The sequence below is a fragment of the Niastella yeongjuensis genome, assembly GCF_900110245.1.
Classification (GTDB): domain Bacteria; phylum Bacteroidota; class Bacteroidia; order Chitinophagales; family Chitinophagaceae; genus Niastella; species Niastella yeongjuensis.
Genome location: NZ_FOCZ01000011.1, coordinates 1 through 115,343, shown reverse-complemented (window position 1 = coordinate 115,343; position 115,343 = coordinate 1). Strand labels below are relative to the sequence as shown.

Annotated in this window: 99 protein-coding genes (1 of these 99 running past the window's edge); 60 read left to right on the top strand and 39 right to left on the bottom strand. The window is 43.1% G+C overall.

What is annotated here, in order from left to right:
- Window positions 1-2,436 carry the 3' portion of an FtsW/RodA/SpoVE family cell cycle protein gene (locus tag BMX95_RS25495; protein ID WP_081197606.1) on the top strand. It extends 1,584 nt beyond the left edge of the window, so only the last 2,436 of its 4,020 coding nucleotides appear in the window; its start codon lies beyond the left edge, outside the window; the stop codon is at window positions 2,434-2,436.
- Between the two features lie 150 nt (window positions 2,437-2,586).
- Window positions 2,587-3,447, top strand: a complete 861-nt coding sequence (locus tag BMX95_RS25490) for an FHA domain-containing protein (RefSeq protein ID WP_081197607.1) — start codon at window positions 2,587-2,589, stop codon at window positions 3,445-3,447.
- Between the two features lie 105 nt (window positions 3,448-3,552).
- Here the strand turns inward: BMX95_RS25490 and BMX95_RS25485 are convergent, their stop codons facing one another.
- Window positions 3,553-3,957: a nuclear transport factor 2 family protein gene (locus BMX95_RS25485; RefSeq protein ID WP_081197608.1), complete on the bottom strand. Its 405-nt coding sequence runs from the start codon at window positions 3,955-3,957 to the stop codon at window positions 3,553-3,555.
- Window positions 3,958-4,433: 476 nt separating this feature from the next.
- On the opposite strand from BMX95_RS25485, the gene BMX95_RS25480 reads away from it, so the two are divergent.
- Window positions 4,434-4,868, top strand: coding sequence for a response regulator (locus BMX95_RS25480; protein WP_081197609.1), 435 nt, complete (start codon window positions 4,434-4,436; stop codon window positions 4,866-4,868).
- Here BMX95_RS25480 and BMX95_RS25475 read toward each other — a convergent pair.
- From BMX95_RS25475 to BMX95_RS25450, 6 genes are all read right to left on the bottom strand, one after another.
- Window positions 4,855-5,832, bottom strand: coding sequence for a Gfo/Idh/MocA family protein (locus tag BMX95_RS25475; RefSeq protein ID WP_081197610.1), 978 nt, complete (start codon window positions 5,830-5,832; stop codon window positions 4,855-4,857). The genes BMX95_RS25480 and BMX95_RS25475 overlap by 14 nt on opposite strands.
- A gap of 145 nt (window positions 5,833-5,977) precedes the next feature.
- Complete coding sequence (locus BMX95_RS25470; protein ID WP_081197611.1) at window positions 5,978-7,348, bottom strand: DNA/RNA non-specific endonuclease; 1,371 nt, start codon at window positions 7,346-7,348, stop codon at window positions 5,978-5,980.
- A 737-nt stretch (window positions 7,349-8,085) separates the two neighbouring features.
- Window positions 8,086-11,208 carry an efflux RND transporter permease subunit gene (locus BMX95_RS25465; RefSeq protein ID WP_081197612.1) on the bottom strand — a complete coding sequence of 1,041 codons (3,123 nt, stop codon included), beginning with the start codon at window positions 11,206-11,208 and terminating at the stop codon, window positions 8,086-8,088.
- Between the two features lie 123 nt (window positions 11,209-11,331).
- The gene (locus tag BMX95_RS25460) at window positions 11,332-12,414 is read right to left on the bottom strand and encodes an efflux RND transporter periplasmic adaptor subunit (protein WP_081197613.1); all 1,083 of its coding nucleotides are present in this window, start codon (window positions 12,412-12,414) and stop codon (window positions 11,332-11,334) included.
- 11 nt (window positions 12,415-12,425) lie between these two features.
- Window positions 12,426-13,706 carry a TolC family protein gene (locus tag BMX95_RS25455; RefSeq protein ID WP_081197614.1) on the bottom strand — a complete coding sequence of 427 codons (1,281 nt, stop codon included), beginning with the start codon at window positions 13,704-13,706 and terminating at the stop codon, window positions 12,426-12,428.
- A gap of 215 nt (window positions 13,707-13,921) precedes the next feature.
- Window positions 13,922-14,299 carry a hypothetical protein gene (locus tag BMX95_RS25450; RefSeq protein ID WP_090519619.1) on the bottom strand — a complete coding sequence of 126 codons (378 nt, stop codon included), beginning with the start codon at window positions 14,297-14,299 and terminating at the stop codon, window positions 13,922-13,924.
- Window positions 14,300-16,518: 2,219 nt separating this feature from the next.
- Between BMX95_RS25450 and BMX95_RS25440 the strand changes: the two genes are divergently transcribed.
- The 6 genes from BMX95_RS25440 to BMX95_RS25415 all read left to right on the top strand — a co-directional run bounded on the left by BMX95_RS25440 (window position 16,519) and on the right by BMX95_RS25415 (window position 26,067).
- Window positions 16,519-17,316 (top strand): alpha/beta fold hydrolase, encoded by a 798-nt coding sequence (locus tag BMX95_RS25440; RefSeq protein ID WP_081197617.1) that lies wholly within the window; start codon window positions 16,519-16,521, stop codon window positions 17,314-17,316.
- A gap of 357 nt (window positions 17,317-17,673) precedes the next feature.
- Window positions 17,674-18,258, top strand: coding sequence for an RNA polymerase sigma factor (locus tag BMX95_RS25435; RefSeq protein ID WP_081197618.1), 585 nt, complete (start codon window positions 17,674-17,676; stop codon window positions 18,256-18,258).
- Window positions 18,259-18,370: 112 nt separating this feature from the next.
- Window positions 18,371-19,573 carry a FecR family protein gene (locus tag BMX95_RS25430; RefSeq protein ID WP_081197619.1) on the top strand — a complete coding sequence of 401 codons (1,203 nt, stop codon included), beginning with the start codon at window positions 18,371-18,373 and terminating at the stop codon, window positions 19,571-19,573.
- 413 nt (window positions 19,574-19,986) lie between these two features.
- A complete protein-coding gene (locus BMX95_RS25425; RefSeq protein WP_165758809.1) occupies window positions 19,987-23,280 on the top strand; it encodes a SusC/RagA family TonB-linked outer membrane protein in 3,294 nt (1,097 codons plus the stop codon).
- A gap of 20 nt (window positions 23,281-23,300) precedes the next feature.
- Window positions 23,301-24,701: a RagB/SusD family nutrient uptake outer membrane protein gene (locus BMX95_RS25420; RefSeq protein ID WP_081197621.1), complete on the top strand. Its 1,401-nt coding sequence runs from the start codon at window positions 23,301-23,303 to the stop codon at window positions 24,699-24,701.
- A gap of 31 nt (window positions 24,702-24,732) precedes the next feature.
- Window positions 24,733-26,067, top strand: a complete 1,335-nt coding sequence (locus BMX95_RS25415; RefSeq protein ID WP_081197622.1) for a TlpA family protein disulfide reductase — start codon at window positions 24,733-24,735, stop codon at window positions 26,065-26,067.
- Between the two features lie 54 nt (window positions 26,068-26,121).
- Here BMX95_RS25415 and BMX95_RS25410 read toward each other — a convergent pair whose 3' ends face one another.
- The 4 genes from BMX95_RS25410 to BMX95_RS25395 form a co-directional block, all read right to left on the bottom strand.
- Window positions 26,122-26,367 (bottom strand): hypothetical protein, encoded by a 246-nt coding sequence (locus BMX95_RS25410; RefSeq protein ID WP_081197623.1) that lies wholly within the window; start codon window positions 26,365-26,367, stop codon window positions 26,122-26,124.
- A gap of 90 nt (window positions 26,368-26,457) precedes the next feature.
- Window positions 26,458-26,955: a redoxin domain-containing protein gene (locus tag BMX95_RS25405; RefSeq protein ID WP_081197624.1), complete on the bottom strand. Its 498-nt coding sequence runs from the start codon at window positions 26,953-26,955 to the stop codon at window positions 26,458-26,460.
- A gap of 9 nt (window positions 26,956-26,964) precedes the next feature.
- Window positions 26,965-27,417 (bottom strand): MauE/DoxX family redox-associated membrane protein, encoded by a 453-nt coding sequence (locus BMX95_RS25400; RefSeq protein ID WP_165758810.1) that lies wholly within the window; start codon window positions 27,415-27,417, stop codon window positions 26,965-26,967.
- Between the two features lie 108 nt (window positions 27,418-27,525).
- On the bottom strand, window positions 27,526-27,903 hold the full coding sequence (locus BMX95_RS25395; protein ID WP_081197626.1) for a helix-turn-helix domain-containing protein: 378 nt from the start codon (window positions 27,901-27,903) through the stop codon (window positions 27,526-27,528).
- A 410-nt stretch (window positions 27,904-28,313) separates the two neighbouring features.
- Between BMX95_RS25395 and BMX95_RS25390 the strand changes: the two genes are divergently transcribed.
- The 4 genes from BMX95_RS25390 (at window position 28,314) to BMX95_RS25375 (ending at window position 30,991) form a co-directional block, all read left to right on the top strand.
- The gene (locus tag BMX95_RS25390; protein ID WP_081197627.1) at window positions 28,314-29,267 is read left to right on the top strand and encodes a hypothetical protein; all 954 of its coding nucleotides are present in this window, start codon (window positions 28,314-28,316) and stop codon (window positions 29,265-29,267) included.
- A gap of 208 nt (window positions 29,268-29,475) precedes the next feature.
- On the top strand, window positions 29,476-29,685 hold the full coding sequence (locus BMX95_RS25385; protein WP_133053841.1) for a helix-turn-helix domain-containing protein: 210 nt from the start codon (window positions 29,476-29,478) through the stop codon (window positions 29,683-29,685).
- Window positions 29,685-30,011 carry a HipA N-terminal domain-containing protein gene (locus BMX95_RS25380; RefSeq protein WP_081197629.1) on the top strand — a complete coding sequence of 109 codons (327 nt, stop codon included), beginning with the start codon at window positions 29,685-29,687 and terminating at the stop codon, window positions 30,009-30,011. The genes BMX95_RS25385 and BMX95_RS25380 overlap by 1 nt, the downstream gene beginning before the upstream one ends.
- Window positions 30,008-30,991 carry a HipA domain-containing protein gene (locus tag BMX95_RS25375; protein WP_081197630.1) on the top strand — a complete coding sequence of 328 codons (984 nt, stop codon included), beginning with the start codon at window positions 30,008-30,010 and terminating at the stop codon, window positions 30,989-30,991. Before BMX95_RS25380 ends, BMX95_RS25375 begins: the two co-directional genes overlap by 4 nt.
- Before the next feature lie 144 nt (window positions 30,992-31,135).
- On the opposite strand, the gene BMX95_RS25370 is transcribed toward BMX95_RS25375, so the two are convergent.
- Together BMX95_RS25370 and BMX95_RS35710 are read right to left on the bottom strand one after the other, a co-directional pair.
- Entirely contained in the window at window positions 31,136-31,612 is a 477-nt protein-coding gene (locus tag BMX95_RS25370; RefSeq protein ID WP_081197631.1) for a DUF2214 family protein, read from the bottom strand.
- Between the two features lie 66 nt (window positions 31,613-31,678).
- Window positions 31,679-31,804 carry a hypothetical protein gene (locus tag BMX95_RS35710; protein ID WP_262493537.1) on the bottom strand — a complete coding sequence of 42 codons (126 nt, stop codon included), beginning with the start codon at window positions 31,802-31,804 and terminating at the stop codon, window positions 31,679-31,681.
- Window positions 31,805-31,905: 101 nt separating this feature from the next.
- On the opposite strand from BMX95_RS35710, the gene BMX95_RS25360 reads away from it, so the two are divergent.
- On the top strand, window positions 31,906-32,271 hold the full coding sequence (locus BMX95_RS25360; protein WP_081197632.1) for a cupin domain-containing protein: 366 nt from the start codon (window positions 31,906-31,908) through the stop codon (window positions 32,269-32,271).
- A 480-nt stretch (window positions 32,272-32,751) separates the two neighbouring features.
- Here BMX95_RS25360 and BMX95_RS25355 read toward each other — a convergent pair whose 3' ends face one another.
- Complete coding sequence (locus BMX95_RS25355; RefSeq protein WP_081197633.1) at window positions 32,752-33,333, bottom strand: hypothetical protein; 582 nt, start codon at window positions 33,331-33,333, stop codon at window positions 32,752-32,754.
- A 118-nt stretch (window positions 33,334-33,451) separates the two neighbouring features.
- Here BMX95_RS25355 and BMX95_RS25350 point away from each other — a divergent pair, with 118 nt between their 5' ends.
- The 3 genes from BMX95_RS25350 (at window position 33,452) to BMX95_RS25340 (ending at window position 35,194) form a co-directional block, all read left to right on the top strand.
- Window positions 33,452-33,874, top strand: coding sequence for a secondary thiamine-phosphate synthase enzyme YjbQ (locus BMX95_RS25350; protein ID WP_081197634.1), 423 nt, complete (start codon window positions 33,452-33,454; stop codon window positions 33,872-33,874).
- Between the two features lie 57 nt (window positions 33,875-33,931).
- Window positions 33,932-34,615, top strand: coding sequence for a hypothetical protein (locus BMX95_RS25345; protein WP_081197635.1), 684 nt, complete (start codon window positions 33,932-33,934; stop codon window positions 34,613-34,615).
- Window positions 34,616-34,690: 75 nt separating this feature from the next.
- Entirely contained in the window at window positions 34,691-35,194 is a 504-nt protein-coding gene (locus tag BMX95_RS25340; protein WP_081197636.1) for a hypothetical protein, read from the top strand.
- A 42-nt stretch (window positions 35,195-35,236) separates the two neighbouring features.
- Here the strand turns inward: BMX95_RS25340 and BMX95_RS25335 are convergent, their stop codons facing one another.
- Together BMX95_RS25335 and BMX95_RS25330 are read right to left on the bottom strand one after the other, a co-directional pair.
- Window positions 35,237-36,238, bottom strand: coding sequence for a PDDEXK family nuclease (locus BMX95_RS25335; RefSeq protein WP_081197637.1), 1,002 nt, complete (start codon window positions 36,236-36,238; stop codon window positions 35,237-35,239).
- Window positions 36,239-36,317: 79 nt separating this feature from the next.
- The gene (locus BMX95_RS25330; RefSeq protein WP_081197638.1) at window positions 36,318-37,805 is read right to left on the bottom strand and encodes a S41 family peptidase; all 1,488 of its coding nucleotides are present in this window, start codon (window positions 37,803-37,805) and stop codon (window positions 36,318-36,320) included.
- A gap of 65 nt (window positions 37,806-37,870) precedes the next feature.
- On the opposite strand from BMX95_RS25330, the gene BMX95_RS25325 reads away from it, so the two are divergent.
- The 12 genes from BMX95_RS25325 to BMX95_RS25270 all read left to right on the top strand — a co-directional run bounded on the left by BMX95_RS25325 (window position 37,871) and on the right by BMX95_RS25270 (window position 56,108).
- A complete protein-coding gene (locus BMX95_RS25325) occupies window positions 37,871-39,019 on the top strand; it encodes a vWA domain-containing protein (protein WP_081197639.1) in 1,149 nt (382 codons plus the stop codon).
- A gap of 205 nt (window positions 39,020-39,224) precedes the next feature.
- Window positions 39,225-39,782, top strand: a complete 558-nt coding sequence (locus BMX95_RS25320; RefSeq protein WP_081197640.1) for an RNA polymerase sigma factor — start codon at window positions 39,225-39,227, stop codon at window positions 39,780-39,782.
- Between the two features lie 442 nt (window positions 39,783-40,224).
- Entirely contained in the window at window positions 40,225-40,773 is a 549-nt protein-coding gene (locus tag BMX95_RS25315; RefSeq protein ID WP_081197641.1) for an RNA polymerase sigma factor, read from the top strand.
- Window positions 40,774-41,028: 255 nt separating this feature from the next.
- The gene (locus BMX95_RS25310; protein WP_081197642.1) at window positions 41,029-41,733 is read left to right on the top strand and encodes a hypothetical protein; all 705 of its coding nucleotides are present in this window, start codon (window positions 41,029-41,031) and stop codon (window positions 41,731-41,733) included.
- Between the two features lie 39 nt (window positions 41,734-41,772).
- The gene (locus BMX95_RS25305; protein ID WP_081197643.1) at window positions 41,773-42,480 is read left to right on the top strand and encodes a hypothetical protein; all 708 of its coding nucleotides are present in this window, start codon (window positions 41,773-41,775) and stop codon (window positions 42,478-42,480) included.
- A 384-nt stretch (window positions 42,481-42,864) separates the two neighbouring features.
- Window positions 42,865-43,464: an RNA polymerase sigma factor gene (locus tag BMX95_RS25300; RefSeq protein ID WP_081197644.1), complete on the top strand. Its 600-nt coding sequence runs from the start codon at window positions 42,865-42,867 to the stop codon at window positions 43,462-43,464.
- A gap of 120 nt (window positions 43,465-43,584) precedes the next feature.
- Entirely contained in the window at window positions 43,585-44,793 is a 1,209-nt protein-coding gene (locus BMX95_RS25295) for a FecR family protein (RefSeq protein WP_081197645.1), read from the top strand.
- Between the two features lie 287 nt (window positions 44,794-45,080).
- A complete protein-coding gene (locus BMX95_RS25290; RefSeq protein WP_165758811.1) occupies window positions 45,081-48,515 on the top strand; it encodes a SusC/RagA family TonB-linked outer membrane protein in 3,435 nt (1,144 codons plus the stop codon).
- Between the two features lie 70 nt (window positions 48,516-48,585).
- A complete protein-coding gene (locus tag BMX95_RS25285) occupies window positions 48,586-50,103 on the top strand; it encodes a RagB/SusD family nutrient uptake outer membrane protein (RefSeq protein ID WP_081197647.1) in 1,518 nt (505 codons plus the stop codon).
- Window positions 50,104-50,192: 89 nt separating this feature from the next.
- A complete protein-coding gene (locus BMX95_RS25280) occupies window positions 50,193-51,599 on the top strand; it encodes a thioredoxin family protein (protein WP_081197648.1) in 1,407 nt (468 codons plus the stop codon).
- Between the two features lie 110 nt (window positions 51,600-51,709).
- On the top strand, window positions 51,710-54,925 hold the full coding sequence (locus BMX95_RS25275; protein WP_081197649.1) for an alpha/beta hydrolase family protein: 3,216 nt from the start codon (window positions 51,710-51,712) through the stop codon (window positions 54,923-54,925).
- Window positions 54,926-55,136: 211 nt separating this feature from the next.
- Window positions 55,137-56,108 (top strand): IS481 family transposase, encoded by a 972-nt coding sequence (locus tag BMX95_RS25270; RefSeq protein WP_081197650.1) that lies wholly within the window; start codon window positions 55,137-55,139, stop codon window positions 56,106-56,108.
- Between the two features lie 608 nt (window positions 56,109-56,716).
- Here BMX95_RS25270 and BMX95_RS34630 read toward each other — a convergent pair.
- The 11 genes from BMX95_RS34630 to BMX95_RS25220 form a co-directional block, all read right to left on the bottom strand.
- Window positions 56,717-56,992 (bottom strand): hypothetical protein, encoded by a 276-nt coding sequence (locus tag BMX95_RS34630; protein ID WP_133053843.1) that lies wholly within the window; start codon window positions 56,990-56,992, stop codon window positions 56,717-56,719.
- Window positions 56,993-57,132: 140 nt separating this feature from the next.
- Window positions 57,133-57,408 carry a hypothetical protein gene (locus BMX95_RS25265; protein ID WP_081197651.1) on the bottom strand — a complete coding sequence of 92 codons (276 nt, stop codon included), beginning with the start codon at window positions 57,406-57,408 and terminating at the stop codon, window positions 57,133-57,135.
- 304 nt (window positions 57,409-57,712) lie between these two features.
- Entirely contained in the window at window positions 57,713-58,204 is a 492-nt protein-coding gene (locus BMX95_RS25260; protein WP_081197652.1) for a TlpA family protein disulfide reductase, read from the bottom strand.
- A gap of 52 nt (window positions 58,205-58,256) precedes the next feature.
- Window positions 58,257-59,486: a hypothetical protein gene (locus BMX95_RS25255; RefSeq protein ID WP_133053844.1), complete on the bottom strand. Its 1,230-nt coding sequence runs from the start codon at window positions 59,484-59,486 to the stop codon at window positions 58,257-58,259.
- A 306-nt stretch (window positions 59,487-59,792) separates the two neighbouring features.
- Complete coding sequence (locus BMX95_RS25250) at window positions 59,793-61,076, bottom strand: hypothetical protein (RefSeq protein ID WP_133053845.1); 1,284 nt, start codon at window positions 61,074-61,076, stop codon at window positions 59,793-59,795.
- A gap of 309 nt (window positions 61,077-61,385) precedes the next feature.
- Window positions 61,386-62,237 carry an AraC family transcriptional regulator gene (locus BMX95_RS25245; protein ID WP_081197655.1) on the bottom strand — a complete coding sequence of 284 codons (852 nt, stop codon included), beginning with the start codon at window positions 62,235-62,237 and terminating at the stop codon, window positions 61,386-61,388.
- Window positions 62,237-63,064, bottom strand: a complete 828-nt coding sequence (locus BMX95_RS25240; RefSeq protein ID WP_207631475.1) for a glycosyltransferase family 2 protein — start codon at window positions 63,062-63,064, stop codon at window positions 62,237-62,239. The genes BMX95_RS25245 and BMX95_RS25240 overlap by 1 nt, the downstream gene beginning before the upstream one ends.
- Window positions 63,065-63,081: 17 nt before the next feature.
- Complete coding sequence (locus BMX95_RS25235; RefSeq protein WP_207631476.1) at window positions 63,082-63,588, bottom strand: MauE/DoxX family redox-associated membrane protein; 507 nt, start codon at window positions 63,586-63,588, stop codon at window positions 63,082-63,084.
- 361 nt (window positions 63,589-63,949) lie between these two features.
- Window positions 63,950-64,303, bottom strand: a complete 354-nt coding sequence (locus tag BMX95_RS25230) for a helix-turn-helix domain-containing protein (RefSeq protein WP_081197656.1) — start codon at window positions 64,301-64,303, stop codon at window positions 63,950-63,952.
- A gap of 95 nt (window positions 64,304-64,398) precedes the next feature.
- The gene (locus BMX95_RS25225; protein ID WP_081197657.1) at window positions 64,399-64,722 is read right to left on the bottom strand and encodes a DNA-directed RNA polymerase subunit alpha C-terminal domain-containing protein; all 324 of its coding nucleotides are present in this window, start codon (window positions 64,720-64,722) and stop codon (window positions 64,399-64,401) included.
- Window positions 64,723-64,807: 85 nt separating this feature from the next.
- A complete protein-coding gene (locus tag BMX95_RS25220; protein WP_081197658.1) occupies window positions 64,808-65,158 on the bottom strand; it encodes a helix-turn-helix domain-containing protein in 351 nt (116 codons plus the stop codon).
- A 290-nt stretch (window positions 65,159-65,448) separates the two neighbouring features.
- Between BMX95_RS25220 and BMX95_RS25215 the strand changes: the two genes are divergently transcribed.
- The 3 genes from BMX95_RS25215 (at window position 65,449) to BMX95_RS25205 (ending at window position 70,392) form a co-directional block, all read left to right on the top strand.
- Complete coding sequence (locus BMX95_RS25215) at window positions 65,449-67,059, top strand: tail fiber domain-containing protein (protein WP_165758812.1); 1,611 nt, start codon at window positions 65,449-65,451, stop codon at window positions 67,057-67,059.
- A gap of 11 nt (window positions 67,060-67,070) precedes the next feature.
- Window positions 67,071-68,402: a T9SS type A sorting domain-containing protein gene (locus tag BMX95_RS25210; RefSeq protein WP_081197660.1), complete on the top strand. Its 1,332-nt coding sequence runs from the start codon at window positions 67,071-67,073 to the stop codon at window positions 68,400-68,402.
- 259 nt (window positions 68,403-68,661) lie between these two features.
- On the top strand, window positions 68,662-70,392 hold the full coding sequence (locus BMX95_RS25205; RefSeq protein WP_081197661.1) for a GMC oxidoreductase: 1,731 nt from the start codon (window positions 68,662-68,664) through the stop codon (window positions 70,390-70,392).
- 182 nt (window positions 70,393-70,574) lie between these two features.
- Here BMX95_RS25205 and BMX95_RS25200 read toward each other — a convergent pair whose 3' ends face one another.
- Together BMX95_RS25200 and BMX95_RS25195 are read right to left on the bottom strand one after the other, a co-directional pair.
- The gene (locus BMX95_RS25200) at window positions 70,575-70,919 is read right to left on the bottom strand and encodes a helix-turn-helix transcriptional regulator (RefSeq protein WP_081197662.1); all 345 of its coding nucleotides are present in this window, start codon (window positions 70,917-70,919) and stop codon (window positions 70,575-70,577) included.
- Window positions 70,920-71,125: 206 nt separating this feature from the next.
- On the bottom strand, window positions 71,126-71,755 hold the full coding sequence (locus BMX95_RS25195; RefSeq protein WP_165758813.1) for a GNAT family N-acetyltransferase: 630 nt from the start codon (window positions 71,753-71,755) through the stop codon (window positions 71,126-71,128).
- Window positions 71,756-72,031: 276 nt separating this feature from the next.
- Here BMX95_RS25195 and BMX95_RS25190 point away from each other — a divergent pair, with 276 nt between their 5' ends.
- The gene (locus tag BMX95_RS25190; protein WP_081197664.1) at window positions 72,032-72,907 is read left to right on the top strand and encodes a hypothetical protein; all 876 of its coding nucleotides are present in this window, start codon (window positions 72,032-72,034) and stop codon (window positions 72,905-72,907) included.
- A gap of 210 nt (window positions 72,908-73,117) precedes the next feature.
- Here the strand turns inward: BMX95_RS25190 and bamG are convergent, their stop codons facing one another.
- Both bamG and BMX95_RS25180 read right to left on the bottom strand, forming a co-directional pair.
- On the bottom strand, window positions 73,118-74,368 hold the full coding sequence (gene bamG, locus BMX95_RS25185) for a BamG family beta-barrel-assembly machinery protein (protein ID WP_081197665.1): 1,251 nt from the start codon (window positions 74,366-74,368) through the stop codon (window positions 73,118-73,120).
- A gap of 10 nt (window positions 74,369-74,378) precedes the next feature.
- On the bottom strand, window positions 74,379-75,728 hold the full coding sequence (locus tag BMX95_RS25180) for a DUF4270 family protein (RefSeq protein ID WP_081197666.1): 1,350 nt from the start codon (window positions 75,726-75,728) through the stop codon (window positions 74,379-74,381).
- An 815-nt stretch (window positions 75,729-76,543) separates the two neighbouring features.
- Between BMX95_RS25180 and BMX95_RS25175 the strand changes: the two genes are divergently transcribed.
- The 12 genes from BMX95_RS25175 to BMX95_RS25120 all read left to right on the top strand — a co-directional run bounded on the left by BMX95_RS25175 (window position 76,544) and on the right by BMX95_RS25120 (window position 90,560).
- Window positions 76,544-77,581, top strand: coding sequence for a Kelch repeat-containing protein (locus BMX95_RS25175; RefSeq protein ID WP_081197667.1), 1,038 nt, complete (start codon window positions 76,544-76,546; stop codon window positions 77,579-77,581).
- Window positions 77,562-77,918 carry a DUF4907 domain-containing protein gene (locus BMX95_RS25170; RefSeq protein WP_165758814.1) on the top strand — a complete coding sequence of 119 codons (357 nt, stop codon included), beginning with the start codon at window positions 77,562-77,564 and terminating at the stop codon, window positions 77,916-77,918. Before BMX95_RS25175 ends, BMX95_RS25170 begins: the two co-directional genes overlap by 20 nt.
- Window positions 77,918-79,129 carry a sensor histidine kinase gene (locus BMX95_RS25165; protein WP_081197669.1) on the top strand — a complete coding sequence of 404 codons (1,212 nt, stop codon included), beginning with the start codon at window positions 77,918-77,920 and terminating at the stop codon, window positions 79,127-79,129. The genes BMX95_RS25170 and BMX95_RS25165 overlap by 1 nt, the downstream gene beginning before the upstream one ends.
- Window positions 79,119-79,826: a LytR/AlgR family response regulator transcription factor gene (locus BMX95_RS25160; RefSeq protein ID WP_081197670.1), complete on the top strand. Its 708-nt coding sequence runs from the start codon at window positions 79,119-79,121 to the stop codon at window positions 79,824-79,826. The genes BMX95_RS25165 and BMX95_RS25160 overlap by 11 nt, the downstream gene beginning before the upstream one ends.
- A 288-nt stretch (window positions 79,827-80,114) precedes the next feature.
- Complete coding sequence (locus BMX95_RS25155) at window positions 80,115-80,588, top strand: Panacea domain-containing protein (protein WP_081197678.1); 474 nt, start codon at window positions 80,115-80,117, stop codon at window positions 80,586-80,588.
- Window positions 80,588-80,983, top strand: a complete 396-nt coding sequence (locus BMX95_RS25150) for a hypothetical protein (protein WP_081197679.1) — start codon at window positions 80,588-80,590, stop codon at window positions 80,981-80,983. Before BMX95_RS25155 ends, BMX95_RS25150 begins: the two co-directional genes overlap by 1 nt.
- Before the next feature lie 264 nt (window positions 80,984-81,247).
- Window positions 81,248-82,009 (top strand): murein L,D-transpeptidase catalytic domain family protein, encoded by a 762-nt coding sequence (locus tag BMX95_RS25145; RefSeq protein ID WP_081197680.1) that lies wholly within the window; start codon window positions 81,248-81,250, stop codon window positions 82,007-82,009.
- Between the two features lie 312 nt (window positions 82,010-82,321).
- Window positions 82,322-83,296: a Gfo/Idh/MocA family protein gene (locus BMX95_RS25140; protein WP_081197681.1), complete on the top strand. Its 975-nt coding sequence runs from the start codon at window positions 82,322-82,324 to the stop codon at window positions 83,294-83,296.
- 7 nt (window positions 83,297-83,303) lie between these two features.
- Window positions 83,304-84,716 (top strand): sugar transferase, encoded by a 1,413-nt coding sequence (locus BMX95_RS25135; RefSeq protein WP_081197682.1) that lies wholly within the window; start codon window positions 83,304-83,306, stop codon window positions 84,714-84,716.
- 184 nt (window positions 84,717-84,900) lie between these two features.
- Complete coding sequence (locus BMX95_RS25130) at window positions 84,901-86,529, top strand: M1 family metallopeptidase (protein WP_081197683.1); 1,629 nt, start codon at window positions 84,901-84,903, stop codon at window positions 86,527-86,529.
- A gap of 170 nt (window positions 86,530-86,699) precedes the next feature.
- Window positions 86,700-89,618 (top strand): M1 family metallopeptidase, encoded by a 2,919-nt coding sequence (locus tag BMX95_RS25125; protein ID WP_081197684.1) that lies wholly within the window; start codon window positions 86,700-86,702, stop codon window positions 89,616-89,618.
- Window positions 89,619-89,633: 15 nt separating this feature from the next.
- A complete protein-coding gene (locus BMX95_RS25120) occupies window positions 89,634-90,560 on the top strand; it encodes a GNAT family N-acetyltransferase (protein WP_081197685.1) in 927 nt (308 codons plus the stop codon).
- 98 nt (window positions 90,561-90,658) lie between these two features.
- Here the strand turns inward: BMX95_RS25120 and BMX95_RS25115 are convergent, their stop codons facing one another.
- Window positions 90,659-91,375, bottom strand: coding sequence for a 2-C-methyl-D-erythritol 4-phosphate cytidylyltransferase (locus tag BMX95_RS25115; protein WP_081197686.1), 717 nt, complete (start codon window positions 91,373-91,375; stop codon window positions 90,659-90,661).
- A gap of 281 nt (window positions 91,376-91,656) precedes the next feature.
- A complete protein-coding gene (locus BMX95_RS25110; protein ID WP_081197687.1) occupies window positions 91,657-92,031 on the bottom strand; it encodes an STAS domain-containing protein in 375 nt (124 codons plus the stop codon).
- Between the two features lie 108 nt (window positions 92,032-92,139).
- Between BMX95_RS25110 and BMX95_RS25105 the strand changes: the two genes are divergently transcribed.
- From BMX95_RS25105 to BMX95_RS25095, 3 genes are all read left to right on the top strand, one after another.
- Window positions 92,140-94,665 (top strand): ATP-dependent Clp protease ATP-binding subunit, encoded by a 2,526-nt coding sequence (locus BMX95_RS25105; RefSeq protein WP_081197688.1) that lies wholly within the window; start codon window positions 92,140-92,142, stop codon window positions 94,663-94,665.
- Window positions 94,666-95,090: 425 nt separating this feature from the next.
- Complete coding sequence (gene cmk, locus BMX95_RS25100) at window positions 95,091-95,783, top strand: (d)CMP kinase (protein WP_081197689.1); 693 nt, start codon at window positions 95,091-95,093, stop codon at window positions 95,781-95,783.
- A 414-nt stretch (window positions 95,784-96,197) separates the two neighbouring features.
- Window positions 96,198-97,676 (top strand): T9SS type A sorting domain-containing protein, encoded by a 1,479-nt coding sequence (locus BMX95_RS25095; protein WP_081197690.1) that lies wholly within the window; start codon window positions 96,198-96,200, stop codon window positions 97,674-97,676.
- A 58-nt stretch (window positions 97,677-97,734) separates the two neighbouring features.
- On the opposite strand, the gene BMX95_RS34620 is transcribed toward BMX95_RS25095, so the two are convergent.
- Window positions 97,735-97,923: a hypothetical protein gene (locus BMX95_RS34620; protein ID WP_133053847.1), complete on the bottom strand. Its 189-nt coding sequence runs from the start codon at window positions 97,921-97,923 to the stop codon at window positions 97,735-97,737.
- A 238-nt stretch (window positions 97,924-98,161) separates the two neighbouring features.
- On the opposite strand from BMX95_RS34620, the gene BMX95_RS25090 reads away from it, so the two are divergent.
- The 3 genes from BMX95_RS25090 to BMX95_RS25080 all read left to right on the top strand — a co-directional run bounded on the left by BMX95_RS25090 (window position 98,162) and on the right by BMX95_RS25080 (window position 101,829).
- On the top strand, window positions 98,162-99,340 hold the full coding sequence (locus BMX95_RS25090) for a THUMP domain-containing class I SAM-dependent RNA methyltransferase (protein WP_081197691.1): 1,179 nt from the start codon (window positions 98,162-98,164) through the stop codon (window positions 99,338-99,340).
- A gap of 172 nt (window positions 99,341-99,512) precedes the next feature.
- Window positions 99,513-99,920, top strand: coding sequence for a hypothetical protein (locus BMX95_RS25085; protein ID WP_081197692.1), 408 nt, complete (start codon window positions 99,513-99,515; stop codon window positions 99,918-99,920).
- Between the two features lie 598 nt (window positions 99,921-100,518).
- Complete coding sequence (locus BMX95_RS25080) at window positions 100,519-101,829, top strand: ATP-binding protein (RefSeq protein ID WP_081197693.1); 1,311 nt, start codon at window positions 100,519-100,521, stop codon at window positions 101,827-101,829.
- A 662-nt stretch (window positions 101,830-102,491) separates the two neighbouring features.
- Here BMX95_RS25080 and BMX95_RS25075 read toward each other — a convergent pair.
- From BMX95_RS25075 to BMX95_RS25060, 3 genes are all read right to left on the bottom strand, one after another.
- Window positions 102,492-103,361: a nucleotidyl transferase AbiEii/AbiGii toxin family protein gene (locus BMX95_RS25075; RefSeq protein WP_081203645.1), complete on the bottom strand. Its 870-nt coding sequence runs from the start codon at window positions 103,359-103,361 to the stop codon at window positions 102,492-102,494.
- Window positions 103,358-103,642, bottom strand: a complete 285-nt coding sequence (locus tag BMX95_RS25070) for a hypothetical protein (RefSeq protein WP_133054045.1) — start codon at window positions 103,640-103,642, stop codon at window positions 103,358-103,360. Before BMX95_RS25070 ends, BMX95_RS25075 begins: the two co-directional genes overlap by 4 nt.
- 362 nt (window positions 103,643-104,004) lie before the next feature.
- Window positions 104,005-104,574, bottom strand: a complete 570-nt coding sequence (locus BMX95_RS25060) for a dihydrofolate reductase family protein (protein ID WP_090519613.1) — start codon at window positions 104,572-104,574, stop codon at window positions 104,005-104,007.
- Between the two features lie 216 nt (window positions 104,575-104,790).
- Here BMX95_RS25060 and BMX95_RS35090 point away from each other — a divergent pair, with 216 nt between their 5' ends.
- The 3 genes from BMX95_RS35090 to BMX95_RS25050 all read left to right on the top strand — a co-directional run bounded on the left by BMX95_RS35090 (window position 104,791) and on the right by BMX95_RS25050 (window position 106,989).
- Window positions 104,791-104,952: a hypothetical protein gene (locus BMX95_RS35090; RefSeq protein WP_177193722.1), complete on the top strand. Its 162-nt coding sequence runs from the start codon at window positions 104,791-104,793 to the stop codon at window positions 104,950-104,952.
- A complete protein-coding gene (locus BMX95_RS35555; RefSeq protein ID WP_262493614.1) occupies window positions 104,948-105,898 on the top strand; it encodes a DnaB-like helicase C-terminal domain-containing protein in 951 nt (316 codons plus the stop codon). Before BMX95_RS35090 ends, BMX95_RS35555 begins: the two co-directional genes overlap by 5 nt.
- 446 nt (window positions 105,899-106,344) lie before the next feature.
- On the top strand, window positions 106,345-106,989 hold the full coding sequence (locus tag BMX95_RS25050) for a hypothetical protein (protein ID WP_133054003.1): 645 nt from the start codon (window positions 106,345-106,347) through the stop codon (window positions 106,987-106,989).
- Between the two features lie 384 nt (window positions 106,990-107,373).
- On the opposite strand, the gene BMX95_RS25045 is transcribed toward BMX95_RS25050, so the two are convergent.
- Together BMX95_RS25045 and BMX95_RS25035 are read right to left on the bottom strand one after the other, a co-directional pair.
- Complete coding sequence (locus BMX95_RS25045) at window positions 107,374-107,619, bottom strand: hypothetical protein (protein ID WP_081203076.1); 246 nt, start codon at window positions 107,617-107,619, stop codon at window positions 107,374-107,376.
- A gap of 601 nt (window positions 107,620-108,220) precedes the next feature.
- Entirely contained in the window at window positions 108,221-108,523 is a 303-nt protein-coding gene (locus BMX95_RS25035) for a helix-turn-helix domain-containing protein (RefSeq protein ID WP_081203074.1), read from the bottom strand.
- Window positions 108,524-108,994: 471 nt separating this feature from the next.
- Here BMX95_RS25035 and BMX95_RS35075 point away from each other — a divergent pair, with 471 nt between their 5' ends.
- The 6 genes from BMX95_RS35075 to tnpA all read left to right on the top strand — a co-directional run.
- Window positions 108,995-109,939 carry a hypothetical protein gene (locus BMX95_RS35075; protein ID WP_177193721.1) on the top strand — a complete coding sequence of 315 codons (945 nt, stop codon included), beginning with the start codon at window positions 108,995-108,997 and terminating at the stop codon, window positions 109,937-109,939.
- Between the two features lie 58 nt (window positions 109,940-109,997).
- Window positions 109,998-110,588 (top strand): hypothetical protein, encoded by a 591-nt coding sequence (locus tag BMX95_RS25025; protein WP_081203073.1) that lies wholly within the window; start codon window positions 109,998-110,000, stop codon window positions 110,586-110,588.
- A gap of 66 nt (window positions 110,589-110,654) precedes the next feature.
- Complete coding sequence (locus BMX95_RS25020) at window positions 110,655-110,870, top strand: hypothetical protein (RefSeq protein WP_081203072.1); 216 nt, start codon at window positions 110,655-110,657, stop codon at window positions 110,868-110,870.
- A 743-nt stretch (window positions 110,871-111,613) separates the two neighbouring features.
- Window positions 111,614-113,770, top strand: a complete 2,157-nt coding sequence (locus BMX95_RS25015; protein ID WP_081203071.1) for an RHS repeat domain-containing protein — start codon at window positions 111,614-111,616, stop codon at window positions 113,768-113,770.
- Between the two features lie 15 nt (window positions 113,771-113,785).
- Window positions 113,786-114,523: a DUF2310 family Zn-ribbon-containing protein gene (locus BMX95_RS25010; RefSeq protein ID WP_081203070.1), complete on the top strand. Its 738-nt coding sequence runs from the start codon at window positions 113,786-113,788 to the stop codon at window positions 114,521-114,523.
- Window positions 114,524-115,060: 537 nt separating this feature from the next.
- The coding region (gene tnpA / locus BMX95_RS25005) for an IS66 family insertion sequence element accessory protein TnpA (RefSeq protein WP_218149832.1) at window positions 115,061-115,343 on the top strand (283 nt) is incomplete at its 3' end.

The window sequence follows — 115,343 nt, the reverse complement described above, 5'->3', positions numbered from 1 at the left end:
GCGACTGCCATCAGTTTTGTGGCAGTCCTTGTAACCATGATCATCCAGCGCCAGGTAAAAACCGTGAAATGGTATGGCGCTTTTGCCGCATTGACCGATGCCCCTGTAATTATATTATTAGTAATAGCTGCCTTTGCTTTTGGTGATCAGCTACCGGGTATTGGCGACCGCCTCGCCGATCGCAAAGCCATGTGGTTAAGCCAGTGGGATAATGACGTTTTTGGCGGCGATCACCTCGCGCACAGTTATTGGACACTCGCATCGGGCGGACTAACCGGACAAGGCCCTGGACGCGGTTTCCCCAATACCATGCCCGCAGCGCATACGGATATGATCCTGCCAAGTATTGGCGAAGAACTGGGCTGGCTGGGGCTGGTAGCCGTATTCCTCGTGTTCGGCATCCTGATCCATCGTTCGTTTTTACATGCCCGCCGGGCCGGTCAGCCGTTTAGCTTTTATTTGTGTGCCGGTATTGCCATCGCAACCGGTATCCAGTTCCTGCTGATTGCCGGTGGCTCTATCGGGTTATTGCCACTCACGGGTGTCACCGTTCCTTTCCTGAGTTATGGAAAGATCTCGCTTATTGTAAACCTCGCGGCCATGGGCATTGTAGCGGGTATTTCATCGCGGCCGGGGTTGGCCATTCAAACCGAACACCTGCGCAAATACTACGACTTTGTGCTGGGCACTGGCATCCTGTTCTTTTTAGCGGGCATAGCTACCTTAATGGCGAAGTTGTACCAGGTGCAGGTAGTGCACAGCAAAGAGATCCTGGTGAAAGCAGCACGCGTGATCAATCGCAATGGCCTGCCAATTTATAGTTACAACCCGCGCATCGATAAACTCACGCGCATATTGGCCGCCGGTTCTATTTACGATCGCAATGGCCTGGTGATCGCTACCAGTGAACCGCGTGTTATCAAAAAGAACATGAGTGCGTACCTGGAAGCAGGCATCGATACAACAAAGTTGGAAAACCTGATGCAAAAAAGAGTGGTGCGCTTTTATCCCTTTGAAGAAGACCTGTTCTTTTGGACGGGCGACTACAATACCCGCCTCTTCTGGGGACAAAGCAATGGCTATTTTGCAGAAGCGCGTCATTTAACGAGCTTACGCGGATATGCAACCAGTCCGGAAAGACGCGATTATGTAAGTACAGAATATCGTCCGGATAAATTTACGCATCCGGTTCAAAAGACCATCAAACTGGTGAGTTATGATTATTCCCCGCTGGTTGAAAGCCTGCAATCAGGCATCGATACTACCAATGAAGCCGTACGGGCAATAAAACACAAAGACCGCGATATTCATTTAACCATCGATGCGGCTTTGCAAAAAGAGATCCAGGATTCCCTGCATAAAAGCAATTTCAAAAACGACCGCATCGCGGTGGTGGTGATGGATGCAGGCACCGGCGATCTGCTGGCTTCGGCTTTGAATCCATTACCTAATTTACAAATGCCCGATCTGATGTTACTGCCCGATCGCGAACGCAACAAACTGCCAAAACCGGTTACCGATCGCGACCTGGGTATGACCTATGCCACCGCGCCCGGTTCCACCGCAAAAATATTGACCGGTATGGCAGCCTTTAATAAAATGGGCCCCGCTGCCGCCAAAGTAAAATACACCGATATCTATCGCCCCGAGATCTTTCGTGATAATCCAACAGAACAGGAACCGTTCATCCCCAAAGTGAATTATGTGGATATGCACGAAGCCATCGTGAATTCAAGTAACATCTTCTTTATCCGCATGGCCAATGAGAACAGTTTGGAAGAACAGATGGCGGCCTTGTACCAGGCAACAGGTATGAACATCGATCAACGTGGTGGCTACGATTATGCACCTGCTACCAATAAAATAAAACAAGCCGAAGACCTGGCCGACTGGCGCAAAGAAGTGATGAACCACGACCGGCGCGCCTACAACAATCCGAAATTAATGGGTACCAAGAACCGGTATCGCAGTCCATTCTCGGGACTGGCCTGGGGACAAAGTTCACTCACTTCCACCCCGGCTTCTATGGCGCGTATGGCAGGCGCTATTGCGAATAACGGAGTGATGATGCCGACACGGTATTTGTTGAAAGAAGCAGGCGTTGGACAGCCAATAGCCACAGGCGTCGATATAGCCGGTGATACCACCTATGCAGGTACACTTACGCGATATATGATTGATCAAAGCAACCAGCCGGGAAAACAAAAGATAAAGAACCTGGTAGTAGCCGGGAAATCAGGAACACCCGAACGCGTGATCAATGGCGAGATAGAATCCGATGGTTGGTATGTATTTTTCGCCCCCACACCCGATCACCGCTCCCGAACCGTAACCTGTATAAGAATTGAACGGGGAAAAGGTAGTTCCAATGCGGTATTAGTTGCTAATTCGATAACAAGGGTGTTGGAGAAACGAGGGTACATTACGTCTTTTTAGTTTAAAGTTGAAAGTTTAAAGTTGAAAGTTGAAAGTTTAAAGTTGAAAGTTTAAAGTTGAAAGTTTAAAGTCCAAAGCCAGTATGTGATTCTTTAAACTTTGAACTTAAAACTACTTCCCAATTAAGTCACTATTTAATTAATAACCGTGATGAAAAACTTTTTTAAAAGGCTCCTTACGAACCCCACCCCCACATCGGAGCAAGGTGAACCAACAGCGGGGAGTAGTCCTGCGTTATCTATTCCAGCTACTAAGGCAAAGCGGGAAGAGATCACCAGGTTTATCATAAACGGTTTGAAGCCCTACATAGATGAAAAGGGACATACCATTGCCGGTTTGCGGTTATACATGCTGTGTAATAATAAAGAGTTGGAAGAAACGCTTAAGGTGGCGTTGTGCGATGATACACCGGGCATGTTCCAGAAAGATCACCTCGAACGCAAGCTGGTGAATAATTTTATTCAACTGGCGGGTGGCTGGTTTTTTGAACACCACCTGGTGACAGATAAACTGCCCGACTATTGCATCACGCATGGCACCATGGGGTTGGAAGTGATCCGCCGTGGGCAGGACCTGTTTCAACAATATTCCACTGCCCGTCTGCAGGCGCTGGTTGGTAAAACGGAGTTCCCGGAATATGAGTTGAACCCGCAGCAACAATTAAAGTTCAACATCGGCCGGTCGAAGAATCCGAAACTGTCAACGGGTAGGATCCATACCAACGATATTGTTTTCTGGGCGCAGGACGATCCGCAATTCGATGCGCAAAGCGGCGCTGCGAACCTGCATGTAAGCCGTAACCATGCCTATATATTATATAACCCACAGCTCGATAAATTCTTCCTCTTTCCCGACAAAGGCGGTCTGCCCGATAACGGCAACAAAACCCGCATCTATACAACCGATGACAAAGTGAAGTCGTTGAACGTTCCGGGAGTATCTCATGAATTACAGAACGGAGATCAGATTGAATTAGGAGGAGCTGCTATATTGGTGTTCCTTAAGAGTTAACTGGTTTAAAGTTGAAAGTTTAAAGTTCAAAGAATAACCTAATGGCTTTCAACCTTAAACTTTCAACTTTCAACTTTGAACTTAAAACTTATAACTGCAAAAGCATCACTTCATCGCTCTCGCACATGCCAGTGTATCAAAGCAATCTCTAAAATGAACGCATTCTTCATTTTCATTAAACTCATACGTCATACACCAGAAGCTTGAAAAACGTTTGTTGGTATTGCGGGCTACGGCATTAATGTGGCCGGAGCACATAACCATGTTGCCGTTTTCAAGAATGTGTTCAACGGTCATTTCAGATATATCGAGCGAATCAGCCAGTTTCGTAAAGAAGCTTTTTACATCTTCACGGCCATGATAAATGCCCGCGTATGGAATATCGGGCTGGCCCATTACTTCCCAAATGCAATCACGGCTCAAACTGTTAAGGATTGTATTGATGTCGCGGCGATTAAAGGCATCATACAACTGACTAACTTTTTGACCATAGTGAACGAGCGTTTCCATAATCAAATTTTTTTGAGGTGAATAAATAATTGCGGGATAAGAATTGACTGGGATAAGCGAATAAAAATAACAGCGGGTATTAAATATACTACAATTAACAGGCGATCGTAACAGCAGCTAAAGGGTTTATTTTTTTTAGCTGATCGTCGTCATAAAATACACTTAATTTAAAGGCATAACTTCAATGTATCGCTTTACCGTAAAATGACGGGAATTCATCGAATTTGTATGAAACATTTTTATTTTTCATACTTAGTTATTAACTTACTTCTTGATTGAGATTAAGTAATTAGCCCTTAGATCACTTTCATTTTCAGGATATAGGTTCTCTCTCTGATTAATAGTAAGTATTCTGTACCGATTCAAAACACTGTTATCTGAATTTTTGCAAGGATGAAAAACCCTTCTGGTAATCCTTTTGTGTAAATACCTCGTGTACTTAACTGATTTGTATTGTTTACTATTATTACAAAAAGATGAGTCAAAAACCTTTTATTTTAATCGCAGATGATGACCAGGAAGACCGTTATTTGTTGCATACAGCGTTTGAAGAAATTGGTCGATCTAATGATATATACCTGGTAGAAAATGGGTTGCAGGTATTTAAATACCTGGAAACCTCGTTTGAAGATTCAGGCATGCCTTCCCTCATTGTGCTTGACATCAACATGCCCATTCTCAATGGCATGGAAACATTGGCGCGATTGAAATCGCACAATATTTACAAAAACATTCCCGTAATTATGTTCACTACCTCGGTGCATGAGGTGGAGAGAGAGCGTTGCCTTGAAATAGGCGCGGCTGATTTTATAAAAAAGCCGGCCCGTTTTCAGCAAACCATTTCAACAGCCCGTTATTTACACGAGTCCGCCACTGGCACCACGCGCGAGGAAGCGCTTAAAGGCTGCTAAGCCCCGCGTTCAAAACAGTCTCTATAACTTTCATATTATTTACAGCATCCTGTAATGGGGTAGGAACCGGTGTGTTGTTCAAAACAGACAATGCAAACAGATCGCCCTGCAGGGTATATTGATCTACAGGATCGAATTGCATTTCTTCTACACCAGCTTTTGTATACAACCATAACCGGGTTACCTGGTTGGGGGGTGCATTGAAGGGAATTTCAATTTCAATACGGCCTTCGGTACCCATGATCTGTACCCGTTGATAAGGCATCAACTGGGTACTGCAGGTAAACGTGGCAGTGCCATTCGTAAACTCCAGTATGCCTGAGGTCATGGTATCGGTTTGCAAAACGGGGTCTGTGGTAACATGGCCCAGTACCCGAACCGGTTCGCTATCGAATAAGAAGCGCGCCAGCGAAACGCAGTAACAACCGATGTCCATCATACCGCCGCCGCCCAGGTCTTTCTGGTTCCTGATGTTATTGGGATCGGCATTATAGTAAGAGAAGAAAGAATGAATGGTTTTTAAGGGACCGATACGGCCGTCGTCAACCAGTTTTTTGGCCTGCACCCATTGGGGATGGAAGCGGTACATAAAGGCTTCCATTACTTTTAGCTGTGGGTTTTCCCCGGCAGCCTGTATCAGTTGAGTGGCCTGCTCAGCAGACAAAGCAATTGGTTTCTCGCACAGAACATGTTTGCCCGCTTGTATGGCTTTTAACGTCCACTCCACGTGCATATGGTTAGGGAGGGGGATGTATACCGCGTCAATATTTTTATCATTCAATAATTCCTCATACGAACCATACACCACCGGAATGCCCAGCTTGTTTGCCGTTTCCTGTGCCTGTTCTTTTTTACGGGAGGCAATGGCGACAATTTCGCAATAAACGCCGGTTTGCATGGCTGGAATTACTTTCTCCCGGGCAATCTTGGCAGTACTTAATATTCCCCATCTTACTTTTTTCATATGAGTGTTTTTTGGTGAAGTGGATCTTCGGGGCCAAAAGTAGCGAAAACGAGTTTAAAGTTTAAGGTTTAAAGTATAAAGAAGAAACCCCGCAATTGCGGGGCTCTAAACTTTAAACTTAAAACTTTCAACTTTGAACTTTCAACTATAAATTATCCACTTTAGCTTCAATTGCACTTTGAACCGAAGAAGAAACATTCGACAACAGATCATATCCGGTAGCTGATTCAATGGCATCAACTGTTGTGCGGTATGATTTCCAGTCGCTGTTAACGGTATTGATGTTAGGCGTATTTACAGCAATAACGCGGGTAGAAGAAGTTATACGGCTGAGGTCGTTATTGCCGCTGGGCATAACCACTACCACTTTCCAAACATGGTTGGGCACGGTAACATGACCACCGTCGATGGTGTTTACGGTACCATTGCTGCCGGTGCCGCCGGTTCCATATGAACCCATGATCACATACACTTCATTACCGGCTGTGATCAGGGTACGAATGTAGTTCTCCATATTGGCCCAGGTTTGCTGGTTGTTGTTAGGCGCCTGAGGGATCATGTTGGTCATTAAGAAAGTAGCTGAGTTGGCGGTTGTGGTAGAGGTTCTGTCAGCTGAAGGACAGTTATGTCCACGATCGAAACCACTGCCGCTGTAACTGGTGCTTTGTACCTGGTACCAGCCGGAAGGTAAGGTAGCATCAGCACGGAAATCATCCTGACGATCGGCACTGCCAAGGTCAGCTGATTTAATATGCCAGCTCACCCAGTTAGGCGTACCGCGGTCGCGGTGATAGCTGAGCGAGTAATAGGTTCTAACCATTAAAAAGTTGGTGTAGTTACTGGTGCTGGTAGTAGCATTGCTGGGGTTACCCAACAGCATGTTGTCGTCATCACCGGGTGTGCTGCCACCACCACCGCCGCCACCGCCAGTGGAAGAGTTGCTGATGGTAATGTCATCGATGTTGATGCGGTTGGTGCTGCCATCGGTTTTTACGATCGAAAAGCGAACATTACCGGTATAGCTAACGGTAAATGTAGCAGTCTGCAATGTGGTGCTGCTGGTGGTAATGGTACTGCCTACTTTGGTGAAGGTGCTGCCACCGTTAGTAGAAGCGCGCAGTTCCCAGGTGCTGTTGCCATCGGTACCAAACTTCGCGTGTTTAATGGTTACGCTGGTAGCGCCGCCGGTAGCGTCGAAATTCATGGTAAGGCTACCGCTGTTGCGAATACGGGCGCTTTGTGTACCACTTTTGACATCGGTCGACAAATTACCGATCAGGGCATCGTTGAAATTCCAGGAGCCGGATGATAAAGTAACATTGGCTGCAGCATACGCTGTTTTGGAACCTGATTCAAAACCTTCGGTAAGTGTAGTGGCTTCAGTAACGGGAGAAACGGTTGGTACAGGATCGTTGTTGGTTGTTGGTTGAAGCTCTTTTTTACAAGCTGTAAACAACAGGGAAAGCATAAGAACGCCGGTAAGCAACCGCAGTTGGATAGAATTTGGCTTTGTCATAAATAGTTAAAGGTTTAAAAAAAAGCGAAGTACGGCTAATGCGGTCAGCTGTGAGTTTAAGTAATTATTACAGCTGTTATATTCAAACACCCTTAACTTTTATATAATGACTTTACAGGAATGGATTAATTACTTGGAGCATATAAATCATTGATGGAGATCATAACGGCGTAGAAACATTGTGTACGATGGAAATTTGTGCGGGGGAAGAAAGCAGGTTCGTTTAGACAAGTGGGTTAAAAGAGGGGCTGGATGGAAATCCGCCCCCGTTTTAATCCAAAAATACTCTTTGAAAAACTAATGTAACATAATTCAAATTACACGCCAATCGTGTAATAAACTAGCTTTTGTATATTTAATTTACGACAATGTGAATTAATTTCCTCATTAGCGGAAAATATGTTCCTTTATTGAGATTCCTGATTTGAAGAATTCTCCCGCTTTCGGAAAGCACTGTAGTAAAGGACCATGTCGATGTTTAAAGCTTAAAACAGGCAATAAGGTTTAATGTAGATGCACCGTATTTTCCGCATCCTTTATAGATAGACGCTTCAAATAGTACAATAGATGCATGTGTTATAAAATAGAAACACCAAAACGGCCCGGTACCTTAAGATACCGGGCCGTTTAAATTGTTAATAGCCTTTATTTTAACTACTTTCTAATATTTAAAACAAAGGGCGAGCAAAGCCGCGAACAAATCTCTGCCCTTTGCCCTCTGCCTTCTGCCCTTCTCATCAATCCATCTTCTGCCCCAACTTCCTATAGCCCGCATAAAAGAACAATGGGAAGATGAGTAACGTTAATCCGGTAGCGGTTATCAATCCACCTATTACCACAATGGCCAGTGGCTTCGATGTTTCTGAGCCAATACCATGCGATAATGCGGCTGGTAATAAACCAATGGCAGCCATCAGGGCCGTCATAATAACGGGTCTTACACGGCTTTTCACCCCGTCTTTTATGGCCTGTTCCAGGGAATGACTGTCAAACTCATGTTTCTTTATCCTTTGCAGGTTGTTCTTGAACACCGAGATCAGGATAACCCCGTTTTGGATACATATTCCAAACAGGGCAATGAACCCGATGCCTGCCGATATACTGAAGTTGGTGCCGGATAGTAACAAAGCGGCAATACCGCCAATAATGGCAAACGGTACGTTTATTAATACTAAACCCGCGTCTTTTACATTGCCAAACATTACAAACAGGATCAGGAAAATGATCAGCAGGCTCACCGGAACTACCTCTGTTAAGCGTTTGGTGGCGCGTTGCTGGTTCTCAAAATCACCCGCCCATTGCATGTCATATCCTTTGTTCAGCTTCACCTGCTTTCCAACTTTGGCTTGTGCTTCGGCAATGGTGCTGCCCATATCGCGGCCGCGAACACTGAATTTGATGGCGCTGTACCGGCGGTTATCGTCCCGGAAAATAATACTGGGGCCCGTTAACCGTTCAATGGTGGCGATGTTCTTAACCGGTACCTGCGAACCACGCATGGTGGGGATCAACAGGTTGCTGATGGCTTCGGCATTGTTCCGGTAATCTTCCTGGTAACGCAGGCGAAGCTGGAATTTCCGCTCGCCCTCATAGATTTGCGATAAGGCTTTACCGCCAATGGCCATTTCAATGGTAGCATTGGCGTCTGCAGTGGTTACTCCATACAATGCCATCTTGCTTTGATCAAGATCTATACGCAATTCAGGCTGACCGATATTCCTGATAACGCCCAGGTCTTCCACGCCGGTCACGTGTTTCATTATATTATATACCTCGTACGCTTTCTTTTCCGTATAAGCCAAACTATCACCATAGATCTTTACACACAACGAACCCTTTACCCCCGATACCGCTTCTTCCACATTATCCATAATAGGCTGGGAAAAGTTGAGATCGATGCCGGGGAATACCGACAGCATGTGTTGCATTTTATCGATCAGTTGTTCTTTGGTAAGCCCGCTTTTCCATTCCCCTTTTGGATAAATGTCAACATGAAACTCTACATTGTAAAAACCGGTAGCATCGGTACCATCGTTTGGCCGGCCGGTTTGCGACATCACCTGTCTTACTTCGGGGAAGGTCAATATCATCTTACGCATCTTGTTGGCAATATCGCGCGATTCGTTCAGTGATACACTGAGCGGACAAGTAGCCCTGATATAGATCGCGCCTTCATCCAGTTCGGGTAAGAACTCGGTACCCAGGAATTTAAAGGAGAACAAACCCACTGCCACCAGCACAACCGCCACAATGATGCTGAGGCGTTTGCGCGCGTAGGTCCAGTTGAATTGCCACATTACGCCCCTGGTAAGCCATTCTACAAACACGTTGTGTTTTTCACGCACGTTTTTGCGAAGCAGAATACTACTCAAAAGTGGTATCAGGGTAAGCGTTAAGATCAGTGCGCCCAATAAGGCAAAACCGAGTGTCCAGGCCAGGGGCGAGAACATTTTGCCTTCCACCTTTTGAAAGGAGAAGATGGGTAATAAACCGGCAATGATGATGAGTTTTGAAAAGAAGATGGCTTTACCCAGTTCGCCGCCGGTGTTTTTGATAAGGCCCAGTTTGCTGAGTTTGTTGAACCGCAGCATGCCCATCTCATGCGCCTTACTATCCAGCAACACAAAGATCCCTTCCACCATTACCACGGCCCCGTCTATGATGATCCCAAAGTCGATGGCGCCCATGGAAAGCAGGTTGGCGCTCATGCCGCGTAAGGTTAAACAAATAAAGGCAAAGAGTAATGCCAGCGGAATTACAATGGCCACAATGACCGTGGTGCGCCAGTCGGCCATAAATAAAAACACGATCACCGTAACAAAAATGATCCCTTCCAGCATATTGTGCAACACAGTGTGTGTGGCAAAATTGATGAGGTCGTTGCGGTTGTAGAACGTATTGATCTTTACATCAGAAGGCAGCACTTTGTCGTTCAGGTAATCAATTTTAGCCTGCACCTTCTTGATCACCTCGCCTGGGTTCTCCCCCTTGCGCATCACGATAATGCCTTCCACTACATCATTCTGTTTATCGCGACCTACCTGGCCAAGGCGGGGCAGGGCGCTGATCTGTACATCGGCTACATCTTTTACCAGAATCGGCGTACCATTGATATTATCAACGATGATGTTGCCGATCTCATCTACGTTATTGATCAAACCAATACCACGCACCACATACGATTGCGAATTATCCACGATCACATCGCCGCCCACATTGATATTGCTTTTGGAAGCCGCGGTGTATACATCCAGCGGTGTAATATTATAAGAAGCGAGCTTTTGTGGATTTACTTTTATCTCATAGGTTTTTACTTCACCGCCAAAACTTACTACATCACCTACACCCGGTACTCCCAGCAGCTGACGTTCTATTACCCAGTCCTGCAGGGTTTTTAAATCTTTCACCGGTTTGGTAGTGCTTTGTAATGTATAACGAAAGATCTCCCCTGTAGGCCCGGTGGGCGGTTGAATATCGGGATCGGCGCCTTCGGGCAATTGCACATCCCGCAGCAGGTTATTTACCTGTTGCCGCGCGAACGGGTCATCCACATTATCATCAAAGATCACTTTTACCACCGATAGCCCAAATACCGTAGTACTGCGGACCGATGTTTTTCTTTGCACGGGGTTCATGGCCACTTCAATGGGAACGGTCACAAATTTCTCTACCTCTTCTGCACTGCGTCCTGCCCATTGGGTAATGATGGTGATCTGTGTATTGGTAACATCGGGGAATGCTTCTATCGGAATGTTCTTAAATGCCAATGCACCCCATATAATCAATATGAGGGTGGCAAGAAATATGAAGAGCCTGTTCTTTAGTGAAAAGGCGATGATCTTCTTTATGAATTTGTTCATTTTTTTGTGCTGCTTTTGGGTTCTTTAGGTGTACATAGTTTTTAGTTCTATGTTCTTGGTTCTTTGTTCCCGGCTTTTGGCTGTTCTCTCTGCCCTCTGCCTTCTGCCTTCTGCCCTCTGCCATCATTCACTCAAAGCCTGATAAATGAACACCTGGCTATTGGTAACAACCTGATCTCCTTCCTTCAATCCCTGAACATAGGCTTTCGCATCAACCCTTCTTATCAGTTGTATTTCTTTAATGTGCAGACCGCCGGTGTCTTTAACGATCACAAAGTTTTTGCTGTCGTCGAGTACGATGGCTTGTGAGGGAATGCTCAACAGACCGGATGACCCGCTCTGATCTACGTTTACTTTTACGGTCACAAACATTTCCGGCATCAATTCATTATTAGGATTGGGCATGCTGATGCGCACTTTCATGGTGCGGGTAGCAGGGTCCAGCACGTTGTATATTTTGTCGATCTTACCGGTATAAGGTTTATTGGGATTGGCCAGGGTGGTTACGGTTACTTCATCGCCCGTGTGAATTTTGTTGATGTCAGACTCGTATACATTGGCAATCACCCATACATTGGTAAGGTCGGCCACGGTGAACAGCGGGTTGTTGTTATCCTGCCGCACTTCAGAGTTGCCCGTGATATTTCTTTCAGTAACATAACCGGTAAGTGGTGCATGTAATTCGTATAGGGCGTTTTTGCCGCCGGTGATGGCCTGCACCTGTTTGGCTTTGTTTAGTTCAGACAGGGCCTTGTTGTATTCTACCTTTGCACTCAGGTAGTCCCGTTCGGTGGCCAGGTTGCCATCGTACAGGTCCTTGGTGCTTTCCATGTTTTTCTTGGTGATGGTCACATTGCTTTCGGCCAGTGTTACGTCGTTTGAACTGGAGGCTACTTCCATACTTTGCAGTACGGCCATGGTTTGTCCTTTTTGCACTTTGTCGCCCAGGGCTACGTTTACGCTTTTTATTTTACCGCTGGCCAGGGCATATACTTTAGCCTGGTGGTCTTCATTGGCCTGAATTTTACCATTCAGTTTTATCGATTCTTTTTCGGTTTCAACAGTTACCGGTGCGGTAGTTACATTGCGGATGATGCTGTCTAATGCGCCATTTTCTTTGGGCGTGGCAGCCTCGGGCCGGCCACAGGCAATGGCGGTTGTGATAACAACAAAAGCAGGAATGATGGTTGATTTATAGCTGATCATGATTTCTTTAATTATAGGTTTACGATAGGTTTTCCAATGGAGAAGTTCAAAGACTCTATGGCCTGAATACGTTCGTTCTGCAATTGATTCCATTGCAGCACATTTTGTTTGTAAGAGTCATAGAAGTCGGTGAACTCCAGTAAGCTGATATTTCTTTTTTCGAAATTCTCTGTGATGCTTTTTAATAATTTATCGAAGTCGTTTTGAAAATTCGGGTCAATAGCCTGCAGCATTTTTTCGGTGTTCAGGGCTTTGCCATAGGCTTGTTGCACTTCATTTTCAACAGATAATCTTTGTTGCGCCAATGCGGTATTGCTTTGGTCTACGGCAATTTTAGCGGCTTTTATGTTGCCCTGGTTGCGGTTAAAGAAGGGGAGGTCCATAGCCAGGGAAAAGAAGGTGGCATTGTTTACAAAACTGCCTCGTTTATCGAACTGGGCGCCGGCCATCAGATCGGGCACTGCAATGGCTTTTTGAAGGCTGTAATTTTGCTGGCTGTACACAAGTGAATTGTTGGCCAGTTGCAGATCGTACCGGTTGGTATAAGCGCTGTCGATAAGCACAGGTAACTGGTACTGACGGATGGAAGGGAGGGTGGCAGCCTGAACGTTGGTTTCAGGAACAAACCAGGTTTTATTGTTCTGCAGCAATAGTTGCAACTCCGCTTCCACATCGTTGAGCTGGTTTTGCAAGGCTGTTTGTTCTGTTTGCAGGTTGTATAAAAGTGATTTAACCCGTACCACTTCTTTAAGGGTGATCACGCCTTTAGCCTGCAATTCGGCGTAATTGGCGGTGAGTTTTAGCAGCGAAGCAATGGGCAATTGGTAAGCGGCAATGGCCTGTTGTAGAAAACCAGCCTGATAAAAATCGCTGTGCAAGGTATAACGCAGGGTGCGCAGCAGGTCGTAAAAACGGTTCTCGACCATTAATACACCCGTTTGCGCGAGTTTAATTTGTTTGTTGCGTTTACCGGCCAGAATAATGAGTTGTTGCACATTGGCGATGTACTCGCCGGTGGCGTTGCTTACATCGAACCACTTCTTTTGTTCGGGATTGTAGATGTTTGCAACCACCTGCAGGTTGGGGTTGTTGTAAACCCGGGCTTGTAATACCTGGGCGCGGGCGATGTCGATGTTGTATTTCTCTGCCATCAATTGCAGGTTTTTGGCAGTGAATTGTTTTTCTGCATCGGGTAACGAGATCCGCAACGTATCCTGCGCATTACTCTGCATTACAGAATAGAACGCGCAGGCAAAAACGATCACGAATCGTTTAAAGTCGGCGATTTTCATTGTAGCGATTTATTTGAATTAAATATTCTTATAGGGTTATAAGCAGGCTAAACCAAGGCGGGTATGTAATGGAATACAAATATAATTGCCTTTGAGAAGCTGTGGCGGGCTTCCCTGTTAAACGAAATACATGCGATGACAGGCCCAATAGGCACGGCATTCAGGCCCAATGAGTTGAACCTGAACTTGTGGTACATTACCTGTTAAACACCGGTTTAGCAGGCTTTAGGCGGAGGAATTACAATATGGGTGAAGCCGGCAGGAAGCTTATGTTCTATATAGCCGGTAAAAACTATTTCAGGATCTTCTTTAATGGCAACTTTTGTTTGTGCTTCTTCAAAGAAGGGATGATAACTGTAGTCAACGATCTTTATTACATGCAGGGGGCGGCCGGTATCATTATCCTCATCTTCGGGACTGCTGTCATAGTGGCCGAGAACATCCTGGTCAATGAACTCGATCAGGGTGTTGATATCATCTATCTGATTACCGGCATTGTCGTACATATCAAACTCCTCATCCATCTGTGGAATGAACATGGAGGTGTTGATGTGCGCGAACAATAAGATATATGCCAGTATCTTTCTTAGCATGAGGGTACAAAAATATAAAGTTAGTTGGGTTGAGGAAGTTTATATAGGGCTCTTAACAAGGAATTTACAACGAGAGAAGTGATGTGAGTGGTGAGTTGTGAGTGGTGAGTGGATGTCTGATGTGCGTGACTCAGGCACTTGTTCGGCAGATTTTGGGTTCGTGATTGTTAAAAAGTGTTAAAGAAAAGCAAACGATAAGGGTGTTGGTCACGTTTATTGATCGTTGGATACCATAGGTTGAAATAAGTAAAACCCAGTGGGAGTAAGGGTTTTGTGGTTGTGTGACAGGGTTTGGGATAATAAAACTGTGAAAAACGTGATTATGACAGTTAAAAGCAGCGCTGTACATTTGCATCACACTCAACGGTAGTACAGAGGCGAAGAGAAAGAAAAGAAGCGCTACCAGAGTTACTTCAACAAGATTTTTACCTTTTTTCATATGGCAAGCAATCGTTAGAGGCCGACTGTTTCTACAGACGGCTTTTTTCTTTTTACTCCTGTCCCGAAGGTAATAACGCCTATACAAAAAGATGAGGGATAATAATTTGACTTGGGGCATATGGATATATTCAGCAGGTATAATTAATTTCTTTCGATGCAACTGTTTGAAGTGATAAGTCGTCAAGTCAAATGAGATAGTTGTTAAACAGATATTTAAAAAGGTTTTCTGTACAATTATTTTAAATAAAAAAGGGTCAGCGATCATAGAGCGGAGAGGGGGTAATGCAGGCTGGCCGGGTGTTTTGCAAAGTTATAGCTGGGTTAGGGATAATAAAATGAAACAAAAGCTCGTTATAAAGTAAGTAAAGCGTGCATTACTTTTACATCATCAACCCGCCTACGCCAGGGCTTCGGCGGGCGAAGCGAAGAGCTTCACACTAAATAGATTTTTACCTTTTTTCATATGGCAAGCAATCGTTAGAGGTCAGCTGTTTCTACAGTGGACCTTTTTTCTTTTATAGGCAGTAGGTAATGGGCAATAGGCAATGGGATGCCGCCGTAAGCTTCAACGCTCAAACTAAATGCTGCGACCTAATAACCCAATAGTATTCCTTTAAGAAAGCAGTTAGAAACTTTTTTTCGATATGCAACCTTTCATGGCAGTATTTAGTCCCGTGCGTTATTATGGTTGTAAAGCATGCTTTTAAAAAGAATTTTCATGCTCTTTTTTACTGTCTGAGATCATAAACAATAATGCGGCTATTGCAGGCTGGTAGCTGGTTTTATTGAGTAATACCCAGTTTAGCGATAATAAAATCATTGAAAAGCTCATTGTGAAGTAAGTGAAGCACGCTGTACTTTTACATCATCAACCCGCCTACGCCAAGGCTTCGGCGGGCGAGGCGAGAGCCTCACACTAAATAGATTTTTACCTTTTTTCATATGGCAAGCAATCGTTAGAGGCCGGCTGTTTCTACAGCGGGTCTTTTTTCTTTTTACCCCTTTCTGGTTACCTTATAGAGACTGAATTTATTTTGTATTTATGCAACTCTTTCCATCATTACTCACCCCACGTCACTATAAAAGTTGTAAAACGTACTATTAAAAAGAATTTTCACCTTCCTATTTACTGTCTGAGATCATGAACAATAATGCGTCTATTGCAGGCTGGTAGCTGTTTTTGTGAAATAATACCCAGTTTAGCGATAATGAAATCATTGAAAAGCTCATTATGCAGTAAGTGAAGCGCGCTGTACTTTTACATCATCAACAACGGTAGCACGGTACGAAGAGTAAGAAAGAGAAAGACTACCAGAAACAAAGCTTCAAACCCTCCACCTATGCTAAAGCTTCGGTGGACAAAGTAAACCAGATTTTTACGTTTTTTTCATATGGCAAGCAATCGTTAGAGGCCGGCTGTTTCTACAGTGGGTCTTTTTTCTTTTTAGTCCCTGATCTGATAATACAACTTATTGTTTACTGTATGCAACCCTTTCTATAGTTACTCGGCTCTCGTCGTTATAATAGCCGTAAAACGCACTCTTAAAACAATTTTCATCTTCTGACAATAAGTCTATTGTCAATTAGGATGTGATTGAAAATCAATAGTTTGTAATGTTGTTCATTTTATTACCTGAAATCCAGTAACCTTCAAAGTGCATTTTAAGGAGATGTCCCCCCGATTAGTCATATTTCACCCCTAAGTAGTCATTTTTACACCGTTTTAATTCCTGCCCTTCATGCTAGTTTTGTTTTGTCAATCAAATACAAACAACGCTATGAAATATTTACTCAAAACACAGAACGTTCTTAGATCACTGGTGCTTATTGCGATTATGTTTGCTGCATCCCAATCAAACGGACAACAGACCAGGCCTTCCAACAGCGGTTATGCACCCGTTGATGGCCTCAATGTTTATTATGAGGTTTATGGCGAGGGTAGGCCTATCGTTTTACTACATGGCGCCTTTTTTACAATTGATATGAACTGGAGCCAATTGATCCCGGAGCTGTCAAAAAACAGAAAAGTAATTGCCATTGAATTGCAGGGGCATGGACATACGCAATTTTCAGAAAGAAAATTAACGTTTCCTGCTTTAGCAAGTGATGTGGAAGGCGTAATGGATTACCTGAAAATCGACAGTGCGGATGTTGCAGGATTTAGTATGGGCGGCTCCGTGGCCTATCAATTGGCTACACAAAGCCCTAAACGGATAAAAAAATTAGTGATCATTTCTGCTACCTATAAAAGTAGCGGCTGGCTGCCCGAAGTAACCAATGGGTTTAAAAACCTCAAGCCTGAATTGTTTTTGAACAGTCCCATGAAACCCGCATACGATGCGGTGGCTCCTGATAAAACAAAGTTCACAAAGTTCTTAGAACAGATGATCGCTTTCGCCCAGACGCCTTTTAACATCGGTGATGCCAATATAGCAAAAATTGCTGCACCGGTATTGATCATCTCCGGTGACAATGATGGCCTGGATAAAATAGAGTTGATAAAAACATATAAATTGTTTGGCGGTGATGTTTCTGCTGATCTGGGCCCTCATTTAAATTTGACACAAATGGGTTAATGGTGGAGTTTAAGGGCAGGCCGGTGGCCGCGTCGGAGAAAATGGCGGTAGAAATGGCGGTAGAAACTGATTCAGGAGCTTATCTTTTAAATTTTTTTCACCCCCCTTTTACCCCATATTTACACGGTATTTCCATTTCCCCCTTTGTTATCTACTGAAAAACAATTAATTTAATATTATCACTCACACTTTTGTGCCCATACTATTAAAAGCTGATCCTTCCCAACATGCCGGATACTGCACAGTGTAGCCGGACAGCCAATCCCTGCCATTGACACCTTACCGCTACCTGGCTAACACGTTATTCTACCTTCTTTTCCTATTTATTCCGGAACACTGTATTAATTAACCATTGCAATGGATGACAAGCTACTTATGAGTGGTCTGAAACAAAAAGAACCAAAAGCTTTTAACCTGCTTTTTGACCTGTTATACCCCCAACTCCAGTTCTTTACAGAACAAATTACAAAAGACCCCACAGAGGCGGAGGACATCGCCATTCAGGCCCTGGTGAAGTTCTGGGAAAAAGACCCCGCCGATTTTGACAGCTTTTTACAGGTTAGAAAATTCATTTTTACCATTGCCCGTAATGCCGCTTTTGATTTCCTGAAGAAAGCAAAGGTGCAGCAAACCTATATAAAGGATATTGCTTATAGCTCCACTACTATTGAAGAAAAACAGGAAGACCAGGCCTTTTATAAACTGGAAATGATGAGGAAGGTCCTGCAAGATCAGGTGGAGAAATTACCCGGTCAATGCCGGGAAGTTTTCCGGCTCGTTTTTATTGAAAAGATACCAAGACCGGAAGTTGCACAAAGATTAAACATTTCCCCCGGTACCGTAAACGTTCATTGCGCCCAGGCTTTGAAAAAACTACGTAAAATATTTGCCGAAAAAGAATTGGTTGTTTTATACCTCCTGGCTGCACTCTCCAATAATTGACTCCGGGGTACGATCTAAAATATTTTTTTACCGCCACTATATTTTTCCCCGCCCTGATCGTTCATTTTATAGAGTAACCAATTAAAACTTATTCACGCTAACAAACCAGTACATGGAGGCACCATTAAACTTTCGTGAGGAGCATGTTATTATCGGACAAATCTTAGCCAAATACCCGCAGACAACGGAAGAAGAGCAACAGATCCTGGAAACATGGAGGCAAAGAAATGGCAACCAACAGATCTTTGATGCTATCATGGAGTCAAGGCAGGCAGATGAGCAAAGGATGATGGCTATCATGGCCAACATGGAACCGGCGCGGAAAAAATACCTTGCCTTAATTCCGGAAGCCGGTACAACAAAAATACTTTGGTGGAACAAATGGAGAAAGTATGCTGCTGCCGCTGCCGTTGCAGCCTTGTTGCTCTGCACAATTTGGTTGGAAGTTAGAACGCATAAAAAAGAAGTAGCAGACAGCACAGAAAAAACATTACCTGTTCCGCACGATGCTGCACCTGGAACCTATAGAGCGAAGCTCGTACTGGCAGATGGTTCATTGGTGATGTTAGACAGTTCCAGTAACAAAGCACTCTCACCGCAAGGCGGCGCCCGGGTTACCAATGATCATGGTAAACTGATCTATCAATCTACGAATGCTAAAAGTGTAATGCTCTATAATACGCTCTCCACGGAAAAAGGAGAGATGTACTCCTTGTTCTTGACCGACGGAAGCAGGCTCTGGCTCAATTCCCAATCGTCTGTACATTATCCCGTTAACGTTCCGCCCAACCAGGAAGTGGAGGTGGTCACCACCGGGGAAGTGTTTTTTGATATCGTTCACAATCCAAAGCGACCTTTCAGGGTGAGGGTTAACGGATTGTTGATAAACGACATCGGCACGCAATTCAATGTTAATGCCTATACAGACGAGCCTTCTATCATCCTTACGCTTATTGAAGGCTCCGTGCGGGCAACTAAGGGCGATCAATCTGCCCTGGTTAAAAAAGGCCAGGAAGCCATTACCGCGAAATCACAAACCGATTACCATATTAAAGTTATGGAAGACGCCGACCTGGAAAAAGCAATTGCCTGGAAAAACGGGCAGTTCCGGTTCAATAAAGATGATCTGAAAACAGTATTGCGACAGTTGGCCAGGTGGTACAACCTCGATGTAGTTTACCAGGGTACTATTCCCCGGGGCCAGTTTATTGGTACCGTACCCCGAAATTTAAAACTGTCGCAGGTGCTGGAGATCCTTGCATCGAGCGATGTACATTTTAGTATTGAAGGAAAGAAACTGATCGTTACACCCTAATGATTTTCGGTGTTTAGGATGATGCATGATGAAGCGCTTACCATGGCCACTCTTTTCCAAATACCAGTTCCCTAACCCGGAATTGTAGGGAACAGGCTTGGAAAAGATCAAATTTTTTGGGGCTGTACGCCACCACCATTCCATTAAACCAAATTTATCATTTCCATTCCTTGATCCTGATCCATTTCCCTGCTTTTTTACCAGCCTTTTTCATCCTGCTCTGAGAACAAAAAAACCGGAATGTTTCAGCCACTCCGGTTACAAGGTTAACCAATTCACACAACGGCAAACGCCATTTATTAATTAACCTCCAATTTAAAGGTATGCAAGATTTTGCTACTGGCAAAGTAGTGTGTAGGGCTTTGCCCAAACTAACATGCTTGATAATAAAAAGCAGAAAAGCAGTACGTATTATGAAGTTAACCGGGTTACTATTATTGGTGGCAAGCCTGACCCTGGGCGCCAACGGACTTACTCAAACCATAACACTTACTGTTAAAGATGCCTCCTTGCAAAAGGTATTCACCGCTATTGAAAAACAAACCGACTATCGATTCTTCTACAACTTCGATTTATTACAAAAAACAAACAACGTAACACTCGACGCACGAAGCCTACCACTGAAGTCAGTGCTGGAACTCATTTTCAAAAACCAGCCGGTAACTTATTCCATTCATGGCACGGTGATCACCATCAGCTCAAAAAAAAATGAAGGCACAACCATCATTCCAATAGTCAACAAAACACTGGTGGATATCAAAGGCCGGGTTATAAATGAGCATGGCGAACCTGTACTGGCCACTGTATCTGTAAAAGGAACTACCCGGGGAACCAATACCAATGAGAACGGCGAGTTTCAGTTAACTAGTGTCGATGAAAATGCCATCTTACAAATAACAGGCATTGGCATTGAATTAAGAGAACTGAAAATAAACAGGAGCAGCAATTTAAACATCGTAGTGAAACTTTCAGTGGCGCCCCTGGAAGAAACGGTCATAAAAGGATACTACTCCACAACCAGAAAGCTGAATACCGGTGACGTTTCAAAAGTAAGTGGCGTCGACATCCAAAAACAACCTGTAAGCGATCCCATTATTTCTTTACAAGCACGGGTGCCGGGCTTATATATCCAGCAAACCTCCGGCATCCCGGGCGCCAACAGTACCGTTCGCATCATGGGACAAAACAGCATCAGCGGTGGCAACGACCCGTTTATTGTTGTTGATGGGGTGCCTATAAGCGCCACCTCGTTAACCAGTATCGATATGGGAGGCGGTGCATTGGGAAATCCGCTTAGTGGGCCCGGACAGGGCCTGAGCCCTTTCAACGGCCTCAATCCGGCCGATATCGAAAGCATCGAGATCTTAAAAGATGCCGATGCTACCGCCATTTATGGCTCCCGCGGTGCCAATGGCGTGATGCTCATTACCACCAAAAAGGGAAAAGCAGGTGAAACCAAAGTTGATGTCAATGTGTTTTCAGGCGCAGGAAAAATTTCCCGCACCATGGACCTGCTCAATACACCGCAATACCTGGAGATGCGGCATGAGGCGCTCAAAAATGATGGCATTACCACCATTCCCGATAATAGTTACGACCTGAACGGTGTTTGGGATACTACCCGGTATACCGACTGGCAAAAAACACTCATCGGTAATACCACTCATTTTACCAATGCCCAGGTAAATGTTTCCGGTGGCAATGCCAATACCCAATTCTATGTGGGTGGAGGCTATAGTTACCAGGGAACCGTGTATCCGGGTGATTTTTCCGATAAAAAAGCTTCTGCCCATGTGGGCATAACAAGCACTTCCACCAACAAACGGTTTCACGTGCAGTTTACGGGCAGTTATGTGCACAACGAGAATACCATTCCCGCTGCCGATCTCACGTCGCTGGTAACGCTGGCACCCAATGCACCGGCCCTGTACAATGACAACGGCAGTTTAAACTGGCAACTCTTTAACGGTACTGCCACCTGGAACAACCCCGTGGCCAATATCTATATTCCTACCGAAGCCATTACCAATAACCTCATCAGCAATGTAAGTCTGAGTTACGAAATACTGCCAGGACTTCAACTAAAATCCAGTTTCGGCTACACACACCAGCAGTTGGATCAAACCATGAAATTTCCAGCCACCCAGGTAAATCCACCGCCGTTTGATATCTCTGCGAATAGTTCGTTGAATACGGCCACCACCGATTTAACCACCTGGATCATTGAACCGCAGGTAAACTACCAGCGTAAGATAGGGCAGGGGCAGCTGGAGGTGCTGGTGGGCGCCAGCTTCCAGGAGAATGAGCTGAATGCACAAGCCGTTTACGCCACTAATTTCACCAGTGATGCCCTCCTCGATAATCCCCTGAATGCGGCTGATAATGGCATCAGTGGTAAACAAAACTCTTTGTATCACTATGAGGGCGTGTATGGCCGGGTAGGGTACAACTGGTTAGACAAATACCTGCTTAATCTAACGGCAAGGCGTGATGGCAGCAGCCGCTTTGGCCCGGGCAAACAGTTCGGGAATTTTGGCGCTATAGGAGCTGCGTGGATCTTCAGCAATGAAAAGCTCATACAAAATATTCTACCTTTTATCAGCTATGGAAAACTCAGGGCCAGCTATGGTACCACGGGTAATGACCAAATTGGCGATTACCAGTTCCTGAGTACCTATACCTCCAATTCAGTAACTTACCAGAACCTTTCGGGGTTAAGTCCAACCGGACTGGCCAATCCCGACTATGGGTGGGAACTGGTTAACAAATTTCAGGTAGGCCTGGATGTTGGTTTTATAAAAGACCGGATCTTTTTTTCAGGCACCTATTACAAAAACCGGGATAATAAACAACTGGTTGGCTACCCGCTGCCCAGTGTAACCGGTTTTACTTCCGTGCAATATAATTTACCGGCGATTGTTCAAAACTCAGGGTTCGAACTGGTGTTGAACACTATTAATATCAAATCGCCCGATTTTACCTGGAGCTCCAGCATCAACCTGACCATCCCAAAGAATGAGCTTGTTGAATATCCGAACCTGCAGGGTTCTTCCTTTGCCAACCGCTATGTGGTGGGCAAATCATTATACATCAAAAAGAGTTTTCAATGGCTGAGCGTAAATGATTCAACCGGTATTTATCAATATGAAAGCCAGGGTAAACCAACCTACACACCGCAAAAGCCCGATGATTTAACCGCTACCCCTGAAATTACGCAGCAGTATTATGGCGGGTTCGGGAATACGTTTTCCTATAAAGGACTTCAACTGGATGTGTTGTTCCAGTTTGTAAAACAGACTGCCCTTAATATCTCCAATGCATTCTTTTCTCCCGGGCGTTTTAATCAAAACCTTACAACCCGGTATTTAAACCGGTGGCAGCAAATGGGTGATGGAACAGAGGTGGGCCTGTTCTCTACCCAGAATGCTGCTGACCCCAATGACAATATCGGAGCTTCTACCTATGTTATTTCCGATGCCTCCTTTATTCGATTGAAAAATGTGTCGCTGTCGTACACCTTGCCGGCAGACTGGCAGAAAAAAGCGCATTTAAAAAATGCAAGGATTTATGTACAGGGGCAGAACCTGTTTACGATCACCGATTACCGGGGTATGGACCCCGAAACCGCCAGCGCAGTGGGCGCTTACGGAGTGCTTCGCTTACCAACACTTCGGATGCTGACAGCCGGTGTGCAACTAACTCTGTAAAGAATAAATAGCAAACGATCATGAAATCTATCTATATATCGATAATTGTGCTGGCGTTCATTACCGGGTGTAAAAAGTTTGTTGAGATCCCGCCGCCGGAAACCCAGTTGGTTACAACCGGCGTTTTTAGCAACAGCGCTACTGCTACCGCCGCTACTACTGCCATCTATTCACAGATGTATAACAATTGGGTGTCGTATACCATCTCGCAAAGCACCGGGTTGTTGGGTGATGAGCTCACCGGTTATTCCACCTTTACCCCACAAACCCAGTACTACGAAAATGCCATGGTTGCCACAAAGGCCAATGGGGAATGGTCGAACGCCTACAATTACATCTACCAGGCCAATGTTATCATTACGGCGCTTAGCAACAACACGGCAATAAGTACCGCGGTTGTAAAACAGTTGACCGGCGAGGCGCAGTTCATCCGGGCCTTCTGGCATTTTTACCTTACCAATTGTTATGGCGATGTTCCTTTGGTAACAACTACCGATTACCGGGTAAATGGCACCATGGCCAGAACACCTAAAAGTGAAGTGATGCAACAGGTGGTTGCCGACCTGAGGGATGCGCAGGAATTACTCAGTCCTGATTTTATCGATGCAAGCGATACAGTTATTACGGACGACAGGGTTCGGCCCACCAAATGGGCGGCCACCGCTTTATTGGCCCGGGTGTATTTGTATACCGGTGATTGGGCCAATGCCGAAGCGCAGGCAACAACGGTCATTAATAAAACGGATCAGTTTGGGCTGGAACCGGATCTGAATGCCGTGTTTTTGAAAAACTGCAGAGAGGCCATCTGGCAATTGGCTACGCCGTTGCCTGCATATGATTACAATACACAGGACGGGTTTTATTATATCCTCTTTGGCACGCCTTCCAACGCCAATTATGGCTCTACCACTCTTAGTTCGCAATTGTTGAATAGTTTCGACTCAGCCGATCAGCGCAAAGTAAACTGGGTAAGCAGCATTTCGGAAAACGGCACCGATTATTATTTCCCCTATAAGTACAAAGTGTCTATGTCGCCGGATATTACAGAATACACCATGGTACTTCGTCTGGCCGAACAGTATTTAATAAGGGCGGAAGCAAGGGCGCAACAAAACAACCTGGAAGGCGCACAGGCCGATCTGAATGAAATAAGAACAAGGGCTGGCCTGCCTAACACTACAGCCACCACGCAAACAGATTTATTAGCGGCTGTTTTGAATGAACGGCAATGGGAGCTTTTTACGGAGTGGGGGCATCGCTGGTTCGACCTCATCCGAACTAATAATCTCAATTCCGTGATGCGTGTAGTAACGCCAGCAAAAGGAGGCAGCTGGGACCCGGATGGTCACCAGGCATTGTATCCTATTCCGCAAAGCGACCGCAATTCAAATCCCCATTTGTCACAAAACACCGGGTATTGACATAACATCCGTTGTATAAAACATTCCTACAATGAAAGGTTTATTTTTATTACTCCTGCTCCGGCTGGTGGCAGTCGGCTGTTTGCAGGCGGCCGGCGACACATTGTATCCTGAGGTGGGTAAGCCTTGTCCGGCATTTGTACTGAAAAATGTGGCTTATTATAACAAAACAGTCGTTAGCCTGGCCGACTTTAAAGGGAAATGGCTGGTACTTGACTTCTGGAATAAATACTGTACCGTTTGTGTAGAAAGCTTTCCAAAGACCAATGCCATGCAACAGGAGTTCGGTGACCGCGTTCAATTTATGCTGGTAGGCATCCAGGACCGGGAGAACAAGATAGCAGGCATGTATGAACAGTTTCGGAAAAGGAACAAGCTCACGCTTCCCTGTGCCTTTGATTCCGCCCTGGCTAAATTATGGGGTGTCTCCGTAGCGCCGCACCTTGTTGTTATAGACGATAAAGGGATCGTGCAGGCGTTGACGTACACTCTGGACAGCAATGCCATGCGGCAGTTCCTGCAGGGCCAACATCCGGTGCTGCCGGTATCCTATGCAGGCGGGAATGAGGGGGGCAATGGCATCGGCCAACAGGTGCCTTTCGATGATAGCAAACCCTTTATGGTGTATGGGAATGGCGCCCCATCAGATAGTAGTTTTCTGTTCCGGTCTGTATTGACCAAATGGGACCAGGCCCGGCAAGCTATTTATTATCCCATCCACATCGATCTGCATGCCACTATCGATCCTGGTTATCCCAAAGGCATATTCCAGGCGCTGGCAGTAAGCCTGAAACAATTGTACCTGTATGCCTGGTTCGGCCGGTTTTTGTGGTACCCCAATGATACGGCGTTTTACGGCCATTATTCTAATGTTCCTGTTTTGGCCGTCCGCGATTCCTCGCTGTTTCAGACAACCCCTACGGAGAACTGGTTTTGTTACAGTTTGATCATGCCGACCAAACAGGCAACAACCGCCAATATGCAAAGGGCCATGCAGCGGGACCTGGAAACCTGTTTTGGTTTTACTGCCACCATAGAAACCAGGACGGTGCCTTGCTGGCGATTGGTGGCAACCAGCCAGGCTGCTGCCAAACTAAGTTCAAAGGGCGGTCCTCAACAGGAGAAAGAACTGATGCCACATGTAAGTTATCAGTTCACCAATGTGCCCATGAAACGGTTGGTGCAATACTTCCTGGTGTTTACCAAGGATATTATAGTCGACGAAACAGGTATTCTTCAACCGGTAGATTTTACTTCCGATTGTATAGACCTCGAAAGTCTGAAAGCCTTTTTACCAAAGTATGGATTACAATTGGTACAGGGAGAAAAGCAAATGAAAGTGTTGGTGATAAAGGATACCAACTAATGAAAAGGCCCCCGCCCGCCAAAGCGGGGACCGGGGGGCCTTCAAAGGGACCTGTTATGGTTTTGCTAAAGCAATACTGCAAGCCGAACTACCGTTGAAACGAAATAATTGTGTGCCGCCGGCATTTACACAACCTGTTCCCTGGTTACCACAAACAATCCCGCTGCTCACTGTGCATTTGTTACCCGGGCTGTTGGTATATCCAATTTCTGTTATTTTGCCATTGGCTTTGGTGGCAGTAACAGCTGCGATAGCTATACAAAAAGTGGTTACTGTAAAAAAGAACCTTGTCTTTTTCATAAAACAATGTTTAAAATGAGTGATGAATGATGCCTACTCTGTTACAGGTTTTCGGCTACGCCTGGTTATGCATAATGGTTTTTCGTTCAATTACAATTTGTTCAGGTAGGAAAGCAATTCCCGGGCGTTTGTTTCCTGGGGAAGAATTGTTACCAGTCTTTTATGGGCGTCGTAGATGGCATTGTAGGGAGGTTGCGCGCCTTTGTAATGATAGGGAAAGAAAAAGGTATAATCCTTGCCAACCGTAATATTCGGGTATCGTTCCAGTTTGTATACGCTGTTAAAAACCTGCATCCGGTCAAAAGGATCGATGGTGATGAAATAAAAATTCACCGCGCTCAACGAGTCCATATGGGCCAGCATGCTTTCCGTTTGTTTCTGGCAGTGGTCACAATCCGGGCTAAAAAACACCAATACGCTTGGCCTGCCTTTGGGAATGTCGTTGGTGTTGAGGTCAGTGACACTATCCAGCAGCAATAAGTGAAATGGTGGCAGGGGTGGTTTAATGACCCGTTGAAACATAAAGAATGAATAAGTGAGCAAGGCCACCGGCATCAGCCAGATGAGTATACGCCAGGGCTTTTTCATATGCTGAATTTAGGATAATGATAAATTGGCTGTTCCGGTATCTGGTGCCTGTGCCCGTTTTTTGTTAAATAGCACCGCACACAAGGCCAGCCCTGTAAAACAAGCGTTGAAGACAACATGCTGCTGCCAGTTCATCTGTTCTATAATACCGCCGCAGGTGCAGGGGCGTTCGGCGTGGGTAAGAAAGAAGGCGTTGTACGCTACATAGATGGTGAACACGCTCATGAGTATAAAGGAAGCATACAAACCAACTCTTCTCCATTTGGGCACCACCAGGCAGGCAACGATAGCCAGTTCTAATATTGGTATTACCCACGCCAGGATGGCTGCGAACCGGTACAGGAGGTGTGATTTGTCCATCACGAAATAAAAGTTTCGATGGTCTGTCAGTTTCATCACGCCTGTATAAAAAAACAATAGGATGAACAGGTAGGAAACTATTTCTATTACTGCGTTTTTCATACTGAGGAATGTTGCATTCATTCTGTATGCAAGTTACCTACGGGTATTTTATGTTATTGGGCGGTTGTTTTACGCTATTGTACCAACGTATTATATTTTTGGGCGCCTTTACGATTTGGATAATTTTTTCCTGGTTGCAGCGCATACATTTTTCAACCATTGGGTGGGGGTTATATTGAATGCTTTTTTGAAAGCGGTGCTATAGGCGCTTTGTGATTTGTATAAGCAGGCGCCTGCAACGAGTTTGATGCTTCTTCCTGCTTCCAGGAATTGTTTTGATTTTTCCAGCCGTTGCTTTACGTGATAGGTTTTTATGCCGCAGCCATAGATGTCTTTAAATGCTTTTTCTACCGATTTCCGGTTGGCCTCAGATACTTTATTCAGCAATTCACTACTGGTTCTGTATTCGAAAGGGTTATTATCCAGGTGTTGTTTAATGGCTTCAACGCCAGTAAGCACGTACAGGGAGTGGTTGTTCTTTTTCATCTTATGACAGCTTTATGTACAAATCAGGTTTTGAATGCAGCACATGCCATTGTTTGGATTAAAGCGTCAGGGTGAATGGGTAAAATGGAATAGCAGTATGCAGGATCTGGTTTAAATGGGAAGAATTTGATACTTGAACATGCTGGAGGGGGCGCTGATGGCCATAAGCAAGGTACGATGGCAAATTTTATCTTTTTGCACGATTGTTTTCGAAAATTGCAGGATTGTTGTAGAAAAATGCACGATATATTATAGTAAAAAAAGATTTTTCACTTCGTACTTCCCATATTGTTAGTGTTTGACCACTTAACTTTCTTTCTCAAACATTTTAAATTATCAGGATGTTTGCTAACTTTGCGCCCACCAGAAAAGAAAAGGAATAGGGGATCAGACGTTATTAAACATATTTTATGAAGAAATTATTGATTCCCATTGTGTCTTTATTGTTTATTATTTCCCTTGATTCGTGTAAAAAGGATTCCGACAGTAACTCGGATCAGCAACAGCCGGTAGGAGACACGACGCGTGTTGTAAAAACCATCGTTACCGACAATAGCAGCAACTCAACACCCGAAACAACTTATTACGAGTACGATAAGTCTGGAAGGATCGTTTCGCTCAAGGATTCTTCCGATCCGAGCTATTATTTTACCTTCACTTATTCAGGCGATGAGGTTACCGTTGAAGAATCGCCAGCTGTACAAGGAAATTTCAATTTTAAAGCACGTTATAAATTGAACAGCAAAGGCCTGCCGGTTCAGCGTATAGGTGTTGAGTACATGGACGAAATGAAAGAGGCTAATCCGATCTATGACGTACACGTGGATACGACCAACTTTGAATATGATGCTGCGGGCTTACTGGTTAAGGCCACTGGTTTCCAATATGACACCACCTGGAGAACAAGTTCTGCTGCTGCTACCAGAAAGCCGTATACAATTGCCTATACCAACCAGAACGGAAAGTTGATGGCTATGAAGCGTACTTCAGTAGAATACTATAGCTATAAGAACACAGTGAGTGGTCAACCTGGTGGTTTCACCACGAACGTTGAGGAAAATTACGCGTTTGAATACGCTAATAATTATCCCAATAAAGTTGATAGCATAAATGCGTGGTTGTACTATGAAGCGGGCTCGTTGTACAGTAACTATGCTCCAACTATCAAATATGCCTATTTGTTTGATAAAATGACCCATACTACAAAACGCACACAAGTTGAGGATGGTTATGTGAGCAATGACGAAGATGATCCACAAACCAGAGTAATAGAGTATTTCCAATCAGGTTTTGTTTCTTCTGTTACTGATAATTATGGTACCACCGAATGGGAAAAGACCAGGTTTACTTACAACAAACAGTAAAAAGTAAATAAATAATAAAAAAAGGCGTCTCCAAAGTGGAGGCGCCTTTTTTTATTGATCGGAAATATAATTCTATTTTCTCCATACTGGACATAATACCCAATACAGGATCAATGAATTATATAAAAAAATGGAACTATAATTCCGATTTTATGGTAAAAGCCGGGGAAATTTGATAATTTTAGATGAAATCAGAAATATACTTCCGATGACATTGAAGGAAATTGGGCAAGCTTTGAAATTCCGCCGTGAATTTTTACAACTTCGACAGGGAGATCTGTCCGAAATGAGTGGTATAACTATCCGGACTATTTATGATATTGAAAAAGGTAGTAGTAACCCTTCGTTTACAACTTTAGAGAAATTAACTGATACGTTGGGTATGGAAATAACCATTCAGGTTAAAACAATTAAGTAATGCAGAAAGGCGCGGTTTACAATAATGACAAACTTGCCGGCATTTTAGAAAAGCGTAGTAGTGATGACTATAGGTTTACCTATACTGCCGATTACTTCAATGATTCAACGCTGCCTGCAATTAGCCTTACACTGCCGAAGGACAAATTAGAGCACCAAAGTTCTTTTTTGTTTTCCTTTTTCGCAGGCTTACTGGCGGAAGGAGTTAATAAAGATATTCAATGCAAATTATTACACATTGACGAAAATGATGACTTTACCCGGCTGCTAAAAACTGCTGGAGAAGATACAATTGGAGCAATAACTATTAAAGAATTGAGTGAATGAATTGTCCTGGATGTTATAAAAAGAGTGCTGGTGGTTACTGCTTACCTTGCAGAAAAAGCCTGTTTGAAGGAGCAAAAGTTTCATCAAGACTCCCATTTGATCCACCAAAGGCAGATGTAGAAATTTATCAGGAAAAAATAAAACATCTCTCTATATCAGGGGTACAATTAAAATATTCTTTGAGGCTAAATGGTAAAGTGCTCGATTTTACTGAGAAGGATGGCGAATATATTTTAAAACCCATTCCTGCGGCTAACTTTTTGGCAAATATTGAGCAGGTTCCGGAAAATGAGCACCTGACCATGCAAATTGCCTCACAAATATTTGGTATCAAAACAGCAGCTAATGCGCTGATCTATTTTAACGATGGAACACCTGCTTATATTACCCGACGCTTTGATCGAAAGCCGGATGGCTCAAAATATTTGCAGGAAGATATGGCGCAATTAAGCGGCCGAACCAGACTAAACAATGGTGAACATTTTAAATACGAGGGCAGTTATGAGGATATCGGTCTGTTAATAAAAAAGTATGTAGCAGCAGCGCAACCGATACTGGAAACATATTTTCGCGTTGTCTTATTCAATTATATTTTCTCCAATGGAGATGCACACCTAAAAAATTTCTCGCTTTTACAAACCGAGATGAATGACTATGCGTTGTCACCTGCTTATGATTTGCTGAGTACTGTGATTCACACGCCTGGCGAATATGATACCGCGCTTGATTTATACGATAATGATATACATGGCGAATTTTATAGCACCTATGGCTATTATGGCCAACCGGAATTCCGGGAATTAGCCAGAAGAATTGGAATGCTTGAAATAAGAACCGAGCGTATCATTAGTCAAATTCTTAGCAAATCCGATGTGGTAATAAAAATGATTGATCACTCTTTTCTGGATGATAAAACAAAGAAACAATATAAACAGGCATATTTGGATAAACTGCAGAGGTTAGGAAAGGATCCAGCATAAAGCTTGGAATTGACACATTCTGATGCTGAGTTTAATGATATAATATCCGAATTTAAAAAACTGTTGAGATAGGTCAGAATCGTTGTTGTATTCACCATCAAGCTGGCATGTCCCTGTGAGGAAACAATGGCCAGTTGCGATTGACTAGTTAAATTTCAATACCGCAATTACAAGGATCGCCAAAAACAGCAATAGTTGAATGGTGTAAAACCTGGCGATTTTAGGTACTGTCTTTTTTATTACGGCAGTGCTGTCGGGATTACTTTCAAAAAAGGCGGCCTTTAACTTTTTTAGTTGTTTTTTTCCTATCAAAATTTCATTAAGCGGCAGCAGGAGAACAAGGGACAGTTTTAGCTGAAGCCATAACATGTGTAAGAACACCCAACCTGTTATAAATGTAAGTCCAAGACCGGAAAGGATCAGCAAAATACCACCTATCCCTTTTATTGGGTCCAAAGTCGTCAGGAGTTGTAAAAGGCCTGTTGCATTGTCACTTTTTACATTAACCCTGTTTGTGAAAGCACGAAAAGTGACGAAAGCCGCCACCGTGGTTCCAACCATCAGTATGAGGCCTGAAAGATGCATGATGAGGAGTAACTGTCGTACCGTTTGTGTATACATTATGCTGATTTTATATGTTTGTAACACAAAATTCAGCAATGAAAAACGGCTGCTCGTACACCCAGGTTAATTAATTCTTTTCAGCCATTGGCCTTTTTGCAGTTTTTGTACGTGAAACAAAGACCTGATGATAGCTTCATCATCAGCAGAAAGCGGAATGTAATGTTGAATGGCTTTCAGTAAAATATCCATATTCAAATATACACGTTTAACACAAGGCACCGAGCTGTAGCAAAAGAGGCCATGGCTTTGTCTTCGGGATCAATTAACTTTAAGATATAAAATAACTGTTTATGATAATTGATAAAATAAACATTGCGGAAAAGCTAAGCCTGATTACTGACCATTGGAATCCGAGAATTGCCGGAGAGTTGAATGGTCAATATATAAAACTGGTCAAGTTTAAAGGTGAGTTTGTATGGCACAAACACGACAATGAAGATGAGATGTTCCTGGTTATTGCCGGTTCATTTACTATGGAACTGCGGGATAAATCTATTTCTTTGAACCCTGGTGACTATATTATAATTCCAAGAGGAGTTGAACATAAACCCGTGGCAAATGAAGAGGCTCATGTGTTGCTGTTTGAACCCGCCACTACATTAAACACAGGTAACGTGGAAAATGAGTTGACTAAACATACGTTGGACATCATTTGATTGGTTGTTCTATTATATGCTGGAAAAAGCCTGGGCGCAATTTGACACGGAGCTTGGTCTTTTTTCTTATCATAGCATTATACCTTCCTCATTTATCTTCGGCAGCTTGTTGGGCGCTAAATTTTTGCCGTATTCTGGCTATTTGAATATTTTCACCCACTTGCTCCATTTAATTAATTCCCCCTGAATGTCACGATTGAACACACCTCTTATTCATGTAATAAAAATGGGGTAATTTTTGCATTTTTTTGTAATAAAAACAGGGTAGTTTTTGTGTTATGATGTAATAAAACATGGGTTGTTTTAGGCAAATATTGTAGCGGAATATTTTAGCCGGATCCCGAATAAATACATAGCTTCCTATATGGGCGTGTCGTTAAGAACGCTGAATCGGTTCAAAAACCCAACTAAAAAGTAAACCGCTCTCACAAAGACGCTAATTACTATGTCAACAATCGTCTCGATTTCCTGGGGTGGTATTTAATCGCCGCATAAATTATCAATTGGCATGGCATCTACTATAAGCAAGTGAGTATGTTGTATTGCATGATTGAAATACAATTGAAAGGCAGCCTCTACCAAACAGGTAACATGGTTATACGTCATCCATGCGAGCCAGGGTGTGAAGCCATCGGAGTAATTACCGTCATGACTAATACCTGCATCGAGGAAATCGCTCAATTCGCGCCGGGCGTACTCAATGGTATATACTGTAAAGAAACCAGTGATCACTTTCATGGGGTTGGCCTGTTGGTCGGCAGTTAAGTGAGTGGGGTGATCCTGACACTTATTTTCAGAGAGCAAGTATAAGGCCTCCACCAGTTGCAATAACCACTCATAAAATTCCATAAGTACTGCCTGGCTATTACTTTCAGAATAGCAACCCGCTCTATTGGAAACAGCTGCCTGTAGCCAGTTGGGTAATAAATCCTCGGTAAGATCACCGGGAAAGATTTCTGAAAATACTGCTCTGATTACTACTGAAGGATTGGTAGCAGCCTTTTCTATGAGGCGGCTGGGTTTGGAATAGGGGATAGCAGAAGTGTTTAATAGATCAAGCATGGATAAGCATTTAAGGTTAAAATCTATACTCAAATTTAAGAAACATATAAAAAATATTGCCTAGTGTTACTAAGCATTTATCTTGCCTTACTTTTGTGAACTGATTCAATGTGAATTTATGACCATCTATCAACAAATAATCTCCTTGCCTGAAAAGCCACGTGGGTTTCACTTAATTACAAGAGAAGTGCTGCGCGCCCTGCCGGAAATTGGCAGTATCAGAACCGGCATGTGTCAGGTGTTTATTCAACATACCTCCGCCTCCCTTACCATCAACGAAAATGCCGATCCCACAGTTCGGGTTGACTTTGAAATGTTCTTTAATAAAACGGTACAAGAAAACGATCCCGATTATAAACACGACTATGAGGGCTCTGATGATATGCCGGCACACCTGAAAGCCTCCCTGCTCGGCAGTTCGGTGTTAATCCCTATTCATAATGGCCAACTGGCGTTCGGTACCTGGCAGGGTATCTATCTATGTGAGCATCGTAACCATGGCGGATCGAGAAGTATCGTAATCACCGCCTGGGGACAGTGAAGAATGTGAATTGGTAGTATTTATATGATAGTTAATATTCGAGTAATTTAGGAATTTATGGGAATAAAAAATCTTTTTAAAAGGCTTGCCAAAATTTTCCCCGTTGATAATCAAAAAAATGAAAACCTGCTGCCTTCAAATTCAACAGATAAATTTTATCATGAAGCTGGACATGTGATTTTAATCAAATTATTTGAAGAAACGATAACATTGAGAGCTGTTGTCTTGAATTCAGATGTTGCGAAGATTGACGATTCCGAGTCTGAGGCAGGCGTTCGAATAAGGCTTGTGCAACCTCTTAATAATTTAACAATTATCGACCATGATAAAGCTATTCTTGCATGGCTTGCCGGATTTTGTGTGGACGAACTCGTGATTAATAACAGGGTAATAGGAGATTCGTTTTATTTGAAGAACGTATGGGGTGAAAAGCTGAAGAACCGGAAATATTCAGGAGATATCGAAATGTTTGAATTGCATTTTAAACATATTGATGATATCACTTCGTTACTTCGGGATGAGTACATTAGTTCATGCCTGCAAATGGTTGTAAGCATATTAAATGATGAAATAGTTTGGAATTCTATTTGCACATTACATGATTACTTTCAAGAAAGTTCAACTCATACTTTGAGTTCACAGGAGATTGAAAATGTTTTAGCTAGAACAGGTTTTTTAAGATGGAAAGCAGAATGCAAAAGATCCATTATAGAACAAAGAGAAAAATTTTTAGATAATTAAGTATCCTTTGAAGCTGGAGTCTGACGGAATTTCTCCAAAAGATGACTCCTGTATATATTATAAAACAACACATTCATGATCAATAAAAGGTTCCTGATAGTACTGTTCCCCGTTATTTTCGGATTGACTGTTTTTTCCTGTAAGTCGAAGGAAGAACCGGAAAACGAAACGATTAAGACAATTAACCCCAAAGAATTAACGCCAAGCCCCGTCATTCATGATTCGTTAAGTGCGGAGCAGCTTGAAAAAGTAAAGAAGATCCAACGGATATTTGAGGAAGTTAACCCAAGTACGTTGGAAGAGACCGCAGACGACTTTAAGCGGGACGAGAATCCTGATAACGAAATAGCTATCTGGTTGGCCATGGCCAATGCGTATGAGCAATTTACTTCGAAACATAAGTCACTCGACATAAACAAAAAAACAGAAGCTTACCGGCTTATTCTCATGCGTTCCATGGAAAATGAAGCCAATGCAAAAGCAGAGATCGGATTGAAATTCCTGACCGATAAAGAAGTGGCCGAGATCTTCAGTTATTATACTTTGGAAGCAAGGCCGATAACTGTTGAGAAAAGATAATTCTATGCCTGGACAATAATGGGGCATGTTGGCTGCTGGCTCTTATTCGCCTGGTTGTCTTAATTCAGCCAGTACCTCTGCAACAAGCTGCTTGTATTCGGGGCGTAGAGTAAAGTTGTCTTTTTCCCACGTATTAACTGGTGCCCCGTATGCAATAACCTGTCTCAGATAGTCGTTGCGTTTGTGTCCAAGTTGATTGGATATTGCCGATAAGAAAAAACCGGCTTCTTTTTCATCCCTTGCTGCCCCACGTGCTATAAACTCAGCTTTCATTTCATGTCTGGTCACTACATCGTTATCCAACAATGCAGGTAGAAAATAGTTACGGATGCGCTGTGCGGAGCTCTTGTCAGATCTTAAGTATTGCTTCAATTTATCCTTTAATAAAAGTTGATCATAGCTGCCAGGTTCGTCAGACCTTTCTATGACGAACTTCTTTTTGTTGGCTTTCTCTTGTTCAACTTCTTCCGGGATGATAACGGTTCGGGAAAGTAATTCGTCCCCTGAGCGGGTTTTCGCATAATGTAGAACAATAGCGTTAATTGGAACACTGTATTTTTCGGAAAGCCACTCAATCATTCTGTGAAGCGGCTCGTCAATTGCAAAGCCCACTAATAACAGTCGTTGCTCCTGGTTAATTCCAACCTCTTCCCAATTTGTGTCAGGAAAACTTTCTGCAAGGAAATCACCAATAGTCTTCTCTGTGTATTTTAAACAAATTTCATTTAGCTGGTCAGTCGAATAAGATGCGATGTCTGAGGCATAATCGATGGCTTGAGCAAGTACTTCACGGGGTAGCTTATCACGCTTCAATTCAATAATAACTATGTTGCCATAGGCATCGATGCCAATAAAGTCTAATGGTCCGGATTTTGTTTGTACCTGCTCTCCAAAAATGGAAATGTCGGTACCTAAAATCTGGGGATTGCTTTTTATCCATTCCTCCAAATGCTCACGTTCGCGGCGTCCGTTTTCAATCAGGGAATTAGAAACCGGGGTCAGTTTGCCGTCTACGATTTGCCATGTTTGTATTTCTGTAGCCATTAGTTATAGGGGATTGTAGGATTGCCGCTAACGTGTATGTTTCCGCTAATATACACTGCCTTTTAACGGGAAGCAATTTTCACGAGCTATTCTTTTTGCCACCCCGCACCAACTCCAACGCCCGCTCCAACTGTGTGTCCCGTTTGTTTATGAGATCCTGAATGGTTGGCTGAACCGGATAGTCAGGGATTATACCCCGCCCAATAGGGGTTACCGGCATCACCGCCAGGTTGTATTGAATGGTGCCGAAGGAAACAGTCAATTGGGTTGCCGGTAAGGTAAGGTCTATTTGTACTCCTGAGGTATTGCCTTCATAACCGCCGCCGGTTTCTTCCCCAATAAATCTACCGCGTTGGTAACTGCGGGCGACAGCGCAAAATTCTGCCGTGGTGGAGAAGGACAAGCCGTTTATTAAAAACCATACTTCGCCAGTGTAGTTATTGGCAGCAGGAGAGCGCTGCTGCAGGTTGTTGTGTGCTGCTGGTTGTAACTGGTAGGTGCCGGCCGTGGTTTTTGTCAGCAGGTTTGGGTTTAGGTCGTTAAAGGAGGTTTCACCGCGTTTGAACTGGTCATATGGCAGCTGATTGGTGGCAGCTGTCAGGCTTTTATAATAACTAAATTTTCCCTTACTGATATACGAATACAACAATGACCCATACAGGTCACGGCCGCCGCCATTTCCCCGCAGATCAATCACCAGTTTATTTATTTGGCTTCGCCCGCCGAAGCCTTGGCGAAGGAGGGTAAACGCTGAGTCAAGAAAATCCTCAAAATCCAGTCCAGCTTCTTCCAGGGTTGTTTTAACGAATGTCTGTATGGTAAGTACCCCAAAGTGGTCAGGCGTTATCGTCAGGTTCAGCAGTTTGTTATTAGGGTAGTCTTCTTCTATAGGTGGCAATGCCGACTCCCGTACCGGTTCCACCCGTAGGGTCCCGATAACCCCATTGGCTGCTTTGTACGTAATGTTGAAGTGGGGCTGTTTGCCAAACGCTAAAAAGTAATAGATATAAAAAAAGTTATCGAGAATGTGGTTCTTCTTTGTTTCGATATACCCATCTGACACTATATATTGATACAACTGGTGCTTTACCTGGTTTATCGGCACATTGTTTATGGCCAGGATCTCTGTGCCCGGCGGTAACCCGTTATTGCCTCCATTATAGCTATACACCTTATTGTTTATAAACCGCAGGCGGAAGGGAAAATACACCTGCTGTTCACGCAGGTACTGCCGTAAACCCCGGGAAGGGCTGCACGACAAATGCCCATCTTTAACCTGGCTCACCAGGAATTTAAGCATCCCAAAAAAGGCAAGGTCGCTAGTGGTTTCCTGGAGGGTGGCATAACAGCTGTCGAACAGGGCCGTTATGCGGGGTTTGGCCGTATAGCGGTATAGGGAAGGGTAATCCTGCTGCAGTTTGTTTTTAACCAGGTTGAGATCCTGTTGCAGGCTGTCTTTTCTGCTGTGAACGGGTAGGGGCATAACCGGTTGACTATATACATACCCACCTGAGCGTGATAACAATAACAGGAGTAACAGTCTAACGTAGTGCAGGTTGATTTTCATAGCCAGGTAAAAGCTAAGCCACAAATTATGACTTCTGCCCCAAATGGCGTATTATAGTAACAGCTATGAAACACATTATAATTTTCCTGCTTGCGACAGCTTTTTCGGTTGCAGTTTGCGGACAGACAAAGAACGTCACCGGCAAATTATCTACCACCGATACGGCCGATCTCACCATTTTAAACATCTTCCCCGATTCTTTCCCTAACGTATCGGTAGTGTTCAAGGCGGAAACAAGAAAAGGCGAACCCGTTTGGAATTTGACAAAAGAGAAAATGGCGGTAAAGGAGAATTCACAACCTTGTAATGTGGTGTCACTGGCACAGATTTCTAAATTCAAGCCGATCAATCTGGGTATGGTAATTGACCATTCCGGTTCCATGCTGGGCGAAGGGGTTTATGCCACGGATAACAACGGGAAGATACTTTACTGGCTGGATTCCAATATGAACCCCATATCGCCTGAAGATTACAAAAGCCCGCTGGGTAACGCAAAGGCAGCAGTCAAAACCTTTGTGGGTACCTTCAATACAAAGAAGGATTTTATCAGCGTCATTGGCTTCTCTGACCAGGTGTACGAGGTATTGCCGCCCACACAGGACCTCACCCAAATCAATGCCCTGGTCGATTCCATGCAGGCTGTTGGCTCCACTGCCTTTTATGATGCCCTGATCAACGGGATAGAAGAGGTGAAAAAAGCCGATGGCGTAAAGGTATTGGTGGCATTGACCGATGGGCAGGACAACTCCTCAAAAGCTAAATGGAACGAAGTTGTTGAGATAGCCAATAAAGCCGAAGTACCTGTGTATATTATTGGTCTGGGTAATGTAAATAGTGATACACTTTCCATGATTGCCAAATCAACTAACGGACAATATTATTATACCAACTCCTCCTCCAGCTTAAACGTAGTTTACCAGGACATCAGTAAACACGTGCAGGCCTTTTACGAACTGGTGTATCACTCGCCAAATTTTGCCTCCGCCGACAGCACCCGGCAGATAGCGTTGTCGTTTGAAGTGGACAGCCTGTACCTGGTTACCAATCCCGCTACCAAAAAGCTCCCTGCAGAAGTAGTTGCCCATCTGGCAAAGAAGGAAAGGGAAAAGCAATATCCCCTGTATGGGGGCATTGCGTTGATCGTATTGGTTGCAGGCGGTACGATCGTGTACACCTGGCAAAAGAGAAAGGCAAATCCTAACCAGCATATTTGATGTACGATGTTAGTGGTTTTAGTAAAATATTCGTAGCTTTATCACGCATCATAGAACAATTCAATAGTCTCCGTCTTATAATTATTGCATCACATAGCAATAGCTGTATCTTATAGCACGCTTCCCTGTCCCTACTGAAATGTCCTTATTCTATTCTATACATTATCCATTATTTGCGTTTGTGTAAAACATTCCTTGAATATTCATGGACAATAAATTAGATTCTGAAACAATAAAGAAGTTTCGGCAAGGTGACGAAAATGCTTTTGAACTGGTGTTTAAAGCTTTTCATACACGCGTTTTTAATTTCGTACGAAAGCTAATTGGCTGCAAAGACGAAGCAGAGGAAATAACTTCGGATGTTTTTGTTGCATTGTACAGCAGCTGCCGGCGATGTAAAAATGTAGAACACGTGAAGAATTATCTGTTTTTATGTGCGCGTCACCGGGTCATCAATTATTGGAAGTCGAAAAAGAACGATCATTATTCAAGGATTGCGCTGGAGATCTATTTGAATAATGAGGCCTTGTTGGAGAATGAGTATTTCATTAAAGCGGATATTGAAGAAACCCTCTATAAGGCGATTGAAGAGTTACCCGAAGAATGCAAAAAGATCTTTAAACTGCTTTTTTATGAAAGCCTGAAGCCGGCTGAAGTAGCGGACAAGCTGAACATCTCGGTCAGTACGGTGTATGTTCAAAAACAGATTGCCATACAAAAACTGCGCCTGGCATTAGGGGATGACGACTCCCTGATTGCCTAAGTAAAAGTCATTACCGGTTAAATATTTTTTTAGAAAAACGAGCCACTTTTAAAGATTCAGTACGTTCTATCTGTATAGGCATTAATGCATGCTGGTTGCCGGGTATTAAGTCTTCCCCTGAGGAAAGTCGCAGGTGATCCTATTCACGAGAAAGCATACACCAATAAGCCAGATTTGTAAAAAGAAAACAGAAATATTTTTCTGCTGATCATGGTCATAGTTATGATATTTTCCGGTGATCGTGATTTTAATTGTGATTGAATAGTTGTAGCTTTATTTACGCATCATAGTACGATTCATAGCCTCCGCCTTATAATTCTTATAATTATTGCATTACTGGCAATAGCTACATCTTGTAGCAAACTTACCCTATCTATACTGAAAGCCCTTATTCTATTACCTTAACCATTGTTTGCGTTTCTGTAAAATTCCCTGACTATTCATGGACAATAAATTAGATCGCGAAACTATAACCGGTTTTCAGCAAGGGGACCCAACGGCCTTTCAGGCGGTTTACCGTAAGTATTATGTAAAAATAAAAATGGCTGTAGTTGACAAAGTTGGCAGCATGGCCGAAGCGGAGGATATCACCGCAGAGGCTTTTAAGGCTTTGTATGAACGGCATCCACAATTTGATAGTGAGTCATATATCAGGAGATTTCTGTACACGTGCGTACGTAACCGGGTTATAAATTATTGGAAGCGTAAACAACTACAAATTATACGGCTGATAGAGCTTGGGCGCCGGATGAACGATGATGCCTTGCAGAACAATGAGTTCATTAAAATAGAGGTGTTGGAGGCTTTGCATAAGGCCATTGAAAGTTTGCCAGAAGAATGCAGGAAGGTCTTTAAGATGCTTTTCTATGATGGGCTTACTCCGGCGGAGGTAGCCGATATCTTGCAGATCCCCATCAAAAAGGTATATAGGCTGAAAGCAATGGCTCAAAAAATACTGCGGATAAAACTAGGCGACGATGATAGGTTATAATTTTTTTTCCACTGGTAGGGAATTTGAGCAATTTTCTTGTTGTATTATATACAGTCTGGTTAACCTGGTAACCGCTGATTGATCGTAGACCCCCTATAGGGGAGTATCGTTACTACTCTTAAAAATTTTCACTTTAATTGATCGTATTGAACGCTGATGGCGATTGCGCCAGCATTACCTTATTGCCTTGTTAGAGTATATCAGGAACCGGCAATGACAGTGCTTCTATTATCATAACCTAAAAGAAAGTGCAACATGAAAACCGATATTAAATACTACATAAAGGCCGGGCTGCTGCCTACGGTTATTACCGCCGTGCCGTTGTGGGTAATGGTGGACCAGGTATGGGCGGGCATTTTTACCCCGGTTACCCAGGTGATCTTCTTCTTTTCCCTGTTGTTGTTCCTATCTCAATTTCTCTGTATTGTCTCTATCGTATTGGGGGAACTGATCATTGGTGTAGATCTAAACGAGCGTATGGTTGACCTGTTGCTGGAGAAAGGTAAGGTGTTGTTGGCGACAATGAAAAGAAAGCTGCACACAAGACTGTTGGCGGAGTATGTTGTGGATGCCTCCTTAAAGGAACCAAGGAAAAAGCATAGAATGCAATCCCGGATTGTTTTCTTAAAAGTCATCCTGCAGGAGAGCGGTCATTTGCTCGATTCGCCGGAGTTAACCCGATGTGCACTGAACTACCTGGGAGCAAGAGTGGTAATCAGTTATTGTTTTACTAAAGCCGGCAAGCTATTGATTGAGTTGGCAGCCTACAAAATACATCACCAACCCGTATTGATTGAGAATTATGTAGTATGGTTTGGTGTATATGGGTTTGGCTTAATATTCAGTATAAGTCTGTTGAAATTCTTTGGATCTGTGTATAGAAGGAAATTCTGGGAGCTGTATCGCAATTCAAACAAGTCAACAAAGCCTCCCGGTGATGACAATAGCAGTCTCAATTGACTGTGCCCGGGTTAAAATAACAAAAACTGAAAATACACAATGAAAAACATGATTAAGTACTTCTTGAAGACCAGGCTGTTGCCTGCGTTGATCACGTCCGTGCCGCTGTGGCTGTTGGTGGACCTTATAACGGATGGTTATTTTCCGCCAATTTCCAAGGTGATGTTTTACATTTCTTTATTGTTGCTGTTCTCTCAGTTTATCCGGATCGTATCTATAATGGTAGCGGAAATAGTGCTGGGTACAAACGTAACCAGGAATGCTGTTGGGAAACTACGGCAGTGGGGTAAGCGCCTGGTGGCGCAAATGAAAAACGCCCTGCATGCAAAAGTGCTGGGGCAGTTTGTGGTCCGTGTCTTTTCAAAGGGGCCTAAGAAGCGTCCCCGGCGGGGACGGCGGATGTTGTTGCATCTATTATTAAAGGAGCGGGGCGATTTGCCCGATTCGCCTGAGTTATCCCGTCTGGCGCTGAAGTATATAGTGGCGAGGGCTGTCATTGGTGGTTGTGTGTCGGCCTGTGTGAAACTGTTGGTTTTGTTGCTTTATGAGATAGCGTATGATAAGCACCTGTTGGTTTGGAAGTATGTGGTGTTGTTTGTTGTATACGGGGTGCCCTTCCTGTTCAGTAAACGAATCCTAAAGCGATATGGCTTTCGCTATGCCCGGAAATTCTGGGAGCTGTATGTTAAAGGCGATCCGGACAAATCATCAACGTCGAAGCGAGGGGAGAGTAGTGATGTCAATTAGGTAACAAACGACACATTAATTATACTAAACCGAATGACCTAAAGTTTTAAAATATAATTCCTGATCAAGATCACTCAAGGACTGGCCGTTATATACAGCCAGTCCTTTAAATTTGTGTACAGCCTTTAAATCTTCTATACTTCCTCAAAGAATCCACCAGATTGAAAATGTAACCCCTTCCATTACCCCCTGAAGCCGGATACTTATCCAGCATCAACATCCTTTTAGTTGGACTCATTTAAATTATGAGCCCTTGGCTATTTTATATATTTTGGGCTATACACTATCAAAGTTCTGCCATCCCTTATTCTTCCAGACCTAAACAATTGTAGCGTCTTGCTGGATCCTATTTCAGCAGGATTTTTATTCTTATGAAAATTGCACATGAAGGAAACGCTTGACAGCCAAACGTTCAATGATTTTCGTGAGGGGAAGGAGAAAGCTTTTGAACTGGTATTTAGAATGTATCAGCCAAGGCTTATGGCATTTGCATACCGGTTTATTAAAGACCAGACCATTGGAGAAGATATAATTAACGATGCATTTATAGATTTGTTTAAAGATTGTTGGCGTTTTAATGACGAACACCATCTTAAAAATTCGCTCTATGTGCGTGTACGTCATCGCTGTTTGAATTATTTGACGCAGATGAGAAGGCGGGCATATAAAATGGTAGAACTGGTAGAAAACTTTCCGGATGATCTACTGAAGGTAAACCCGGATATAATAATGGTAGAACTGGTGGAGGCTATACATTTAGCTATTGAAAGTTTGCCTGACGACTGTAAGAAGATCTTCAAAATGCTTGTATTTGATGGGTTGGAACCGCAGGAAGTAGCAGATAAGCTTAACAAATCTGTCAGCAATATTTATATGCAGAAAAGTATTGCCCGGAATGTGCTTCGGCTGAAGTTCCCTGAAGGCTTGTTTATCATTACGTTGTTATTGCGTCTAATAACCACGCTCCTTTTAAAATATTTTTAAAAAAGTGCATGTTGTTTTTTAGATATGGGGTTCTTGTATTGCTTATATATTAAATAGCGGTTATGTAAATGTTAAGAATGATGACCGCTGTCACCAATACCAAAACCATTACACCGAGTGATGACAAATCAGAATATAAGTGAATTGTTGTTTAAGCAGCTCAGGAATGAATTAACGCCGGAAGAAGCAGTTGAACTGGAGAGCTGGTTAAAACAATCCCCTGCTAATCAACAACTCTATGATGAAATAAATAATATCCCCGCGCTGATGGAACAAGTGCGTGTGTATGGACTGGCAGAGCAGGAGGTGAATGACAGTTGGGCAAAATTGCATGCCAGGTATTTAATGGAATACCCGGCGTATAAGCGCCGGGAGTTTCGAATGCGGGTGATAATGTATACTGCTGCGGCAGCCGTGGTTCTATGCGCTTCATTGCTTATGTATTGGTGGTTAAAACCCGCGAAGCCTTCACCACATACACCGGTTGTCGCAAAAGCAGTACAACATGATGTAACGCCCACCACCACTCACGCGTACTTAACCCTTGATGATGGTACTTCGATACGGCTTGACAGCCTTAAAGCCGGTCTGTTGGCTACCCAGGGCAATGTTCAGGTTACGAAACAAGAGAGTGGCTTATTGAGTTATACAGCACGTACAGGCGCCCCTGGTGATCGATCTATGACATATAATAGGATTTCAGTGCCCAAGGGAAGTGATGTGGTGTACTTACAACTAAGCGATGGATCAAACGTATGGTTGAATGCCGAAAGTTCTATAAAGTATCCGGTTGCATTCAATAATGAAGAGCGTAAAGTGGAAATAACAGGTGAAGCATACTTCGAAGTAGCCAAATCCCACGGTAAACGTTTTGTGGTAAGTAAAGGTAACATGAGTGTAACCGTACTGGGTACCAAATTCAATGTGAACACGTACGAGAATGAAAATGATATAAAGGTTACTTTGATGGAAGGCTCTGTTAAAGTACAGCAGGAACAAGTAGCGCAAATAATTAAACCAGGCCAACAGGCTGTTGTAAAAGGTCCCTCCATAAATATAGAAAGTGATGTTGACATGCACCAGGTGCTTGCCTGGAAAGATGGGAAATTCCTCTTTAACAATACGAACATACAGCAGATCATGCGGCAGCTGGAGCGCTGGTATGATTTGTCGCCCACTCAATTTGAAAATGAAGCCGTAAAGAAATGGGAATTCAATGGTGAGATTTCCCGGTATAGCAATGCTTCGAAAGTGTTAGAGTTGTTAGAAAAAACCGGTTCGGTGAAGTTCATCGTCGAAGGAAAAAAAATTGTTGTAAAACCTATATAAAGTGCACCTTCTGCTCTGATCCCGGACCCTTATAATAGGACTTTCCATGTAGTGATTTGCGTTGTCATACCCGCCTTATCCTCCAATCGAATCCTTGCCGGAGGAGACTACGCTGTACGTCCATTATCATTAGGCCACTTATCTTAATTGCGATTGACTGCCTGCTTAGCAAACTGCTTATGAGACCGACCAGCTAAAAAGAGAAAGCCAGTAATGCTGCTACATTTCTGGCTTTCATGTCAACCTGCAATGTCTGCCATCACATTGTTAACATTCAACCCAAAGTTATGCAAATTATTGTTTGCAAACTAGTGCATTTATTGTTCGCCTTGGGCAATAGTGCAACTAAACCAAAACCAGGTGCTGTGGCCGGCACCAGTAAAATGCTGCGACATGCAGGTAGAATTATGAAATTGACTGCAATACTTCTATTAGGCGCCTGCCTCCAAGCGGCAGCGGCTGGTTATGGGCAGAAGATAACCCTATCGGAAAAGGATGTGCCGATAGAGAAGGTGCTGAAGAAGATACAACAACAAACTGATTATAAATTCTTGTATACTTCGCAGTTGTTGGAGGGAGCGGCGAAAGTTACTGTTATTGTTAAAGATGCTCCCGTGGAGAAGGTGCTTGATTTGATTTTGAAGGATAGGAAGTTGGATTGGGAGGTGAATGAGAAGACAGTTATAATTCGACCAAGGAAAGAGGTAACTGTTAAACAACATTCTCCTTCATTTATAAAAGATCCCATTGATGAAGTACGCGGGGTTATAACCGATGAGAGTGGAATGCCCGCGCAAAATGTGAACGTAGTAGTCAAAGGGACGAGTAAGGGGACAACTACTAATTTGAGGGGGGAGTTTTTATTGAGACAGGTGCCTGAAAACGCGATATTGCAGATAACGTCGATAGGATTTGACAGGCAGGAAATAGTAGTGAAGAATAATGAGTTCCTATCTGTTAAATTAAAAATAGCGGTTGGGAATTTGGATGAAGCGCAGGTGATCGCTTATGGTACCACTTCGCGTCGATTCAGCACAGGAAATGTGGGCACGGTAAAGGCGGCAGATATCGAAAAACAGCCGGTGAATAATCCCTTATTGGCTTTGCAAGGTCGAGTAACTGGCATTGAAGTTAATCAACTAAATGGGTTGCCCGGTGGTGCCGTGAAGGTAAGAATCCAAGGGCAAAATAGCATTCGGAATGGCCTTGATCCATTGATAGTGATAGACGGGGTGCCTTTTTTTTCTCAGCTTACAAATTCTGGATTGGAAGGAATTGTACAACAAGGAAGCCCGCTTAATTACCTTAATCCTTCCGATATTGAGTCCATTGATATTTTAAAAGATGCGGATGCGACAGCCATTTATGGCAGCCGTGCAGCGAATGGTGCTATCTTGATCACCACCAAAAAAGGGAAAGCTGGCCATTCAAAGTTTAACATGAATCTACAGCAAGGTTGGGCGAATGTAACACGCAAAGCCAATTTGCTGAATTTACGGCAGTATCTGGATATGCGGTATGAAGCACTAAATAATGATGGTATCGATCTGGATGGACAATCTACGACTGATAGAAATTACTATGATCTAAAAGTTTGGGACACTACTCGTTCTACGGATTGGCAAAAAGAACTTATCAGCAATACTGCTCATTACTCCAATATTACCGCAGGTGTTTCTGGTGGAACTAACACAGTTCAATACCTAATAAATGGGACCTATAAACGACAAACTACTGTGTTTCCTGGCAGTTTTGATGATAAAAGCGGTGGGTTACACTTTAACTTTAACGGCCTCTCCATCAATCAAAAATTTAGTATAGGTTTAACAGGTAGCTATTTTTATGATCAGAACCATTTGCCAAATACAGATTTTACAAGTCAAATCTTTTTAGCGCCTAATGCTCCCGCGTTGTATAACGCCGATGGTACATTAAATTGGGAACCTGATGCAGCAGGCAAATCAACATGGAGTAATCCCTTGGCCAACCTTCAATATGAATATAATAATACTACCCGGAATCTGGTAAGTAATCTACGGATTGCCTACAAGATATTGCCAAGTCTCCAGGTTAGTAGTGGTCTGGGATACACGAATCAGCAATCTGATTTAACAAATCTTACTCCATTGGGAACATATAAGCCAGAAGATAGAATTTATTATGAACGCCATACTGATTTCGCTAATAGAAACATGAATTCTTTTATTATAGAGCCACAAATTTCCTATAGCAGAAAGACTGGTAAAAATAATTTTAATGGTCTGTTAGGAGCCACTTGGAGTCGAAATACCAGCGATGTATTGTCTTTTGGTGCAGATGGGTTCAGTAACGATCAGTTAATGAAATCTCCTGCAGCAGCCAAAACCGTAAGTATTTATAACAGTTCTGCATTTGTTATGTCGAAATACACTGCAATGTTTGGGCGGCTTACATATAACTGGGACGAAAAATATTTGATCAATCTTACAGCTCGAAGAGATGGTAGCAGTAGATTCGGTGATAAAAATAAGTTCCACAATTTCTGGAGTGTGGGTTTAGGGTGGATCTTTAGTCAGGATGACTTTGTAGATAAATATGTTCCTTTTCTTAGCTACGGCAAACTACGTGCTAGCTACGGAACTACCGGTAATGACCAGATTGCCGACTATAGTTACTTGAGTTTGTATTATAACAGCAATACGCCCATTCCATATCAGGATGGAACTGGGTTAGCTGTGGGATTATTTCCGCCAAATCCTTATCTGCAGTGGGAATTGACACACAAATTGCAGGCTGGGCTTGATCTAGGATTTTTTAATGACCGGATAATCTTGAATGCTACTTATGCGAGAAATCGTTCTTCCAACCAGTTAATACAATATGCTGTTCCAAGTGTCACTGGGTTTACCAGCATGTTACAAAATTTTCCCGCTACTATTCAAAATACAAGTTGGGAATTTATGCTTTCTACCGTCAATTTGAAGAATAAAAATTTACAATGGACAAGCACTGTTAATTTGACCATTCCTAAGAACAAACTAATTAGTTTCCCAAATATTGAATCAACGAGTTATGCATCTGGTAATTTAGGGGTTATAGTGGGGCAGCCGTTGGGGGTTGTTAAGGTATTGAGATATGTAGGGGTTGATAACAGCAATGGTTTATACTTGGTGCAGGATAAAAATGGTAATACAACCTCCAATCCTAACTATGTTGAAGATAGAACGGCCTTAGCGACACCGATTACTAAATATTATGGTGGTTTATTAAACAGCGTCAGTTATAAAGGCTTTCAATTGGATTTCCTAATTCAATTGGTGCGTCAAATTAGCGGTAGGGATTTGTATTATTACGGTTATTGGACTCCAGGTGGATTTATACCGAATGGATCTAATCAACCCCATACAATTTTAGAACGTTGGCAAAAAGCTGGAGATAATAAACCCATCGCCCGTTATACCACCGGTTATGATGTCGCGCTTTGGCCTGCAATTAGTGATGTGTGGTATAATACTGATGCATCCTATATCCGCTTAAAAAACGTTTCACTTTCTTGGCAAATTCCAGCCAAATGGCTGAAGAAAACTACCAAACAAGGTTCAGGGCAAAGCGCACGGATTTATTTCAGTGGACAAAACCTAGCTACAATCACGAATTATACCGGCCTCGATCCAGAGACAAGAAGTGCCCTTAATTTACCGCCATTACAACTATGGACAATAGGCTTAAACCTGGAATTGTAAATCTTCACTCAATAGTTTACATATAGTGATAATAATACGAACCCAGTCATATTTTAGTAAAATAATCACAATGGACAAATTTAATTGCCATAGCAACGAAATAACCCTTTCAGAATGGCAGGGGCGGTTAACACTTATAATGTTGTCAATAGCATTATGTATTTTTTCCTGCAAGAAGTTAGTAGAAGTCCAGCCCCCATCGAATACTCTTGCTGAAAATAATGTGTATCAAAATGATGCCAGTGCTATTTCTGTCTTGACTGGTTTGTTTAATTCTATGAATGCTGTTGAGATTACTAATCCAGTTCAAGGAAGCGGTAGTATTACTTTGTTTACAGGTTTATCTTCAGATGAATTAGCACTATATGGCGGTGTTACTAATCGGGTATATCAGGAATATTTTCATAATGCCTTACAAGTAACGGTTGTGCCTGGGTCCGGTTTTAACCATTGGGCGCCATTATATAAATGCATATTTAAATGTAATGCAGCAATTGAAGGGATTGCTTCTTCTAATGGGTTGACGCCGGTCGTTAAACAACAACTTCTGGGCGAAGCTAAATTTATGCGGGCTTTTTTCTATTTCTACCTGGTTAATCTTTTTGGAGATGTACCGCTGGTTTTAACTAGTGACCCTAGGATAAATGCGTTATCAAGCCGAATGTCCAAAGGACAGGTATATGAACAAATAATCACAGATCTCCGTGATGCAGTAGAACTTTTAAGCGCCGATTATTTGACGGCCAGCTTATTAAGTGCTACAACAGAAAGGGTTAGACCTACCAGGTGGGCTGCTGAGGCCTTATTGGCAAGAGTGTATCTTTACATTGGTGAATATCCAAAGGCGGAAGAGCATGCTACTAAACTTATAGGTAATACTTCCCTCTTTGGCCTGTCTGCTTTAAATAAAGTTTTTCTCAAAAACAGTCGAGAAGCTATCTGGCAATTGCAACCTACTGCTCCAAATTTTAATACTGTGGAAGCTCGAACTTTAATAATACCGTATACTGGTCCTAATTCTGTGGACAATCCGGTTTATATAAGCGACAATCTGATAGGGGCTTTTGAATTGGGAGATCAACGAGGAGTGTATGGTAACTGGGTAGATACTATAAGTTACAAGATCTCTACCTCCGATTTTGACACCGTTGTGTTTCCATATAAATACAAGATAAACAGCTCACCAGGTGCGACTACATCTTCAGATATGACTGAATATTTCATGGTGTTGCGATTAGGCGAACAATATTTGATCAGGGCGGAAGCGAGGGCCGAACAAGGTAATATAGCCGGAGCACAAGAAGATCTGAATGACATTCGCAGTAGGGCGGGTCTTGCTAATACAACTGCTAGCGATAAAACAGCCTTATTGTCTGCTATTTTACATGAGAGACAGGTTGAACTTTTCTGTGAGTGGGGGCATCGCTGGTTTGATCTAAAGAGAACCGCGAACGTCGATGCAGTGATGAGTATAGTTACACCAGAAAAGGCAAAAGGAGCGCCTTGGCAATCTTATCAGAAATTATATCCATTACCATTATCTGACCTGCAACAAGCTCCCAACTTAATTCAAAATATCGGTTATTAAAAGTCGTGACAATCACATGATCGTTTATACAACCATATTACCCTCGGGTAATCGGATAACAACATTGAAATAATAATAAATAGAATAACATGTTAAATATCAAACATCTTCTATTGTTCGTGATTTTATGTTTTTCAATAAAGATACGAGCCCAAAATAGTGAAAAAGGTATAAAATGGATACTTGAACTATCTCTGGAACAGGTAAAAGCAAAGGCTTTAAAAGAGAATAAATACATTTTCCTAGACTGTTTTACAACCTGGTGTGGCCCCTGTAAGCAAATGGACAATTTAATCTATAACAACGATTCCGTGGGCAGCTTTTTCAACGATCACTTTTTGTCTGTGAAAGTACAAATGGATAAAACGGATAATGACAATGAACAGGTTAAAAGGTGGTACGAGGATGTAGACACACTTAAAAAAAAGTATTATGTAGATATGTATCCTACTTATATATTTTTATCTCCTCAGGGAATAGTTTTACATAAAGATGTGGGGTTTAAAAATACACAAAACTTTATTTCGCTTGGAAGCTTGGCTATGCAGCCTGGAAGAAAATATGATGATCCTAATAAAGACTATGAAATTTTGCTAGCAAGGTATAAGCAAGGCGATATTGCATACGATAGACTTCCGTATATGGTTCGTTGTACTGATGCCAATCGTGATATGGATTTGTGGCGTCAACTAATAAAAGTACATCTAGATTATGTATGTAAATTGCCACCCAACCTCCGGTATACGCAGGAAAATATAAAATTCTGGGCTTCGCTTCCTCTTAATACCGGTTCCCGGTTATTTAATTTTTTTTATGTGGATGGTAATCTTATCGATAACGTTATGGCCCGGAAAGGGTTTTCCCGAAATGTAATTGATATCGCTATTATGAATGAAATCATTAGACCTTTTTTGGTAGAACAGGCTGCGGGTTCGGGTGTTACCATGACAGGTGGTTATCTCACTACAGTGTCACCAACTGGGAAAACGGCAAAATTACAGGAGGCTGATTGGAGAAAGTTAGAAAACATGTTGACCAAGAAGTTTAATACTGATTGTGCCAGAAGAAATGTACTGGCTGCCAAAGTAGAATGGTACGAACGTCATGAAAATAAAGCAGCATCAGCCCGCTACTTCCTTTTTATGATAAATAAATATCCGCCAGACCTTACAGTCGATCTAAAATCCACTGTGTTGTCCGCAATAAATAATAGGGCTTACGATGCGTTTTTATTTTCAACAGATAAAAAAATATTAGAGGGGTATTTGCCTTGGATGAAAAAAGTGCTAGTAATATTTGCTGAATATATCGATGCAGGTTTAATTGATACTTATGCTTGTTTATTGTACAAGACAGGAAGGAGTGAGGATGCGATAAAATGGATGGAAAAGGCTGTTGCTTTAGTTCCAGTGCATACAGTAAAGAACAGTTTTGATGTAAAACTGGAAGAAATGAAACGAGGCAAAAGGCTGTCGGAAGCAGTAGTTTGGAAGTAAATTTAGATGATTGATTTTCAGGCATATTTAAAATAAGCTAGTTTTTTCATAGGATAGTAAACTTTAGGTGATTTTGTTTTTCTTATTCTTGTATAACATTTTTGTTGATTATGAAACGCTTCTTTTTGATTTATTATTTAAAAATCTTTTCCGTTGCAGCTTATGCCCAATCAATAGTTACGCCCGTGCAGGTGCAACGTATAAATTTAAAGGAATATGTTTGGAGCCAGGCACATGCTAATTTATCTAAAAATGACAAGCCGTTACTGGATTTTAATGCCATTGATAACTGGCCGTTGCTGGGCAACTATCGGGCCATAAGCCGTAATGGAAAATACTTTGCTTATACTGTTGATAGAGGGACAAGTTGGGAAAGCCGGAAGCTTGATTCTCTGGTTGTACAGTCCACGGTTAATTCCTGGCGAGTGTCTTTTAAAAGCGCTAAACCAGGTTTTTTTTCAGGTGACAGCAAACAATATATATACAAGGATAACGATCAGTTATGCTTTTTACAAATGGCTAATGGGTTGCGTAATTGTGTTCTTGATGTTATTTCATTTAAAAAGCCAGATAACGATCAATATATGGCGTATCTATTAGCCAATGGAGAATTAAAGTTGCTTAATTTCATCACTGGGCAGGAAAAAAGATTTGATCAGGTTTATGCTTATACGTTTGATAAAACCGGAAAATGGCTTGCTTGTCAAATTAAAAATGAAGATACAACGTTGGTCTTATATGAGATTTCGACAGGAAAAGAAAAGCGATTCAATGGTGTTAATAAATATGAACTTGATAATTCAGGTCAATGGATTGCGTATCGGAAACTGAATGACTCAACAGCATTAACTATATGTAATCTTGCAACAGGAATAGATAAGCATTTTCCATTTGTGTCAAAATTTTTATTTAATGCGGAGGGTAACTCATTAGTTTTAGAATCTTCCGCGCCTCTTTCTAATTTACGTTGTAGTTCATTACAGTTTGCAAGCCCTCCGGATGGCGAACCAACTACTATCTGGTCAAATACTGATACCTGTATTACTTTAGGCAAATATATTATTGACAAGTCTGGTTACCAGGTTGCATTTGTTAGTAAGGACTTTCGAAATAAAAATCAGAACAGAATTCCTCGTTCTTCCATTTGGTATTATAAAGCAGGGAAAGAGAAAGCTGAACAACAAGTGATTGATCAAATGGGACCAGATTCCCTGTTAATGATTCAGGATGGAACCTTAGCATTTGTCAAAAATTATCGGTATGTTATCTTTAGTTTAAAGTCGCAAATACATAATCGATCACTTCCTAATCCGGATTTGGCTGGGTTAGATATATGGAGTAACAAGGATACCAATCTGCAATCGACCCAACCTTATCTGTCGACTGAGCTGAATGTGTGCCAAGCAATTCTAAATCCCGACAATGGACGAGTAACCTACCAGGAAAATCAACAGGAGCGGCTATTTTTGTTAGGAGATGATTTTGCAATCATAAAAAAAAGTAGAAAATCTATCCTCGGCGACCGTTTTTGGGAACAGAATTTCGGAAAAGACAGCAATTGGCTTGTTTCATTGAAAAATGGGGTTCGTATAACTTTGCCGGTAACGACGGCATACAATTGCTTCTGGTTTTCTCCTGGCGGCAAATACTTGGTATATTTTGATGCACAGAAGCAAGGTAATTATTTTAGTTATGAACTCAGTTCAGGTAAACTGGCAAATATATCTTCGAGAATACCCCGACCTCTTCTAGAGCTTATAGATCCTTTCCAGCGTCCTGTTCTGCGTCTAGGCACGCCGTTTGGGGTGGCAGCTTGGTTGAAGGACGACAAAGGAATTTTTATATATGATAATTATGATATCTGGAAGTTGGATTTATCGGCTAATTATCCGGCAGTTAACGTTACAAACAGCTATGGCCGTTTTAATAAAACTTTGTTAGCTTTAATGGATGCTGATCGAGGTGGGACTAGCAACATTATTTTGGCGTTTAATGACACCTTACTATTAAGAGCCTTCAATACCAAAAATAAGTATAATGGATATTTTCGTAAAATAGAAGGGGCAGCTGGAGACCCAGAATTACTTAATTTAGGACCTTGGTTTATAGAAAGGATGTGGGGGGTAGGTTGTTTAAATGTTGATATGCATCCATTGAAGGCAAATAATGACCAAACATGGATAATTATGCGTCAGACAGCCAAAGATGCGCCTAACTATTATGTAACCAAGGACTTTGTTACAATTAATCAAATTACATATTTACAACCACAAAGAAGGTATAGTTGGTTAACTACAGAGTTGGCATCTTTTAAACATGTTGATGGCATAATAGGAGAAGGAGTATTATACAAACCGGAGAATTTTGATTCGTCCAAAAAATATCCAGTGCTCATCGCTTTTTATGGAGCAAGTGCTAATAATCTTTATCAGTTTCCAGCTCCAGCTTATAATATAAATGCTATAACACCAGGTCAATCACCGATATGGTTTATAAATAATGGGTATTTAATTTTTATACCGGACATTTATGTTTCCCCACTTAAATATGGTCCGGAAGCATTTAATGTAATTGAAGGCGCCGCTAGATATTTAAAACACCTGCCTTTTGTAGACTCGACAAAATTAGGTTGTGGTTCTCATAGTTGGTCAGCGAAATTAGGAGCCTATGTTTTTACACATTCAAGATCATTTGCTGCCACGGCAATAAGTGAGGGCTTTTTGTATGCTGATATGATTAATGTGGCATTCTCTACTGAAGAGAGAGGACTAAGTCGTTTAGGAGCAGTTGAAAAGGACTTCCAGTTTGGAAGTCTGTGGGAGAATAAGGATTCTTGGCTAGATCAAACAACCATCTTACATGTTGATAAAGCAAATAGCCCCTTGCTACTTTTTTGTAACAGAAATAGCATTGAAGAGTATCAAAATCAAACGGTGCAATTATTTACAGCTTTATGGCGGCTAGAGAAAAAAGTTTGGTGGCTGAAGTACGACAAGGGAGAGCATAATTTATTCGACTTGCAAGAACAAAAAGATTATACTATTCGCTACACGCAATTTTTTGATCATTATTTAAAAGGGGCGCCCGCTCCACGATGGATGACCCAAGGGATCCCTTACTCGCATAAGGGCATTGAAAGCAAATATGAGCTGGATCCAACTGGAACATGTGCTGTGAATGAAAAGAATGGATGCTCTATCTGTAAAAAATGGAATAATCAATATGTAAGGACACCCCAACTATTTAATAAACCAATTTCGGAATGGAAATTAGATGAAAAATTTATAAGCAATAAACCTAAAAATGCTCTCAAGATTGTGAAATAACGTAATTTATATGTGAAGTTTCAATACAATCGCTACATTATTTGTATTTTAAGATCTTAAGTGGAAACGCCTCCTTCAGGCTCGTTTTAAGTATGTGTCTTTTCTCGTAAAGCTTAACAGAATTGCTTAAGGCACAAAAGACACATACTTAAAATGAGCAAGCCTGCCGCAGGCAATCCATGCTTCGATCACCTTTCAATTTTAGTTATCATTGATATCCCAGCAACGAAGTATCAAAGCCAGAGAAACATGGATCAAATGTTGTGAGCAACTAGGGTCTGTAAGCAAAGCAGCTCGTAAATGTGGCATTCCAAGATCTACATTATATCGATGGATTAAACGCTATCAGACAGAAGGCAAAGAGAGTTTAAAAGGCTATTCTAAAAGACCGAAAAAGCTTGCGAGACTGAAAATTAATGAAGAACTGGAGGCGTTGATTAAATCCATCCGCCAGGAATATAAATTTGGTCCCCAGGCAATCAGTACTCATTTGCTCCGATTGTATAGTCTCAATCTTTCCATAGCCACTATCTGGCGTGTTCTCAAGAAACATGAAGTGCCCAACCTTAAAAAGTATCGTAAGCAAAATGAGTATATCCGATATAGTAGGCCAATTCCTGGTGACAGAGTACAGCTTGATGTTACGAAGGTCGGTCCGAGGTGTTATCAGTTTACCGCTATTGATGATTGCACAAGGATGAGAGCTTTGAAGTTATATCCAAATAAAAAAGCTGAGTCCACTGTTGATTTCCTGGGTTATGTCCTGGACACTTTTCAATTCCCAATTCAAAGAGTTCAGACAGATTGGGGAACTGAATTTTTCAACGATCTATTTCAATACGAATTGGCTGAACACTTCATCAAATTCAGGCCAATTAAACCTAGGAGTCCACATCTTAACGGTAAAGTAGAGCGATCTCAGTATACGGACAAGTCAGAATTCTACGCTACTATTTCTAGAAAAGATAGAAATCTCCAGCTAACTCCCCAATTACTGGATTGGCAAAATTTTTACAATCACAAAAGGCCTCACGCTTTTTTAAATGGTCAAACCCCTTTCGAGAGGTATTTAGATCTTGAACATCTAATTCCCATTCAACCTGATGTCACTGCTACGTACTGGGAAAAGCCGGTAGAAATTCAACCGAGGAACAGCCAATGGTATTATCGAAAACGGAATTAAAAATGTCTCACATGTGTTGAAATATCACAATTTATAGGACGTTCATTCTTGTGTTTTGAACAATAATGGTTTTTCTTGAAGAATGATTAAGATTTAACCGGAATTTGTTATTTAAATAAGGATAAAAGAATGCTCTTAACAAAAAGGGCATTCTTTATAACTTGGCTGAATAATTAAAGGTACTGTTATAAGTGTTCTTTAATTCTGTCTAAGTGCAGGTACCGAAGGTGCATCGGCACACTTTACACCAAAGCAACCGCCGGCAGGTACTATGGCTGTGCAAATTGCATTTGGACCAGTGCCCAATGTGCTTGGGGTAAATGGCCCATTAGGACAAAGCAAATCCCTACAGGGTATGTTAGGCTGCGCTAATGTGGTACAATACCTTTGAGAATATTTGGCTTTAAAAGCTAAAGCTGCTCCCACTACTGCTATAAGTGCCAGAGACATCAACATTAATTTCACTTTTTTCATGTTAGGTGATTTATTATTAACAAAGGAATAAATTCTTTTTGAATAAAAAATGTGCCAATCTTGTTTGATTGGTGCATCTTGAAATAGTCAAGTATCATCACCGCGAAGGATGCCATTGCAATATTGCGAGCTACTTAATCCATTATAAGTCTAGGCACTGAAGGCGCATCAGCACACGCTAATCCATTGCAACCACCGACAGGAATTTTCGTTGTGCAAATTACATTTGAACCAACGCCAATTGTGCTTGGTGAAAATGGCCCATTGGGACAAGCTAGATTCTTGCAAAAACCAGAAGGAGATGCTAGCGTTGTACAAAACCTTCCAATATATTTGGTTTTAAACGCTAAAATGCCTCCCACTACTGCTATAAGGACCAGAGACATCAACATTAATTTCACTTTTTTCATGTTAGATAATTATTATTAACAAGAAATAATTAATTTTTTTTGAATAAAGAATGCACCAATCTTATTTGATTGGTGCATCTTGAAAAATAGCCATAGCATATCTTTTACGAAAGATGCTATCACAATTATCGTGCTCTACCTTAATCTATTTTAAGTGCAGGCACTGAAGGCGCATCGGCACACTGTATACCAAGGCAACCGCCGGCAGGTACTATGGTTGTGCAAATTACATTTGAACCAGAGCCAGTTGTGCTTGGTGAAAATGGCCCATTGGGACAAGCCAGATCCTTGCAAAAACCAGCAGGTGATGCTAGCGTTGTACAATACCTTTGAGTATATTTAGCTTTAAAAGCCAAAGCCCCTCCTACTACTGCGATAAGCGCCATAGACATTAACATGATCTTTACTTTTTTCATAACAATTTGCTTTTTAATTCAAAAAGCTAAACTTTTAATGATGAAATTTGCCTACTCTGTTTGGTGGTTTTCGGCTAACCCACATGTAAGCCGTTGCTTTCAGATTGGCCTTTTACCCATCAGTCCTTAACTTTATGCTGCAAGGGAACAAGCTGGGTGTAATTTTCCTAACTCGCCAACCAATGTTATTGATAAGCGTAGGAGGTTTTTGCCAATGTAACTGTAAGCGGGCCTCTGCTGCAGCTTCAAGTCAGCAGGATACCGATTGCTTGATCAGAGCAAACCGGTTATTGCGCGCAAATCATTATTCTTCTGCTACTTTTTTTAATTGACTGCTATAGATCCTTCCTAAAAATGTCTTGTTTAGCTTCTTATCTTTTCCATAGATAGCGAAATAAGGAATACCTGCTATTTCAAAATAATCGTTTATAAAGTTGGCACTGTCTAAGCCTATAACAATGTTGGGATATTTCGCTAATTGGTGTTCTTTTTGAAATGCTTTTACTTCAGTCAGCGTAAAGCGGGAAATAAAATAAAATTGAATGTCTTTTAGTCTGTCCATATCTTCAATGATCTTGTTGGTTTGCGCATTGCAATGTGGACAGTAAGGACTAAAGTAAAAAAGAACTGTTGGTGTGCCATAAGGAATGTCTTGACTATGTAATCGTGTAATACTGTCCAGTAATTCTAATGTAAATGAAGGCATTGGCTTTCCTTCTTTTCCGGTTTTTTGTGGTTCGGCGCCAAAACAACCCGTTAGTGTGGCGATGATCAATAAAAGGATAATCTGTTTCATATTGATAGGTATTTTAATAAATGATGATGAATCTTTAATTAAAGAGATTTATCTACGTGCTTATTTTGGCTTTAGAAATAGGTTCATTTACTTCGATGGCTGATCTCGTTAACAGTGTTTGCATTGACGCAGTTAAAAACATGCCTAAAAAAGGGATGGTAACAATAACTGGAAAGATCTGATAGCGTAGTTCTATGGGAGCTGAGAATACGCTGAAGATTAAGTTGCCAAACCAAAACAATAGTAAACAGGCAATAAGCTTTTTACAACTACACTGGCTGAAACCACCCGCGGTAGAAAATAACAGGCTACTGATCAGGAAGAGCGGATTGATGATGGCCAACAGATTTGGAAAAATGCTTATGATATTTATGTTGATACCAGTCGCGGGGATGGGCAACACATTGCTTTTCCAATCGAACCAGGTAGCTGCAATGGGCTCCACATTTGTGTTACCCAAATTGTACTTTTCCATAAAATAGGCCGGTGGCGCATAAAACCTAACCAGGTTGGGCCAGCAATAATGCTTAATAAACAGCCGAGGATAGTTATTGATCAGATACCAACCATATTTTCGGTATAAGGGGCCCACGGACGCCCATTGTGTAAAAAAAGGAGTTGCTTTATTGGTCAGCCATTTTTCATTCATAAATGTTCTTAACGGCGAGCTGAAATCCCACATATAATAAACCCCTATCTCTATTTTGGGGTTTTTGCCGATTCTGCGCAAAGAATCGAAATGCTGGTTGACAATTTTATGTAATAGGCCAAATTGCTGTACCCCATTGATGGTGTCCATCGGTTTAGCATAGGCATATGCGTAAAGTGCATTGGCAGCCAGTTGCCAACCACCAAAGGCGGCATATTGAGCTGTATCTGTCTTTATTTTGTACTCATATTGTGTTCTGGCAATAAGCAACAAGAGCAGGACAGCGATGGCAGCAATGCTTATTTTTTTTGATTTGGGAGACATTGAGGTAAAAATTATGATAGTAATACTCAGCAAAGGATACCATACGGCAGTATATCGGACCGTGAAGGCCAACAGCAACACCACTGCATGCCACAGCAGCAATTTCAGGTTTGGTTGCGATTGGATCCACAACAATTGAGTAAACCATACAAGGCTCAGAGTGGCAAACAAACTATCGCTTGAAACAAAATTGGAAATATGCGGAAGCAAGGGGTTGCCAATGCTGATGATCAACAGGATGCGAAATAACCATTTACCGGGTGATAACAGGTAACGGATGGTAAATAAGAAATATAGTACCACAGACATTAATAAAAGGTATTGCACCATTACCAATACAAAATGTGAACTACTGATGCAGCTTACTAGCCGTAGGAATCGCGAATACCCTATTGGCCAGATGCTGATAAAATCATTCCTGACTGCAGCCTCCAGGTAGTTATATGAATCCGGAGGTATAAAATTGGGATATGGGTATAGTACTTTCAACCAACCAAAACTTACCAACATTGCTGCCAGGGAGAATCGAAGCAGAAGCTTGTTCTCGTTATCTCGTCTGAGCCATTCATTAAAAGAATTCGTTGTTATAGGATGCTGAAACAACATAACCTTGCATTAAGCTGTTATATGTTCGGATAAATGAGTGTTAGACTCGGATTGGCAGATTGTTTCCCGATTCATGTAGCGCATTAACTGAATCAGCCAATCTACTAACAATAAAGAAAAAATGGTGGTCAGTAGCACTGGGAAACTCTGGAACCGTAGCGCTGCCGAAGAGGCAAAGATGGTAAAACCCGCGTTCAACAGCCAAACGGTAGCGCCCATAATAATCGTTTTGTTGAAAACTTTGAGGTATTGCCAACCTTTCAAGATTATATAATACAACAAACCAAGCAACATGACCAGATTAATAACACCCGATAAAATGGGATAGAAATCAAGCACCCATGTTTCAGGGTTTTTCATTCGCGTTTTTATAGTGGTGCTGGAGTAACCAAACCATTTTTTTGTTCTATTATCAACCTTATCTATGCCTCCATTATACCACTCCAAAAATTCTATAGGTGGAGCATAGTATTTTCGGGCATTGGGCCACATAAAATGTGCAACAAAATACGTTGAGTATTCTTTGATCAAGAACAGTCCATATTCTTTATATAAAGGGCCCATACTGGCCCATTTTTTTAATTCAATGGCGTTCGTGTCTTTTTCTTTAAAGAGGCTATCACGGTAGTCCATCAATGGCAAGCCTTTTGACCACATATAAAAGGTACTAGCCTCTCCTAATTCCGAGGCATAAGTAATTCGGGTACGGCGCGATAAATCGAAGTAACCTCTTACCATGGTATCGAGCCGGAAAAATTTTTTCGGTATAGGTTTTCGGTCGGCACTGTCAACTTTGCGAAATGCATACAGGGCATTATTGGCCAATTGCCAACCGCTAAAAGGAGAGTACTGCCAATAGCCCGTTAGTCTTTTGTATTGGTACATAGTAACCCCAACAAACCAACCACAAAGGAGCAAAGGCAATCCGATGCTCATCAATTTTTGACGAAGCGGTAATTTCGATAAATAGAATGCCAATATAGCAATCGCCGGATAGATCATGGCATTGTACCGAACGGTAAATGCTATGAACAAGACTACGGCATGCCAGATGATGATCTTTCTTGAGGGTTGGTGTATGATCCACAAGAGCAGGGCAAACCAAGTCATACTGAGTGCCAGGAAAAAGCCATCGCTGCTCACCATATTACCCAGGTGCAAGAACAAAGGATTGAACACCATAAAACAGAACAAAATGATCTGTACTTTTCCGGTTCTATAAAAATAAAAAACCGTAAATAGTAAAAATAGCGTGCTGCATTGGATAAACAGATATTGTATGGCAGTCAGCACTAAATCCGGTTTGGCAAAAATGCTTACAAGCCTTAGGAATTTTGAGTAGCCAACCAGGTACGTGTTTATGGTCATGTTCTTATCGGCTGCTTCCAGGTAGGAGAATGAGTCGCCATGGATATAGTTCGCGTGCGGATACAAGTATTTGAAAATGGCAAATTGAATAATTATGGCTGCAGCGGCAAGGTATAAAATAAGCCTGTTGCGCCGATCCTTGAAAAGATAATTTTTAAAAGATTGTTCACGCACCTGATTTTGTAAAAAGTTCATATCACATTTGATTTAGGCATTCGTCTAATAAGCAATCATCTAATAAATATGTTTAACAGCAAAAGATTTTCGGTATTGCAAGGGTGTTGTCTTTTTCAGTCGGAAAAATTGCCTGTGAAAATATGCTACCGTGTTGTAACCGCTTTCATAACAAATGGCTGTTACCGGTTTGTTAGTTTGCAGCAACTGGTTACAGGCATAAGCAATTCGTACTTCGTTTAAAAAGTCTATAAAAGTTTTATGCATGCGGCGTTTGAACCAGGTACAGAAAGTGGCAATGCTCATACATGCCAGTATGGAGACCTGAGATAGTGAAATTTGCTGGTGGCAGTTGCTTAATGTAAATTCAATTATCTTGTCTATTGGGTCGCTGTTCCTATGAACCAGCTTATGCGCTTTTTTTTTGGTCAGCACTATACAATCTTTCAATGTGCTTATGGTTTCCAAGCATTGCAACAAGGTGATCACTCGGTAAATCCCCGTGGCAGTTTCCAGCGACTGAATGATGTGTGGCAGGTTTTGCTTACAATACCCTTTAACCTGCAAACCACTAGTAGCTAGTTTCAGTAGTTGATTGATAGACTGGAATTCGGGTATGTTCATAAACTGGCTGCCCCAGAAATTGTCCCGGAATTGGATCACCAAAGCGCTTAATGATTTACTATTAGACTTACATAAGTGCGGCAGGTTGCTGCCTATGAAAAAGATATCTCCTGCTTCATATTTTCCTTCGTATTCCCCAATGTACACGGTGCCGGCACCTTGGGTAAATAGGATCAGTTCAAATTCCACATGTTGGTGAATCCCGGGCTGAAACCAAGAAGCATCAACGGTTTTAACAACAAATGAACATGCCTGGGGTGGCAATACCTTTTGAACAATTGGTTTCATTATTTCATCAGTGATTTGGTAGTCAATAATCCATATTTCAGAATGCAATAGATCGCCCTAAACCCATCCCGCCAACCAATCTTCTTTCCCTCGGCAAATGTTCTTCCATAATAGCTGATCCCTACCTCATAGATCCGCACTCCCGGTACCATAGCCATCTTGGCCGTTACTTCCGGTTCAAACCCAAATCGTTTTTCAACCAATGAGATCCGTTGAATAAAATCTGTTCTGAACATTTTATAGCCGGTTTCCATATCGGTCAGATTCAGGTTGGTGAACATATTACTTAGGGTAGTGAGAAACTTGTTACCGATCGAATGCCAGAAGAACAGGATGCGGTGTGGATTGCCGCCCATAAAGCGAGAGCCGTAGACCACATCTGCCGAGCCCAGTACAATGGGTTTCAAAAGGGTATTGTACTCACCCGGATCGTACTCCAAATCGGCATCCTGCACCAACAGGTATTCACCGGTTGCCATGGCAATGCCTGTATGGATAGCCGCACCCTTCCCCTGGTTTACATCGTGCCTGATATATTTAAAATAATTGAACGTAACCTCTGTGGTATTGGTCATATAGCTATTAATGGCCCCCTCTGTATTATCGGTACTGCAATCATTCACAATAATCACTTCCTTCTCTATATTCCGCAGCAGCTTTACTTCATTAATGCGATCAAGGATCTGCGCAATCGTCTTTTCTTCGTTGTACGCCGGTATAATGATGGAGAGCCGTCTGATCACCACTTCTGTTTTGGCCATCCGTTGCTCTACCAGCTCTGGCTGCACATAACTTTCCCTATCGGGTTGTGTAATAACGCCTGACATAAAACATATTTAGTTGGTTACTGTATTTGTTGGGTCAGGGCAGCTTTGGCCGATCGTCGTAATTGTCGCTCTAGTTTCACCCCCGCAAAGGCCAGCAGAATAAATGCGCTGTTGAATACGAGGTGTTGTTTCCAGGAAAGCAAAGAGATAATACCACCGCAACTGCACGGCAATTCTTTATAAAAGCTTAGAACACCGGCCACATAAATCGTAAAGGCGATCATCAGAGCCATTGAAGCATATAAGCCTTTCAACCGCCAGCGGGGTATTATTAGTAATACGCAAACTATAAATTCCGTAAGGGGAAGTGCCCACACAACGATGGATGCAAATGGTTTTAAAATGGGATTGTCAATCAGTTGATCTTTGAATTCGTAATAGTCTATTAATTTGCTCAATCCTGTATACAAGAACAGGATGATAAACAACATGGAAATGATCTCTACAATAGTACTTTTCGATAGCCAGGTAAACGTGAGGATACGCAGCAAGCCATGCTGCTTTTGCATTACAGGCCCTTCCATAGTTAAATGGTTGATAAGTTTAAATAGTTGTTCTTGTGCGTTTCGACTCCGCTCAACGCTTTATGCCGATCCTTCGACTCCACTCAGGATCTATCGGTTCAATTTGCCGATGCTGCAGTAGTTAGACAACCACGGCGTACCGGCGGAAACCTTATTCAAGAATTTATGTAAGAGCTTAAAAATTTATTGTTGCTGGTGAGTTTTTTGCCTGCAGCTTGTAGTTGGGAGCTTGCAGCGGACCATCGTTGATTCATTCATTCATCTCATGCAAGTTACATCCCCTTCTTATCGATTTTTGCCCCGTTCTTATAGCTAATTGCTCGAATATTGTAGATTAATGATGGACACATTACTGAAAGCCCTAACCATACAACGCCTGCCACTCTGTAGGCGTTAAATTGAACTCCTTCTTAAACGCTGCCGCATACGCACTTTGGGAACGGTAAAAACATTTGCTGGCCACTTGCTTTTTCGTAAGCCCGGTTTCCAGGAACTTCTTACTGGCTTCTAAGCGCTGGCGCACCTGGTATTCCTTAATACCATAGCCAAACACGGCTTTAAACGCCTTCTCCACCGCATTGCGGTTGGGGGCGCATACCTGTTCTAATAATTCGGAAGCTGTTTTGTAACGGAGTGGATCGGTATCCAAATGTTGTTTAATACACCGGATGGCATCCAGCACATACTTCGAGTGAGGCCGTACTTTCTCTAGCATGGGACAAGGTTTTAACTTGTTAAAAAGGTTTACTGTGCGGGCACGGTCAATCGTCTGGCTGCTAGTAAGGTTTATCCGTATGTGAGGGGGAAATGCTATTGGGTTTGTCGTAACTCGTCTACCTTTTGCTTTATTTCATTCAACACCTTTTCTCCGGCGCCCTTCAACACCTTGATGTCATCCCAGTTCACCGCCTTCTTCAACAACTGGCCAATGGTGATGATATCATTATAACGCAACACATGCAGCGCCCGCGTACTCAGGTTCAGCTGCTCTATGCTTACCTTGTACAGCTGCTTGTCTATCTCCATGGCCTGTATATGCCCGGCCAGCCAACCGGCCAGCGCCTGGCACTTCTTAAGATCGAAGTGGGCAATGCTCCGCTGAATGTGTATTATGTCTGGGGCGTATCTGTCCATTGTTGTCGGTTATGGAGTGTAAGCAAGTTAGTGATTGCCGTTTTACGTGATCCGGCTATTGTTTTACATTTTTATGGGGTAGGGGTTAGGGTTGCTCGTCTTTTAACCAGTCTGTAGGAGATCGTTTGAAATGTCGTTTAAAGGCGGTGCAATAGGCGCTTTGTGATTTGTACTTGCTTTTTGTCGCTACATGTTTTATCTGCATGCCATTCCGTAAGTATTGCTTCGATTGTTCCAGCCTTACTTTAACCAGGTACTCTTTAATGCCATAACCGGTAATCTGTTTAAAGGCCTTCTCTAACATGTTACGGTCGGCATCTGCCCGTAATAGCCATATTTCCCGTAGGGTTTTATAGGCCAATGGATGGTCATCCATATACTGTTGTAATGTTTTAACGCTGTTGCGCACATACATGCTATATTTTTTTGACTGCATGGTAAAAATCAGGTCTATGCCAGGGACTAAAAAACCGAGGCTGTTTGTCCTTTTAATTGCAAGTTAATGCGCTGCATTTTACATTTTTGGGCCAACAGTTCATACTTTGCACTTTTTTCAATATTTTTTTCAATTTCTGTGCAAAGTATGACTGGCAGGGCGTTCCAGCGGTTCAAACCGGTGCTATTAGCACCATTTTTACATACAAAAAATCGACATTCACCTACATGGCTATCCACCCGGTTCAGATAAAGGGTAGGTTTGCCAACTCAACAATTTGCCCGTATACTATGAAGCCCCTATGCCCTTTGCACTATTTGATCCTTTTATTGTCCCTTTTGATCATTGAGTACAGCAACGCCCAAAGCGTGGCCATCAATACCGATGGCTCCGTGGCCAACGGCACCGCCATCCTCGATTTGAAAAGCAATTCCAAAGGCCTGCTGATCCCCCGCCTCACAACCGTACAACGTACCGCCATTGTTTCACCGGCTACCGGTTTGCTTGTGTTCGATACCGATACCAGTATCTTTTGGTTTTTCGATGGCGCCGTTTGGAAAAAGCTTGATGCGGCCGGTAACAACTGGTCCATTACCGGCAACAGCGGCACTACGGCCGGCCCACAGTTCATCGGTACCACCGATGCGGTGGATGCCGTCCTTAAAACTAATAACACCGAAAGGATGCGCTGGCTTTATGCTGTCAACCCAAATAACAGCATTGCCCTCATTAACTCTGGCGATTTGACCGTAAACGGCGTGTCCGTTGGCCGCGGCCCCGGCAATGCGGTGAGCAATACCACCACCGGTAACCAGGCCTTGTTTAGTAATACTACCGGCACCAACAATACCGCCTTTGGCGCCCAGGCTTTGTATTACAATACCAGCGGCGGCTATAATACGGCTTTGGGGTATCAGGCCCTGGCCAGCAATACCACCGCCAGCCAGAACACCGCAGTGGGTCATTTTGCGTTATATGTAAACTCCACTGGTTATGCGAATACGGCCGTGGGTTTAAGTTCCCAGTTTTCTTCCACCTCCGGCTATGGCAACAGCTCGCTCGGCGCCAACGCGCTGTTCAACAACAGCACCGGGTACGATAATACGGCCGTAGGGGTAGGGGCCCTCGGCGCTAATATCTCCGGGAACAATAATATAGCGGCCGGCCGCGTAGCCATGAACAGCAATACCATTGGTATACAAAATGCCGCTATTGGCGCAACGGCCCTGGCCAATAATACCACCGGTAATTACAATACCGCTATCGGCTACGGTGCGTTGAATACCAACGGTACCGGCAACAACAATACAGCCCTGGGCTACAATGCCAATGTAGCTACCGGCAACCTCTCCAATGCCACCGCCATCGGCAATGGCGCGGTGGTAAATGCCAGTGATAAAGTAGTCATAGGCAACAGCAGCGTTACCGTTATCGGCGGTCAGGTTGGCTGGAGCACCCTCAGCGATGGCCGGTTCAAAACCAATATAAAAGAAGATGTACCAGGCCTCGATTTCATTGTACAATTGCGGCCCGTAAACTATAATTTCCTGGCCCGTAAATATGAAGATCATATCTCCCAACGCCTGCCGGACAGTATAAAGAACAACCCAGCCCGCAAAGCAATGTCATATGCTTCCGCAGAACAGGTCCTGCACACCGGTTTTATTGCGCAGGAAGTGGACCAGGTGGTAAAGAAGAATGGCTATCATTTTAACGGCGTTCATACCCCCAGCAGTGAAACCGATAACTACAGCATCACCTACGACGAGTTCGTTGTTCCGCTGGTAAAAGCCATGCAGCAGTTGAATACAAAAGTGGAAACGCTTTCCAAAGAAAATGACCTGCTGAAAAAACAACTCCTTGAAATCACCCAACGCCTGAACAAACTGGAAGCCCGTTAATCACAAACCCTATGACTCGATATATACCCTTTTTATTATTGGCTGCAGGCTTGCCCATCTGCACCCGCGGCCAGTTTACCAATAGCGGCGCGCAGGTAGTGGTATCAGGCGGTTACCTGGTAGTTGATGACCTCAATATGGTGAACAATGGTACCTTCTCCCATAATGCGGGAACTGTTACCTTCTCCGGGAATAACAACACGGCTATTGCCGGAACCGGTACCACGCAGTTCTATGCCCTGCAGCTGAACAAACCAGGTGCCCAACTGCAATTACAAACCAACATCAACATCGATAACCAGCTGCTGTTCACCAACGGCCTGCTCGATCTGAATAACAACAACATCACCCTGGCGCCATCAGCTTACCTCAATGGCGAAAGCGAGAACAACCGCATTACCGGTACTACCGGCGGCTATGTGGAAATAACCAATGTGCTGAATGCCCCGGCTGCTGCTAACCCCGGTAACCTCGGCGTGGTCATCACTTCGCCTGCCAGTCTGGGCAGCACCGTTATTCGCCGTGGTCATGTGTCGCAAAGTAATGGCCTCGGGATGCTCAATTCCATTTTCCGGTATTACGACATCATGCCCGCCAACAACACGGGCTTAAACGCCACCATCGGCATCAACTATTTCGATGCAGAATTGAACGGGCTGGGGGAGTCCATCCTGTCGGTATACAAAAGCCCTAACACCACCTCCTGGAGCGATCTGGGCCACAATACCCGCAATACCGCCACCAACTATGTCGATCAGATCAACGTTGCCAGTCTGGCCCGGTTCACCCTTTCTTCTGAAATGTTTTTACTACCAGTAATGATCAATGACCTTCATACCAAATGCATCAACAACCAGGTGGTCATCACCTGGCAAAGCCCGGGCGTTATCAACACCGGCACATTCATCATCAGCCGCAGCGCCAATGGCATCCAATGGCAGCCCGTGGCCACCATCCCAATAACCAATAGCCATACCTACGCCTACACCGATGCCCAGTCGTTCAACGGCGCCTGGTACCGCATTACCACCGAAGAATCCAACGGCCATCAAACCGTTTCCCCTGCCGTACAAAGCAACTGTGGCGTAAACGAAGCCGCCCGCGTATTCCCGAACCCGGCTTACAGCAATGCCTGGTTACAATTAGAAGCCGCCGCCAAAACAACCGTCATCATGCACCTGTACGACCATACCGGCGCCCTGGTAAAACTCAATACCGCCAATGCCTCCGTAGGATTGAATCAATTCGATCTACAAATGAATTCTTTACCGCAGGGGATTTATTCGTTGGTGGTGCATTGGGGGAACGGGGAGGTGAAGACGATTAAAGTGGTTAAACTGTAGCCTCCCCCCGACCTCCGCCAGCTGGCGGAAGGGGGAGGAATACAGCCTCGCGCAAATATTCGACCTAATAACATTTAAAGGTTCCTTGCAGTAAAATCCCGAATAGTCGAGCATTGCGGACTAGTGATTAGGTTGAAACACTCCCCCTCCACCGGAGGGGGCCGGGGGGAGGCTTGCCCTTCTCGTAAATAAAATTTAATCTACTAAGTGTCGAAAGAACACCTAAATAAGGTAAATTCACCTACCTAAAAACGATGCTATGCCCGGGGATTCTCTCAATGTAAACAGCAAAGCTGTTACGCAAAATACATATGATGCTATTGTAATTGGTTCCGGAATCAGTGGCGGCTGGGCCGCTAAGGAACTTACCGAAAAAGGCCTGAAAGTATTGATGCTCGAACGGGGCCGGAATGTTGAACACATCAAAGATTATAAGACTGCCAACCTAAATCCGTGGGACCTACCACACCGCGGTACGGAAACGGACCAGCAACGGAACGACTTCCCCGTCGCCAGCCGCGACTGGGCCGGTGGTACCATCGCCTATGAACAGCTGATGGGCTACTGGACCAATGAAAAGGATTGTCCGTACGTGGAGAAGAAGCCCTTCACCTGGTGGCGCAGTTACCAGGTAGGCGGTAGGTCTTTATTGTGGGGCCGGCAAAGCTACCGCTGGAGCGATTTCGACTTCGAAGCTAACGCCAAAGATGGCCATGGGGTCGACTGGCCCATCCGCTACCGCGACCTCGCCCCCTGGTACGACCACGTTGAACGCTTCGCCGGCATCAGCGGTTCCAAAGAAGGACTGCCCCAATTGCCCGATGGCCAGTTCCTGCCTCCCATGGACCTCAATTGCGTGGAGAAGGACGTGAGTGACCGCATCAAAAGCCATTATAAAAATCAACGTCATCTCTTTATAGGCCGCGTGGCCAATCTCACCGCGCCCATCGAGGGCCGTACCCAATGCCAGTTCCGCAACCGCTGCTGGGAAGGATGCCCCTTTGGCGGCTATTTCAGTACGCAGTCTTCTACGTTGCCCGCAGCCGTTAAAACCGGTAACCTAACGGTAAGGCCCTGGTCAATCGTCACCAAACTCATTTACGACAAAGACGCCAAACGCGCCAAAGGCGTTGAAGTGCTGGATGCCGAAAGCAACAAAACTTATGAGTTCTATTCCAAGATAGTCTTCGTATGCGCCTCCGCCCTCAACAGTACCTGGGTACTGCTGAACTCCGCCACCGACACCTGGCCCGGCGGCTTAGGCAGCAGCAGCGGCGAACTGGGCCATAACCTCATGGACCATCACTACATGCTGGGCGCAAAAGGACTCGTTGAAGGCTTCGAAGATAAATACTACTATGGCCGCCGCGCCAATGGATTCTACATCCCCCGTTTTGCCAACCTGTTTGGCGACAAACGCAATTTCCTGCGCGGCTATGGCTACCAGGGCAGTGCCAGTCGCGATAACTGGCAACGCGACGTAGCCGAACTGGGCGTAGGCGCCGAACTAAAACAAGCCCTCTCCGAACCCGGTGCCTGGCACATCGGCGCCACCGGTTTTGGTGAAATATTACCTTACCACGATAACAAGATCTCACTCGATCCCACCGTAAAAGATAAATGGGGCCTGCCCGTGCTGGCCATGGATGCCGAATTAAAAGAAAACGAATGGGCCATGCGCAAAGACATTGTACAGGAACTGGTAGCCATGTTTGAAGCCGCCGGCGTAAAAAACATCACCACCTGGGATAGTAAAGGCTATGCCATCGGCCAGGGCATTCATGAAATGGGAACCGCCCGCATGGGCAAAGATCCCAAGACGTCAGTCCTCAATGCGCATAACCAGGTCTGGGATGCCCCCAACGTCTTCGTCACCGATGGCGCCAGTATGGTTTCTTCGGCCTGTCAGAACCCGTCGCTTACTTATATGGCTTTGACTGCAAGAGCGGCTGATTTTGCTGTAAGTGAGTTACGGAAGCAGAACCTGTAGGGCAGAAGGCAGAAGGCAGAGGGCAGAGAGAAATACACACCATCGCGGCCAGGTTGCATTTGGATTGTATTTCTATTGCCCATTGCCTATTGCCTTTCATCTCTGCCCTCTGCCCTTTGCCTTCTGCCTTTTCCCATTGCCTTTCCTCTCTGCCTTCTGCCCTCTGCCTTCTGCCCTCTCACTCACTCCGCTTTGTTCTCCTTCCGCCACTCACTAGGCGTCAACCCAAACTCCTTTTTAAACAAAGAGGTAAAGTGCGTCACGTGGCTATACCCTATATGATATGTAATATCGGTAATAGCCATGGAGGTAGTCAACAACAGCTGCCTGGCTTTTTCAAGACGCAGATGCTGCAGATAGGTATGGATGGGATTGCCATATAATTCCTTAAACCCTTCTTTGAGCTTTGCTTCATTGATGCCCACCTGCCGGGCAAGATGTGGAATGGTAATGTGCTGGTCGAAGTTTTCGTCAAGAATCGTTTTGGCCTGCCGGATATACGTGATATCCTGTTTACTCAAGGGCATAAAATAAGGTTTAAAATGCTACCCGTTTGTCTGATCCCGGGATGCATACGGAGATTAACAAACGAAAATAATAAAAAACTGTTTATGAATGTGAACACCCACCTCTTCATTTAAGCAAAGAGGGGAGTACCCGGGACGGATAGCCTGTATATATTCGGTTTTGGAAGTATTGGAGGGGAGCAGTATAACAGGGACCCATATATAATTTACTGAAATTTTTGCATACGCAGATGGTAGTTGGTCAAAAACTGTTTATAATTTTCCCGCAAATAAAGGAAAACATGTACCCCTGACTGGTTGTTGATCGTACTGCGTTTAAACCCAAATTGGTTAGCCAGATTAATGTAGTACTTATCTCTCTCATGCAGCTGCCATACAATTCGTTTCACCTGCTGGTGCGAGAAAAAATAATCCAGGCTGCAGAACAAAGCGTACGCACTCCAGTAACGGATGTGCATAACCGGGTGCGATACCACCAGCTTCATGGCGTGGTCACCCGGTTCAAACAAATGTACGCCGCCTTCCCGCGCATCACATTGTTTGTCGCCATCACAAAGCTCTATCAAAAAGGAAGGCTGTTCGTTGATAAGTCCCACAAAGGGTTGGGCAAAATCGCATTGCAGCATGATAGATAACGTTTCGCGTAAATACTTTTCGGGCAAATGCGAAAGGGAAGTGAGGCGGCGCCCGAACTCGCGTTGCAGCCATTTGCCTATATAGCGCCAGTCGTCGGGTAACGATAAGGGGCGTAAGGTGATGGTTGTGGTGGGCGAAAGCGCTCGTTCAAATACAGGTTCGTATTTGTTGTTAGGTGTAAGTGATGTGTATAATGGCATACTGGTCATGGTAACAATCGCTCTGTTTAATGGATATTGCCTTGTAATAGCTGGTTCAGTAAAGGGAATAAAAACCCCGGAGACCTTAATAAGGCGCTTAACCGGAATTGGGAAGTAGTTGCTGGGACCGCCATAACACGCGGTGCTGGCAATATAAATAATCGGTTGTATTTGAGCTTATGAAATCGGGAGAAAATTAGCGTTAACCATAAATTCACACCTGCTTATTCGTTTCGGCAAACCATATTGCGGGTATATTTAATAACTTAGAGCGTTATGTTGAATCAAAAACGCCTTGCACTCTTCTTGCTGATAGGGCTAACGGCCTGTAATCAAAATCACGATAACGGCAACACCCCCGGCTTTGCCAATACGCCACAGGAATACCCGGTAAATGATCCAACACTGATTGAAGCATCGGGCATTGCCGACAGCAAGGCCAACCCCGGTTATTTATGGGTAGAGCAGGACAGTGGCAACCCACCCGACTTAACCTTGTTGCAACATAATGGCACGGTGTTGAAAACGATACACCTGGCCGATGCCCAGAACCGTGATTGGGAAGACATTGTGTTAGGGGGCGGTCCTGTCCCCGGTAAACAATACCTGTACATTGCAGAAACGGGCGATAACCTGCTGGCATACGATGATTATACCATCTATCGGTTGGAAGAACCGAAGGCAAACGTGGATACGGTGCGGAACGTAGACAGGATCAGTTTCTTTTATCCCGATGGCAGCCACAATGCCGAAGCCATCCTGGTAGATCCCGATACCAACGACATCTACATCATTACCAAAACCGATCTGCATTCAAAGCTGTTTAAGTTACCGGTAATCAATAGTACCAAAGGAATGAACGAGGTACAGGAAGTTGGGGAGCTGCCCTATAACTATGTGGTGAGTGCGGCTATTTCACCCAATGGAAAAGAGATAGTAGTAAAAACCTACGATGCCATTTATCATTACCCGCGTACAGCCGGCGAAACCATTCCCCAAACCCTGCATAAAAAATATACCTCCTTACCCTATCAACAGGAACCCCAGGGCGAAGCCATCGTTTTCGATAACAGCGATTCGGGTTATTATACTATTAGTGAAAAGGGGTTGGCATCGTCGGTGAAGTTGTATTTCTATAAGAGAACAAAATAAGAAAGGCCCCACAGCGCGGCAGGAGCCTCCCCCCGGCCTCCGCCAGCTGGCGGAAGGGGGGAGAATACACCCTCGCGATCATATTTCAACTTCATAAACTTTTCAGCAGAAAGAACTAAGAACAAAAAAGGCCCCCGATGTATCGGGAGCCTTTTTTAAATGTATTTAAACTTTAAACTTTCAACTTTCAACTTTCAACTTTCAACTATATTAATCGTACTTACGTCCTTTACTATACAACACCTCTCTATAAGAAAGCGCCAGCGTAAACTGGAAATAAGTTTCTTTTACTAAGTTATTCGCCATCGTACCTCTGGTACCACCTTCAGCGGCGAGGTGAAAGGCGAGGCCACGGCTTACATAACCACCATAACCAAGGGTAGCACCCATTTCTTTTATCTGCTGGCCTTTAACCTGCAGGTATGATTGGCCGGTAAACAAACCAGCCTGGAAATAACTTTTCTCGGCAACTAAACCATACCGTTGAACCTGGTTGCTGAACTGCACACCGGCAGAGTAGCGGTCGCGGTCAACCATGGTCCAGGTAGTACCGCCGGGGTTCATGCCGTTCCAGTTGGCGCGGCTATAGTCAACGGTAAAAGTGGTACGGCCTTTATTTACGAGGGCAATGCCCGCATCGTATTGCCAGGGTAAGGTGAACTTGTCGTCACCGAGGTCTTTGTTCGATTCAACCACGCTGGTGCCTTCCTGTACGGTCAATGTTTTGCTTACGTCCAGGTCGGTTTTGGTGGTTACTTTTCCACCCACAGAGAATTTCCAGTTCTTGCTGATGCGGTTGCCATAGATGGCGCCGCCTTCAAACCGGAAACCGCTGTAGTAATTGGTTATCTGTGAAATAATAGGTGTGGAAAGGGTAACGCCCTGCAGGGTTTCTATCTGGTTAATAGAACCGAAGATGAAATTGGAACGGAGGCCCAGTGCCAGGTGTTTGCCAACGGCAAAGGCATTGTTCCAGAAAATATTGTGTAAACCGCCGTTGCCATCATACAAACCCGTGTAGGTAGCGTTGCTGCCTTCTATGCTTTTTTGTGCGGTGTAGGAATAGTTCACCAGCGTATAAGGTTTGAAACCGATGCTGCTGGCCCAGTGTTTGTTTATTTTGGCGGAAACGGAAATGCGTTTAATAACGAGGTCTTTGGCTTTGTTGTTATCGGTGGTGATGGCATCGCCTTTGAAGGTAACGGTTTTGCCAATCAGGGCGAGATCAACCTGGGCCAGACTTCTTTCCAGGCCAATCAGCGAGGCCGGGTTTTTATTGATCAGAAAACCCGGGGTGGCCAACAGGGCTGTGGAGGTGTAGCCCATACCGCTGCTGCGATCCGGGTCCTGGTCCTGAATTTCACCAATGCCGTATGCAGAATAAGGCGAGCTCAGGTTCTGTGCACGTAAGGTGCCCATACACGCCACAAAAACCCCGGTCAGTATAAATATCTTTCTCATTATATAGTGGTTAGTCAATTGTCAGAATGTTTAAGACCAGTTTGGTTTCGTATTGCGTGTTTTGCCGGCTGCCCATTACTCCGCGGGTGATCTCCTTGGCTGTTTGTGCATCGTCCTGTATAATGAACAGTCCCATATCCTGACTGCCCGACGTGTTCAGTAATGAGTTGATGTAACTGGTTACGTTGAACGTATAAGACGTATTGGCTCCGTACATGAAATCGATGAAAGGGGACACGTATTGAATGCCTTGGCCGGTTGAATCGAGCAGGGCACTGCCGGGGGTATTGGAGGCATCGGTTATTTTCAACTGCAGCGGATTGGGCAGGCTGTTGGTAAAATAATCGTAGGTGCCTTTTACTGGTTTTAAGATCAGCCGGGCATCCATCAGTCGTACCACATCGTCTATTTTAAGAACGTCGCGCAGGGATGGGAATCTGGCTTTCAGATAAACGCCGGTGCCGGCCTGGGTAATAGCGAACGGATTGGCGTTGCTGGCAAAGAACTCGTGCTGGCCCCGCGTAGTAGGTTCCAGGGTAGTACCGGTACGATCGGTGAGTATGCGGTTATACTGGTAGCTGGTACGGGTTATGATGAAATCGAGGAACTTATCGATTTTGGAAGGAATGGTTTGGTGAAAGTACAGTCTTATGCGAACACTGCTATCGGCCAGGTTGAAGCCATATACTGCGCCGGGGGTGTTGGTGGCCGGAGCAATGGTTACGCCTTTAAAATAATCCAGGAAGTTGGTTTCATTGGCGAACTGGGTGGCTTTGGTGCGGATCTTATCGTACCAGTCCTGCCCGGTGGCTTGCGGCAGTCTTATTTTTACCGAATCGCGGGGGGTAGGGCGAATAGCCTGGCCGTAGGAGCCGATTGGCTGTTTGGGCAGGATATTCACTTTTGAATTATTATAAAAAAAGGTAAGGAAAGTATAGTCGGGCTGTTGGCTCAGCTCATTTACGTTGATGGCAAAAGGTTTGGTGGTATCGCCATAATAGTAACCGCTGGGGCGCATATACAACACCAGGGAATCGAATACGGCGCTTTTAGGCATCAGGGTGGCCACATCTTCGCTGAGGGTGGGCGGGCCTACCTGAAAAACGGTACTGGCGACTGTTTTGCCGGTATAGTTGTCGAAGAAATTACCTATCAGGGCAAATTCATTGTTGTTGGTGGTAAAGGAGTCCAGTACATAGCTGGATAATTGCACGGCAACCGTATCTACTGTAATAATGCGGGTATGGCTTTCAGCCAGTTCGGTACCCACCTGTACATCTTTTTTATAACACGATGACAACAGGCTGGTGAACAGTAAGCAGTAAGTCAGAATGAAAGGTACCCTTTTGTGTATACGCATATTATGGTTAGTGAGTGAATTTTTAAGCTAAAATCAAGGTTTTAGGTTCAATGTATACCGCATAGCGAGGCATTTCCCCGACGGGTCGGGGTAGCGCGGTGTAAAGTAATGGAATATAAGGTTTATAGTTTCTGTGTTGGGCAATATTTGTTATCATTTTAACACCTCTTTGTGTTCATTTAAACCGCCTTCGCTATAGCTTCGGCCCTCCTTCTCCGCCCTTCGCCCGCCGAAGCCTTGGCGTAGGCGGGGAGTTCTTTGCAATTTATCAGCAGACGACTTCGAAATTTTGTTATTATATATTATTGCCACCGAATAATCGGCGAAGCTATTATTTTTGCCGGTGGAAACTAAATTTCAAATGTGCAACCGAAATTGTGCAAATTTGCAAATTTATAATAAGCACCTGAAAGATTGCAAATGTGAGCATAGGAAAATGAAGCGGGTGGTGAAAATTGTTAATACTTGGTTAATCTTGTGGTTTACAGCAGTTAACGTGTTGGTTGTTTCTGTAAGCTTGCAGCTTTTTACCAGATAAGATTGTTTTAAGTAAGCTTTATGACTTAAAGGAAACTCTCACCCCCTCTATTGGAGGGCGACGGGGGAAGGCTATAAAGATTATTATTATATATTGGTCGACTAGATAACCTTATTGATCTATTTTATAAAGTTGTTTGGAATACACAGAAATATTTTTACCTGCCGAATTATTAAATTAAAAAACTGACGCATGTGAAAATGCCGGCCGTGATCGGGCAAATCGGCTTACCCGCATCACTGGCGATGTTTTAAAAAAAAACAGAAAAAAACTCAAAATGAAGAATGTTCTAGTTTACTCCCTGGCCCTTGTGATTGCTACAGCACCACTGCTCATTAACACTGCTTGTAATAAGAGTTCCAGCAGTTCAAGCGACTTAGTGGGTAACTGGGCAATCAGTGATTTTTTTGATGGTCCTGCCCGTAGTGAAGCCGTTTCATTTCAAATTGGCGATACGGTGTTTGTTGGTACTGGTTTGTCAGATATTAAACGTTTTGCTGATTTCTGGAAATATTCCCTGGATAAAAAATACTGGACACAGATCAAAGATTTCGGTGGTGGCCTGCGCAGCTCAGGTGTAGCCTTTGCCCTGGGTAACAAAGGTTATGTAGGAACCGGATACAATGACAGTGTTAACTATAAAAAAGATATGTGGGAATACAGCGTTGACAGCAATGGCTGGGCCAAAAAGAACGATTTCGGTGGTACTGCCCGCGTTGATGCCGTAGCATTTGTAGATGCCAATGGCAAAGCTTACATCGCTACCGGTTACGACGACAACTACCTGAAAGATGTTTGGCAATACAACCAGGCTGCTGACAGCTGGACTCAAAAAGCCGGTATCGCCGGTTCAAAAAGAAGAGAAGCTGCTACTTTCACTATAAATGGTAAAGTATATCTCATCAGTGGTAACAACAACGGTTCTGCCCTGAACGATATGCAGGTGTACGATCCCAATGCCGATAGCTGGACTCCCATGAGAAAGCTCACCAACACCAGCGATGACAGCTATGATGATAGTTACACTTCTATCATCCGTTACAATGCCGCTGCATTCGTGATCAATGGTAAAGGTTACCTGGCTACCGGTGAAAACGGAAGCCTGAACGCTCACACCTGGGAGTATGACGCAGCTGCTGACCAATGGACTGAAAAAACAGCCTTCAGCGGTACTGCCCGTACCGGTGCACTCGGTATTTCTTTGGGTAATGGCGCACATGGTTATGTACTGGCCGGCCGCAGCGGTACACAGCCTTTCGATAACATGTATGAGTTGCAGCCAGACATTGCAGATAATGACCAGGACAATCTCTAAACAACATATGTTGGTACTGCTGGCAGCGATCCTTATTGCTGCCGGCAGTTCTTTTTATTTTCTGGTTGTACAAAAGCCAGCCACCCCCGCTAATAATTTACACTACTCCACTTTTAAAACTGAACATGGCTGGGGGTACGATATTTTGGTCAATGACAGAATAGTCATTCACCAGCCCATGCTGCCAGGCAAAGCGGGCTTCAATGGATTTACCACCGAACAGGAAGCCGGTACCTACGCGCAAAATGTTATAGAAAGTATAAAATCAGGTACACATCCCTTCTTTGGGCAAAAGCAGACGCAACGGTCCGGCGTCTCAAGTGCTCAATCGAAGTAATGACCAAGGACAAGATCCGGGGTGCCCTTGCAGCTGTGCTGGGGTTTAAACCGGTTAAAACAATTAAACACAAACTGCTGGTAATAAGCGTGCATGCGCTGCTCTGGGGCCTGTTTCTCATACTGCCCCTGTTCATATACCGCATCCGCATCCCCGATGCCAGCTTTTACTACCGCGAGGTCATTAACAAATCCTTCCTCATTGGTCTTTTCTATTTCAACTTTTATTTCCTGTTGCCGCGTTTATTCCAAAATCGGAAATTATTCAGTTACTTTTTAAGCATCCTGGGAGCCCTGGCATTTATCTGCATACAACAATTCGTGCTGGAAGTATATGTGTTGAAAACGCACGCCAGGCGGTTCCCACCCTTTTATCGTATGTATTCGCGGCCGTTTATAGCAAAGGCCATTAACGTAGAGGGACCTATCCATGTAAATTTTCCCGGTATTGGGGATGAACCGCCGCCGCCACCCCCATTCATGCACCAGCGCTATCCGCGCATGTTGTACATGATCACGCTCAAAGACGCCCTGGGTTCGGGCATTGTGATCCTGCTGTTAAGCGGGTTTATAAAACTGGCGCATTCCTTATTCATCAGCGAGAAACAGAAAAAGCTGCTGGAGAACGAACGCCTGAATGCCGAACTGAACTTTTTAAAACTGCAGATAAACCCTCATTTCCTGTTCAATACCCTCAACAGCATTTATTCGCAGGCGCATTTTAAATCGGAACAAACAGAACACAGCATCCTGAAGTTCTCGCACATTATGCGCTATGTGTTGTACGATTCCAACGCCGATAAAATACCGCTGTCGCAAGACCTGGAATACATCAGCAATTACATAGACCTTCAGCAACTGCGCCTGTCGAAGAACATCACCGTTCACTATGCGGTTACCGGGGCCGTAGCGGGCCTGTCTATTGCGCCGCTGCTGCTGATCACCTTTATAGAGAATGCCTTTAAACACGGAATCAGTTATACCGCACCATCGGAAATAAAAATAGCTATTGCCGCAACAGGCAAATCGCTATTGCTAACAGTGGAAAACGCCATTACCCAGTTAAACAGGACCACCACCGGCGGGGTAGGGCTGATCAATGCCCGCAGAAGGCTGGCCGTATTATATCCCGACCGTCACCTGCTGCAGGTGGTGGAGAACGATCATCTGTATATTGTTAATCTGAAAATCGAATTGGACCATGAGAATTAATTGCCTTATTATCGACGATGAACCCTGGGCGCTCGACCTGTTAGAAGACTTTATTCAAAAGGTCCCGTATTTGAACCTGGTAGCCCGTTGTGAAGGGCCGGTGGAAGCCTTTCCGTATTTTGAAAAAGAGGAAATAGACCTGGTTCTCCTCGACATTCGCATGCCCGACCTCAGCGGTACCCAGTTCCTGAAAACGCTGAATAAAAAACCGGCCGTGATCTTTGTTACCGCGCACAATGAATTTGCCGTGGAAGGGTTTGAACTGGATGCCATCGATTACCTGTTAAAGCCTGTCCCTTTCGACCGGTTTATGCTGGCCGTGAATAAAGCGTATGAGTATATCAGCTATCGAAAAACGAAGTCGTTGCTGAAGAAAGACGACTTCCTGTTTATAAAAACCTCGCACAAGATCCAGAAGATCTTCTACAGCGATATCCTGTACCTGGAAGGCCTGAAAGACTACACCAAAATTCACCTGGTAGACAGCAAGAAACCATTTGTAACGTTGCAAAGCCTCAAGTACTTCGAGAACCGCTTGCCGCACGAAGAGTTTATCCGCATTCACCGCTCGTATATAATTTCCTTACGAAAAGTAGATACGGTTTCCCGTAAGGCAGTGCTGTTGGGGGAAACGGAATTGCCTTGCAGTGAGCATTATCGGAATGTGTTGTATTCGATTATAGGAGAGAAGCTGTAAGGGCAGAGGGCAGAAGGCAGAGAGAAATACAAAAGGCAGTAGGCAGTAGGGTTAAAGGCAATGCTTGTGTTAAGGGATCCCCTCCTGGGAGGGGTAGGGGTGGGTTTAGCCTTCGGAGTGCGAAGCAAACGTGTATTAAATCTCTGCCCTCTGCTTCGCCCGCCGAAGCCTTGGCGAAGGAGGGCCCTTTGCCTTCTGTCCTTCCCCACGAACATATAGAAAACTAAGGATATTAGTAATTAAAAAGAAATTGCTTATATTTGGAAAATCAAAAAACCTGATATAACCATGTCTTATCCCGCATCACTAATAGCATATGCCTTTGTAAAAAAGGGCATCGATGAAGGGAAGTTCGTAACTCAAATGAAGTTGCAAAAGCTGGTCTATTTTGCGCAGGGGGCCCATCTTGCCAAACATGGTACACCGCTTATCAATGAAACTTTTCAGGCCTGGCTATATGGCCCCGTTATCCCCGAAATATACCAGGATTTCAAATTCTACGGAAGCAGCCCCATCACTAATACCAATTCTTATCATCCTACCGGTGTCAATAATGTGCCCTATATCCTCGATGCCGATGCCCTCGATATCATCAATTATACCTGGGAAGTCTTAAAAGATATTTCGGCCATGTCGCTGAGCTATTGGACGCACCAGCCCGATGGCCCCTGGTCGAAGGTTTATATCCCCGATGTAAGAGATACCCCTATCAGCAACAACGATATTAAAAACTACTTCGCCAAACTGCTAATCAGGGCCTAATGGAAACACCGCTTAAGCCAGACCTTGCCCCCGTGGGTGAGGCGAAAGACCTTTTGTATCCTAAGTTGAAAGAGCCGGGCTATCTCAGTGTGAACATCAAGGACACCAATGTGAAAGAGGTGGAAGAGCTCGACCTGAAACAAGCCTACTCAAAAGCGCAGTTAAAAAGACTGCTCGATGACAACAAAGCACGTAAAGTGTTTAGTGTCATTATTTTCGCCATCACCATATTGTGGATGTTCCTGGTGCTGATCATTGTGGTGCAGTGCAGCCGCAAAGTGTTTCACCTGAGCGATGGCGTTTTAATAGCCCTTATTACCACCACCACCGCCAATGTATTTGGCTTCTTCTATGTTGTGGTGAATTACCTGTTTAATAAGGATAAGTCGACTTAAGGGCAGAGGGCCCTCCTTCGCCAAGGCTTCGGCGGGCGAAGCAGAAGGCAGAGAGAGATACACTTCTGCGCGGCAAACCCACCCCAACCCCTCCCAGGAGGGGATTAAATCGGAACCCGGCAACCGGAACCCGGTAACTGACTAAAAAGTTATTCACATTCTTAAGGTAAGGCGGCTGTTTAAAAGTTAAAAACAGTTTATGTCTATTCCCGGACTGGTTATTGTTAGTTTAAAGGGCTATTTTTAATAGATTCTGTTCGGCCCATGCAAAAACCATTAATCGAAATACCGGGAAAACGGCTATGCCTGTTCCTCTTAATAGGCGTGTTTGCGCTACAATCGGCTTTCAACCCTGCTTATGCGGGTAAAAGTGCGGGCGATGGTCCGTATTCAGATACTTCGGCCTCAGCCAGTGCTTCGCATATTTTTTCCATCACCAATAAATTGAATGTGTACGACAGCCTGCACCTGAAGGCAATGGGCTTGTCGAAAAAGGTTTTTACCATGGCCCTGAAAGGCATGGCCAAACTGGTGAAAACCCGGCACATCAAAGACAACCTGCTGGCTATTGTAGATTTCAGTCAGCCCAGCATTAATAAAAGACTGTATGTGATTGACCTGAACACGTATCAATTGTTATACAATACGTATGTGGCCCATGGCATGAAGACGGGCAAGGAAAAGGCCATTTCGTTCAGCAATAAAATGTCATCGAACAAAAGCAGCCTGGGTTTTTATGTAACCGGCATGGCTTACAATGGCAGCAATGGCTATTCCCTGAAACTGCTGGGTATGGAAAAAGGCATCAATGATTACGCCATGAAGCGGGGCATTGTGATCCATGGGGCCGATTATGTAAGCGAAGACCTCATCACTAGCCAGGGTTATATTGGCCGCAGCTGGGGTTGTCCGGCCGTAGCGCCCGAGGTTTCCCAACCATTGATAGACCTCCTCAAAGAAGGCTCCTGCCTGTTTATATACGCTTCCAATACAACATATCAGAGTAAATCATCTTTCGTTAAGTAAGTAAATCAGTCGTAAACGAAACTGTATTTATCCCCTCCTCGGAGGGGTAGGGTGGGTCGAAGGCCGCGACCCTCCTTCGCCAGGGCTTCGGCGGGCGAAGTAAACAGAAAACTGTAAATCCTGAACTCCAAACTCAATAACCTACGAACCCAATAACCGCAACTTAGAACAAACCCACCCCTGCCCCTCCCAGGAGGGGACCCATGATACAAGCATTTCAGATAACTTATTAACAAACAACGCAATTACTGGTAGTAAAAAAGCGTTTTGGTAAAGGGCGCATCCTGTTATCTTTGCGCCTTAATTGAATATATGTTAAAGATCGGTGTATTCGGCGTAGGACATCTTGGCAAGTTTCATCTTAATAACTGGAAGGAAATCAAAGAAGTAGAAGTAGTAGGATTTTATGATCCAAATGATGACGCTGCCCAGGATGTAACAGAAAAGTACCAGCTTCCCCGCTTTTTAGATGTAGAACGGCTGATAGATGCCGTCGATGTTATTGATGTAATTGCGCCCACTCCCCAGCACTTTAACCTGGCCAAGCTGGCTATTAGAAAAGGAAAACATGTGTTTCTGGAAAAACCCATGGCCAATACCATGCAGGAAGCCCAGGAACTGGTGAACCTGGTACAGGAGTCGCGGATAAAACTGCAGGTAGGACATGTGGAGCGGTTTAACCCGGCTTTTTTAGCAGTAAAACAAATGGACCTGAACCCCATGTTCATCGAGGTGCATCGCCTGGCGCAGTTCAATGTACGTGGTACTGAAGTGAGTGTGATCCTTGATTTAATGATTCACGATATAGACATTATCCTGAGCCTGGTGAAGAGTGAAGTAAAACAGATCTCTGCCAGTGGGGTAGCCGTAATGACCGACACCCCGGATATTGCGAATGTGCGCATCGAGTTCAACAATGGTTGTGTGGCGAATCTGACTTCGAGCAGGATCTCAATGAAGAAGATGCGGAAAATGCGGGTATTCCAGAAAGATGCTTACATTGGTATCGACTTTCTGAATAAAAAAACCGAGATCATTAAGCTCAAGTCTCCTCAGGACGTGGACGCCTTTTCCTTCGATCTGGATACCCAGTATGGCAAAAAGACCATAGCCGTGGTAAATCCACAGGTTCCCGAAGTAAATGCGATCAAAAGAGAACTGGAATCATTTCGCGATGCCATCTTAAACAACACCCCAACCGCGGTTTCCGAAGTGGATGGTTACCGGGCCATGGATGTAGCGCACCAGATTTTACAAAAGATCAAAAACAATAATATCACAGTGTAATCCTCTGATGCATTCGGAAAAACGTATCCATAGTACCTGGTACCTGCTTGGTGACTACTTAGCAGCCATAATGGCGTGGATCGTTCTGTACTTTACCCGGCGGTATCTGTTGCACGAAAGTCTTTTTGTAGAACATGAGGTATACCTTAACAACCGGTTTTGGTATGGCATCACCTTTGTTCCCCCCACCTGGATCTTTTTGTATGCGCTGGTAGGCGCGTACCAATCCATGTACAACAAGTCGAGGTTGAACGAATTCATGATCACCCTGCTGTGTTGTATTATTGGTTGTACCATCATTTTCTTTAGCATCGTTATCAACGACCCGCAAAAAGATTACACCTATTTCTACAAAGCACTGCTGGCCTACGTTTGTGCGCATTGGTGCCTTACCTGGATAATAAGAGTGGTTTGGTTGAACCTGGTCCGCAGCCAGCTGCTGCAGGGCCATATGCGTTTCAATACCCTGCTGGTTGGCGGTAATCATGTGGCCGAGAAAATATATTTCGAAACCCGTGAGGGCCTGCGGATCGCAGGCTATCATTATACCGGTTTTGTAAGTGCCGGTGAACCCAATGGCATCAGCAAACATATTCCCTGGCATGGGTGGTTAAACGATATGGAGAAAGTGATCGATGAACGGGATATAAAACTGGTGGTAGTGGCCCTGGATAAAGAAGAAAAAGTGCAGGTAGAACGCGTGGTGAACCGGCTGAGCGAACTGGATGTGGAAGTAAAGATCGTACCCGATGTGCTTGATATTTTGTCGGGATCGGTAAAAACCAGCAACCTGTTTGGCGCCGTGCTTACCGATATAAGATCAGGTTTAATGCCCCAGTGGCAGCTGAATATAAAACGGGTGATAGATGTGACGGTAGCCTTACTGAGTATTGTGTTGCTATTACCATTGATCCTGTATGTGATCATCAGGGTAAAATTTTGTTCACCGGGACCAGTGCTGTATTCGCAGGAGCGGATAGGTTACAAGGGCCGGCCTTTTCGTATTTACAAGTTCCGCTCTATGTACCACCAGGCCGAAAAGAATGGCCCGCAATTGTCATCCACCAGCGACCCGCGGGTAACACCCTGGGGGCGCGTGATGCGCAAATGGCGGTTAGATGAACTACCCCAGCTTTGGAATATTTTAAAAGGCGAAATGAGCCTGGTAGGCCCCCGTCCCGAGCGGGCGTATTATATCAATAAGATCCACCAGCAGGTCCCCTATTACTCCTATCTGTTAAAAGTAAAACCCGGTTTAACTTCCTGGGGCATGGTGCAATTTGGCTATGCCGAAAATGTTGAGGAAATGATAAAACGGATGAAATACGACCTGATCTATATAGAAAATGTTTCCCTGGCGCTTGATTTTAAGATCATGGTTTATACCTTACGCATTATTTTCATGGGAGAAGGAAGATAGGTGAAAGGCTAAAGGTGAAAGGCTAAAGGTGAAAGGCTAAAGCAAAGGCAGCCATAAGCCCAATGTAACAATCCCCTCCTGGGAGGGGTAGGGGTGGGTTGAAATAAGCTGCAAGCAAATACACCTCAGCGCGGCAACTAAAAGCCGAAGGACGCTAAATGCAAAACATAATTTTTTATTTAAGATGAATTTAAAACTTTGGATCACCCCCTTTAGGGGGCTGGGGGTTGGATTGTTGATGATTGCAGGACTGCCTACAATTGGATTTGCTCAAACAGACTATTTTCAACAGGAAGTACATTATAACATTCAGGCAGCCCTAAACGAAAAAAAGCATAGTGTAACAGGTAATCTGTCGGTAGCGTACATCAATCATTCGCCCGATACACTTAGTTTTATCTGGTTCCATTTGTGGCCCAATGCCTATAAAAATAAAAATACCGCACTGGCCAAACAACTCGTGGTGTTGAAGGAAAACGAAAAGCAGGCCAATCCCCTGAAAAAAGACCCGCATGAAGATGTACATGAAAGCGGGTATATCGATGGACTTAAGTTTGAGGTAGACAAACAAGTGGCGGCCACGGCCAGCGATTCTGAAAATATCGACATCATAAAGGTATTGTTACCACAACCCCTGTTGCCCGGCAAACAGGTAACCATTACCACTCCATTCAATGTAAAACTGCCCGATTATTATTCAAGGTCTGGTTACAGCGGACAGCAATATTTTGTTTGCCAGTGGTATCCCAAACCAGCGGTATATGACAACAAAGGCTGGCATCCCATCCCTTACCTCGATCAGGGAGAGTTTTACAGCGAATATGGCAGTTTTAAAGTGGACATCACCGTGCCTGCCGAATATGTAATTGGTGCCACCGGTTCCTTGCAAACAAAAGACGAACTGAACAAATACAAACAAATAGGTATTGAAAATAACAAGGGCGCAAAAGTGGTATCGTATAAAACCACTACGCCCGGTAAATTAAAAACCCTGCAATACACCGGCGATCATATCCTTGATTTTGCCTGGTTTGCCGCTAAGGATTTTGTGGTGCGTTACGATACGCTGCAACTGACACCCAACGATACCATCGATGTGTTTTCTTATGGCCAGCCCAATGGCAACAAAACCTGGAAGAACAGCACCAGTTATATAAAAGATGCCGTGCGTCATTACTCCAACTGGATTGGCCAGTACCCGTACCCCGTGGTGCAGGCTGTTGAAGGACCGAAGAACCAGTCATCGGGTGGGATGGAGTATCCTATGATCACGTTAATTACCAGTCCGAACGCAAAAGAAGAAGAAATGGATGGTGTGATCACACATGAAGTAGGGCACAATTGGTTTATGGGAATTTTGGGTACCAACGAACGCCAGTATGCCTGGATGGACGAAGGCATCAACACCTATTACCAGTTCAGGTATGAAGCAGAGAAATACCGCAGCAACAGCGTTCTTTCTTCCTTCATTCCAAAAGATATAAAAGAGCTGCCCGTAGATGAGTTTCAGGGAAGGATCTATGAAGTGTTGAATTCGATCCCTACAAAACAAGCGATCAATACGCCATCAGCCGCCTTTACGAACAACGAAGACTATGGCATTGTTGAATATGTAAAAACGGCGGTGTTTATGTATACGCTGGAAGCGGCGCTTGGACGTGATACACTGGATAAAGCGATGCAGACTTATTTTAAAGACTGGCAGTTCAAACATCCATCTCCCGAAGATTTTAGAAAGGAAATGGAAACGGCTGCCGGTAAAGACCTCGATACCATCTTTAGCCTGTTGAATAAGGAAGGGAAATTGTTTTAGGAGGTGAGTGGTGAGTGGTGAGTAGTGAGTAGTGAGTGGGCTCGCGAGCTTTGAGATTTCTTTATGATTTTGTGTCTCCAAATTCTCTGCCCTCTGCCCTCTGCTTCGCCCGCCGTAGCCTTGGCGAAGGAGGGCCCATTGCCTTTAAGTTGTATTAACCACATACCATTATGAGAAAGCTTTATCTTCTGGGAATTATGCTGGTCATTAAGTTTTCCGCCATTGGGCAGCAAACTTACTGGCAACAGGAAGTACATTATACCATCGATGTATCCCTGAACGATACCGAACATTCCCTGGAAGGTTTTTTAAAGCTGCGGTATGTCAATCATTCACCCGATACGCTGCGTTTTATCTGGTTTCATTTATGGCCCAATACGTTTAAGAATGACAGAACGGCTTTCACCGAGCAAACCCTGCAAAACGGAAAAACGGATTTCTATTTCTCGTCCCGCGAAAAAAGAGGCTATATCAATCGCCTCGATTTCAGGGCAGGCAGTAATATTCTTAAAACAGAAGATCATCCGCAATACATAGACATCATCAAAGTGAACCTGGCGGCGCCTTTATTGCCCGGTCAGGAAACAGAAATAACCACGCCCTTTCATGTACAGTTACCTGCTAATTTTTCCCGCGGTGGCCATACCGGTCACAGCTACCAGGTAACCCAATGGTATCCCAAACCAGCAGTATACGACCGCCTGGGCTGGCATCCCATGCCTTATCTCGATCAGGGTGAGTTTTATGGCGAGTTTGGCAGTTTTGATGTGCGTATTACGGTTCCGGATAAATATGTAGTGGCGGCAACGGGAGAGTTGCAGAATGAAGCGGAGAAGCAGTGGTTGAAAGAAAGGGCAGAGGGCAGCGGGCAGAGGGCAGAGATGAAAACAAAGGCAGTAGGCAGTAGGCAGTCGGCAGTAGGGAAAAAGCCAGTAGGGAAAAAGCCTGCCTATGCTAAGGCTTCGGCGGTAAAAGCAAAGAGCAAAGGGCATCAACCTCTCCCTCCAATAGAGGTGGGCGGCGGGCGAACAAGAGTTCCGCAAACGTTTAAGACTTTACAGTATATACAGGATAACGTACATGATTTTGCGTGGTTTGCTGATTCCAATTTTGTGGTGAAGCAGGATACTATTCAATTGGCATCGGGCAGGGTAGTGCGGGCGATGAGTTTTTACCGGTCGGGCAAAAGCGAAGCCTGGGGTAAAAGTGTGCAGTATATTAAAGATGCGGTGCGGTTCAGATCGAATTTAATAGGGGAGTATCCATATAATGTAGTAAGTGTGGTGGAAGCGAAAATGGGTTTTGATGGCGGTATGGAATATCCCACCATCACCAGCATTTCACCCGGCATGGGTAGCAAAGATCTCGACATGACCATTGAACATGAAGTGGGTCATAACTGGTTTATGGGCATCCTGGGCAGCAACGAACGCGACCATCCCTGGATGGATGAAGGCGTGAACTTTTATTTTGATGATCGCTACAAAGCCATCAAATACCCCGGACCGGATTACCCGAAATGGCTGGCTAAAAGATTGCCCGATGACCCGAACGAACTCGCTGTTGATGGCATTGCCAAAATCAAAAAAGACCAGCCGGTTGAAACGCCTTCCGCCGATTTTACCTTTTTGAATTATTCGGTTGTGGTGTACCTGAAAACGGGGATCCTGGTAAAACATTTGGAGCATGCCATGGGCACGCCAACCTTCGACAGTTGCATGCGGGCCTATTATAAACAATGGCAGTTCAAACACCCTTACCCAAAAGATTTTCAACAAAGCTTTACAGTAGGTGATGGAAAAGCCGTGAACCAGTTTTTTGATACGCTGCAACAAAAGGGGGGTATCAACCCGATGGTCCACGGTAAAAAGCTAAAGCCTGTGGCGTTGTTCTCCTTAAGAAATTACGACAGCGTAAATTATATCAACCTGATGCCGGTGATGGGGTACAATGAGTACGATCATTTTATGATCGGGTTGGCATTCCACAATTACACCTTCCCTTCGCACAACCTGCAGTATTTTCTGGCACCGATGTATGCAACAGGCAGCAAAGAACTGGTGGGACTTGGCCGGATAGGATATACCTGGCGGCCGAATAAAACCTTTGATAAAATTGATCTGTCGGTAAGCGGCGCGCATTTTTCTACGCTCGATGGAACCGATAGCAATGCCAATAAAATAACCGCCGGTTTTTATAAAGTGGCACCGGCCCTGCGATTCACCTTTGCAAAAAAAGACCTGCGCAGCAGTATAGAGAAATGGCTGGAGTGGCGCAGTTTTTTGATCTGGGAGAATGGATTTCAATATGTGCAGAAGAGTGATGATAATGAGTACTACCCAACAAAGGGAAAGACCACGCGGCGTTATTTGAACCAGTTAACTTTCAATGTAGCCGATTACCGCGTGTTGTATCCGTATGATGTGCAATTACAGGTACAACAAGGCGATGGTTTTTACCGGGCATCGGCTACCGGCAATTATTTTTTCAATTATGCCAATAAAGGTGGTTTGCAAATGCGTTTGTTCGCTGCCAAATTCGGTTATATAGGGGAGAAAACGCTTTCGAAACAATTCAGCACGTATATCTATCAACCCAAGTTAACGGCCGTTCGGGGCAATGAAGATTATACGTACAGCAATTATTTTTTGGGCCGGAATGAAAATACCGGGTTGGCCAGTCAGCAGATCATGATGCGGGATGGTGGTTTGAAATTACGCACCGATCTTTTTCAGGGTTTACAGGGCCGGTCAGACAACTGGATCGCGTCCATAAACCTGGCCACCACCTTACCAAAAGGATTGTTGCCCCTGAACCTGCCCGTGAAAATATTTTTCGATGCCGGCACCTATGCCGAAGCCTGGAAAAAAGACGCCGCCACCAGCCGCTTTCTGTATGTAGCGGGGTTACAGGTGACGATGATCAAGGACCTGTTGAACGTGTATGTTCCTTTATTATACAGCAAGGAATTCAAGGACAACCTGAAAACGGTGCCTGAAGAAAATACATTCTGGAAAAAGATCTCTTTCAGTATAGACATTCACCGGTTTAATATTCATAAAGCCACCGAGAATAAGATCCCGTTTTAGTATCTTACCGGCATCATGTTGCAAAGCAACCTACAATACCTGAATCGCAACCAGGTTGACCCTGTTAAATGGGATCAATGCATTCAAAATGCGCCTAACGGCGTTATTTATGCCTTTTCATGGTACCTCGATCACATGGCGCCCGATTGGAGTGCCCTGGTATTGGGCGATTATGAAGTGGTGATGCCCTTGCCGGTGCGGAAAAAATGGGGAATCACCTATGTGTACAGACCCGGTCTTATTGCCGCACTGGGTGTGTTTGGCCAGTCATTAACGGCCAATCTTGTTTCACAGTTTATCCAGGCCATTCCTGCTTCCATAAAATTGATAGATACCTGTTTGAACGCCGGCAATATCTTTTCCCAACCACCTGAGTTTACCCGGCTGCACAATAATTTTATTTTGTCATTGCAGCCAACTTACGAACAGTTGTACAATGCGTATCGCGACAATATAAAACGCAACATAAAACGGGCGCAAAAACTGAATAACCGGTATGCGGCCGATGTGCCCGTAGAAGAAGTGGTGCGTTTGGCACGGTTGCAACCTCATCGAACCAGTCATTTAACCGAGGCGGATTATGACAACTTCACCCGGTTGTATCATTTTCTGTATGCACAAAAAAAGGCCATCGCCTGCGGGGTGTATACAGCTGCCGATGAACTGGTAGCTTCCTGCGTGTATTTCTTTTCTCATAATCGGGCGTACTACATTTTTGTGGGCAACCATCCCAATGGCAGAACGCAGGGCGCCTCACATTTTTTGATCGACCGGTTTATCCATGACTATGCCGGCACCGGTTTGTTACTCGATTTTGAAGGCGGCGATTTCAGTAACCTGGCATTTTTCTACAGCAGTTTCGGTTCGCAACTGGAATTGTATCCGGGGTTGTATGTGAACCGGTTGCCATGGTATGTTAAGTTGATTAGTGGGAAGAAATAGTTTAAAGGGCAGAAGGCAGAGGGCAGAAGGCAGAGAATTTGGAGACGCAAAATCATAAAGAATTCTCAAAGCTCGCGAGCCCACTCACCACTCACCACTCACCATTCACGTTCTTCTAGTATCTTTTCTGCCAGTAAAATATCTAATGGTCTTGTGATCTTTATGTTGGAGGCTTCGCCTTCAATCAACTGAATGGGTATGCCCAGTTTTTCAACTACGCTGGCTTCGTCGGTGAAGGAGGTATCGTAGGGTTGATCGAAGGCTTTTTTGATGAGATCGCTGTAAAATGTTTGCGGGGTTTGAATGATGCGCACCAGTTGGCGATCGAGTAAACGGTTGCCATCGGGTGTTTCAATACGCAGGGTATCGATGGGTTGAATGGCCGGAATGGCATTGCCTTTTTCAAGCGCTGCATCGTAGCAACGATGAATAAGGTTGGTAGTGATCAAACATCTTACGGCATCATGAACAAAAACGATGGATGGTTCGTTTATAAGGGTAAGTCCATTTTTAACGGAATGAAAGCGGGTTTCACCACCCACCGTGATCCTTATACGGGCGGGGTTGCTGGTGGTGGAAACGATGGTTTCTCCGGTATGTAAATGATCTTGTGGCAGAACAAGAATGATCTCCAGCCCGGGCCAGGCTTCCAGGAAAGTATTGAGAGAGTGCCATAGCACCGGTTTACCACGCAATGGCAGAAATTGTTTCGGCATAGCAGTACCCATGCGCAGGCCGGCACCACCGGCAACTATTACGGCGTATTTTTTACCCCCGGCCCCTAAAGGGGTGAAGATCTCGCTATTATTAAACATGTTTAAATTCTCCGTTATCACTATTGTTCTAAGTTCTTTGTAATAAGTTCTTTGTTCTTTGATTGGGCTTCCGCGCTGAGGTGTATTCTTTCTGCCCTCTGCCCTCTGCCCTCTGCCCTCTGCCCTCTGCCCTTTGCCCTCTTCAGAATTTTAACATTTCGAAAAAGGTGTTTTCACGGATGTTTTGCTCCGGGTAAAGGTGACACAAAGTCGGTTCTGTCAGAAGACCGGATTTAGTCGGTATGTTAACCAGTTTTGAACTAAAAACTTACTACTTAAAACTAAATTGAATCGCCGAGTTCGCGTTCAATTTCTTCCATGTGTAAAATGTCCCAGGCTTCGCTTTCAGTGGGTGCTATGTTCAACAATTCAAGAAGTTCGGCATCATCAAGTGCTTTCTCCACCTGCTTTTGCATACAACAGATCACGAACGAAGCATTGTGTTCGTAGTAGTGTTGTTGTATTTTAACCAGGTGCTCACCGGCAGCGTTATCTATGTTTTGAATGTCTTGTAAATTAAGCACCACGTTTTTAACTTCCTGTTTCAGGAAGGGCATTAAACAGGCATCCAAATCTTCTGTCATATTAGCAGATAAAACTGGCTCTTTGATCTGAATGGCATGGAATTTCTCACTGGTATCAAATTTGAACTGCATAGTGACCTTTTAAGTACTTAAAATAGCTGTCAACCGTTAATAAAAGGGAACAACTAAATGTCAAAAATATTCGTTATTATTGTATAACACACAACAAATTACAAACAAATGGACAACAATTTTTCAGCCCAGGTGAAGGAGATCATTTCTTTTAGCAGAGAGGAGGCTTTACGGCTTGGGAACGATTTTATCGGAACTGAACATTTGTTGCTGGGGTTGATCCGTGAAGGAGAGAACACTGCTGTCCGTATATTGAAAAGCTTTAATGTGGATCTGTACGAATTGCGGAAAGAGGTTGAACTGGCAGTAAAAGACAAGACCGGTAAAAACATTGCTAACATAAACAGTTTGCCACTCACCAAGCAGGCCGAAAAGGTGATCCGTGTAACTGTGCTGGAAGCAAAAGCCCTAAAGAGTCCGACAGTTGAAACGGAACATTTAATGCTCTCCATTCTTAAGAATAAGGAAAACATAGCAACTCAAATCTTAAATCAGTTCGACGTGGATTACGATTTATTCAGAAACGAATTAGGCGTTGTTAAAAGCAACGACGTACGCAGTGAATATGCCGACGAGAACGAAGACGATTTTGATGATGAAAAGAAATACTCGCAGCAGAAATCACGCTCTGCCGGAAATACAAAAAGTAAAACACCGGTATTAGACAATTTTGGTCGCGATATTACACGTTTGGCAGAAAGTGGTGCCCTTGACCCTATTGTTGGACGTGAGGAAGAAATTGAAAGAGTATCGCAGATCCTGAGTCGCCGTAAAAAGAACAACCCGATATTGATTGGCGAACCTGGTGTAGGTAAAACCGCCATTGTGGAAGGTTTGGCCCTGCGTATCGTTCAAAGAAAGGTATCGAGAGTATTGTTTGATAAACGGGTGATCTCATTAGACCTGGCAGCCCTCGTTGCCGGTACCAAATACCGCGGTCAGTTTGAAGAAAGGATGAAAGCCATCATGAATGAACTGGAGAAAAACAGAGATGTGATCCTGTTCATCGATGAAATTCATACCATCGTAGGCGCTGGTGGTGCAAGCGGATCACTCGATGCATCGAACATCTTTAAACCAGCCCTCGCTCGCGGCGAACTCCAATGCATTGGCGCTTCTACCCTGGATGAGTACAGAATGTACATCGAAAAAGACGGTGCCCTCGATCGCCGGTTCCAGAAAGTAATGGTAGAACCACCAAGTGTTGATGAGACCATTCAGATCCTGAACAATATCAAATCTAAATACGAAGACTATCACAACGTTACTTACAGTGAAGATGCGATAGATGCCTGCGTAAAATTAAGTGACCGTTACATCACTGACCGTTTATTGCCCGATAAAGCAATCGACGTAATGGATGAAGTAGGTGCCCGTGTTCACTTAAAGAACATCAACGTGCCTAAAGAGATCCTCGATCTGGAGAAAAAGATCGAAGATGTAAAGGTTGAAAAAAATAAAGTAGTAAAGAGCCAGAAGTTTGAAGAAGCGGCTTCTTTACGCGATACTGAAAAACGTTTGCAGGAAGAGCTGGAAAAAGCGAAAGCAAGCTGGGAAGAAGAAAGCAAACACAAACGCTACCCGATAGACGATGAAGCTATTGCTGAAGTGGTAAGCATGATGACCGGTATCCCCGTTAAACGGATGGTACAGGCAGAAAGCGAAAAACTGCGTCGCATGGGCGAAGATATGCGCGGTATGGTAGTTGGGCAGGATGAAGCCATCGAGAAAGTGGTGAAAGCCATCCAACGTAACCGGGTAGGTTTGAAAGATCCTAAAAAGCCGATCGGTACCTTTATCTTCCTCGGACCTACCGGTGTTGGTAAAACCGAGCTGGCCCGTTCACTGGCCCGCTACATGTTCGACTCTGAAGATGCGCTGATCCGCATAGACATGAGTGAATACATGGAGAAATTCACCGTGAGCCGTTTAATCGGTGCGCCTCCAGGATATGTGGGTTATGAAGAAGGCGGTCAGTTAACCGAAAAAGTTCGCCGCAAACCATATTCGGTGATCCTGCTCGATGAAATTGAAAAAGCGCACCCGGATATTTACAACATCCTGTTACAGGTACTGGACGATGGTCAGTTAACCGATGGTTTAGGCCGCCGGGTTGACTTCAAGAACACTACCATCATCATGACCTCGAACATTGGGGTACGCCAGTTGAAAGATTTCGGTGATGGTGTAGGTTTCGCTACCCAGGCCCGTACACAAAGCGCCAATGAAAATAACAAAGCCGTTATTGAAAAAGCGCTGAAACGTACCTTCTCGCCTGAGTTCCTGAACCGTATCGATGATGTGATCATCTTTAACTCGTTGAACAAAGAGCACATCTTCCAGATCATCGACATCCTGATGAAAGGCGTAATGAAACGGTTAGCTAACTTAGGGTTTACCATGGAGTTAACTACCGAAGCCAAAAACTTCATCGCTGAAAAAGGATACGATCAGCAGTTTGGCGCCCGTCCATTACACAGGGCCATCCAGAAATACCTGGAAGATCCGCTTGCAGAAGAGATCCTGAGTCTGCACATTAAACAAGGCGACACCCTGTTGGCTGATCTTGATAAAGAAAACTCTAAGATCAGGTTCACCCTGAAGGAAGCAAAGGAAAAATCTGAAGCTTCTTAAGTATTAACACACAAGGATTAAAATAAAAAGGTGGGTCATCAGCCAGCTGGCTGATGACCCACCTTCTTTTTTAAGTATTTTTCCTACCTGTCAACAACTAATTAGGTAACCTTTCGTTAATAGTTCTGTGTCCCTCGGTTTACAATATTCCCGGGTATAAAGTGGCATTTTCGGCGTGCCGGCCTATTATCCGGAGCATCTCTAAGGTGATGGACTGCTAACCAGGTGACACAGCGTAGTGTGCCAATTAAGTCCCACTACAAATTTTGATGTCGTCCGCCACTGGCGGGCGACATTATTACATCGCCCGCCGAAGCCTTGGCGTAGGCGGGTGTGAGCGGGTGGAGCCCTCTGCTAACCATACAGTTGTCCCCAACTAACATTTTCATCTGTGCTCTCTGTGGACTATTTTTGCAACAATGTCTATGCAACATAAGATCATAATCACCATCGACGGGTGGTCATCTTGCGGAAAAAGTACACTGGCCAAACAGCTGGCCCGTGAGTTAGGGTACATATATATTGACAGCGGGGCCATGTACCGGGCCATCACCCTCTATTTTCTGCGTAACCACGTTGACTGGACGCATCCCGAGATCGTGCATGAGGCTATGCAGCATATTAAGCTCACGTTTATGTCGAACCACAAAACGGGTCAAAGTGAAATGCACCTGAACGGGGAGAACGTGGAATACGTGATCCGCGACCTGGTAGTAGCCGAAAAGGTGAGCGAGGTGGCAGCCATCAGGGAAGTGCGGGAGTTTGCCGTTCGGCAACAGCAGGACATGGGTAAAAACCGGGGCATTGTAATGGATGGCCGCGATATAGGCACCGTGGTATTCCCTCATGCCGAACTGAAGATCTTTATGACTGCCGATAACGAGATCCGGGTAAAACGCCGTTTCCAGGAACTGTATGAAAAGAACCCTAACGTTACCATGGAGGAAGTAAGGGCCAACCTGGAGATGCGCGATTATATTGATTCTCATCGCGAAGTAAGCCCATTGCGTAAGGCTGATGATGCCCTGGAACTCGATAACTCCCACCTTACCATAAAAGAACAGCTGGAGATAGCCAAGAAATGGGTGCATGAACGGCTGCCGGCTACTGCGGTTTAAATATTGAGTTATGCTACATCAACTATACAACCCTGACCGTTAGCGTCAGGGTTTTTCTTTTCCTCATTTATTATCGGCTTGTTCTAAGTCAATTAAGTATTTCTACTATTGCAGATATGATAAACGCATATTACTTTTGAATTATACGAAACGTATACAGTCCAATCTTTCGCAAAACCTCCATAATTGATTGTTCTCCTTTGTAAAAGTATTCCAGGTATTCTCTGAACAGCTGTATTAAGCGCTATTACCGTCGCTTCACTACCACATTAATCAATAACACATCATAACAAATTTATTTGCTCCGCAAGGGCGGCGTACAGGATACTCTTGCTCTTTACCCTTTGAAAATAGTAAAAGCCAATATACCGCGGTGAACCATCCCCCTATTCCCTAACCACAAAATGATTTTTTATGAAGCGGTATTTACTATTCGTACTCTTTATTGCAGCATCGATTGCTGCACAGGCCCAGTTGGAAGAAGATTTTGATCCGGCGCCTTCAGGCTGGATCTTATCACAAGGCGCCAGTTTTAATTCGTTTAATGGTAATGCAGTTGTTAATACACCGGGCGTTGGCGGTAATAACCCGGCTAATATCGGGACGCCCATAGTGAAGAAAACCTCCAATACAGTAAAAGTTTGCTTTGATATCTGGGCAATCGATGCAAGTGGTAATAATGGAACAAAACCATTTCCCACACCTACGTATGCCGATATACTGTTTGTAACATCAAATGTCACTTCTTCAAATGATGCGGAAACACCAGACAACATTTATGCGCGGCAAAACAATTATGCATTGCCCACCAGTGGAGGTACCACCTGTTTTACATTCACTTTTCCGGCGGGAGTAACTGCTCCTGATTTTAAAGTGTTTATATCATTTCATGCAGATGGCAAGCAACCTGGTACTAAATATATTCTGGATAATGTATCGATCAGCGGGGTGGCGCTTATCTGTGGAGGAACTAACTGTGCGCCCGTAGCGTTGAATGATGTATTTAACCGGGTAAGCGGAACTGAGACTTCATTTAATGGGGCATTGTATGGTTCCAACATAAATTACCCCGGTGGTTTTATTGTAGATGCTACCGGTACCGATAACGACCAGAATGATGCGTATGCTGAGTTGCAATGGTCGGCATTAACACAGCCTGCTTTTGGTGGTACTGTTACGGTAAACGCAAATGGAACCTTTACTGCTACCCGCAGTTCAACCAGTGTTACCCAGTTGACATTTACTTACCGGTTAACGGATAACGGTCCGGATAATGACTTTAGCACCACTACTGATAACATGTATGATGATGCCACGGTGACCATCAACTGGCCACCAGCCGGAGCACTTCCGGTAACCCTGGTTGATTTCAATGGCACCCGCGATGGGTCGACTGTGAACTTAACCTGGGCAACCAAAATGGAAATTGACAATACCGGGTTTGAAATACAACGAAGCAACAACGGCAGTGTCTTTGAAACGGTGGGATTTGTGGCTACCAAAGCAAGCGGCGGCAATAGCAGCATGCCAATAAACTATCAGTACAAAGAAACCAATACGGCTACAGGCAATACCTGGTATCGGTTGGTGCAGGTAGATAAAAATGGCGCCCGCACAGTATCACCTGTTAAAGGCGTACGCGGGATGGAAGACAATGCGAGGATGACGGTTTATCCCAACCCGGCCCGGTCAGGCAACATGAATGTATTGTTTAGCAGCAGTGCAATCCGCAATATTGTGATCACGGACCTGAGTGGAAAAATCGTGAAGCAATGGAACGATTATCACAACGATAATATGGTGATCAGTGGATTGAAAACAGGTGTGTATGTACTCATTGCCACCAAAAAAGAGAGCAGCGAAAGACAAATGCAGAAGATTGTGGTTTTATAGGTATAAACAGAAAAGAGTTCCCGACGGTTGGTCGGGGCTCTTTTGCTTTTAGTAACATTTACCTGCAAACGCCACAGGAGCCACCGTTCTTGGCACAATGACCGCAATACTTGCAGTTTTTACAGGCGGTGCAATACCTGGACCCTTTGCAAGTGGCGTGATGTTTTTCGTTGAAAGCATAACTGGTAAATACAGTGCCAATGGCGGCAACAGCTACCAGGCCTGAGATGACAAGCATTCGTTTCATAAAGTGTAATTAAGGGCGCAATGGTAGCTTATATTTACTGTTCTTCCTATTGACGAAAGACAAGATCGGTTATAGGTTGCATTATGGTGATGTGTAACAGGCTATTGCAAAAAGGAGCGTAAGGATTTGTTGATGAAGATCAAGCGCGATGCAGCAGAGTTGGTGTAGTGGATTGCGAGAGATGGGAATTATTGTGTAGTTTTGCTACAACCAAACTGAAGTTTTACTTTCGCGCAGCATGAATATTTACACTACCCCAGGAATTGTTACCGTCACCTGTCATAAGCGAACTATGCTTTATCTGGAACAGGAGGTAAAAGAGCTTGGCTTTGAGCCGATAGAAACTTTTGTTACCGGTTTAAAGTTAAAAGCAACGGTGAATGAATGTATCCGGCTCAATTTGAACCTTCGTTGCGCCAGCCAGGTGTTGTATAGTCTCCAATCCTTTAAGGCACGTAATGCCGATGATGTATATAATAATCTTGTCCACTATCCCTGGGAAGATATCTTACCTGATGGCATTTATTTTTCCATTACCAGTAATGTGAGCAACGACAGTATCAATAACAGTATGTACGCCAACCTGCGCGTGAAGGATGCCGTCATCGACAGACTGCGCGAAAAAAGAGGCACCCGTCCTTCCACCGGTTCTGCATTAACAGGTGCAGTGATCCATTTATTTTGGAGAGATGAAGACGCTGAAGTTTTTGTTGATACCTCGGGTGATTCTTTGGCCCGTCATGGGTACCGTAAAATACCTGGTCAGGCGCCGATGCTGGAATCACTGGCGGCTGCCACTATTTATGCGTCTCGTTGGGACAGGGTGAGTCCCTTTGTGAACCCGATGTGTGGTTCGGGTACTATTGCTATCGAAGCTGCAATGATCGCCACCAATCGCAGGCCCGGTTTGTTCAGGACCAACTATGCATTTATGCACCTGCAGAATTATGATGAGCAGGTATACCTGCAAGAGGATGCCCGCCTGGAAGAGCAGATCAAAGAGGTGCCAGGTCTTCGTATCATTGCTACCGATTACAGTGCCAAAGCTGTTGAGAATGCCCGTAAGAATGCAGTGGCTGCCGGTGTGGCCAACCTCATAGAATTTGCCGTTTGTGATTTTGCTGCAACAGAAGTGCCACCGAATGTGCCGGGGATCTTTTACGTGAATCCGGAATACGGAGAGCGGTTGGGAGAAATAGCTGAACTGGAAAAAACATATAGCCGTATTGGTGACTTTATGAAACAAAAATGCGGTGGTTACTTTGGATATGTATTTACCGGCAATCTTGAACTGGCCAAGAAGATTGGTCTGAAAGCGACACGACGGATAGAATTTTATACCAGTGTTATTGACTGCCGCCTGCTGGAATATGAATTGTACAGTGGAACCCGTTCGGAATCAAAAGGAGCGCTGTAATAGCTTGGGCATCATGGCGACATTTTTATAGAACCCGCTGCTATGGCGGGTTTTAACATTTTGTACAGGCTTTAACCATCCTAAAAACGGGCCTGAGTTGATTTTCACCGGGGTAAAACCCGCCGTATGTTTGCATCATCAAACAACGAAACAAATTTTAAAACATACAATTATGAAAATCGATTCTAACAATTTTGGAAAACTGACAATCGCAGTTCTTGCTTTAGCATTATCCTTCACAACTCCTGCAATGGCGAATGACGGCGGCAAAGGCACTCCAAAGACAGAATTGAAATTCATCGGTGATGTGGAGAATCAACCAGTGTTCGAATTAAACCTGGCCAACAAAGTAGAAGATGAGTATACAGTAACCTTCCGCGATGAATATGGCAATGTATTGTTTAGCGATAAATTTAAAGGTGCTGGTCTTACCAGGAAGTTTATGTTGAAGTCAGATGATTTTAGTGATGCAGTGGTGAATGTAACTGTAAAATCTAAAAGCGGAAATATTACTGAAGTATACTCGATCAACAGAAGCCAGACTTATGTTGAAGAAACGCAGGTGAACAAGGTTAAATAAAACGGCCATCAGTCAATAAATACATACATAGTGTTTTATAGGGCGTCCCGGTTTATCCGGGACGCTTTTTTTATGTGCTCCCGGCACGGGCACAAACTCCAGGGTGTAAGTCCCGAACGCGCCTTGATAGTGTGTAATAGCTAATACTTGATCTGACAGTTGCGGATTTATTTCTATTCAGTTTTATAGGGCCCGGATATAGGGGACCGATTCATTTTCCGAACCAAACCCTTTCAATAATTGAAAATCAATACTCCTATGTTATTCCAATCTATAACAGTCTAAAGGTTCCGGGCATAAAAAAGGCTCACATTGCTGTGAACCTTCTTTAGTGAACCGGATTGGAATTTCTTCAAACCTGCTAAAAGAAGATTTGCGCCAATTATTCAAGATTAAATCTTTGACTTTTAATAATTTATATAGTTTACAGAGGCGATCTACTTTAATCGACAATGACTCGTAAGTTTTTCCGCTGTTCAGGCAATTTCTATAATTTAATTACTAATATTCCATCAACAATTTCAAAATTCCTAATTTTATCATAGTTATATGCCATTTATGTGATTTATATCACAATAGAAGTACATAACACTGACCTATACAAAAAAGATTAACAGACTGGAAACAAAGCCCGGATCGGAAACCTCTCATATTGCAAGGGGCCAGGCAAGTAGGCAAGACCTGGTTACTGAAGCATTTTGGTGCATCTGAATTTGAAACTGCGGCTTATTTTAACTTCGAAGAACAACCAGATCTAAAGCAGTTCTTTGAAAACACCAAAGATGTACCACGCATTATACAAAACTTGTCTTTGGTTCATGGGCAAGCCATATTACCACAAAAAACGCTTGTTATATTTGATGAAATCCAGGAATGCAATGATGCGCTGAATGCACTAAAATACTTTTGTGAAAATGCTCCTGAATATGCAGTTGCATGTGCTGGTTCCTTGCTGGGAGTAACGATGTCGCGGGGCAATTCCTTCCCCGTGGGAAAAGTTGATTTTCTGCAACTAAATCCGGTCTGTTTCTCAGAGTTCTTGTCTGCTGCCGACCCTAGATTATTTTCCTTTTTGGAAAGCATTAATCAAATTGAGCCACTGCCTGATATTTTCTTTCATCCGCTGGTTGACAAGTTAAAGATGTTCTTCATTTGCGGAGGAATGCCGGAAGCAGTAGTAGCATTATTAGAAAAACAGGACACAGCAAAAACGCAGCAGGTGTTGCAAAACATAATCAATGCTTATGCTCTTGATTTTTCAAAACATGCAGAAAATAAAGACATTCCAAAAATTAATCATCTTTGGTCTTCCATCCCTTCTCAATTAGCAAGGGATAATAAAAAATTCCTTTATCAGTCTGTAAAAAATGGGGCACGTGCGCGTGAATATGAAGATGCATTGCTCTGGCTTTCGCATGCAGGGTTGGTACACCGCATTTTCCGGATTTCAAAGCCAGGTTTGCCACTTTCGGCCTATGATGATCTTTCGGCATTCAAGCTTTATTTGATCGATGTAGGATTACTACGAAGACTTTCACTTTTGGATCCGATAGCAATAAGGGAGGGAAATCGGTTATTTACGGAGTTTAAAGGTGCACTGAGTGAAAATTATATATTGCAACATCTAATTGCAAACTTCGAGGGAAATCCGCGTTACTGGACATCGGGAAACCAGGCAGAAGTTGATTTTGTAATTCAGGTAAAGAATGAAATCGTTCCGATAGAAGTAAAATCAGACGAAAACATACGTAGTAAAAGCCTTACCGTTTATAACGACCTTTATCAACCGCCTATTCGCATCCGGTATTCATTAAAAAACTTAAAAAAAGATGATGGCTTAATCAATATCCCATTATTTATGGTTGATTATACTGATAAATTACTTGAGCTTTCAAACATGAATGCATAAAAGTCAATTAATATATAGTAGTAACCTGATTATCTTGGGATATCCGACTTGTTTAGTAATCTTATGCAATAATAATAGGTAAATAGACCTGAATGGAATACATTAAGAAAGAGTACGATTTTTTTATTAGCCACGCTTCAGAAGATAAAGAACTATTTGTAAGACCACTCGCAAAGCTGTCAGGCGCCGATGCTGGAATCATTGGCAGCTGCCACTAACAAGGTTAAATAAAATGGCCATCAGTCAATAAATACATACATAGTGTTTTATAGGGCGTCCCGGTTTATCCGCGACGCTTTTTTTATTGGCATCTCCGGGAGAATAAAACGATATAAAAAGCTTTTGTATCACCAGCGAAATCAGCTGTGCAACGATCCCACGTGTCTGTAAGTATTTAGGAGTACGCCAGTTGGTGTGGTCTTCGTGCTAACAAATTCCAGCTTGCGGGCAGCTCCAATCTTAATGCAATCTATCCAGCTCAAATAAGCAAGTCGAAATTAGTTGAACTCATCCAAGTTGCCTATGGCAGGTTTGTTGGCCCTTATGACCTAGAAGCTGGTATTGTAATTGACCAATTGAAGGATCTTTCTCAAAAAATAGCTGCTGGGAAAATTCGTTAAACAAAAACGCCCTGTCTCCGAAGCGTTCGCGTAGTATATACTTTAATAATCCGCATCACCTTTAAAATAGATCAGTTTGGCTATGTCAGTAAAATATTTAGGTGACCAGATATCCAGTTTCGTATAGTCTTTAATAAAAGGCAGTACATCTTCTTTTACCTGCTTCATAGATACGGAGCTGATTTTTTCAATCAACAGGGTAAAAAAATCTTCTTTTTTCATGGTATCTGAATGCCAGTTACCGCTGTCTTTTGCGCGTACAGCCAAATGCTCCAGGTGTAAGGGGATACGTTTTATGATATACCATTCCATATCATACCAGTCTCTCCCCTTAACCCGATTGCCCCATTTACGGAAAAGCAAAGCATGCATCTTTCCTGCAAACAGATCCGGCAATTGGTAACATTTGGTATAAAATGAAAACGGCTTTACTAACAGGTTCTCTTCTGTTTGAAAACCTGGTGGCGGCTTCTTATCTACCTCCAGTTTTATTTTAATAGCTGGGTTTATTTTATCAATCTTTTCCTGCGGTATAATTGCTTTCAATGTAATTTCCTGCCAAGCTGTATCAGATTTCAGGAATGCAGAATCTACATTGCTCTGCTTTGTTTTTTCCTTTTTTGTAACACTTACTTCTATTCCGAGCGCTATGAATTCCCTCGCCATACCATCCAGATATGGCTGAAGGGAAAATTCAGAATTCACTTCCAGCAATGAAAAATAAAGGTCTTCCGAAAAACGATCCAGCCCATGAAAAATCCGTAAGGCCGTACCCCCATAAAATGCAGCCACTTCAAAAAACTTACTTCGCTGTAACCCTGCAAGGGCAATCTCTTGCATGATCTCGCGCAATGCCTGCTGTGCCTCTGCTTTATTCTTTGGTTTGTACTCCTCCATCCATTCTCTGATCATATTGTATCCAGTGTTTTAATCAACATAACTAAACTACTTTTTTTATGTGCATCAGCTATCCAGCTCATCATTGCGCTCCTGTCCAAATTCCGCAATGCTTCGCGCTCAATGCGCAGGTCTTCCTCCAAAAAAAGTTGCGTCTGCCTGATGCTTCGAAGAAGTACAGCCGTTCTTACGACAATGATATCGCATATCGCTTTTTCTGGGCTGGCCATTAATACAGTTTCATTCGTTGCGGATTGCACCATCTTGATCCCGTAACTGTAATAAGGTAATCTCATTCGTATATATTGGAATAGTCCTACAGGTGTACGAAACGTCTTGGTCGAACCGGTTGTCATTGATGAAACCGTGGTTACCTGCTCTGGTATCAGCCCCCAATATGAAAGTGCCGCTTCCAGCGAAATATAACTTGGTCCATATATATGATTGGCTAACCTTTAGATCAAATCTTACAAATTGCCTGTTTAAGGATTACCTATTTGTAGCCAAACGGGAAGAAGAAGGCGAACATTTAACTGTACATGAGGAGCAAAGTGAAGGTTATGCTACAGCAAAACTCAAATACTTAAACAATGAGAAACTCTCCTTTCATACCAGGGAGAATAAAACGATATAAAAAGCTTTTATATCACCAGCGAAATCAGCTGTTCAACGATCCCACGTGTCTGTAAGTATTTAGGAGTACGCCAGTTGGTGTGGTCTTCGTGCTAACAAATTCCAGCTTGCGGGCATCAAAGCTATCCGATAAAAGGCGTTTGCCGCGGCCCAATAATACGGGGTATACGATTAGGATAACATCGTCTATCAATCCTGCGTCGAGCAGCAAAGACGTCAGTGATATACTTCCCGAAAGTACCAGGTCTGGGCCGTCTGTCAACTTGAGTTTGCGAACTCCCTCTATAATATCCTCGCCCAAATCCATCACTGGTCCCCATTCAAGGCTTTCAGGTCTGTGGGTTGCTACGTATTTGGTTGCAGCGTTTATAGCGTTCGCCATCGGAAAATCACCCGCATTGGGCCAGTAGCCTAGCCACTCGTCGTACGTGCGGCGACCAATCAGCAGGTCAAAGCCGGCGCCATATGCCTCAAGAAGCATAGCCATCCCAGCAGGGGTTCGATACGGCGCAGTCCATGCGCCATTCGCATAGTTTTTGTCGTGCTCAATAACACCATCAAGCGAGATATGTTCGAAAATTCTGATCTTCCTCATTTTAGTTCTATTTAGTTTAATGATTGTTCAAATTTAATGCGGACCAGCCTCTTGCGTGAGGTGTAAACACGACATTATAGGGGTGTCTTTTGCCATTTTATTATTGTTTAGCTTAGATGGCACACGGCGAATACTTTCAATAGCGCAAAGGCTGTGATGGTGTGATCCGAGATCGTACGAAATGCATATGATGATTCTAACGATGCCTTTCAACTGTTGGATCTGGCTGAGCAACAGCTGATGCGTATCGGTAGCAGCCATGTGCATGGCGATGTAATGGGCATGGATACGGTGATGGTAAACACGATCCCCGGATTGACGAGTGGCGTAAACAGGACAGTCCTGTTACCGGTGTTCCTTCGGGCTATGAACAATTAGACCGGGCACCCGTGGCTGGCAGCGATCCGACCTGATCATTCTTGCTGCCAGGCCATCGGTGGGTAAAACCTCATTTGCCCTACGGTTGGCACGTAATGCCGCACTCAATCCAGTTAAACCAGTACCGCTTGCTATATGGTCGCTGGAAATGGATGATGTGCTGCTGGGGTTGCGCATGCTGGCGGTAGAAAGCCGGATAATGCTCTACTTTCTTCAAACTGGTCGTTTAGAAGACGAGGATATGGCCAGGTTATACCGCACCGGTATACAAACCTTGGCTGGCACAAAGATCTTCGTTGACGATGAACCAGGTCTTAATCTGTTGAAGTTACGGGCCAAAGCCCGCCAGCTGAAAAGGAGATTTGATATCGGCCTCATCCTGGTTGATTACTTACAGTTGATGAGTGATGTTGATAACAGGGGGAACCGTGAACAGGAAATTTCGCGCATCAGCCGCGGCCTGAAGTTGCTGGCGAAGGAGTTGGGTATACCGGTGATTGCGCTTTCTCAATTAAGCCGTGATCTAGAGAAGCGGACCTTGAGCTTTTCTAAATCTAAATTTCTTAAGGCATATGCGTACGATGGCAAGGCTGTAAACCTCAGTAATAATTACCGCCGGATGGCAAATTTCTGCCGGCAAATGGAGAAGAAATATAATCTGCGGGAGGTGCTAAATCCGCGGAAATTTTTATCGAAGGAGCAACGCCTGATACCTCGTCAGGACATGCGAAAAGAACGGTTAAAAAACGATATTCGGGACACCCTGCAGCATGTTACAAAGTACCAAGAATTCGAGCAGAAAATGAAATCATTGGGCTACTCGGTTTTAAAAGGTCGGGGCATTTCTTTTATTGACGATAAAAAGGTAAATATTAAGGGTAGTGAAGTGGGTTTTTCTCTGTCAACAATTGAACGCATTTTGGAGCTGCGGCAGAAAATAGAATAGTGCCGCAAGTAAAATTCAGCAGCTTATCGAAAAGTGTATGCGGGAGATCAGGCTTACAATTAGTACCAGTCTAAATAAACACAAACCAGGCAGATTCCAGTTGTTTTTGGAGTCGAAAAATAAATGGTGGGTGGTAGTGACTATTTTAGGAATCTTCCTGCTGACATACGCCTTTTTCCTTTTTGTATATTTCCTCGCCAAGTCAGCATAATCGGTTAGGGTAGGTGGTATCGCTAAATGTGTCAAATATGTAACTTTCTTTTGAAAACTCTGGATGATATGGAACAACAAAGGGAATCTATATTTTTGAGGTATGGAGGAGCTGAAAAACTCACCATAGGGGTAACCAGATGGGCGTATTTAAGAATTTAAAGCGGAAGTCAGTAAACGATAACGGTTTTAGGTTAGTAGTAATTCATAAACAGTTTCTTATTAATAGGTCAAAAATGAATAAAATAAAGGGTCTCTTTATTCTGTCTATAGTATCCTGTAATTTAAGTAAAGAAGGAAAGATATATCAGGACTTTTCAAATAAGTATCACGTTGAAATTAAAAAAAATGACAATGGTGTAACCATTGATTCGACATATACCTTATTTGATTTTAATGAACCTTCAAAAGTGAATCAGTACGGATTTATGAAAGATGGGTTTCGTAACGGATTGTGGAGTTACAACATGAGCTCTACCGGACAAGTATTAAAATGGGGACATTATAAAGACTCGGTTCTCAATTTTGAAACCAATTTAATATCGGAAATAGATTCAATTAAAAATGTGGGTGTATTTACAAAAATTTTATATAGGATGCCTGATGATACAATAATAGTATCCATTGGTGTTAATACACCATTTAAAGACTCTTTAGCACATAATAATTTTCAAACTCTTCAAAAAGCCGAATTTTCCAAAATGGGAGTGGCGCCAGTTTACTTTCAAACCAAAAAGGTAACTAATGGAGATAATGAGATTTATTATAGCGACGTTAAAATAAATATACCAACGACTAAACAAATTAAGTTTATTACAGATGCATATTGTTTTTTGGATGAAGATCTGTTTGTCGAAATCACCTTAAGTCATATAAATTGAGCATAATATTGTACCCAATCTGCTGTATGAGGGAATAATCACAAATTTTTTCCTCCAGGGCAAAAGATTTTTCGATCCGTTTAAGCCTTCTTCTGTTAGTTATCCTAATTGGACAAAGAACGGTGAGAATTCTTGGCGAAGTAAATAAAGTTCCCTATAAAGTAAGCTCGTAAAAGGCGGAATTCGACGAATTATCTGTCCAAAATTTTCGCCTTTTACATTAGTGCATTCCTGTTGCAATCTTTCCAAATTATTTGTAATTCTAAAAATGGATTTCAGTCTGTCTTTGTTTATTGTTGTCAAGTTTTGAGGTGTCGCACTACGCTTACAGGCAATACTTTAAATATATATGGCGTTACTCCAGCAACTCAGTGTTATAACCATTTAGTCAAGCTCAATTGCATACAGCTCGTTTCCATTTGCTTTCTGTCTGTATGCGTCAACGGTTAAATCTTGGATTTCATCAAAGAAATCAACACTTGAAAGGTCTGGTACTAAAAGTATGTCAACGCCATTAAGTAGCGATGATATAGTTTTAGCCAAAAGATTAAACTCATTACGTAATCGTCCATCTCTTTTGTAAGTATTCCAATGCAGAGAACTATCAAAAGTTACCAGATTTGGTGTCATGAAATGTAGTGTCAGATTGTCTTTTTCTAAAAGAGCTAAATCTTCTATACTCCATCAGTTGTTAATGAATTATTCAGCTTTTCGTTTCCATAAATTCATTAAGGTCAATCTACCCATATTTGGCGTGCTCCAATGCCATTGTCCTGATAAAGTATTGATTAAACTATGCTGCAAATAGTCAGGAAGGTTTAGGATTGCTTCCGGTGTCAATCTATGTTCAATAAATGCATTTACGTCCTGTCCCATTATTCTATCTATTGGTTTGGGTATTGCCAAAGATGTTCGAGTCTTGCAATTGATTATTCTACTTCTACGTTATATACGAATTCTAGCCCACCGTCCAAAAAAAGTTCGATATTAAAAGGGCTTTCAAATTTCATGAACCAACTGTCTTTCTTAAGGCTTTCACAGATCTGTTTAGTGATTTTTCCTATAATAACCATTAGTAAGACTTTGATGTCTTTTGTATGCTTGTTAAAGTTTGGAAAAATGTTTCCCATATTCCAAGTAATGCTTTCGAATTGTCCCGTTTCCTCTACCAGGAAATTCAATCTGATTTATTTTATTGATTAATGTCAGCATGTAGAATAATCTATGACGATCAGGATTTTTTCTGTTTATCCTTTTTAGATTTGGATTTGTAATTCAATATCTCACATAAATCCAAATCTAATACCTCCGCTATGGCGATTAAAGTCAATATCGTCGAATTAGATTGTCCTTTCTCAATAGCACTTATTTGAGTATGCTTTACACGGGCTACCTTTGCTAGGTCCCGGAGACTAATACCTGGTTTGTCTAATGATCTTTTCTTGCCTTCCGGTCCCATATACACCATACGGGCATTATATAGCTTTTCGCCTATTGATTTTAATATTTCCGCGCTTTTGATACTGTCCAGCATAGATGATTTATTAAGCTGGAAGATGCCTCAAATTGAATAAATTATTTGTTCCATTATTTGGGTACAAAAATTCCTTTTATTAAATTTGAGTATCCAATCATAATTAATAAGGTAGATCTATGGAAGTCAATACAGATAAGCACTTGGTAAATTTATTGATGCCGCCTTAACCCACGCTTTACCATAAAATATTAAGATACTGATGGCAATTCGCTAATATACCTGTAACAGAAAAAGGTCGAAAATTTTTACGGACACAGGTAAGTTCAGCAAATTGCTCACCTTAAGGGTGGGCTTTGCTTGCTTATGTGTCCCAGGGAATTCGACCTCCCTCTGTTACTAAGCAATGTCAAGGCTCATTCTTTTTTATTTATATCCAGCCTTAACAGTTGCCCATATTCGCGAGTCCTTCCAGTTACATATTTACATATAACTCAGCCTCACTCTTCGCATAATCTTAAATTAAAATGCATGGAAACTCCATTAATCAATTCCACTCCAGCTGCAGGTTTTATTGGTAAATCCTACAACAAGCATCCCCACTTGTTTAACCAGCCTCTACGCCTCACTGAAGAAGAGTTAAATAATCCAATACTTATTCTTAATGATTTTTTCCAAACTTATCATTTGAATGAAACCCGGGAAGTATTATGGCAATGGCTTACTGCGGTTATATCAAGCCAAAGCAGCATTTCAAGCGAGCCGCTTGAGCGAAGCAATCATTTCTATTTTTATGAAAAATTAGAAGAGGTTATTGAAGGTGCTTTTGTTATGAAAACAAACCAACCAGCAGCAGAACTGAATACTACTTCAAAAGATAGCGTTAATTCAATCCGGCCAATACATCCGGAAACAACTGCAGTAGCCGGTGAAATCTTTAATAAGGGAAAACGGCTAATTGAATATGTGAATGATGATCCCTTATTTGTAATAAAAGAAGTATTTAATCCTGGTAAATGGTCCATAAATTATTTAAAAGAATTGGTAGAAATTGGATTGATTTCAGAGGATGATGCCTACAGTGATTCAGATGATCGACAGAATTTAGTCAATTTTAAGGATCATCTACTTTTGCTTGTTGAATCATTGTATATAATCAATCTGCAAAGAATTTCAGATTCAGCTAAAAAAGAATGGAGTCTTAAAGTCTATACACCTCACCTTCTTAGTGAGAAACAAGTTGCCAATCCTACGGAAGTAATAGTGATGTTTTTTGAAAAATATCCTATGGTATACATCATGAGGGAATTGGAAGATTTGTTGGAGGCTGGAATTAGCCATACTGGTCCATGGAAAGAAGAAATTACCTGTCCCTGGCATGTTTTTGATACATACCGAAATGTCCTTTGCCTTATAAAGTCTGCCGAACAGTTTTTGATAAAAGATTTTTCAACCCATTCTGATAGTGGAGAATGATAAGGCCGATAGTCATACCGTATAACCCTTTAAGTGATCCTTATTATAAACATGCGCTATGAAATGGAGACTCGCGCCATATGAGGAACGGATTATGAGAAAATTACCAGCAATCTCAATGTATGAAAATGAATATTTGAAACAGAAATATCGGTATCCTGTTTGGGGAGTTGCTGAGATATTAAAAAAGGGCAATGATAAATTAATAAAATCAGAAGCCTTTTTGCATGAGATGTTTTTTGAGTTTTACTGGGACCAACAATGCCATAAAATAACGGACATAGATGCATTAGAAGATTGGCTGGTAAGATATTCTTATACAGAAGCGGAATTATTTGGAATTAAGATCAATGCCATGGAAATGTTGATCGAAAAGGAAATAGCTTACAGGAGAGTTTTTCGTGCTCGCTTCTTTGATGCCATGAATCGTAAATACAGTCAGGAATGTTTTGAGAAGGCTGTTAAAACAGGTATTAGTAAGCCCGCATATGTTGTTCGAAATGCTTTTGAAACTACAGAAAACTGGCATCCTGAACTTTTTGAGGATGAAGGGAATTTTATCAAAACAGTCGAAGGAATTATAAATGATTATTGCAAATTAGAGAACTGTAAAGAAATCACAATGAGCGTAGATAAACCAGGATATTAAGAACTAATGCCGTTAACCGGCTTTATGAATACGTGAAAATTTAAATACCTTACAAATTATCCAATTATGAAACTTAGTCAAAAAGCACTCAAAGCAATAAACAACCCCGTTACACGCCGGCGCTTAATGGACGGATTGGATTGCACTGAATTTACTATTTCAAGATATATTCAAAAGAATAGTGACAATCTTACTAAGGCGGCGGCCATGCAGGTGATCAGGGAGGTAACTGGTTGGCCTGACAATGAAATTTTAGAAGAAGCAGTGATCAAAATAAACTAGCCATTCAGGAATGCCACTGTTTTAATAAGTCTACTTATCAGAACCAACCAGAAGCCTCGGTATGTCTGCATTATGGTTGTTAAATTGGAGTATTTTTTAAGAGCAGGCAGATAATTGTCATGAAGAAGGTGCTAAATAGCTATTGACGTTAGGTGTATTTAGTATTAATTTGCTTTTAAAAGTTAATTTTGGCTATCAAAGTTTTATTAAATATATTGATATGGTTAATCCCCTAACTGCTGCCATTATGAGTAAGATTGTTCAAGGCTCACTTTTTGAGCAAGATATATAGCCGAAATCAGTAAAATGGAAAATGGCCTGCAAAATTTGGAGTTTTTTACCTTGTCCAAACTTGCTTTCATTTTAAAAGTGGAAATTCAGGAATTCTTTAAGTTTGATCTTTTGCCGCCAGAAAATAACCCGAAATAATTTTCCTGGATATTATTGCATGAATTTGAATTAAAGCGGAAGCCATTGCCGAACTTGCAGAAGCGTTGGATGTTGAGATGAGTGAATTATTTCAATTTGCAATAAACCTTTCTAAAAAAGAAAAAGGTAACGTGCAGGCAAATAGGACAATTAGGAAAAGAAATAATATTTCTAAATGCCCTGGCAAAAAGTTTCTGGGAAAAGATTTTCCCAACTTTTCAACCTGATATTTTTTCTTGTGAATTATTAAAGTGTTAGCAGCTTAAGTTAAACTAGGTTATTGTTGTTAATTTGTCTTTCAATAACCCCTTACTATGAAAAAGCTATTGCTGCTTATATCGTTTATAATTCTTTTTCTTTATTCTTTCACTCAAACTGATGTTCAGCGGGATAACAGGGTAAACCCTGTTTTGAAAAGCGCCCTTGCTGCAAGAAGCGGTTATTATATTTACGGTAGTGCAAGTGGCTCCTCGTTTATTAATATCGCCGTATTAAATCAGGCAACATATACATTATGCTGGTTCACCTGCCATGGGCGGTTATTTGATTCCACGAAACTTACTGCCCAGGAGTTTGAACAGGTAACTTCAAAACAAGTAGATCCATTTCTGTTATATCAAAACATTTGTGATAAATACCTGACTGATATTGCTGCTGCTAAAGATGTTTACCGGGTATATGGCGATATCCAGCTGTTTGATAAATTGAATGGCAACTATCGGGCACTGTTTGCAATGGAAACTGTGCAGGCAGCCAAAACCCGATTGCAAAAATTAATAGCAATAGAAAATATCAGGAAGAAGATTCTCACGCAACTGACTTATTTGAATTGTGTAAGCCCATTTAATCTGCAGGATGCACCGCTTTATAAAATCAGTAAGGAGCAGGCGGGCGTCATGATACAATCCCAGGATAGCACCGTATATTATAATGTTGATCCTACAAGCGCTGTTGCTAAAATTAGTTTGTATAAAAAGTCTGCAGGACAGCTTTACGTCCAGAACCGGTTTTCTGAAATAATTGACAGCGTGGCTCTACAACCTGAAAAGTATGATCTTTTACAGAAAGAAAAGGTAGATGTCTTTCTGTTATATCGGGGGTGGTTAGAGATGCAATGGCAGGGGACCTTGTCAGCAATAAGACGGCAAAGTGCCAGGCTATACAATCAGGTCAGTGTTCAAAGTGAAAAAGAAGTTAAAGAACTCTACAGCCAACTAAATGCTATTGGTGCAAAGATCAATCAATTGAGTTTGCCCGAGGCGAAAAGCATAGAGCAGGCTGTTTGTGATACCTATAAAAATGAAAAATCTGAGATAGCTTATATGCCCTTATTGGGTATAGCGTATGAGCTGATTGAAAAAAGGGGCCAGAAAGAATATGAGTTAACTAACCACTTAGGGAATGTACTGGTTACAGTGACTGACAAGAAAATTGGCGTACCTTCCGGATCGGGTAGTTCTTTGATTGATCACTATGAACCGGATATTGTAAGTGCACAGGATTATTATCCGTTTGGGATGTTGCAGCCGGGTCGCTCTTATCTTTCTCCCAACGGAGATAAGTACAGGTACGGATTTAATGGTAAAGAGAATGATAACGAGGTGAAAGGAGATGGAAATCAGCAGGATTATGGAATGCGGGTGTATGATCCAAGATTGGGGAAGTTTTTGTCAGTTGATCCGTTGACCACGAAGTTTCCGGAATTGACGCCTTATCAGTTCGCAAGCAATAGTCCTATAGTCGCAATTGATCTTGATGGTGCTGAATGGACTTTGCCTAATTGGTTCCGTTGGAGATTTCCCAAAATTGAACTGCCACAGATCTATATTCCTGCACCTCCTACTATTCCTCTTCCTCCCATAGTAATACCTAATCCTGTAAACTCTCCAACGCAATTGCCCCCTACTACTTTACAACCATCAATTCCTGAATGGGAAAGTATAGATTTGACCGATCCCAATTCAATAAAGATTCCAGGATCAGACCTTGAGTATGTACCAGATGCTCCATATGTCCCATCCTGGATGAAGGAAAACGGGTTGACTATAAAGAGAGCCTCGGCGTATAGGCCAGGGGAATATGATGATGCAGAATGGAAGGGCGGTTATAAAGATAAAAAGACAGGAAAAGAATTAAAAGGTGGTAAAAGTAAAGACGATGTTCCGGAATGGGCACGCGGATATAGGCCAAGAAAAGGAGAAAAAGGTGAAGATTTCTCGAAACGTCTTTTAGATAAAAAATATGGACCGGGTAACTGGAAGAAAGGACCCGCAACAGAATTTAATAAGATTAAAAAATTTGGAGATTCTGATTTTAAAACCGTAATACCACTTCCAGGTCCTCAATTTCAAGATTTAAAAGAAAAAAGTGAGGAGTATAATAAAAGAATTAAAGAGGCTAAAGAAAAAGTAATTGAACAAACAGAACAACAAAATGAAATGAAGAAATATTCGGATAATAAAGGGAGTTAATTTAAAATAAGATAAATGGAGAATATTATTCAAGTTAAATTTTTAACGAGCCGGTTAGATTTATTTGATTTTGAAATAGCTGTGGATTTTCTTCGAAGCTTGAAGGATAATGGTCAGGTGATAGACTTTTTCAGATATCCTATAGGTAAGAATGGTAATTTAGAAATGAATGCTTTGACGATCGATGTAGAGTCAGTTAATGAGTTCAATAATAGTAGTGGAGTAAATAATATAATAAATAAAATGTTGCAGGAATTTGATGTTCGGGTCGTTTACGAAATCATTTCCAAGGGCGATAATAAAGTGGAAAAGAATATCGAGTCAGTTAAAGAGTTTGTTTTGTATTACGGTGGATATTCTCCCTTAAAATCACTTGATAATTTTATTGATATTCCATTGTACTTTATTCCTCCTACATCAGAAGATGGATCAAATCGGTCTAATATTATACAGTGGGAACGTGATTATGAAGCAATATATCATTTGTGGTTTAGAGGAAATTTTAACGAAGAGTATTTTTATGATCAGTTGTCAAATTATAATAGCGGGTTGTCAACACATGGCATTGAAGTAGCAGGAATTATTGGCAAAACAACAGGAAAGAATTGTTATTATTATTTATATCGCTATCCTATAGATGAAAATAATAATGAAATAGAAAATTGCCCTAAATGTAATCAGCCCTGGAAATTAGACTCAAAGCTTTTTGATGTTTTTGAATACAAATGTAAAAATTGTTTATTGATCTCTTAACATTCATTGCCTCAGGGCCTGAAGCGGGAGTGTAAATTAAACTGTGTCATTTAATAATTCGAAGAACAAATGTCATCTCCAGTCCATCTTATGCCATGAATAAAAAAGTAATACTTTGATGACCTTTTGCAATGAAGTATAAAAGCAGGTAAGGCCAATAAAAATGGTTAACTTCATTTACTCAAAAGCTCTTTAAACTTTCCGGGAACTTTTGTTTGCAAATTGTTTGCAAATTTTGAAAACCGGGGCAATTGGGGGAAAACAGCGGTTGTAAAAATGGCCGTAGAAATTAGTCTGCTGAAGATAGTAAATTGAAATAGTCAAGATTTGATCTGACAATTTTGGATGAAAAGGCTCTTAATACTTGGAATGGAATTCTAAACAACTAGTATTGATCCAATTAGTAAGCAGAAAGTTACAAAGGAAGAATTAGCGGCAGCTAAAAGTGCTTCGCAATTATTTGACAGTATCCTCTCGACCAAGTACATCTCTTTAAAGAGCAAAAGGAACATTAGCTTAGCTCATTAAAAGCAGTGTATGGAATCGATAGCCAAACCTAAGAAGGCTAAATTTTTCAGGAGCAAGCAGGAAATCGAGCTGTTATTGCGGGATTGGGAAAAGAGCGGACTGAGCGTAAAAGCTTTCTGCGCTGGTTTACATATTGCGGAAGGTACTTTCTATAATTGGAAGGCCAGACTCTCAAAAGGTACGAAAGTGACCGAGAAGGGAGGTTTTGCACCTATTGAAATTGTACCATCTGCTGGTAACGGATTGTTTGCAGAGGTAGGACATATAAAGATATACCAGCCGGTAAGCGCTG

Coding starts and splice junctions, on each gene's coding strand:
- BMX95_RS25490 (WP_081197607.1), top strand. CDS start 2,587: ATGAAAAACTTTTTTAAAAGGCTCCTTACGAACCCCACCCCCACATCG.
- BMX95_RS25485 (WP_081197608.1), bottom strand. CDS start 3,957: ATGGAAACGCTCGTTCACTATGGTCAAAAAGTTAGTCAGTTGTATGAT.
- BMX95_RS25480 (WP_081197609.1), top strand. CDS start 4,434: ATGAGTCAAAAACCTTTTATTTTAATCGCAGATGATGACCAGGAAGAC.
- BMX95_RS25475 (WP_081197610.1), bottom strand. CDS start 5,832: ATGAAAAAAGTAAGATGGGGAATATTAAGTACTGCCAAGATTGCCCGG.
- BMX95_RS25470 (WP_081197611.1), bottom strand. CDS start 7,348: ATGACAAAGCCAAATTCTATCCAACTGCGGTTGCTTACCGGCGTTCTT.
- BMX95_RS25465 (WP_081197612.1), bottom strand. CDS start 11,208: ATGAACAAATTCATAAAGAAGATCATCGCCTTTTCACTAAAGAACAGG.
- BMX95_RS25460 (WP_081197613.1), bottom strand. CDS start 12,414: ATGATCAGCTATAAATCAACCATCATTCCTGCTTTTGTTGTTATCACA.
- BMX95_RS25455 (WP_081197614.1), bottom strand. CDS start 13,706: ATGAAAATCGCCGACTTTAAACGATTCGTGATCGTTTTTGCCTGCGCG.
- BMX95_RS25450 (WP_090519619.1), bottom strand. CDS start 14,299: ATGCTAAGAAAGATACTGGCATATATCTTATTGTTCGCGCACATCAAC.
- BMX95_RS25440 (WP_081197617.1), top strand. CDS start 16,519: ATGAAATATTTACTCAAAACACAGAACGTTCTTAGATCACTGGTGCTT.
- BMX95_RS25435 (WP_081197618.1), top strand. CDS start 17,674: ATGGATGACAAGCTACTTATGAGTGGTCTGAAACAAAAAGAACCAAAA.
- BMX95_RS25430 (WP_081197619.1), top strand. CDS start 18,371: ATGGAGGCACCATTAAACTTTCGTGAGGAGCATGTTATTATCGGACAA.
- BMX95_RS25425 (WP_165758809.1), top strand. CDS start 19,987: ATGAAGTTAACCGGGTTACTATTATTGGTGGCAAGCCTGACCCTGGGC.
- BMX95_RS25420 (WP_081197621.1), top strand. CDS start 23,301: ATGAAATCTATCTATATATCGATAATTGTGCTGGCGTTCATTACCGGG.
- BMX95_RS25415 (WP_081197622.1), top strand. CDS start 24,733: ATGAAAGGTTTATTTTTATTACTCCTGCTCCGGCTGGTGGCAGTCGGC.
- BMX95_RS25410 (WP_081197623.1), bottom strand. CDS start 26,367: ATGAAAAAGACAAGGTTCTTTTTTACAGTAACCACTTTTTGTATAGCT.
- BMX95_RS25405 (WP_081197624.1), bottom strand. CDS start 26,955: ATGAAAAAGCCCTGGCGTATACTCATCTGGCTGATGCCGGTGGCCTTG.
- BMX95_RS25400 (WP_165758810.1), bottom strand. CDS start 27,417: ATGAAAAACGCAGTAATAGAAATAGTTTCCTACCTGTTCATCCTATTG.
- BMX95_RS25395 (WP_081197626.1), bottom strand. CDS start 27,903: ATGAAAAAGAACAACCACTCCCTGTACGTGCTTACTGGCGTTGAAGCC.
- BMX95_RS25390 (WP_081197627.1), top strand. CDS start 28,314: ATGAAGAAATTATTGATTCCCATTGTGTCTTTATTGTTTATTATTTCC.
- BMX95_RS25385 (WP_133053841.1), top strand. CDS start 29,476: ATGACATTGAAGGAAATTGGGCAAGCTTTGAAATTCCGCCGTGAATTT.
- BMX95_RS25380 (WP_081197629.1), top strand. CDS start 29,685: ATGCAGAAAGGCGCGGTTTACAATAATGACAAACTTGCCGGCATTTTA.
- BMX95_RS25375 (WP_081197630.1), top strand. CDS start 30,008: ATGAATTGTCCTGGATGTTATAAAAAGAGTGCTGGTGGTTACTGCTTA.
- BMX95_RS25370 (WP_081197631.1), bottom strand. CDS start 31,612: ATGTATACACAAACGGTACGACAGTTACTCCTCATCATGCATCTTTCA.
- BMX95_RS35710 (WP_262493537.1), bottom strand. CDS start 31,804: ATGGATATTTTACTGAAAGCCATTCAACATTACATTCCGCTTTCTGCT.
- BMX95_RS25360 (WP_081197632.1), top strand. CDS start 31,906: ATGATAATTGATAAAATAAACATTGCGGAAAAGCTAAGCCTGATTACT.
- BMX95_RS25355 (WP_081197633.1), bottom strand. CDS start 33,333: ATGCTTGATCTATTAAACACTTCTGCTATCCCCTATTCCAAACCCAGC.
- BMX95_RS25350 (WP_081197634.1), top strand. CDS start 33,452: ATGACCATCTATCAACAAATAATCTCCTTGCCTGAAAAGCCACGTGGG.
- BMX95_RS25345 (WP_081197635.1), top strand. CDS start 33,932: ATGGGAATAAAAAATCTTTTTAAAAGGCTTGCCAAAATTTTCCCCGTT.
- BMX95_RS25340 (WP_081197636.1), top strand. CDS start 34,691: ATGATCAATAAAAGGTTCCTGATAGTACTGTTCCCCGTTATTTTCGGA.
- BMX95_RS25335 (WP_081197637.1), bottom strand. CDS start 36,238: ATGGCTACAGAAATACAAACATGGCAAATCGTAGACGGCAAACTGACC.
- BMX95_RS25330 (WP_081197638.1), bottom strand. CDS start 37,805: ATGAAAATCAACCTGCACTACGTTAGACTGTTACTCCTGTTATTGTTA.
- BMX95_RS25325 (WP_081197639.1), top strand. CDS start 37,871: ATGAAACACATTATAATTTTCCTGCTTGCGACAGCTTTTTCGGTTGCA.
- BMX95_RS25320 (WP_081197640.1), top strand. CDS start 39,225: ATGGACAATAAATTAGATTCTGAAACAATAAAGAAGTTTCGGCAAGGT.
- BMX95_RS25315 (WP_081197641.1), top strand. CDS start 40,225: ATGGACAATAAATTAGATCGCGAAACTATAACCGGTTTTCAGCAAGGG.
- BMX95_RS25310 (WP_081197642.1), top strand. CDS start 41,029: ATGAAAACCGATATTAAATACTACATAAAGGCCGGGCTGCTGCCTACG.
- BMX95_RS25305 (WP_081197643.1), top strand. CDS start 41,773: ATGAAAAACATGATTAAGTACTTCTTGAAGACCAGGCTGTTGCCTGCG.
- BMX95_RS25300 (WP_081197644.1), top strand. CDS start 42,865: ATGAAGGAAACGCTTGACAGCCAAACGTTCAATGATTTTCGTGAGGGG.
- BMX95_RS25295 (WP_081197645.1), top strand. CDS start 43,585: ATGACAAATCAGAATATAAGTGAATTGTTGTTTAAGCAGCTCAGGAAT.
- BMX95_RS25290 (WP_165758811.1), top strand. CDS start 45,081: ATGCAAATTATTGTTTGCAAACTAGTGCATTTATTGTTCGCCTTGGGC.
- BMX95_RS25285 (WP_081197647.1), top strand. CDS start 48,586: ATGGACAAATTTAATTGCCATAGCAACGAAATAACCCTTTCAGAATGG.
- BMX95_RS25280 (WP_081197648.1), top strand. CDS start 50,193: ATGTTAAATATCAAACATCTTCTATTGTTCGTGATTTTATGTTTTTCA.
- BMX95_RS25275 (WP_081197649.1), top strand. CDS start 51,710: ATGAAACGCTTCTTTTTGATTTATTATTTAAAAATCTTTTCCGTTGCA.
- BMX95_RS34630 (WP_133053843.1), bottom strand. CDS start 56,992: ATGAAAAAAGTGAAATTAATGTTGATGTCTCTGGTCCTTATAGCAGTA.
- BMX95_RS25265 (WP_081197651.1), bottom strand. CDS start 57,408: ATGAAAAAAGTAAAGATCATGTTAATGTCTATGGCGCTTATCGCAGTA.
- BMX95_RS25260 (WP_081197652.1), bottom strand. CDS start 58,204: ATGAAACAGATTATCCTTTTATTGATCATCGCCACACTAACGGGTTGT.
- BMX95_RS25255 (WP_133053844.1), bottom strand. CDS start 59,486: ATGTCTGTGGTACTATATTTCTTATTTACCATCCGTTACCTGTTATCA.
- BMX95_RS25245 (WP_081197655.1), bottom strand. CDS start 62,237: ATGAAACCAATTGTTCAAAAGGTATTGCCACCCCAGGCATGTTCATTT.
- BMX95_RS25240 (WP_207631475.1), bottom strand. CDS start 63,064: ATGTCAGGCGTTATTACACAACCCGATAGGGAAAGTTATGTGCAGCCA.
- BMX95_RS25235 (WP_207631476.1), bottom strand. CDS start 63,588: ATGGAAGGGCCTGTAATGCAAAAGCAGCATGGCTTGCTGCGTATCCTC.
- BMX95_RS25230 (WP_081197656.1), bottom strand. CDS start 64,303: ATGCTAGAGAAAGTACGGCCTCACTCGAAGTATGTGCTGGATGCCATC.
- BMX95_RS25225 (WP_081197657.1), bottom strand. CDS start 64,722: ATGGACAGATACGCCCCAGACATAATACACATTCAGCGGAGCATTGCC.
- BMX95_RS25220 (WP_081197658.1), bottom strand. CDS start 65,158: ATGCAGTCAAAAAAATATAGCATGTATGTGCGCAACAGCGTTAAAACA.
- BMX95_RS25215 (WP_165758812.1), top strand. CDS start 65,449: ATGAAGCCCCTATGCCCTTTGCACTATTTGATCCTTTTATTGTCCCTT.
- BMX95_RS25210 (WP_081197660.1), top strand. CDS start 67,071: ATGACTCGATATATACCCTTTTTATTATTGGCTGCAGGCTTGCCCATC.
- BMX95_RS25205 (WP_081197661.1), top strand. CDS start 68,662: ATGCCCGGGGATTCTCTCAATGTAAACAGCAAAGCTGTTACGCAAAAT.
- BMX95_RS25200 (WP_081197662.1), bottom strand. CDS start 70,919: ATGCCCTTGAGTAAACAGGATATCACGTATATCCGGCAGGCCAAAACG.
- BMX95_RS25195 (WP_165758813.1), bottom strand. CDS start 71,755: ATGCCATTATACACATCACTTACACCTAACAACAAATACGAACCTGTA.
- BMX95_RS25190 (WP_081197664.1), top strand. CDS start 72,032: ATGTTGAATCAAAAACGCCTTGCACTCTTCTTGCTGATAGGGCTAACG.
- bamG (WP_081197665.1), bottom strand. CDS start 74,368: ATGAGAAAGATATTTATACTGACCGGGGTTTTTGTGGCGTGTATGGGC.
- BMX95_RS25180 (WP_081197666.1), bottom strand. CDS start 75,728: ATGCGTATACACAAAAGGGTACCTTTCATTCTGACTTACTGCTTACTG.
- BMX95_RS25175 (WP_081197667.1), top strand. CDS start 76,544: ATGAAGAATGTTCTAGTTTACTCCCTGGCCCTTGTGATTGCTACAGCA.
- BMX95_RS25170 (WP_165758814.1), top strand. CDS start 77,562: ATGACCAGGACAATCTCTAAACAACATATGTTGGTACTGCTGGCAGCG.
- BMX95_RS25165 (WP_081197669.1), top strand. CDS start 77,918: ATGACCAAGGACAAGATCCGGGGTGCCCTTGCAGCTGTGCTGGGGTTT.
- BMX95_RS25160 (WP_081197670.1), top strand. CDS start 79,119: ATGAGAATTAATTGCCTTATTATCGACGATGAACCCTGGGCGCTCGAC.
- BMX95_RS25155 (WP_081197678.1), top strand. CDS start 80,115: ATGTCTTATCCCGCATCACTAATAGCATATGCCTTTGTAAAAAAGGGC.
- BMX95_RS25150 (WP_081197679.1), top strand. CDS start 80,588: ATGGAAACACCGCTTAAGCCAGACCTTGCCCCCGTGGGTGAGGCGAAA.
- BMX95_RS25145 (WP_081197680.1), top strand. CDS start 81,248: ATGCAAAAACCATTAATCGAAATACCGGGAAAACGGCTATGCCTGTTC.
- BMX95_RS25140 (WP_081197681.1), top strand. CDS start 82,322: ATGTTAAAGATCGGTGTATTCGGCGTAGGACATCTTGGCAAGTTTCAT.
- BMX95_RS25135 (WP_081197682.1), top strand. CDS start 83,304: ATGCATTCGGAAAAACGTATCCATAGTACCTGGTACCTGCTTGGTGAC.
- BMX95_RS25130 (WP_081197683.1), top strand. CDS start 84,901: ATGAATTTAAAACTTTGGATCACCCCCTTTAGGGGGCTGGGGGTTGGA.
- BMX95_RS25125 (WP_081197684.1), top strand. CDS start 86,700: ATGAGAAAGCTTTATCTTCTGGGAATTATGCTGGTCATTAAGTTTTCC.
- BMX95_RS25120 (WP_081197685.1), top strand. CDS start 89,634: ATGTTGCAAAGCAACCTACAATACCTGAATCGCAACCAGGTTGACCCT.
- BMX95_RS25115 (WP_081197686.1), bottom strand. CDS start 91,375: ATGTTTAATAATAGCGAGATCTTCACCCCTTTAGGGGCCGGGGGTAAA.
- BMX95_RS25110 (WP_081197687.1), bottom strand. CDS start 92,031: ATGCAGTTCAAATTTGATACCAGTGAGAAATTCCATGCCATTCAGATC.
- BMX95_RS25105 (WP_081197688.1), top strand. CDS start 92,140: ATGGACAACAATTTTTCAGCCCAGGTGAAGGAGATCATTTCTTTTAGC.
- cmk (WP_081197689.1), top strand. CDS start 95,091: ATGCAACATAAGATCATAATCACCATCGACGGGTGGTCATCTTGCGGA.
- BMX95_RS25095 (WP_081197690.1), top strand. CDS start 96,198: ATGAAGCGGTATTTACTATTCGTACTCTTTATTGCAGCATCGATTGCT.
- BMX95_RS34620 (WP_133053847.1), bottom strand. CDS start 97,923: ATGAAACGAATGCTTGTCATCTCAGGCCTGGTAGCTGTTGCCGCCATT.
- BMX95_RS25090 (WP_081197691.1), top strand. CDS start 98,162: ATGAATATTTACACTACCCCAGGAATTGTTACCGTCACCTGTCATAAG.
- BMX95_RS25085 (WP_081197692.1), top strand. CDS start 99,513: ATGAAAATCGATTCTAACAATTTTGGAAAACTGACAATCGCAGTTCTT.
- BMX95_RS25075 (WP_081203645.1), bottom strand. CDS start 103,361: ATGATCAGAGAATGGATGGAGGAGTACAAACCAAAGAATAAAGCAGAG.
- BMX95_RS25070 (WP_133054045.1), bottom strand. CDS start 103,642: ATGAGATTACCTTATTACAGTTACGGGATCAAGATGGTGCAATCCGCA.
- BMX95_RS25060 (WP_090519613.1), bottom strand. CDS start 104,574: ATGAGGAAGATCAGAATTTTCGAACATATCTCGCTTGATGGTGTTATT.
- BMX95_RS25050 (WP_133054003.1), top strand. CDS start 106,345: ATGAATAAAATAAAGGGTCTCTTTATTCTGTCTATAGTATCCTGTAAT.
- BMX95_RS25045 (WP_081203076.1), bottom strand. CDS start 107,619: ATGACACCAAATCTGGTAACTTTTGATAGTTCTCTGCATTGGAATACT.
- BMX95_RS25035 (WP_081203074.1), bottom strand. CDS start 108,523: ATGCTGGACAGTATCAAAAGCGCGGAAATATTAAAATCAATAGGCGAA.
- BMX95_RS35075 (WP_177193721.1), top strand. CDS start 108,995: ATGGAAACTCCATTAATCAATTCCACTCCAGCTGCAGGTTTTATTGGT.
- BMX95_RS25025 (WP_081203073.1), top strand. CDS start 109,998: ATGAAATGGAGACTCGCGCCATATGAGGAACGGATTATGAGAAAATTA.
- BMX95_RS25020 (WP_081203072.1), top strand. CDS start 110,655: ATGAAACTTAGTCAAAAAGCACTCAAAGCAATAAACAACCCCGTTACA.
- BMX95_RS25015 (WP_081203071.1), top strand. CDS start 111,614: ATGAAAAAGCTATTGCTGCTTATATCGTTTATAATTCTTTTTCTTTAT.
- BMX95_RS25010 (WP_081203070.1), top strand. CDS start 113,786: ATGGAGAATATTATTCAAGTTAAATTTTTAACGAGCCGGTTAGATTTA.